The organism is uncultured Flavobacterium sp., assembly GCF_963975515.1.
Lineage (GTDB): Bacteria > Bacteroidota > Bacteroidia > Flavobacteriales > Flavobacteriaceae > Flavobacterium.
The window spans coordinates 1-115,343 of sequence record NZ_CAXBGY010000008.1 but is presented as its reverse complement, the minus strand read 5'-3'; the positions used below and the strand labels follow the sequence as shown (position 1 = coordinate 115,343).

113 protein-coding genes and 1 pseudogene (1 of these 114 running past the window's edge) are annotated in these 115,343 nt (G+C 30.4%); 47 read left to right on the top strand and 67 right to left on the bottom strand.

The features are described from left to right. Positions 1-1,269 carry the 3' portion of a methylmalonyl-CoA mutase family protein gene (locus AAC008_RS10335; RefSeq protein ID WP_339889217.1) on the top strand. 2,157 nt of this gene lie to the left of the window's left edge, so the window shows 1,269 of its 3,426 coding nt (coding positions 2,158-3,426); its start codon lies beyond the left edge, outside the window; it ends in the stop codon at positions 1,267-1,269. 122 nt (positions 1,270-1,391) lie between these two features. Here the strand turns inward: AAC008_RS10335 and AAC008_RS10330 are convergent, their stop codons facing one another. From AAC008_RS10330 to AAC008_RS10315, 4 genes are all read right to left on the bottom strand, one after another. Further along, positions 1,392-1,610, bottom strand: a complete 219-nt coding sequence (locus AAC008_RS10330; protein ID WP_339889216.1) for a hypothetical protein — start codon at positions 1,608-1,610, stop codon at positions 1,392-1,394. Positions 1,611-1,710: 100 nt separating this feature from the next. Next, positions 1,711-1,857: a hypothetical protein gene (locus AAC008_RS10325; RefSeq protein ID WP_339889215.1), complete on the bottom strand. Its 147-nt coding sequence runs from the start codon at positions 1,855-1,857 to the stop codon at positions 1,711-1,713. Between the two features lie 84 nt (positions 1,858-1,941). Beyond that, on the bottom strand, positions 1,942-2,385 hold the full coding sequence (locus AAC008_RS10320) for a hypothetical protein (RefSeq protein WP_339889214.1): 444 nt from the start codon (positions 2,383-2,385) through the stop codon (positions 1,942-1,944). Positions 2,386-2,457: 72 nt separating this feature from the next. Next, positions 2,458-3,027 (bottom strand): DUF1543 domain-containing protein, encoded by a 570-nt coding sequence (locus AAC008_RS10315; protein ID WP_339889213.1) that lies wholly within the window; start codon positions 3,025-3,027, stop codon positions 2,458-2,460. A 90-nt stretch (positions 3,028-3,117) separates the two neighbouring features. Between AAC008_RS10315 and AAC008_RS10310 the strand changes: the two genes are divergently transcribed. After that, a complete protein-coding gene (locus AAC008_RS10310) occupies positions 3,118-3,636 on the top strand; it encodes a hypothetical protein (protein ID WP_339889212.1) in 519 nt (172 codons plus the stop codon). A 69-nt stretch (positions 3,637-3,705) separates the two neighbouring features. On the opposite strand, the gene AAC008_RS10305 is transcribed toward AAC008_RS10310, so the two are convergent. Then, the gene (locus AAC008_RS10305; protein WP_339889211.1) at positions 3,706-4,659 is read right to left on the bottom strand and encodes a TerC family protein; all 954 of its coding nucleotides are present in this window, start codon (positions 4,657-4,659) and stop codon (positions 3,706-3,708) included. A gap of 175 nt (positions 4,660-4,834) precedes the next feature. On the opposite strand from AAC008_RS10305, the gene AAC008_RS10300 reads away from it, so the two are divergent. The 12 genes from AAC008_RS10300 (at position 4,835) to AAC008_RS10245 (ending at position 17,682) form a co-directional block, all read left to right on the top strand. Next, entirely contained in the window at positions 4,835-7,024 is a 2,190-nt protein-coding gene (locus tag AAC008_RS10300) for a glutamine synthetase III (RefSeq protein WP_339889210.1), read from the top strand. Between the two features lie 410 nt (positions 7,025-7,434). Continuing rightward, positions 7,435-8,514: a hypothetical protein gene (locus AAC008_RS10295; protein WP_339889209.1), complete on the top strand. Its 1,080-nt coding sequence runs from the start codon at positions 7,435-7,437 to the stop codon at positions 8,512-8,514. Positions 8,515-8,590: 76 nt separating this feature from the next. Further along, the gene (locus tag AAC008_RS10290; RefSeq protein WP_339889208.1) at positions 8,591-9,106 is read left to right on the top strand and encodes a hypothetical protein; all 516 of its coding nucleotides are present in this window, start codon (positions 8,591-8,593) and stop codon (positions 9,104-9,106) included. A gap of 1 nt (position 9,107) precedes the next feature. Next, complete coding sequence (locus AAC008_RS10285) at positions 9,108-9,845, top strand: CsgE family curli-type amyloid fiber assembly protein (protein ID WP_339889207.1); 738 nt, start codon at positions 9,108-9,110, stop codon at positions 9,843-9,845. A gap of 16 nt (positions 9,846-9,861) precedes the next feature. Next, on the top strand, positions 9,862-10,266 hold the full coding sequence (locus tag AAC008_RS10280; protein ID WP_339889206.1) for a curli production assembly/transport component CsgF: 405 nt from the start codon (positions 9,862-9,864) through the stop codon (positions 10,264-10,266). Between the two features lie 8 nt (positions 10,267-10,274). After that, positions 10,275-11,615 (top strand): CsgG/HfaB family protein, encoded by a 1,341-nt coding sequence (locus AAC008_RS10275; protein WP_339889205.1) that lies wholly within the window; start codon positions 10,275-10,277, stop codon positions 11,613-11,615. Between the two features lie 18 nt (positions 11,616-11,633). Continuing rightward, positions 11,634-13,118, top strand: a complete 1,485-nt coding sequence (locus AAC008_RS10270) for a carboxypeptidase regulatory-like domain-containing protein (RefSeq protein WP_339889204.1) — start codon at positions 11,634-11,636, stop codon at positions 13,116-13,118. Between the two features lie 59 nt (positions 13,119-13,177). After that, entirely contained in the window at positions 13,178-13,924 is a 747-nt protein-coding gene (locus tag AAC008_RS10265; protein ID WP_339889203.1) for an OmpA family protein, read from the top strand. Positions 13,925-13,931: 7 nt separating this feature from the next. After that, positions 13,932-14,798 (top strand): OmpA family protein, encoded by an 867-nt coding sequence (locus tag AAC008_RS10260; RefSeq protein ID WP_339889202.1) that lies wholly within the window; start codon positions 13,932-13,934, stop codon positions 14,796-14,798. A 64-nt stretch (positions 14,799-14,862) separates the two neighbouring features. Next, entirely contained in the window at positions 14,863-15,723 is an 861-nt protein-coding gene (locus tag AAC008_RS10255) for an OmpA family protein (protein WP_339889201.1), read from the top strand. Positions 15,724-15,752: 29 nt separating this feature from the next. Next, positions 15,753-16,202, top strand: coding sequence for a hypothetical protein (locus AAC008_RS10250; protein ID WP_339889200.1), 450 nt, complete (start codon positions 15,753-15,755; stop codon positions 16,200-16,202). A 301-nt stretch (positions 16,203-16,503) separates the two neighbouring features. Continuing rightward, positions 16,504-17,682: an AIR synthase related protein gene (locus tag AAC008_RS10245; protein WP_339889199.1), complete on the top strand. Its 1,179-nt coding sequence runs from the start codon at positions 16,504-16,506 to the stop codon at positions 17,680-17,682. A 54-nt stretch (positions 17,683-17,736) separates the two neighbouring features. On the opposite strand, the gene AAC008_RS10240 is transcribed toward AAC008_RS10245, so the two are convergent. The 38 genes and pseudogenes from AAC008_RS10240 to htpG all read right to left on the bottom strand — a co-directional run bounded on the left by AAC008_RS10240 (position 17,737) and on the right by htpG (position 55,157). Further along, the gene (locus AAC008_RS10240) at positions 17,737-18,651 is read right to left on the bottom strand and encodes a T9SS type A sorting domain-containing protein (RefSeq protein ID WP_339889198.1); all 915 of its coding nucleotides are present in this window, start codon (positions 18,649-18,651) and stop codon (positions 17,737-17,739) included. Positions 18,652-18,809: 158 nt separating this feature from the next. Further along, positions 18,810-19,544, bottom strand: a complete 735-nt coding sequence (locus AAC008_RS10235; protein WP_339889197.1) for an NAD(P)H-dependent oxidoreductase — start codon at positions 19,542-19,544, stop codon at positions 18,810-18,812. A 36-nt stretch (positions 19,545-19,580) separates the two neighbouring features. Continuing rightward, positions 19,581-21,848 (bottom strand): acyl-CoA dehydrogenase, encoded by a 2,268-nt coding sequence (locus AAC008_RS10230; protein ID WP_339889196.1) that lies wholly within the window; start codon positions 21,846-21,848, stop codon positions 19,581-19,583. Between the two features lie 689 nt (positions 21,849-22,537). Further along, entirely contained in the window at positions 22,538-23,272 is a 735-nt protein-coding gene (locus AAC008_RS10225; RefSeq protein ID WP_339889195.1) for a hypothetical protein, read from the bottom strand. A gap of 419 nt (positions 23,273-23,691) precedes the next feature. Beyond that, positions 23,692-23,943, bottom strand: a complete 252-nt coding sequence (locus AAC008_RS10220; protein ID WP_339889194.1) for a hypothetical protein — start codon at positions 23,941-23,943, stop codon at positions 23,692-23,694. 107 nt (positions 23,944-24,050) lie between these two features. After that, entirely contained in the window at positions 24,051-24,779 is a 729-nt protein-coding gene (locus AAC008_RS10215) for a hypothetical protein (RefSeq protein ID WP_339889193.1), read from the bottom strand. Positions 24,780-24,952: 173 nt separating this feature from the next. Continuing rightward, positions 24,953-25,522, bottom strand: a complete 570-nt coding sequence (locus AAC008_RS10210) for a hypothetical protein (RefSeq protein WP_339889192.1) — start codon at positions 25,520-25,522, stop codon at positions 24,953-24,955. 4 nt (positions 25,523-25,526) lie between these two features. Then, on the bottom strand, positions 25,527-26,603 hold the full coding sequence (locus AAC008_RS10205; protein WP_339889191.1) for a DUF262 domain-containing protein: 1,077 nt from the start codon (positions 26,601-26,603) through the stop codon (positions 25,527-25,529). A 394-nt stretch (positions 26,604-26,997) separates the two neighbouring features. Continuing rightward, a complete protein-coding gene (locus AAC008_RS10200; protein ID WP_339889190.1) occupies positions 26,998-27,402 on the bottom strand; it encodes a DUF1428 family protein in 405 nt (134 codons plus the stop codon). Then, positions 27,395-27,931, bottom strand: coding sequence for a GAF domain-containing protein (locus tag AAC008_RS10195; RefSeq protein WP_339889189.1), 537 nt, complete (start codon positions 27,929-27,931; stop codon positions 27,395-27,397). Before AAC008_RS10195 ends, AAC008_RS10200 begins: the two co-directional genes overlap by 8 nt. Before the next feature lie 202 nt (positions 27,932-28,133). Then, entirely contained in the window at positions 28,134-29,240 is a 1,107-nt protein-coding gene (locus AAC008_RS10190) for a two-component regulator propeller domain-containing protein (protein ID WP_339889188.1), read from the bottom strand. 131 nt (positions 29,241-29,371) lie between these two features. Beyond that, a complete protein-coding gene (gene nhaA, locus AAC008_RS10185; protein WP_339889187.1) occupies positions 29,372-30,529 on the bottom strand; it encodes a Na+/H+ antiporter NhaA in 1,158 nt (385 codons plus the stop codon). A 276-nt stretch (positions 30,530-30,805) separates the two neighbouring features. Further along, positions 30,806-31,147, bottom strand: coding sequence for a hypothetical protein (locus tag AAC008_RS10180; RefSeq protein ID WP_339889186.1), 342 nt, complete (start codon positions 31,145-31,147; stop codon positions 30,806-30,808). A gap of 155 nt (positions 31,148-31,302) precedes the next feature. Further along, positions 31,303-31,674 carry a hypothetical protein gene (locus tag AAC008_RS10175; RefSeq protein ID WP_339889185.1) on the bottom strand — a complete coding sequence of 124 codons (372 nt, stop codon included), beginning with the start codon at positions 31,672-31,674 and terminating at the stop codon, positions 31,303-31,305. 43 nt (positions 31,675-31,717) lie between these two features. Next, positions 31,718-31,921: a hypothetical protein gene (locus AAC008_RS10170; RefSeq protein WP_339889184.1), complete on the bottom strand. Its 204-nt coding sequence runs from the start codon at positions 31,919-31,921 to the stop codon at positions 31,718-31,720. Between the two features lie 22 nt (positions 31,922-31,943). Beyond that, entirely contained in the window at positions 31,944-32,453 is a 510-nt protein-coding gene (locus AAC008_RS10165; RefSeq protein WP_339889183.1) for a hypothetical protein, read from the bottom strand. Then, positions 32,450-33,370 carry a sterol desaturase family protein gene (locus AAC008_RS10160; protein ID WP_339889182.1) on the bottom strand — a complete coding sequence of 307 codons (921 nt, stop codon included), beginning with the start codon at positions 33,368-33,370 and terminating at the stop codon, positions 32,450-32,452. Before AAC008_RS10160 ends, AAC008_RS10165 begins: the two co-directional genes overlap by 4 nt. A 306-nt stretch (positions 33,371-33,676) precedes the next feature. Continuing rightward, on the bottom strand, positions 33,677-35,695 hold the full coding sequence (locus AAC008_RS10155; protein WP_339889181.1) for a tetratricopeptide repeat-containing sensor histidine kinase: 2,019 nt from the start codon (positions 35,693-35,695) through the stop codon (positions 33,677-33,679). A 408-nt stretch (positions 35,696-36,103) separates the two neighbouring features. Next, positions 36,104-36,508 (bottom strand): OsmC family protein, encoded by a 405-nt coding sequence (locus tag AAC008_RS10150; protein WP_339889180.1) that lies wholly within the window; start codon positions 36,506-36,508, stop codon positions 36,104-36,106. A 162-nt stretch (positions 36,509-36,670) separates the two neighbouring features. Beyond that, positions 36,671-37,732: a serine hydrolase domain-containing protein gene (locus tag AAC008_RS10145; RefSeq protein ID WP_339889179.1), complete on the bottom strand. Its 1,062-nt coding sequence runs from the start codon at positions 37,730-37,732 to the stop codon at positions 36,671-36,673. A 90-nt stretch (positions 37,733-37,822) separates the two neighbouring features. Next, complete coding sequence (locus tag AAC008_RS10140) at positions 37,823-38,257, bottom strand: hypothetical protein (RefSeq protein ID WP_339889178.1); 435 nt, start codon at positions 38,255-38,257, stop codon at positions 37,823-37,825. A gap of 72 nt (positions 38,258-38,329) precedes the next feature. After that, entirely contained in the window at positions 38,330-39,145 is an 816-nt protein-coding gene (locus AAC008_RS10135; RefSeq protein WP_339889177.1) for an alpha/beta hydrolase-fold protein, read from the bottom strand. A gap of 65 nt (positions 39,146-39,210) precedes the next feature. Next, positions 39,211-41,454, bottom strand: a complete 2,244-nt coding sequence (locus tag AAC008_RS10130; RefSeq protein WP_339889176.1) for an FUSC family membrane protein — start codon at positions 41,452-41,454, stop codon at positions 39,211-39,213. A gap of 7 nt (positions 41,455-41,461) precedes the next feature. Continuing rightward, positions 41,462-42,115 carry an NAD(P)H-binding protein gene (locus AAC008_RS10125; protein ID WP_339889175.1) on the bottom strand — a complete coding sequence of 218 codons (654 nt, stop codon included), beginning with the start codon at positions 42,113-42,115 and terminating at the stop codon, positions 41,462-41,464. A gap of 46 nt (positions 42,116-42,161) precedes the next feature. After that, positions 42,162-42,302, bottom strand: a complete 141-nt coding sequence (locus AAC008_RS10120) for a hypothetical protein (RefSeq protein ID WP_339889174.1) — start codon at positions 42,300-42,302, stop codon at positions 42,162-42,164. 76 nt (positions 42,303-42,378) lie between these two features. Then, positions 42,379-42,703, bottom strand: a pseudogene (locus AAC008_RS10115) (DUF2200 domain-containing protein). 44 nt (positions 42,704-42,747) lie between these two features. After that, positions 42,748-43,380 carry a hypothetical protein gene (locus AAC008_RS10110; protein ID WP_339889173.1) on the bottom strand — a complete coding sequence of 211 codons (633 nt, stop codon included), beginning with the start codon at positions 43,378-43,380 and terminating at the stop codon, positions 42,748-42,750. 34 nt (positions 43,381-43,414) lie between these two features. After that, a complete protein-coding gene (locus tag AAC008_RS10105) occupies positions 43,415-43,951 on the bottom strand; it encodes a DUF4256 domain-containing protein (RefSeq protein WP_339889172.1) in 537 nt (178 codons plus the stop codon). Between the two features lie 100 nt (positions 43,952-44,051). Then, the gene (locus tag AAC008_RS10100) at positions 44,052-45,125 is read right to left on the bottom strand and encodes a peptidylprolyl isomerase (RefSeq protein WP_339889171.1); all 1,074 of its coding nucleotides are present in this window, start codon (positions 45,123-45,125) and stop codon (positions 44,052-44,054) included. 13 nt (positions 45,126-45,138) lie between these two features. Beyond that, entirely contained in the window at positions 45,139-46,230 is a 1,092-nt protein-coding gene (locus AAC008_RS10095; protein ID WP_339889170.1) for a peptidylprolyl isomerase, read from the bottom strand. Positions 46,231-46,237: 7 nt separating this feature from the next. Next, positions 46,238-46,786, bottom strand: coding sequence for a gliding motility-associated peptidyl-prolyl isomerase GldI (gldI, locus tag AAC008_RS10090; RefSeq protein WP_339889169.1), 549 nt, complete (start codon positions 46,784-46,786; stop codon positions 46,238-46,240). 2 nt (positions 46,787-46,788) lie between these two features. Next, entirely contained in the window at positions 46,789-47,799 is a 1,011-nt protein-coding gene (locus tag AAC008_RS10085; RefSeq protein WP_339889168.1) for a bifunctional oligoribonuclease/PAP phosphatase NrnA, read from the bottom strand. A gap of 11 nt (positions 47,800-47,810) precedes the next feature. Continuing rightward, positions 47,811-48,182, bottom strand: coding sequence for a fluoride efflux transporter CrcB (crcB, locus tag AAC008_RS10080; RefSeq protein WP_339889167.1), 372 nt, complete (start codon positions 48,180-48,182; stop codon positions 47,811-47,813). Positions 48,183-48,184: 2 nt separating this feature from the next. Beyond that, positions 48,185-50,191: a choice-of-anchor L domain-containing protein gene (locus AAC008_RS10075; RefSeq protein ID WP_339889166.1), complete on the bottom strand. Its 2,007-nt coding sequence runs from the start codon at positions 50,189-50,191 to the stop codon at positions 48,185-48,187. Positions 50,192-50,207: 16 nt separating this feature from the next. After that, on the bottom strand, positions 50,208-51,056 hold the full coding sequence (locus AAC008_RS10070) for an ABC transporter permease (RefSeq protein WP_339889165.1): 849 nt from the start codon (positions 51,054-51,056) through the stop codon (positions 50,208-50,210). Positions 51,057-51,092: 36 nt separating this feature from the next. Next, entirely contained in the window at positions 51,093-51,986 is an 894-nt protein-coding gene (locus tag AAC008_RS10065) for an ATP-binding cassette domain-containing protein (RefSeq protein ID WP_339889164.1), read from the bottom strand. An 88-nt stretch (positions 51,987-52,074) separates the two neighbouring features. Continuing rightward, the gene (locus AAC008_RS10060; RefSeq protein ID WP_339889163.1) at positions 52,075-52,512 is read right to left on the bottom strand and encodes a hypothetical protein; all 438 of its coding nucleotides are present in this window, start codon (positions 52,510-52,512) and stop codon (positions 52,075-52,077) included. 755 nt (positions 52,513-53,267) lie between these two features. Next, on the bottom strand, positions 53,268-55,157 hold the full coding sequence (htpG, locus tag AAC008_RS10055) for a molecular chaperone HtpG (protein ID WP_339889162.1): 1,890 nt from the start codon (positions 55,155-55,157) through the stop codon (positions 53,268-53,270). Between the two features lie 254 nt (positions 55,158-55,411). Between htpG and AAC008_RS10050 the strand changes: the two genes are divergently transcribed. The 6 genes from AAC008_RS10050 (at position 55,412) to AAC008_RS10025 (ending at position 60,027) form a co-directional block, all read left to right on the top strand. Further along, positions 55,412-55,882, top strand: coding sequence for a hypothetical protein (locus tag AAC008_RS10050; protein ID WP_339889161.1), 471 nt, complete (start codon positions 55,412-55,414; stop codon positions 55,880-55,882). A 14-nt stretch (positions 55,883-55,896) separates the two neighbouring features. Next, the gene (locus tag AAC008_RS10045) at positions 55,897-56,589 is read left to right on the top strand and encodes an OmpA family protein (RefSeq protein ID WP_339889160.1); all 693 of its coding nucleotides are present in this window, start codon (positions 55,897-55,899) and stop codon (positions 56,587-56,589) included. A gap of 148 nt (positions 56,590-56,737) precedes the next feature. Next, positions 56,738-57,406 carry a TetR family transcriptional regulator C-terminal domain-containing protein gene (locus AAC008_RS10040; protein ID WP_339889159.1) on the top strand — a complete coding sequence of 223 codons (669 nt, stop codon included), beginning with the start codon at positions 56,738-56,740 and terminating at the stop codon, positions 57,404-57,406. A gap of 100 nt (positions 57,407-57,506) precedes the next feature. Further along, on the top strand, positions 57,507-58,814 hold the full coding sequence (locus AAC008_RS10035) for an AarF/UbiB family protein (protein WP_339889158.1): 1,308 nt from the start codon (positions 57,507-57,509) through the stop codon (positions 58,812-58,814). A 91-nt stretch (positions 58,815-58,905) separates the two neighbouring features. Beyond that, a complete protein-coding gene (locus AAC008_RS10030) occupies positions 58,906-59,844 on the top strand; it encodes an ATP-binding cassette domain-containing protein (protein ID WP_339889157.1) in 939 nt (312 codons plus the stop codon). Next, positions 59,845-60,027 carry a hypothetical protein gene (locus tag AAC008_RS10025; RefSeq protein WP_339889156.1) on the top strand — a complete coding sequence of 61 codons (183 nt, stop codon included), beginning with the start codon at positions 59,845-59,847 and terminating at the stop codon, positions 60,025-60,027. It begins immediately after the preceding gene. A gap of 149 nt (positions 60,028-60,176) precedes the next feature. Here AAC008_RS10025 and AAC008_RS10020 read toward each other — a convergent pair whose 3' ends face one another. From AAC008_RS10020 to AAC008_RS09980, 9 genes are all read right to left on the bottom strand, one after another. Continuing rightward, complete coding sequence (locus AAC008_RS10020; protein ID WP_339889155.1) at positions 60,177-60,566, bottom strand: hypothetical protein; 390 nt, start codon at positions 60,564-60,566, stop codon at positions 60,177-60,179. A gap of 16 nt (positions 60,567-60,582) precedes the next feature. Continuing rightward, on the bottom strand, positions 60,583-61,077 hold the full coding sequence (locus AAC008_RS10015) for a hypothetical protein (RefSeq protein ID WP_339889154.1): 495 nt from the start codon (positions 61,075-61,077) through the stop codon (positions 60,583-60,585). A gap of 81 nt (positions 61,078-61,158) precedes the next feature. Beyond that, complete coding sequence (gene secA, locus AAC008_RS10010; RefSeq protein ID WP_339889153.1) at positions 61,159-64,509, bottom strand: preprotein translocase subunit SecA; 3,351 nt, start codon at positions 64,507-64,509, stop codon at positions 61,159-61,161. 87 nt (positions 64,510-64,596) lie between these two features. After that, positions 64,597-64,818, bottom strand: a complete 222-nt coding sequence (locus AAC008_RS10005) for a DUF2795 domain-containing protein (RefSeq protein WP_022828503.1) — start codon at positions 64,816-64,818, stop codon at positions 64,597-64,599. Between the two features lie 201 nt (positions 64,819-65,019). Beyond that, positions 65,020-65,589, bottom strand: a complete 570-nt coding sequence (locus tag AAC008_RS10000) for a cob(I)yrinic acid a,c-diamide adenosyltransferase (RefSeq protein ID WP_339889152.1) — start codon at positions 65,587-65,589, stop codon at positions 65,020-65,022. Between the two features lie 185 nt (positions 65,590-65,774). Next, a complete protein-coding gene (locus AAC008_RS09995) occupies positions 65,775-66,632 on the bottom strand; it encodes an ATP-grasp domain-containing protein (protein WP_339889151.1) in 858 nt (285 codons plus the stop codon). Positions 66,633-66,856: 224 nt separating this feature from the next. Continuing rightward, entirely contained in the window at positions 66,857-67,546 is a 690-nt protein-coding gene (locus AAC008_RS09990; protein WP_339889150.1) for an ABC transporter ATP-binding protein, read from the bottom strand. 159 nt (positions 67,547-67,705) lie between these two features. Further along, positions 67,706-68,491 carry a class I SAM-dependent methyltransferase gene (locus AAC008_RS09985; RefSeq protein WP_339889149.1) on the bottom strand — a complete coding sequence of 262 codons (786 nt, stop codon included), beginning with the start codon at positions 68,489-68,491 and terminating at the stop codon, positions 67,706-67,708. A gap of 91 nt (positions 68,492-68,582) precedes the next feature. After that, on the bottom strand, positions 68,583-70,445 hold the full coding sequence (locus AAC008_RS09980) for an ABC-F family ATP-binding cassette domain-containing protein (protein ID WP_339889148.1): 1,863 nt from the start codon (positions 70,443-70,445) through the stop codon (positions 68,583-68,585). 94 nt (positions 70,446-70,539) lie between these two features. Between AAC008_RS09980 and AAC008_RS09975 the strand changes: the two genes are divergently transcribed. Then, positions 70,540-70,743: a hypothetical protein gene (locus tag AAC008_RS09975; protein WP_339889147.1), complete on the top strand. Its 204-nt coding sequence runs from the start codon at positions 70,540-70,542 to the stop codon at positions 70,741-70,743. Further along, the gene (locus AAC008_RS09970) at positions 70,740-71,048 is read left to right on the top strand and encodes a hypothetical protein (RefSeq protein ID WP_339889146.1); all 309 of its coding nucleotides are present in this window, start codon (positions 70,740-70,742) and stop codon (positions 71,046-71,048) included. Before AAC008_RS09975 ends, AAC008_RS09970 begins: the two co-directional genes overlap by 4 nt. Before the next feature lie 32 nt (positions 71,049-71,080). Here the strand turns inward: AAC008_RS09970 and AAC008_RS09965 are convergent, their stop codons facing one another. After that, on the bottom strand, positions 71,081-72,931 hold the full coding sequence (locus tag AAC008_RS09965) for a CocE/NonD family hydrolase (RefSeq protein WP_339889145.1): 1,851 nt from the start codon (positions 72,929-72,931) through the stop codon (positions 71,081-71,083). A gap of 124 nt (positions 72,932-73,055) precedes the next feature. Here AAC008_RS09965 and AAC008_RS09960 point away from each other — a divergent pair, with 124 nt between their 5' ends. The 13 genes from AAC008_RS09960 to AAC008_RS09900 all read left to right on the top strand — a co-directional run bounded on the left by AAC008_RS09960 (position 73,056) and on the right by AAC008_RS09900 (position 82,557). Then, a complete protein-coding gene (locus AAC008_RS09960; protein WP_339889144.1) occupies positions 73,056-74,192 on the top strand; it encodes a glycosyltransferase family 2 protein in 1,137 nt (378 codons plus the stop codon). 106 nt (positions 74,193-74,298) lie between these two features. Next, complete coding sequence (locus tag AAC008_RS09955; RefSeq protein WP_339889143.1) at positions 74,299-75,639, top strand: dihydrolipoamide acetyltransferase family protein; 1,341 nt, start codon at positions 74,299-74,301, stop codon at positions 75,637-75,639. Positions 75,640-75,744: 105 nt separating this feature from the next. Continuing rightward, a complete protein-coding gene (locus AAC008_RS09950) occupies positions 75,745-76,950 on the top strand; it encodes a hypothetical protein (protein WP_339889142.1) in 1,206 nt (401 codons plus the stop codon). Between the two features lie 88 nt (positions 76,951-77,038). After that, positions 77,039-77,461, top strand: coding sequence for a thioredoxin family protein (locus AAC008_RS09945; RefSeq protein WP_339889141.1), 423 nt, complete (start codon positions 77,039-77,041; stop codon positions 77,459-77,461). A 76-nt stretch (positions 77,462-77,537) separates the two neighbouring features. After that, positions 77,538-78,308, top strand: a complete 771-nt coding sequence (locus AAC008_RS09940; RefSeq protein ID WP_339889140.1) for a 3'-5' exonuclease — start codon at positions 77,538-77,540, stop codon at positions 78,306-78,308. 65 nt (positions 78,309-78,373) lie between these two features. After that, positions 78,374-78,985, top strand: coding sequence for a fumarylacetoacetate hydrolase family protein (locus AAC008_RS09935; protein WP_339889139.1), 612 nt, complete (start codon positions 78,374-78,376; stop codon positions 78,983-78,985). Further along, a complete protein-coding gene (locus AAC008_RS09930) occupies positions 78,985-79,332 on the top strand; it encodes an Hpt domain-containing protein (RefSeq protein ID WP_339889138.1) in 348 nt (115 codons plus the stop codon). The genes AAC008_RS09935 and AAC008_RS09930 overlap by 1 nt, the downstream gene beginning before the upstream one ends. 2 nt (positions 79,333-79,334) lie before the next feature. Then, positions 79,335-80,573, top strand: a complete 1,239-nt coding sequence (locus AAC008_RS09925) for a CinA family nicotinamide mononucleotide deamidase-related protein (RefSeq protein ID WP_339889136.1) — start codon at positions 79,335-79,337, stop codon at positions 80,571-80,573. An 85-nt stretch (positions 80,574-80,658) separates the two neighbouring features. Beyond that, positions 80,659-80,895, top strand: coding sequence for a 50S ribosomal protein L28 (gene rpmB / locus AAC008_RS09920; RefSeq protein WP_339889135.1), 237 nt, complete (start codon positions 80,659-80,661; stop codon positions 80,893-80,895). Between the two features lie 30 nt (positions 80,896-80,925). After that, positions 80,926-81,108 carry a 50S ribosomal protein L33 gene (gene rpmG / locus AAC008_RS09915; protein WP_338410612.1) on the top strand — a complete coding sequence of 61 codons (183 nt, stop codon included), beginning with the start codon at positions 80,926-80,928 and terminating at the stop codon, positions 81,106-81,108. Between the two features lie 42 nt (positions 81,109-81,150). Then, on the top strand, positions 81,151-81,303 hold the full coding sequence (locus AAC008_RS09910) for a DUF4295 domain-containing protein (protein WP_339889133.1): 153 nt from the start codon (positions 81,151-81,153) through the stop codon (positions 81,301-81,303). A gap of 89 nt (positions 81,304-81,392) precedes the next feature. Next, positions 81,393-82,373, top strand: coding sequence for a signal recognition particle-docking protein FtsY (gene ftsY / locus AAC008_RS09905; RefSeq protein ID WP_339889132.1), 981 nt, complete (start codon positions 81,393-81,395; stop codon positions 82,371-82,373). 4 nt (positions 82,374-82,377) lie between these two features. After that, on the top strand, positions 82,378-82,557 hold the full coding sequence (locus AAC008_RS09900) for a hypothetical protein (protein ID WP_339889130.1): 180 nt from the start codon (positions 82,378-82,380) through the stop codon (positions 82,555-82,557). Here the strand turns inward: AAC008_RS09900 and AAC008_RS09895 are convergent, their stop codons facing one another. Then, positions 82,558-83,613, bottom strand: coding sequence for a serine hydrolase (locus tag AAC008_RS09895; protein WP_339889128.1), 1,056 nt, complete (start codon positions 83,611-83,613; stop codon positions 82,558-82,560). It lies immediately after the preceding gene. Positions 83,614-83,714: 101 nt separating this feature from the next. Here AAC008_RS09895 and AAC008_RS09890 point away from each other — a divergent pair, with 101 nt between their 5' ends. Further along, on the top strand, positions 83,715-84,131 hold the full coding sequence (locus AAC008_RS09890) for a lipocalin family protein (protein ID WP_339889127.1): 417 nt from the start codon (positions 83,715-83,717) through the stop codon (positions 84,129-84,131). Positions 84,132-84,170: 39 nt separating this feature from the next. Further along, positions 84,171-84,467 carry a DUF721 domain-containing protein gene (locus AAC008_RS09885; RefSeq protein WP_339889125.1) on the top strand — a complete coding sequence of 99 codons (297 nt, stop codon included), beginning with the start codon at positions 84,171-84,173 and terminating at the stop codon, positions 84,465-84,467. A gap of 117 nt (positions 84,468-84,584) precedes the next feature. Here AAC008_RS09885 and AAC008_RS09880 read toward each other — a convergent pair whose 3' ends face one another. Further along, complete coding sequence (locus AAC008_RS09880) at positions 84,585-85,004, bottom strand: nucleoside-diphosphate kinase (protein ID WP_339834404.1); 420 nt, start codon at positions 85,002-85,004, stop codon at positions 84,585-84,587. Between the two features lie 341 nt (positions 85,005-85,345). On the opposite strand from AAC008_RS09880, the gene AAC008_RS09875 reads away from it, so the two are divergent. Further along, positions 85,346-85,915, top strand: a complete 570-nt coding sequence (locus AAC008_RS09875; RefSeq protein ID WP_339889123.1) for a DUF4494 domain-containing protein — start codon at positions 85,346-85,348, stop codon at positions 85,913-85,915. Positions 85,916-85,980: 65 nt separating this feature from the next. On the opposite strand, the gene bshC is transcribed toward AAC008_RS09875, so the two are convergent. Further along, the gene (gene bshC / locus AAC008_RS09870; RefSeq protein ID WP_339889121.1) at positions 85,981-87,570 is read right to left on the bottom strand and encodes a bacillithiol biosynthesis cysteine-adding enzyme BshC; all 1,590 of its coding nucleotides are present in this window, start codon (positions 87,568-87,570) and stop codon (positions 85,981-85,983) included. A gap of 452 nt (positions 87,571-88,022) precedes the next feature. Between bshC and AAC008_RS09865 the strand changes: the two genes are divergently transcribed. From AAC008_RS09865 to AAC008_RS09855, 3 genes are read left to right on the top strand one after another with little or no spacing between them, the layout of a single operon-like run. Next, entirely contained in the window at positions 88,023-89,414 is a 1,392-nt protein-coding gene (locus AAC008_RS09865) for an RtcB family protein (protein WP_339889120.1), read from the top strand. Positions 89,415-89,416: 2 nt separating this feature from the next. Next, positions 89,417-90,109: a peptide chain release factor H gene (gene prfH / locus AAC008_RS09860; RefSeq protein ID WP_339889118.1), complete on the top strand. Its 693-nt coding sequence runs from the start codon at positions 89,417-89,419 to the stop codon at positions 90,107-90,109. After that, positions 90,093-90,638 (top strand): hypothetical protein, encoded by a 546-nt coding sequence (locus tag AAC008_RS09855; protein WP_339889117.1) that lies wholly within the window; start codon positions 90,093-90,095, stop codon positions 90,636-90,638. The genes prfH and AAC008_RS09855 overlap by 17 nt, the downstream gene beginning before the upstream one ends. Before the next feature lie 12 nt (positions 90,639-90,650). On the opposite strand, the gene AAC008_RS09850 is transcribed toward AAC008_RS09855, so the two are convergent. Together AAC008_RS09850 and AAC008_RS09845 are read right to left on the bottom strand one after the other, a co-directional pair. Then, positions 90,651-94,280: a T9SS type B sorting domain-containing protein gene (locus tag AAC008_RS09850; protein ID WP_339889116.1), complete on the bottom strand. Its 3,630-nt coding sequence runs from the start codon at positions 94,278-94,280 to the stop codon at positions 90,651-90,653. A gap of 123 nt (positions 94,281-94,403) precedes the next feature. Further along, a complete protein-coding gene (locus AAC008_RS09845; protein ID WP_339889114.1) occupies positions 94,404-98,465 on the bottom strand; it encodes a T9SS type B sorting domain-containing protein in 4,062 nt (1,353 codons plus the stop codon). Positions 98,466-98,583: 118 nt separating this feature from the next. On the opposite strand from AAC008_RS09845, the gene AAC008_RS09840 reads away from it, so the two are divergent. The 5 genes from AAC008_RS09840 (at position 98,584) to AAC008_RS09820 (ending at position 106,156) form a co-directional block, all read left to right on the top strand. Next, positions 98,584-100,824, top strand: a complete 2,241-nt coding sequence (locus tag AAC008_RS09840; RefSeq protein WP_339889113.1) for a B12-binding domain-containing radical SAM protein — start codon at positions 98,584-98,586, stop codon at positions 100,822-100,824. A gap of 249 nt (positions 100,825-101,073) precedes the next feature. After that, complete coding sequence (locus AAC008_RS09835; RefSeq protein WP_339889112.1) at positions 101,074-101,559, top strand: acetyl-CoA carboxylase biotin carboxyl carrier protein subunit; 486 nt, start codon at positions 101,074-101,076, stop codon at positions 101,557-101,559. 60 nt (positions 101,560-101,619) lie between these two features. Beyond that, positions 101,620-103,059 (top strand): acetyl-CoA carboxylase biotin carboxylase subunit, encoded by a 1,440-nt coding sequence (gene accC / locus AAC008_RS09830; RefSeq protein WP_339889269.1) that lies wholly within the window; start codon positions 101,620-101,622, stop codon positions 103,057-103,059. Positions 103,060-103,150: 91 nt separating this feature from the next. After that, entirely contained in the window at positions 103,151-104,692 is a 1,542-nt protein-coding gene (locus tag AAC008_RS09825) for an acyl-CoA carboxylase subunit beta (protein WP_339889111.1), read from the top strand. A gap of 129 nt (positions 104,693-104,821) precedes the next feature. Beyond that, positions 104,822-106,156, top strand: coding sequence for a LysM peptidoglycan-binding domain-containing protein (locus AAC008_RS09820; protein WP_339889110.1), 1,335 nt, complete (start codon positions 104,822-104,824; stop codon positions 106,154-106,156). On the opposite strand, the gene AAC008_RS09815 is transcribed toward AAC008_RS09820, so the two are convergent. The 9 genes from AAC008_RS09815 to AAC008_RS09775 form a co-directional block, all read right to left on the bottom strand. Further along, positions 106,157-106,387 (bottom strand): 4a-hydroxytetrahydrobiopterin dehydratase, encoded by a 231-nt coding sequence (locus tag AAC008_RS09815; protein ID WP_339889108.1) that lies wholly within the window; start codon positions 106,385-106,387, stop codon positions 106,157-106,159. Between the two features lie 11 nt (positions 106,388-106,398). After that, positions 106,399-107,091 carry an SIMPL domain-containing protein gene (locus AAC008_RS09810; RefSeq protein ID WP_339889106.1) on the bottom strand — a complete coding sequence of 231 codons (693 nt, stop codon included), beginning with the start codon at positions 107,089-107,091 and terminating at the stop codon, positions 106,399-106,401. A gap of 60 nt (positions 107,092-107,151) precedes the next feature. Then, positions 107,152-107,628 carry a GyrI-like domain-containing protein gene (locus tag AAC008_RS09805; RefSeq protein WP_339889104.1) on the bottom strand — a complete coding sequence of 159 codons (477 nt, stop codon included), beginning with the start codon at positions 107,626-107,628 and terminating at the stop codon, positions 107,152-107,154. 79 nt (positions 107,629-107,707) lie between these two features. Further along, positions 107,708-107,944 carry a YdcH family protein gene (locus AAC008_RS09800; protein WP_339889102.1) on the bottom strand — a complete coding sequence of 79 codons (237 nt, stop codon included), beginning with the start codon at positions 107,942-107,944 and terminating at the stop codon, positions 107,708-107,710. 123 nt (positions 107,945-108,067) lie between these two features. Further along, on the bottom strand, positions 108,068-108,451 hold the full coding sequence (locus tag AAC008_RS09795) for a hypothetical protein (protein WP_339889100.1): 384 nt from the start codon (positions 108,449-108,451) through the stop codon (positions 108,068-108,070). A gap of 105 nt (positions 108,452-108,556) precedes the next feature. Beyond that, positions 108,557-109,546 (bottom strand): metal-dependent hydrolase, encoded by a 990-nt coding sequence (locus AAC008_RS09790; RefSeq protein WP_339889099.1) that lies wholly within the window; start codon positions 109,544-109,546, stop codon positions 108,557-108,559. Positions 109,547-109,589: 43 nt separating this feature from the next. Next, positions 109,590-110,903, bottom strand: a complete 1,314-nt coding sequence (rimO, locus tag AAC008_RS09785; protein WP_339889098.1) for a 30S ribosomal protein S12 methylthiotransferase RimO — start codon at positions 110,901-110,903, stop codon at positions 109,590-109,592. Positions 110,904-111,061: 158 nt separating this feature from the next. Next, positions 111,062-112,609 (bottom strand): transporter, encoded by a 1,548-nt coding sequence (locus tag AAC008_RS09780; protein ID WP_339889097.1) that lies wholly within the window; start codon positions 112,607-112,609, stop codon positions 111,062-111,064. Positions 112,610-112,642: 33 nt separating this feature from the next. Further along, positions 112,643-113,632, bottom strand: coding sequence for a hypothetical protein (locus tag AAC008_RS09775; protein WP_339889096.1), 990 nt, complete (start codon positions 113,630-113,632; stop codon positions 112,643-112,645). 110 nt (positions 113,633-113,742) lie between these two features. On the opposite strand from AAC008_RS09775, the gene proS reads away from it, so the two are divergent. Continuing rightward, entirely contained in the window at positions 113,743-115,221 is a 1,479-nt protein-coding gene (gene proS / locus AAC008_RS09770) for a proline--tRNA ligase (RefSeq protein WP_339889094.1), read from the top strand. Positions 115,222-115,343: the final 122 nt, after the last annotated feature.

Genomic DNA, 115,343 nt, shown 5'->3' with positions numbered 1-115,343 from the left:
AAAATTGCAGCAATTTATAAAGCTAAAGGAACAAAAAGGCCACAATATCAAGGAACTTTACCAGAAAGTAATAATGGTTTAGGTTTAATGCTTTTAGGTGTAACTGGTGATCAAGTTTTACCTTTAGATATATATAATGACATTAAAGTAAAGACTTTAACACAAGTTCGTGGAACGGTTCAAGCGGACATTTTAAAAGAAGATCAAGCACAAAACACTTGTATTTTCTCAACAGAATTTGCTTTACGTTTAATGGGTGACGTTCAAGAATATTTTATTACGCAAAATGTTCGTAATTTCTATTCTGTTTCAATTTCAGGATATCACATTGCTGAAGCTGGAGCGAATCCTATCACGCAATTGGCTTTCACACTTTCTAATGGTTTCACTTATGTGGAATATTATTTAAGTCGAGGAATGAACATCAATGATTTCGGACCAAACTTATCATTCTTCTTTTCAAACGGAGTTGATCCAGAATATGCTGTAATTGGTCGTGTTGCTAGAAAAATTTGGGCAAAAGCAATGAAAGCTAAATATGGTGCCAACGAAAGAGCTCAAATGTTGAAATACCACATTCAAACTTCTGGTCGTTCTTTACACGCACAAGAAATTGATTTCAATGACATTCGTACAACATTACAAGCTTTGTATGCAATTTACGATAACTGTAACTCATTACATACAAATGCTTATGATGAAGCAATTACAACACCAACAGAAGAATCAGTGCGTAGAGCAATGGCAATTCAGTTGATTATTAATAAAGAATTAGGTTTAGCGAAAAACGAAAATCCAATTCAAGGTTCATTTATTATTGAAGAATTAACCGATTTAGTGGAAGAAGCTGTTTTAACGGAATTCGACAGAATTACAGAAAGAGGTGGAGTTTTAGGTGCCATGGAAACAATGTACCAAAGAAGTAAAATCCAAGAAGAATCAATGCATTACGAAATGTTGAAACACACAGGAGAATTTCCTATTATTGGTGTGAATACATTCTTGAGTTCAAAAGGTTCTCCAACTGTAATTCCAGCTGAGGTAATTCGTGCAACAGAAGAAGAAAAACAATATCAGATAGATATGTTAAATCAATTGCATACAACTTACGAAGACAGAGTTGCTGAACAATTAGAAAAATTACAAACAGCTGCTGTTAAAAACGAAAACATGTTTGAATTATTAATGGAAGCTACAAAAGTGTGTTCATTAGGTCAAATTACAAACGGTTTGTTTGAAGTTGGTGGACAATATAGACGTAATATGTAAGCAGAGAACCACTTTTGCTTTTGCAAAAAGTGTGTGAATCGCTTATGCCGATTTTTTATCGGGATCTATTAAATAAAAAAAAGACCTTTCAGCAATGAAAGGTCTTTTTTTACTTATAGTTTCTATTTATTATTCAGAGAATAAACTCCACTGCCTAAAAGAACAATTGCCAATCCAATATAAATAAAACCTTGTTCCTTTCCAGAGTCATTTGAAGCGTCAATTTCTAATCCTAAAACTTCAATTTCTGCACTGCTATTAGAAACTTTATTGATTCCTAAATAACCCATATAAAGAGAAGCAGCTATTAATACTATTCCAATAATTTTTCCAATTTTCATAATTTCTGAGTTTTAAATTAATTATGATGTAAATGTATGGACTAACCTAGAATGATATTTTATAAAGTATTTATGATTTTTTATAGAATTTCCATCAGTATTAACTTTCCCCTTTTTCCTCATTAAACTTTCTAACAATAGCTTTCAATTTTTCAGCACGAGCTACTTTTTTAGCTTTTGCTTTGTCTTGTTCTTTGTGTAATTTATCGTTATGTTTCTTAATGTTCTTTTCTGTATTTCTTCCCATTTTTTATAAAATCTAACTTGTTAAAGGTATTTGTGCAAATTAAATAAAATTATTTAAAAGAAGGTGTTTTTCATTAAAATCAAATTAAGAAATGTTTAATATTTTATTTTTATAGGAAGCCAACGAAACAATATCTCCTACGTTTTTGTCTTTTATGTCGTTATAAATAGGTGCTTGATCTGAAATTGAAATTACATTTTTATTATTTAGTTCAAATTGCGGAATAGATATACCTATGAATATGTACAATTCATCAGTTTCAATTAACGCACCAACTTGAATAGAATTGCATTTGTTGTTCTGAATAGACAAGAGAAAATCTTTGTTTTTCTTGGCCTGAATTAGCATTTGTTCATATCGTAGTTGCATTTCTTTAGCTTCATTTTGATGCGAAAAATCTTCAGGATCAATAACGTCATCTTCATCTATATCAGATGAAACACTATACATTAAAACAGATTTTTCCAATTGACTTATTACATTTTCTTGTTCTTCAATAATTTTCTTGATAATACTTTTCTTGTTCATAATTTCATTTGTTTTATTGTAGTAAAGCTAGAAATAAACAAACTAAAAAAAGGTAACATTTATCATAGTTAATTAAATTAATTTGGGTATTTTCAAATAGCCTATATGTTTTTTGTCTTCAATTCCGTCTTCAACCTTAGTGATTTTTAATTGAAATTTTGATTTGAATTCTTCTGATAAAACATCATCTACTCTATAAATGTCATCCACATCAATTCCATACTTCTCATCAATATGAGATGCTCCCGTTCCTTTATTAATGCCACAATGTTTGAAAAAAGTTGTTTTTTTACTATTTTTAATAGCTGAAGCTTTACTTTTTGCAACTGTTAAAACTTTATAATGATATTCTTCAAATTCATTTTCTTTATAACCACCTAAATTGATAAAGAAAAGTTTTTCATTATTTTCAATTATTTCATTACTGTCAATAACTTCAATAGAAAACCCATCAATAAAAGTAATTTTTTGCCAAGCATCAATATGAATTTTACCTTTGGCTTCTGGCCAGAATTGTTTCATATTTGGAAATAATTGAGCTAATGAACTGGCTATTCCAAAAAATATATCATGTTGTTCTGTTAACCTTCCTTTTGGTGTACAGCCTAACATTATCATGTATAAATGTAAGTTTTTATTCATTCTTCAAAAGTACAATTTTTTGTTAAATAAAAAGTTTGGCACGGCAATTGAATAAGTACTAACATCGTTAATCAATTAAAAATAAATATCATGAAAAAGATTACTCTCATTTTAGCTTTTATCGGAATGATAACACTAAACAGTTGTACCGTTAATGATACACCACCACCAGCACAAGTGCAACAAATAAATAATACTTACGTAAGTGAAGTTTTTGAAGTAACTACTTCGTTTAGTTCAAATAATGATTTTAGTAGGTTGGTTACATTTAATCCACCTATATATAATTCAGACACGGTTTTAGTTTATAGATTAAGTGGGGTTTCAAATGGTACTGATTTTTGGAAATTATTACCTGAAACATTTTACTTTAATGACGGAACATTAGATTATAAATTTAATTATGATTTTACAAGATATGATGTTGAATTGTACATGGAAGGATTTGAGTTATGGAATTTGTCTAGTCAAATTTTAAATAATCAAACATTTAGACTAGTAGTTATTCCTGGTTCATTTAAAACATCAAATGAAGTTGATTATTCAGATTATAATGCTACAATTAAAATGTTAGGATATAAAGACTCAAAAATTAAAAAGTTAGATTAAAGATTAGTTTGTTAGTTTGGTTAGATTAGTTTGTTAGAAAAGAGGTTGCTGGGAAGCAGCCTCTTTTTTTTATGCTACATTTGAATCTTTCGATTTGTATAAAGAATAAGCAATTCCAGAAAATAATGAAAAAGCTATAAATCCTAAAGAAGCCCATTCTGGTAATTCAATATAATCATGAGCTAACATTTTTATTCCAACAAAAGTTAAAATAGCAATTAAACTATATTCAAGATAGCTGAATTTCTCTAACATATTTGCCAAGAAGAAATACATAGAACGTAAACCAAGAATCGCAAATATATTAGAACTAAATACTAAGAATCCATCAGATGTAATTGCTAATATTGCAGGAACACTATCCATTGCAAAAAGAACATCCATTAGTTCAATTACTATAAGAGCAACAAATAAAGGGGTTGCGAATAATATATTTCTTTTTTTAATGAAAAAATGTTCACCTTCCATATGTAGCGTAATTGGCATTACTTTTCTCAAACTTTTAAATACAAAAGATTTTTTTGGATTAAAAACTTCTTCATCTTCATTTTTAAATAACATTTTTGCTGCTGTAAAAATTAAAAAAGCACCAAAAACGTAAGTCATCCAGCTAAACTTATTGATAAGTAAGACACCAAAATAAATCATTAGTCCTCTAAAAATAATTGCCCCAAGTATTCCCCAAAATAAAACTCTATGTTGATATTTCTGTGGAATTTTAAAGGATGAAAATATAACAGCAATTACAAATATATTATCAACGCTTAAAGAAAGTTCAATTAAGTAACCTGTAATAAACTTCATGGAAGCTAAAGTAGGAGTAAGGTTTGATGGATTATCAATATATCCGTTTAAATATATCCAATATATCACACCAGAAAACAAAAATGATATAGTTACCCATATTCCTGTCCATATTCCTGCTTCTTTGGAGCTAATAATATGAGGGTTTTTGTTAAAAACACCTAAGTCTAAAGCTAAGAAAAACAATATTGCCGCAATAAAAAGAATCCAAACTACCATAAAATTAATTTTAATTGACAAATATAATTTTTTACTTTATGAAATAATAATTCAAGGAATATAATTTTTTTTAATCTTTTGCCCTAAAAAAAATAGGGGTATAAGTTGTTTTATTTCATTTTTTTATATATTTGCATTAAAATAACAGGGTACTTAATTAAATAATCAATAAATTATGTCAACAATTCGTTTTAATGCACTTGAAAAGGCAAACACAAGAACTCCAATTAATGTTGAAGAATTAGATAAAAAATCAATCATTTTTGGCAGCAATGTTTTTAATGATAAAACTATGCGTCAGTTTTTAACTTCAGAAGGGTATAAAGCTGTTAAAAGCGCAGAGCAACACGGAACAAAAATTGACAGAAAGTTAGCAGATTATATCGCATTAGGTATGAAAGAATGGGCTCTTTCAAAAGGAGTTACACATTATACTCACTGGTTTCAACCTTTAACAGGAGGAACAGCTGAAAAACATGATGCTTTTTTTGAAACATCATTTGACGGTAGCGATCCAGTTGAAAAATTTGGTGGAGACCAATTGGTACAACAAGAACCAGATGCTTCTTCTTTTCCAAATGGTGGAATTAGAAATACCTTTGAAGCAAGAGGTTATACAGCATGGGATCCAACATCACCAGCTTTTATTTTTGGAACAACTTTGTGTGTGCCAACTGTATTTGTTTCTTATACAGGTGAGGCATTAGACAACAAAGCTCCTTTATTAAGAGCGTTAAATGCAATTGATGATGCTGCCACTGATGTAGCAAAGTATTTTGATAAAAACGTTAAAAAAGTAACACCAACTTTAGGTTGGGAACAAGAATATTTCCTTGTAGATAGAGCATTGGCTAATTCTCGTCCAGATATTATGGCAACTGGTAGAACTTTATTAGGTCATACTGCAGCAAAAGGACAACAATTAGATGACCATTATTTCGGTTCAATTCCAACTCGTGTATTAAATTATATGAGAGATCTGGAAAACGAGTGTATGTTATTGGGAATTCCAGTAAAAACAAGACATAATGAAGTTGCTCCAAGTCAATTTGAATTAGCTCCAATTTTTGAAGAAACTAATTTAGCAGTAGATCATAATTCATTATTAATGGATGTAATGCAAAAAGTAGCTGAACGTCATGAATATAAAGTTTTATTTCACGAAAAACCATATAAAGGTGTTAATGGATCAGGAAAACATAACAACTGGTCGTTAGCAACTGATACTGGAATTAATTTATTAGCTCCAGGAAAAACACCAATGAGTAATCTTCAGTTTTTGACTTTCTTTATTAACACAATTAAAGCAGTTCATGATTATGAAGAATTATTAAGAGCTGCAATTGCTTCTGCTGGAAATGATCATAGATTAGGAGCTAATGAAGCGCCACCAGCAATTATTTCGGTATTTATTGGAGAGCAGTTAACTAAAGTTTTAGCTGAATTAGAAGGAGTAACTAATGGAAAACTTTCACCAGAAGAAAAAACGGATTTAAAATTAAACGTAGTTGGTAAAATTCCTGATGTATTGTTAGATAATACTGATAGAAACAGAACTTCTCCATTTGCTTTTACTGGAAATAAATTTGAATTTAGAGCGGTAGGTTCATCTGCAAATTGTGCAACTTCAATGACTACATTAAACGCAATGGTAGCAAAGCAGTTAAAAGATTTTAAAAAAGAAGTTGATGCTTTAATTAAGAAGAATGATTTAAAGAAAGACGAAGCTATATTTAATGTTTTAAGAGAATATATTAAAGGTACTAAAAAGATTCTTTTTGAAGGTGATGGTTATAGTGAAGCTTGGGAAGTTGAAGCGAAAAAAAGAGGACTAAGCAACCATAAAACAACTCCAGAAGCATTAAAGGCTAAAGTTTCTAAAAAGGCAATGGACTTGTTTAAAAGTTTAGATATTATGAATCATGTTGAGGTAGAATCTCGCTACGAAATTGAATTAGAGGAATACATAAAGAAAATTCAAATTGAAGGACGTGTTTTAGGCGACATTGCTGGAAATCATGTTGTTCCAACAGCAATTAAATACCAAAATACATTAATTGAAAATGTTAAAGGATTAAAAGAAATCTTTGGCAAAGATTTTGAGAAAATCGCAAAAGAGCAAATTACAATGATAAAAGAAATATCTCAGCATATTGAAGGCATCAATTCAAATGTTAAAGAGATGACTGAAGAGCGAAAAAAAGCAAATAACTTGACAGATATGGAAAAAATGGCTTCTGCATATTGTAATAAAGTTATACCTTATTTTGAAGTAATTAGAAAACATGCAGATAAATTAGAACTAATGGTTGATGACGAAATGTGGACTTTAACAAAATATAGAGAATTGTTATTTGCAAAATAACTTTCACTCATAATGATCCTAAAAAAGGCTTATTCAATATTCGAATAAGCCTTTTTTGCTTACATAAATTATTCAATAAGTTGATTATAATGCATAATTTTGAGAATTAAATAACTTTTTAACGATTGTTTTACTTATTTCGTCGAAAAATAAAAGATTTATTGTTTGATATATTTGGTAGTTTAAAAAAATATATTACATTTGAATCAAGAAATGAATGATATGTCTCTAACCTAATGCTATTTAATAATAGTAGAGCATGTAAAATTATACGAAAATGTATAATTATGTAATTGTGTATCCCTGCAAACACAAGATGTTTTTTAAATAATAAGAAAATAATTCTTTTAAATTTTAAAAGTTTTTTCAGCCCCAAATATTGAAATTGTAACCAATTAAATATTTATATTATGAAAAACTTAATTTTAAGTGTGGCCTTTTTAGTGGCTACGGGGACTGCATTTGCCCAAGGCAACGTAAGTAGTGTTTCTCAAGATGGTACAACCAACCAATCGAATGTGCTTCAGGTTGGAGCAACTAACAATTCAGTTGTGAATCAGTTAGGTTCAAATTCAGCGATTAGTGGAGAATCAAATGACTCAGATGTTAACCAAGACGGTGTATCTAACATGTCTGACGTTAAACAAGATGGTGATTTTAATGAAGCTGATGTTATCCAATTAGGAGATAACAATGATGCTACAATTGATCAAGGTGTAGGTTTTGCAGAAATGAATGAAGCTATTACTACACAAACAGGTGATGGTAATACTTCTATGCAAAAACAACGTTTTGATAACAATTACGCAACTACTACACAAACAGGAAATGACAATAATGCTATTCAAGATCAAAGTTCAGGACCAAATTCTTCACCCGGAAATTTAGCTTATATTGTTCAATCAGGTAGTGATAACATGGCTGACCAAGGACAAGTTGGAAGTTTAAATGATGCTAACATTTATCAAGTGGGTACAGATCATTATGCTATTCAACGTCAAACTGGAAATAATAATGATGCTAATGCTGTGCAACATGACAACGACAACTGGTCTAGTCAAATGCAGAATGGTAATGATAACTTCGCACAAGTTTGGCAAAATGATTTAGGTGTAGGAAGTTTTAATGAAGCTGATCAAACACAAATTGGTGATGACAATGACGCTATTGCAGATCAAGGTTATAATACTACTAATAGTGATGTTTGGCAAAGACAAGTTGGAGATGGTAACTATGCTTATGCAATCCAACGTGGTGATAACAACAACTCTAGACAAAGACAAATTGGTGATGGCAATAGTGCTTCACATGATCAAAATGGAGATGATAACTATGCAAGATCTCGTCAATTTGGACTTTCACACACATCTGGAATTACTCAGTTAGGAGATATGAATACTGCTAATACACTTCAAACTGGAGCTTCTCATGTAAGTGGTGTTTTACAAGTTGGAAATGGAAACAACTCAAATGTTCACCAAACTAACTAATTAAACTTTAGTATATGATGAGATAGTTCCCTTTAGATGAACTATCTCATCTATATTATTTTAAAAAAAACATATCATGAAATCAAAAATATTCATAGTATTCTTTGCAATCATTTTTACTCAAATGGGATTCTCTCAGGTAGAGGGCAATAATGATGATTTTAAGCAATACAGTTCTTCTCTTTTTGATTCTGAACAAAATTCATTATTTGTAGTTTCTAACATGACGGATAAATTAAATCCAGTCCAATTAAACCAAAATAATGTAAATATTCAACAAATAGGAGATTTTAATGTAATTAATGCAGCTGTTAACTCTGATAATTCAAAACTATTTATGTCTCAAAATGGTTTTAATAATTCGATTGATTTAATTAAAAACACAGCAGAATTATATCAAAAAATAACACAAACAGGAGATAATAATACGATTAGTGATTTAACATATTACTCAAATTATAAAGTGAATATGGAAATGAATCAAAATGGAAATAATCAAACCATACAGAATATAGGTACTAATTCATTGTCAAAAGATATGAAAATTTCTCAAACGGGAAATGGTACTTCAATAATTATAATTAATCAATAAAATGAAAAATTCTACTACGTATTCAATGCTTTTTGCTTTTTTACTTTTAGTGAATTTTACTTTTTATGCTCAAAATAAAGAAGTTGATGTAAAAGCAAAAATTGTTCTTGAAGAAGTAGAAGGAAATATTAAAATAACAGGAACTGCTGAAAATTTAACAGACATTCTACAAAGTATGACTTATAAATTATCAGTAATTAAAAAGAATTTAAAAACAGAAAATCGTTCCACAAATGCTCAAGAAGGTGTTTTTACTTTGGAAGCAAATGAAAACAAAAACCTTTCAACAACGCAAATTAATAGAAGTAGCGAAGACGAAATAATAGTTCTGTTGCTTTTTTATGATGAAAACAATCAAATTGTTAGTAAAGATAGAGTCGTAATTAGCGACGAAAAAAAAAAGGATAGAGTTATAATATTAGAAGAGGATGGTTTTGAAATGACAGGAATTGTAACTGACGATACAAAGACCAAAATTGGAAAAGACTTTTATGATAGTTTTTATTATTTATACAGAGATTACAACCTGAATGCTAAACAAATTGTCAAAATAAATGAAGAATTAAGTTTTGGAAGAAATACCAAAATAGTAATTATGATTGAAAATGACATTGTGTTTGAATTTTTAGCAAGACCAGATGAAGAATTTCTCGAAGCAATGGCAAAAACGGCATTATATGAAACCTATCAGTTTTTAAAGAAATTAGAAAACGAAAAAAAATATATTACCCAGTATTAAATAAAAGCCTATAATCATGAAGTTTTCAATCCTACTACTAGTAACGGTGCTTTTTTCATTTTCAATGAATGCGCAAGATTTGGTTTATAAACCAAAAAACCCTGCATTTGGTGGGGACACTTTTAATTATCAATGGCTGTTAAGTTCAGCCGAATCTCAAAATAAACTAAAGGACAGTGGGATAGAAACTGATAAAAAATCTGAATTAGAAAAATTTATTGATAATTTAAATTCTCAACTTTTAAATCAAGTTTCTAAATCATTATTTGCAGAACAATTTGGCAATGATGGAATCTCAGAAGGAACATATACTTTTGGAAGCTTATCTATAGATGTATATCCATCAGAAGGTGGATTAACAATAAGTATTTTAGATACTACTACTGGTGAACAAACGCAAGTAATTATCCCAAATCCGTAAATTTATTTATGAAAAAATTCTACTATTTTTTTTTCGCCATTTATTTTTTATATGGTTGTAGTGCTTATTATAATCAACCTTTAGGGATTGAAAGAGCCATTATTGGTGAAAGCACACCTGCAACATCATTATTAAAAAACTTACCTAAACCAAAAGAACCTGTTGTAATAGGAATTTATAAGTTTAGAGATCAAACCGGTCAATACAAAGCTTCAGAAGTAGGAAGTACTTTTAGTACAGCTGTAACTCAAGGAGCAACTTCCATTTTAATTAAAGCACTAGAAGATTCAAAATGGTTTATACCAATTGAACGGGAAAATATTGGTAACCTTTTACAAGAACGAAACCTTATTCGTTCTACAAGACAAGAATATTCAAAAAGCACTAATGAACCTCAATTAACACCACTATTATATGCTGGAGTATTACTTGAAGGTGGAATTGTTTCTTATGATTCAAATATTATTACTGGTGGATTTGGTGCACGTTATTTTGGTGCCGGTGGTTCTACAAAATATAGACAAGATAGAGTAACAATTTATCTTAGAATGATTTCAACTTCTAATGGAAAAATATTAAAATCAGTTTATGTCTCAAAAACACTTTTCTCACAAGCAATTGATCAAAGTTTTTTTAGATATGTAAAATTCAAAAGGCTTTTAGAAGTCGAAACTGGATATACAACAAACGAACCTGTTCAGATGGCAGTTACAGAAGCTATTGAAAAAGCTGTTGAATCTTTAGTTTTAGAAGGTATAAAAGATAAAATTTGGATAGCTGACGCACCTCAAGATGAGATTGATGAATTGATAAAAAAATATGATATAGCAGAATCTATTGCTGACTCATCTGCAATTTACAATAGAAAATTAACTAAAAGAAGATCCGATTTTGCTTTAGAATTTGCTGGTGGTGTAACAAGGATTCAAGGAGATTACCCTAATCCAGTTTTGAGACCTTTTGTTAAAGGTAGTTTAAAGTATTTTTTTAATGAAAGCATTAATTTATCCTTATCAACGAGCTGGAATAAATTTGACACTAAGAATCGAAAAAGCTATGAATATTTAACTTTTGACGCCAATACTGAAATTTTATTTTTACCAAAAGACCAACTAACACCATTTGTTTTTGGTGGAATTGGTTATGGAACAAATAAAACGAATGACTTTACACATTTTAAATTTCAATATGGACTTGGGTTAGAATATTTAGTTTCCAATAGTTTTGGATTAAGACTTTTTGGAGAACATAACCTAACTTTTAGTGATGAGGTAGATTTTTTAATTGCAGGAAAAAGAGATGATTATTATTATCGATTTGGAGCTGGATTAACTTATTATTTTAAATAGCATTTAATATAAAGAAATATGAAAAATAGTTATATAAAATTAAGCTTGTTTTTTTTACTACTCCTTTTTTCTTGTAGTGAAGAAGCTATTGATGAAATTCAGTTCGGAACCGTTTCGGGTAGAGTAGTTGAGTCAGGTACTTTTGAACCTATTCCAAATGTAAAAGTATTTTCTAGTCCTAATTCTAGTATTGTTTTTACTGATGCAAATGGTAATTTCAGCATGATTGATGTACCAATTGGAGATTATTCTTACCAAGCAAAAAAAGATGGATATATAACCAAGTTCGAAGCAGCAACAATTGCAAATGGTGCTAACACTGAACTGGTTTTTGAATTAGAATTGTCAACGAGTGAAAATCGTCCACCTGATACACCAGTCTTGGTTTTACCAGCAGATAATGCAACAAATCAAGATATTCAAGTTGATTTGAGTTGGACGGCTACTGATCCAGATGATGATACTTTGATTTTTCAAGTTATACTAAAAAATGATGCTAATACTGATGAAATAACATATCCTAATATTACAGAACCAACTTTTCAATTGACAAATTTAGTTTATGGTGTTAAATACTTTTGGCAAGTAACTGCTTCAGACGGAATTAATGCATTGGTATATAGCTCAATAAAATCATTTTCTACTACTGAATTTCCAATAACTCGTTTTTTATATGTGAAGAAAATTGGACAAAATAATGTAATCTTTACTAGTGATGATGATGGAAATGAAATTCAATTAACCGATTCAGCAACTAATAGTTGGAGACCAAGAAAAAATAACCAATCCAATAAAATAGCATTTATTCGTTCTAATGGAGCACAAAATCATATTTATATTATGAATCCTGATGGAACAAATATTTTTAAAGTCACAAATAATGTCCCTATTGCTGGTTTTAATTCAGATTATATTAACTTCTCTTGGAACGCAAATGGAAGCCAAATTATCTATCCTAATTTTGATCGTTTATATAGAATTAACAGTAGTGGAAGTGGACTTACTCAAATTTATCAAACACCAACAAGTAAATTAATTTCTGAATGTGATTGGAGTTTTGATGCAACTAAAATTGCAATAAAAACAAATAACCTTAACGGTTACACTGCAGAAATTTACATAATTAGCTCTAGTGGTGCTTTTTTAACACAAGTCATAACACCTATAGCTGGAGCTGTTGGAGGATTGAATTTTTCAGTTTCAGGACAAAAACTACTTTTCACTAGAGATGTTTCTGGTTTTGAAAATGCCAACTACAGACAACTAGACACTAGAATATTTCAACATGTTTTTTCAACAGGAACTACTTCAGAAATATTAACACAAAAACCACCAGGAACGGTTGATTTAGATGTAAGGTATTCTCCAAATGAAGCCGAAGTAATATTTGTAAACACATCTAATGACTTTTTGAGTACACGTTATATTCAAAAATATCAGATAGGAACAATTGATTCAAGAGTAACTCTTTTCTCTGGTACAACTATGCCTGATTGGGAATAAATTTTATTTAAAATGTTATACTAAAAAACAACTACTAAACGTTTTCTGTTAAATTTTTTATGCGATTATTTTTACTTCTTTTTGTAACCATTTGTTTTAGTCAAAACAAGCAAAGTTTTTATTTTGATTTCAATAAAAGTTCTTTTAATCTTTCACAAGAAGAAAATTTTAATAACTGGTTAAATGCAAACCCAACAGCAAAAGTCATTAGAGTAGAAGGGTATTGTGATTATGTTGGAAGTAATGAATACAATATACAATTAGCTAAAAAGAGAATTAATTTTATTTTGGATAAATTAAAAATTCAAAAAGTAGTTTCAAAATCAATGCTTAAACCCTTTGGCGAAGATTTTAAACAAGATTCTATTCAAGATTTAAATAGAAGAGTAGATGTTTATTATAAATTGAATGATCAAACCTTAGACGAATTCATTACCACAAACTCTTCTGGAAAAAGTATTGTTTTAAAAAACCTAAATTTCTATAATAATTCAGGTGAAGTTTTGCCCGATTCTAAACCCGTTTTAGAAGAATTATTGACAATAATGAATAAATATTCAAAACTTAAAATTGAGATTCAAGGTCATATTTGTTGTCAATCTATTTATGAAGCTGATAAAATTGAAGACATTGCAAAAGTTAGAGCATTAGCCGTTTATGTTTTTCTGATTAATAACGGAATTGAAGAAAACAGACTAAGCTATAAGAGTTTTAAAAGTCAAAAGCCTTTGTATTCCATTCCAGAGAAAAATGAAGAACAACGAATTGCCAATCGTAGAGTAGAAATCATGATATTAGAAAATTAATTTTAAAATGAAAAACCTATTACTACTACTATTTTTATTTTCTAATTTTATATCATCTGCTCAAGAACAATTTGTTGTTTATTTTGATACTGATAAGTTCGAATTGTCTAAAACAGAATATAAAAGACTTAATGATTGGATAAAATTTCACACTAACGATAAAATTATTGCCATAAACGGTTACACAGATGAAGATGGGAGCAATAGTTATAATGATACTTTAGCCCAAAAAAGAGTTAATTATATTTTTGATGTAATTAAAGAAAAAGTTCCGTTTAGAGAAGATTTTGAAAGTCGAAGTTATGGTGAAGACTTTAGCCAATCTAAGACTAAAGCAGAAAACAGAAAAGTAACGATTTATTATATTGAAGAGGAAAATTTAGCTTTTGAAAATGAAATAGTAGGTATTGAAAAACCTAAACCAGAAATTATTGATTTGGTTGATGATGTAGTTATAATTGAAGAAATTATTGCCAAGAATATTTCTTTAGAAGAAAAAATTATCAATGCTAAAATTGGTACAACTGTAAAAATTGAGAATATTAATTTCTACTTGAATGAAAAAAAGTTTATGAACGATTCATTTCCAGTTCTTAATGAATTGCTTATGGTGATGCAAAAACAGCCTAACTTGGTTATTGAAGTTCAAGGACATGTTTGTTGTAATCCTAATGTAGCCGACAAGATTTCTATTAAATTATCACACAATAGAGCTAAAGTTATTAAACAGTTTTTAGTGGATCATGGCATTCATAAAAACAGAATTAGTTATAAAGGATATGGAAGTAGTCAACCGATTTATAAGATTCCTGAAAAAACATATTTAGAAGCAATAGCTAATCGTAGAGTTGAGGTTATGATTCTCGAAAATTAATTATGGCACGTTTTTTTATGTAATAAAAATGTTGTTACTTAGTTTCTGAATTAAAATCCTTAAAATGAAGTCTTTTTTATCCATTTTTCTTTTCTTTTTTATAGCGAATACTTTTGCTCAAGAGCAGTTTGTAGTTTATTTTAATAGCGATAAATTCGAATTGACTAAATCAGAAAATAAGAAGCTAAACGAATGGATGAATCTTCATATAAAAGACAAAATTGTTGCTATAAATGGATATACCGATGAAGATGGAACCAGTGGTTACAACGATACATTATCCAAAAAAAGAGTAAATTATGTTTTTGATATTATAAAAGAAAAAGTTCCTTTTAGAGAAGATTTTGAAAGTCGAAGTTATGGAGAGAACTTTAACCAATCTAAAAACAAAGCTGAAAATAGAAAAGTAACAATTTACTACATAGAAGAAAAAGATTTAGCCAGAGAAAACGAAATTTTAGGAATCAAAGAAGAAATTGTTGTTGCCGTTGATTCTACTTCAGAAGTTATTGAAGAAACTATTTCTGATGACGCACCTTTAGAAGAACGAATTGCCAAAACGAAAGAAGGAAAAACGTTAATCTTAAAAGATATTAATTTCTATCACAATACGTTTGGAGTTATGAGCGAATCAAGACCTACTTTGTATGATTTGGTATACATTATGGGAACTAATCCTCGTTTGGTTATTCAAGTGCAAGGACATGTGTGTTGTAATACAGATGTTACTGATTCTAGATCCATAATGCTATCGAGAGAAAGAGCAAAAGCCGTAAAATTATTTTTAGTTGCTAAAGGAATACCTGCTGCGAGAGTTAGCTTTCAAGGTTTTGGAAGTTCGATGCCTTTGTACCCAATTCCGGAGCAAAATGAAGAGGAACGTATAGCAAATAGAAGAGTTGAGATTTTGATTGTGAAAAAATGATTTTAATTATGAATTATTAGTTGCGAATTATGAATTCAAAAACACTTGCCTTTATATTGTTTTTTCTGTTTTTGTTCTCTTGTGATAAAGCAGATGATTGTCCAGAAGCTTCAACTGGGCCACCTTATTTTTTTGTTGAGATTGTTGACTCAACTACAAATGAAAATGTTTTTACAAACGGAACTTACACTGAAAATCAATTGTCAGTTTCAACTGCTCCTGCTACAAATACTAATTCGTACTTTTTTATAGCTCAGGATAATGCAAATATTATTCAAATTATTCCTTCTTGGTCTGAAGGGACTTTTACAACTACTATTACATTAGATAATCAAATTTCTATTCCAATTGTTTCTGAGGTTTACAAAAGTGAAACCAGATGTACTACTAATTATTTTCTTAAAAGTGTAACTGTTCAAGGTTTTGAATATGAAGTTGAAACCGAGAATGGTTTTTATAAAATAAAGATTGATAATTAACAATTTCAATAACAATTTCAAAAATAAAAATTAATCTCAACCTTGTCAAGCTGAACTTTATTCAGCTTCTCTTTTTTTTACCACATAGATTTCATAGACTTTGTTTGTGTATTAGTCGCTTTGCTTTTCATAGTTTGCATAGATTGATTATTAATCTGCGTTCTAATTTTATTGATTTCTCCAATTTCTTAAATCTGTGTTCCGAAAATCCGAACATCTGAACATCCGAAAATCTCTTTTCATTAGATTATCCTTAATCATTTTTATATCTTTGCTGAACAACAACACAACATACAAGAATATGAGTTCTGATTCAAGTCAACGTTACAATCTTCGAGGGGTTTCTGCTGCTAAAGAAGATGTTCATAATGCTATTAAAAACATTGATAAAGGGCTTTTTCCTAAAGCTTTTTGTAAAATTATCCCTGATTATTTAACTAATGATGATGCTTATTGTATAATTATGCATGCCGATGGTGCTGGTACAAAGTCTTCGTTGGCTTATATGTATTGGAAAGAAACTGGTGATGTTTCGGTATGGAAAGGTATAGCACAGGATGCATTGATTATGAATATTGATGATTTGTTATGTGTGGGTGCAACGGATAATATTTTACTTTCTTCCACAATTGGTCGTAATAAGAATTTAATTCCTGCTGAGGTTTTGTCCGCTATTATTAATGGAACAGAAGAAATACTTGCTGAGTTAAAATCATTTGGTGTTACGATTCATTCTACGGGTGGTGAGACTGCTGATGTTGGAGATTTAGTTAGAACTATTATTGTGGATTCAACAGTTACGGCTCGAATGAAACGTGCTGATGTAATTGACAATGCTAATATAAAACCAGGAAATGTAATCGTTGGATTATCGAGTTCTGGACAAGCTACTTATGAAAAAGGTTATAATGGTGGAATGGGAAGCAATGGTTTAACTTCTGCTCGTCATGATGTGTTTCATAAGTATTTGGCTGAGAAATATCCTGAGAGTTTTGATGCTTCTGTACCTAGTGAATTGGTTTATTCTGGTCAAGTTAAATTGACGGATGAGGTTGAAGGTAGTCCTATTGACGCTGGTCAGTTGGTGCTTTCTCCTACTAGAACTTATGCTCCTATTATTAAAAAGATTTTAGACAAATATACTCCTAAAGAAATTTGTGGAATGGTTCACTGTAGTGGTGGAGCTCAAACTAAAGTGTTGCATTTTGTGAATGATGTACATGTTATTAAAGATAATTTATTTCCTGTGCCTCCTTTATTTAAATTGATACAAGAGCAATCTAAAACAGATTGGAAAGAAATGTACCAAGTGTTTAATTGTGGACACCGAATGGAACTTTATGTAGACGAATCTATCGCTAATGACATCATCGAAATCTCAAAATCATTTGGGGTTGAGGCTCAAATTGTAGGTAGAGTGGAAGAAAGTCCTACTAAGAAGTTGACTATTACTAGTGAATACGGAACATTCAAATATTAAAAACAGAAAACCAACTCAAAATAGAGTTGGTTTTTTTTTACTTATTTAGTATATTTATTCTTTTACTATTTTTCTAATTTGAGTAGCATCTTTTCCAACAACTTTCAAAATATAGATTCCGTTAGCATATTTTTCAATATCAATTTCTTGTTCATCTTCTTTAAGAAAACCTTCTAATATTAATATTCCACGTATATTATAAAGTTGATATTTTTGGTTTAAAAAATCAGATGAAACATTTATTTTAAAACTATTACTTGTTGGATTTGGATAGACTTTTAAATTATTTTCTGATAAAGCATTTGTGTTTATGGCTAAATTTACTCTAACAGGTATTGGAAATGAATTACAATCAATTGTTCCAAATTGCACGGTTATTCCTTGTTTAGTGTAACACATTAATGTAGTATTACCTTCTACACCTGTTCCGCAGGCTAAACCAATTTCTCCGACACCTTCAAGTGAGCCTCTTTGTGTGCTAAGGTTTGTTCCATTTATTTTTTTTAGTGGAGTCGAACCAAGAAAAATAGTCTCAATAGCTTGGATATTACATGTTGAAGAAGAACCCGGGAAAGGATCTCCTATTTGTGCGTTTAGTATTTGTTGATTATCAAATAGTACTGATTCACCATTTGAGTTATTTGGGTCTAAAATATAAAATTTTCCATTTGGATCTTCTCTAACATAATAATACGAAGTTAAAGTTAATTGACTAACTGGATTGCCAACAAAATCAACAGAATTATATTGATTTTTTACGTATTGTTTATAATACATATATCCATTAATTGTTTCAAATCCATCGAAATAAGTGGTTATATGATTTGTAAATCCACCAGAAAACCCATTCCAACCAGAAATATAAGTTCTCCATTCAGAAGTCATATCAAGATAATTACTGTAGTATGTTTGGGAAAAACTAAAGTATGAACTTAGTAGAAATAATAGTCCAAAAGTAATTTTTTTCATATTGATTTAGTTTGAAGTTTACTATAAATTTACATATTATCAAATATAGTCAAAAATTTATTTGGTTAATTAATATCTTACATAAGTTTAGAAGTAACCTTTTTTAAAAATTATAATGTATTGTTGATATAGAATTAAATTTTTTTTTAAGTTATTTTTTATCTGTATTCTGGATTTTCAAACTCCCAGCGTTTTCCGTTGTCCCATTCTTCTCTTGAGTTTCCGTAGTTGGGGTAGCCTCCTTGGTTTTTTAGCATGTTGGCTAGGTGTAATAGATTATACGTCATGAAGGTGGTGTTTCTGTTGGTGAAGTTGGAATCTGTTCCTAAGGGTGGACTGATTTTTTTGCCTTGCCAATCGGTGTCACCGTAACTTGGTCCTGGTCCGACTTCTCCTATCCAACCTGCATCGGCTTGGGGTGGAATGGAATAGCCTACGTGTTGCAATGCGTATAAAATTCCCATGGCGCAATGTTTTACTCCGTCTTCGTTTCCTGTTATTACGCAACCTGCTGCTTTTCCGTAGAATAGGTATTGTCCTTTTTCGTTTGTTTTTCCGCTCATTGCGTATAATCTTTCGATTAGCTTTTGGCATTCTGAAGATTTTTCTCCTAACCATATAGGTGTTCCTACTATTAGGATGTCTGCTTCGTTGACTTTTTTGAAAAGGGTTGGCCATTCGTCTTCTTTCCAGCCGTGTTCGGTCATGTCTGGGTAGATTCCTGTGGCTATGTTGTGGTCTATGAATCGGAATTCTTCTAAACTGACTTTTTCTTTTTTCATGATCTCTTTGGACACATCCATTAAGGTATCAGTGTGACTTTTGTCTGGTGATTTCTTTAGAGTACAGTTTATGTATAGTGCTTTTAATTGGCTGAAGTCTGGTTGGCTCATACTAGTTGTGTTTTAAATTAAATTATATTTTTCTGTTTATTGAAAAGCAATTGGTGCTGCTAAACAACTGTCGGGAATATTGAATGCATTTACTAAAGATACGGCATCTGGTCTTATTTCCCAACATAATTGATTGACCATTTTTCTAACGGCTTTGGTTTTTACGGCTTCCATGTAACCTTGTTCTAAATACCAGGCTTTGTTGTTTTCTATTTGGTGAAGCGCATACAATTGTGCTAATTTGGTTAAGGCTGTTTTGACTGCTTCATCTTTGACCGATTCAATTGCTTGTTGGAATTGTTCTAATGTTACTCGTTCTAAGTAAGCTTGTGCTACATCTATCATTTGATGTTGCACTACGTTGAAGGCATCATAAGGTTCCATGCCTTTGTCTATTAGTTTTTTGATTCGGTTTGCGGCTGAAGCTACAATGCTTTTTTCTCTGTATTGAAAAGCTTTTAGGTGGAATTCACTATCTAATAAATGGGTTTCGTCTGTGTTTCTGGTTGTGATTGGATTTTTTTCAGCCAATGCTGTTTTGGCATTTTCGAATACGTAATTTAAGAGACCCATGGAATTCATTTCGCCAAAAGATTTTCTGAATTCTGATAATCTGTTTTTGGCTACCAATTGCATTAGTACGGTGTTGTCTCCTTCGAAAGTGGTGTAGATTTCGCTGTCGTTCTTTAGGGCATCGATTCTGTTTTCTGATAAGTACCCTTTTCCTCCACAGGCTTCTCTGCATTCTTGTAATACTGCGGTGGTGCTCCATGTGGAATAGGCTTTCATACCTGCTGCCAAAGCTTCTATTTCTTGCATTTGTGCTTCGGTTCTTTTGGTGAAACGATTGGTTAGGTATTGCAAACCGAAGTGAATGGCATAGGTTTTGGCTAAGTGTGGTAACAATCTTCTTTGGTGTATTCTGTAATTTAGGATTGGAATCTCAGAACCACCTTCTGGACCGAACTGTCTTCTTTGGTCTGCGTACTTTATGGCTATGGTTAATCCTGATTTGGCGGCTGCTAGGGCTGAACGGGGAATTCCTATTCGGCCACCGACTAGAGTTCCTAACATGGTGAAGAATCTTCGGTTGTCGCTGGCAATGGGACTTTCGAATTGTCCTTGTTCATTTACGGATGCGAAACGGTCTAACATGTTTTCTTTTGGAATTACGACGTTATCGAAACTTAAAGTACCGTTGTCGACTCCGTTTAGGCCCATTTTGTGGCCGCAATCTCCTATGGTGACTCCATTTAAGGTGTTTCCTTTTTCGTCTCTTATGGGAACTATGAAGGCATTTACTCCGTAATCTACTTCGTCTATGATTAGTTTGGCAAATACTGTGGCCATTTGTCCGTGAACGGCTGCGTTGCCTATGTATTCTTTTTGGGCGTTTTTGTTTGGGGTTTGTATGGTAAATGTTTTGGTTTTGTGATCGTAAGTCGCGGTGGTTTCTAGTCCTTTTACGTTGGAACCGTGATTTGTTTCTGTCATGGCAAAGCAACCTGGTAGTTTTAGGGAACCAATATCTTTTAAATACTTTTCGTAATGCTTGGCTGTTCCTAAAGAATGGACGCTCATGCCCCAAAGTCCGAATTGTACTCCGAACTTTATGACTAAACTTAGGTCGTGGTAACTTAAGGTTTCCATGATGGCGAAATAGTCTTCTATGTTTTCTCCACCACCGTATTCTTTGGGATAAGCCATGTTTCCAAAATTTTCTTTGGCTAAGGTTTTACACCATTCGTAGACGGTTTCTCTATAAATGTTTACGTCTGTTGTCGTTTCATAGGCAAACTCTGGTCTTGAAAGTACTTCTTTTACTTTGTTTATGATGGGAGCTTGTGCTCCGTCTAAAAAGGTTGTTAGTTTGGTTACCTCAAAATTGGTGTTGGTTTGGCTTTTGGAGGTGAAGGTGTCTTCATTTGATTTGAAATTGCTGATGAATTCTTCTCCTAAAATTCCTAAATCGATTTCTATTTTTTTGAAAGCGGTTGCTAATGCTTTTATGTGTACGTTGTTGTGGGATAAAGCTAGTGCGATATCATATAGTGAGTGACTGTTGGGATGCTGCCTTATTATTTCTTTTAATTCTATGTACCAAGTGTGTAAAGTTTCTCTGGAAGGAGGATTGGCTACATCAATTTTGTGTAAGAGGTATTCTTGTTCTTTTTGGGAAAGCCAAGTTTGGGCTGTTATAAAAGTATGTAGGGTTTCAAATTCTTTTTGGGTTAGCAAATCATCTGACCATACTAAGTAGAATAGGGGTGTGAAGGCTATTAGTTTGTTGTTGTCTAGTATCATGTTTGTGTTTGTTTCAGTTGTTTTTTTTGTTTCAGTTGGTTTTTTTGTTGTCGGTTGTCAGTTGTGAGTTGTTGGATGTTTGTTGTCTGTAATCTGTTTTCTGTAATCTTTTTTTGTTGGTTTTCTAAATTTAAGGAATTGTTGTGGGTTCGTAAATGGTCTTTTGTTTTTTTTAACGTTGATAGTTTTATTTTTTATGTTTTTTTTTGGAACGCGGATTAAACAGATTAAACGGATTTTCGCGGATTAATTTATTTTTTACTGTTATATCGTAATTATTTTATGTCAGAGCATTATTCTTTTGTGTCAGAGCATATTTCTTTTGTGTCAAGGCATAATTCTTTTATGTCAGAGCATAATTCTTTTATGTCAAGTCATATTTCTTTTGTGTCAAGGCATAATTCTTTTGTGTCAAGGCATTATTCTTTTATGTCAGAGCATAATTCTTTTGTGTCAAGGCATAATTCTTTTGTGTCAAGGCATAATTCTTTTGTGTCAGAGCATAATTCTTTTGTGTCAAGGCATAATTCTTTTGTGTCAAGGCATAATTCTTTTATGTCAGAGCATAATTCTTTTGTGTCAAGGCATATTTCTTTTAAGTTGATGTTGATTTTTTGTAGAACTAAAAAAGACTCAATGCTTTGGCACTAAGTCTTTGTTTGTAGTAAGGTATTTTGTTTTTAGAGCGATTATAAGGCTCTAGGTTTGCTGAATTTTAAGGAGCTGACCTGTGCGTATTCTGGACTGCCTGTTCCGAATATTGATTTTACGTATTTTTTTACGTCTAAGGCTGTTTCGTAGAGATTGACTTGAGCGGTGTATAAGGTTTTGTTTCTTGCGATTCGTGAATTACTTGCTTTAGTAAAAGCTGTTGCTACTGCATTATTTTTTTTAGTAAGGTCAATGATTTGGTCTTCTAAAGTTGTGATTTTTAATTCGTTTTCGTTTGGGTTATAGGAAGCCTCTGATTTTAGAACTTCTTTTAAACCCGCTAAGTGTTGAATTAATTGATCGTAGGATTGTTGGCTTGTGGATATTGTGTTAGGTGCTTGAGCATTTGGGTCTGTTGGCGTTTGTGGTTGCGAAGCTCTTTTACCCTGAATTTTGCGGTTAAAACCTTTGGCGTCTTTGATGGTTTCTTTTGCAGCATCTGTGGTTTCTAAAGCAGAGATTAAGCGCGTGCCTAATTTTCTAAGATTGCTAAATGCCAACATGCGTTCGTTTACTTTGCCGTTGTAGGCTGTGTTTTGAATAATAAAGTCTGCTAATTTTGTGTCTCCTTCTGCTTTTAGGGCTTGAAGGTTGGCAAGCTGTAAGCTAGCTTTTGAGGGGTTGTAGTTTGTGTCATACCCAATGACGAATTCAATAAGGTCTTGAAAATTTGCAACATTTTTTGCATGCCCTACTTCGGATTTTGATGCCATAAATAATTGATTTAAAGATTAATATTAGATTAAAATTATTAAATCTTTTTTAATTATTTATGCCTTTTTATAACATTTTTACTACAAATTGTAAAATATTTTGAAGTGTCTTTATTTGTAAGGGTTTTCGAGGGTTAGCGGTTTTGGTTTGAGGGTGAAAAGTTGGGGTTTTTGTCTTTTTTTTACTGATTAGTAGGTGGTTGAGGGTTTTGATTTTGGGAAAAAGAAACGGGTTTGAGATTTTAACGTGTTTGTATATTGTTTGTTACGTGTTTTAAGCACCTAATTTAGTAAATAATTAACGATCAAGAAAGTCCAGGAGGGCTTTCGTAAGTTGGCAAGAAGCTATCAATAAATTATATACGGTGTTGGCTGTACTTTTTTTTTATTAAAAAAGCCCTTCAATTGAAGAGCTATATTTATATTTTTGAAAGTCTAATAGGTTGGTTAGATTTGTCCTTTGCCTTACTTACACCAATTTCAACATTTTTATTTTCCATAATTTCCTTCGTTTTTATTTCTAATTCTTCATTTTTCATCATTTCTCCTCTTTCTTTTTTTAAACATTCATCTTCATTTTCAATTATTTCAGTTTTGTAGCTTTCGAAAAGCTCTTTCGTGTATTTAACGGAATGAACTGAATACATTCCAGTTAATCCTATGTAAAGCAATATGGCAAAGAACAATTTAATTCGTATCCAATCCCAAGACTTTTGTCTTACGATTTAATTAATCTTAATATACTAAAATTATTTCAATAAAACAAGTTTTAAGACAATTAATTTATGTGTTTTGTTTTTCTCTTGAATAAAGTCTTTAGGAAATATATTTTGGAGTTAGTTTCAAAGTAAAAAATATAGCATATTTCATATTTTTCATCTAATGGTTCTATCACAGTGTATTTGTTTTTATCTGTTTGATCAAATTCTCCTGGAAGTAAATAAAATGTTTTGATGATAAGCTTTATAACATCTGTTGGTTCTTTTACATTGTGTATATCATTCCCAGTCGAAAGAGGTAAGTTATTAATGCTAAAATGTTTTAATGCGTGAAATAAACCACCTGTAAAAGCATATTTTCTTCTCTTGTGTCTAATTTTATCTAATTTTCTAAATAAGTCAATCCTTAAAACTTTATTAGTATCTCCTTCGTTTTCATTATCAAAAATTAAAATAAAATTTTCATTACCATAAATTCTAATAGCATCTTTTAATCTTCCACTTAAAAATCGAGTTTTATTTAATGCGTGTATTACACTTACTGCATTTCCATTACCGAAATTTTTAGGGAATATTTTTCTTGCTTGGTTAATTACAATTTCCACTACGATCAAAAAGATATTAGAACCAGCATAATAAAAATTCTTTCCATTTATTATAACTTTCCTATAATTTGTCACAGGAAATCCAACTTTTGCGTAATTTTTTTGTTCTTGCTTCATTAAATCAAGACCAATTTTTTTTACTCTTTTTTTTAAGTTATCAAATTCTGATTGGGTTAAATTCATTCGATTCGAAGTACGATTTTTTAAATTAAAGCCAACTTTTTGCGGCTTGTTTCAGTAGCTTTGATTAACCACTGACCAAAGAAAATATAAAACAAAATTACGAATTATGAAGGTTTTTCTGAAGGAAAAACCAAGCCTACACCATTTTGCTAACCGTTGCTATGTGTAGTGCTTTATGGTGCTACAGGTGTATTTATTATGAAGTTGCTTATAGTTCGTATTGAGCTTATATAATAGGTGAAGTATGAAAATGTTTTTCCTCTTTTAATAAGTAATAAATGTTGATATGGCTCAATGAATGGTCTATTATTAAGAATTGTTGCTACATATTTGTTTTTTGCAGATGAACTCTCGTGCGCTATATAATCCCTTATTATTTTCATATGATTTATTACTGTAGTATGTGTAGGGTCAGTTTTAATAATTTCAAATGGATTATCAATAAAAAAGCAATCTGAAATATTTTTAATTACCTCAAAATGATTTACAAAAGACCTGTTTTCCTTTTTTATTACTTTGTTAAGATGATTTAAATCATCGAAATTTAACCTTCTTACAGGACAATAACCAGAAGTACTATTTATACCAATTGCATAATTTTCAAAACAGTCTGATAAAAATTTTTCAAATTTTATAAAAATTTTAAAAAATGCTAACTCATATAAAGATTGGTCGATTGCAGTTGATGATGAAAATATAACATTCCATTTATTTATTTCATCTATTAATTCTTGATTATCCATTTTACTACTCTAAGTTTTCAGATAATATCTTAATTCTTACCTTTCTTTCATCTTTACTAGTTGTTCTTGTTCTGTGAAATTTATCGAAATCAACAATTTGTTGACGAACCATATCTAAATCATCAAATTCATAACTTAAAAATTCAGATTCAAATAGAGATAATTTTGAAATTAATGATTGTATATTATTATCAATTTCATTGTTGTCAAAAAGTGGATTTCTAGGTATATCATTATCAAGACTACCAAATAATTGATGATTTAAAGTTGTGAAAAGTGTCCAGAAGTAATTTTTACGATAAAATATTTTAGTATTAAATAAGTTGTTATAAAAAATTTCTTCTATGACGAAAAAAATTCTATTCAAACGATTCTCTACGTCTTCGCTTTCTACAAATTCTTTGTCAAATTTTTTATAATAAGAATCTATTTTTTGATTACTGTCAGTAATGATACCATCAATCAAATGTGCAACTAATGAATTCATAAATTCAACATCTGCCATTCTACTTAAGTCTTTGTCTTTAAATATTTTTTTGTCAATAAAAACATTTTTAAAATCTGAAGTTTTTCTTAATACAAAAACTTTGAATTCACCCCAAAATTGTGCATTTCTAAGTTCTTGTTTATTAAGTGCTACATTATTGGTGTTTAACCTTGCAAACATTTCATAAATTTTACCATCATCTTTTAATTTAATGATTTCAAAGCTTATATTGTAATTTAAAATATTTTCTTTAATATCATCTGGTAAATCTTCATAAATATAACCTCCATATTCTTTATTGTGTGATTTTTGAATTTTATACAAACCTTCTATAAATTCAATAATTGCAGTGATTCTTTGTTGACCATCAATTACCTCTCTAAGAGTTTTTCTAGAGGCAATATCTATTTGTTGTCTAATAAATATTTGAGGAATGGAATAACCCTTAATAATAGTATCTATTAAGTAAGATTTTGCATTTAAATTCCAAACCTTATTTCTTTGGTACTTTGGAGAAACTATAAGTTCTCCATTTTCCTCCCAAGAAAGTATATCATTTATTGAAAAGGATTTAGTATCTTTTATATCGTTCATTGTTTTACGTTTTTTTTTAGCATTAAATACAACCAATAAACATATATTACAAAATTATACAAAGCCACCCAAAAATGGTTAGACATCTATTATAGTGTCATGTTTATTTCTTTACCAAATATAAACAAAAACTTATACTAATGCTTAAAATCTTACAAAAGTCTTTTAAGTTCTTTTTTTGAGGGTTAAAGAGTTAATTATGAATTATGAATATGAGTTGTGAGTTGTGAGTTGTGAGTTGTGAAGGGAAAAGGGAAAAGGGAAAAGGGAAAAGGGGAAAGGGAGAAGGGAGAAGGGAGAAGGGAGAAGGGAGAAGGGAGAAGGGAGAAGGTTTTTTGGTTTTGGGTTTGTTATGGTTTTTTAATTTGTTTGTTGAAAGATTCTGTTTGATTTTCTATTTAGCTTTACTGTTGTTGGCTTCAATGAGTGGTTTGAATCCTCCGTATACCATTCTGCTGGCATCAAAGATTAGTCTTTCAGGATTCGTTATTGGGGCTACTAATTCTGTTATTCTTGGGTCGTTGGGTACTTGTTTGTTTGCTAAGTCACGTGTCTGCTTTGAAGGAAAAACAACCCAGCCAAATATAATGGCTTCGTCTTCTTTTGCCTCTAGTGTTTTAACGAACGAACGCGTGCCTTCTAATGTCATTTCATCGCCAATATACTCGAAGTAAGCAAGTGCACCGTATTCTTTCCAAATTGCTGCTATTTTTTCAGCTATACTTTTGTATTCGTTCAGCTGAATTTTTGGTACTGGAAAAATGAATCCGTCTATATAATTGGTTGTAGTTTCATTCATTTTTTGTTGATTTTGCAATGTTTTCGTGGATTTCTTTTACCAATAGTCTTGCTTGGAGTTTTAGCTCAAATTGAGAGATTATTATTCTTGAGAGTTGCCTAAGCATTGATGATTCTTGGCAATCCAAAGTTCGGGGTTCTTTGTCAATTAAACATATGGTGCCTAAATTATACCCTTCTGGAGTTCGTAATGGAGCAGCCGCATAAAATTGTAATCCCATTAGACCAGTAACTAATGGATTTGAAAGTGTGCGAGGGTCTTGACGGGCATCTTCGACAATGTAAACATCTGGCGACATGATTGCGGAACTGCACAACCCTGTACTTCTTGGGATTTCTTCTGCGTCGATTCCGTAGGAAGATTTGAACCAAATTCTATCCTTGTCAACCAGGGTTATAATTGCAATTGGTACATTAAAAATATTTGTAGCTAATGAGGTTATTTCTTCAAAATAACCATCTGGTGGAGTGTCCAGAATCTCATATTTATACAAATTCTCTAGCCTTTTGTTTTCTATTATTGGATCCATAATTAATAATAAAATTAATTTAAAAAATGGTTTTCTAAGTCTTTGCTAACTATTTATAACTTGTTTTAATCTAATTATTTAGATAGATATAGGTTTTTAAATTATTAAATCAAATATAATAAAAAAAAGCATTAATTTAATTGTAGAATTATTTAAAAAGTTTGGTTAGCTATATGTTTTGAGGTAATATGTGGTTGTTTTTTTAATTTGTCCAAGGTTCTTTTTCATTGGCATTCGTGAATTTTTGATTGTCATAAATGCTTATTCCTTGCCAAGTTCCGAACCAGAGTTGTCCTTTTTGGTCTTGAAAAATACTTTGCACTACATTGGTGGTTAATCCGTTTTCGGTGGTGAATTGGGTGAATTTTGTTCCATCATATTGATATACTCCAAAGCCTTCTGCCGAAAACCAAATGTTTCCTTTTTGGTCTTCGTAAAAATTATAGGTTTCTGTTCCTTCAATTATGCCGTCTTTGGTAAAGTTTGTGTATGTTTTTCCATCATATTTACTGACACCTCCATTGAAGGTTCCAATCCAAATGTTGCCTTTTTGGTCTTCTAAAATATCTGCGGTGGAGTTGTCGGTAAGTCCGTTTTTGTCTGTTAGGTGTGTAAATGTATTGTTGGAGTATTTGAAAATTCCGTTTCCGTCTGTTGCAAACCAGATGGTTCCGTTTTTGTCTTCTACTACTTTGAATACCAATTTATCGGACAGCATGTGTTGAGGGTTTTCTACTTTCTTATTGGGTAGTGCAAATGGGCTGAATTTTTTTCCGTCAAATTGACTAATTCCTCCCACAGCTCCGACCCAAATTATTCCTTTTTGGTCTATAGTTACTGCCCAAATGTCATCGTTTTGTAAACCGTCTTCTGTGGTGTAGGTTGTGAATTTTTTATCTTCATATTTTACTAATCCGGAAGACGTTCCAAACCAGATGGTTCCTTTCTTATCTTCAATAATTTCTCGAACAGCTACTGATTTAAGCTTTTGTTCGATGGTCATTTTTTGGAGTGTTTTGCCATCGTATCGTATGATTCCATCTCCATTGGTTCCAAACCAGTAATTGCCTTTTGTGTCTTGATACATGGTTCTAACAAACTGGCTTACCATTCCGTTTAAATTGGTGTGAATTTGTGGAAATGTAGTGTTTTGGTTAAATTGTAATGGTGGTTTAGTCACCTCTTTTTCTACACTATGATCTTTAGGTTTTTCTTTGACTTGTCCGTTGCAAGATGTTATTATAAGTGTAAGAAGGAGTACTATTAAATTTCTTGAATTGCTTATTCTTTTAACCGCTAAATTTATCATGGTATGGGTTTTTTGTAGTTTTTGGAACACAGATTTATAAAATTAGTAAAATTTTTATAATTTTTTTAGTAGCTGCAGAACTGTCTTTGAAATACGAAAACTTGATTTTTAGGTACGCTGTTTTTCTTTTGTTAAGTAGGGTCATCATTTTCTACAGATGCTTTAAGTGTGTTTTTGAGCAAGAGAAAACCTATTATTCCTGCCGCTATTGAGGCTACAATTATAGCAATTTTTGAATTATTGACTATCTCTGTATCATTAAACGCAAGAAGTGTAATAAAAATTGACATTGTAAATCCTATTCCTGCTAAAAAGCCAACACCGATTATGTTTCTCCATTTCAATTCAGTGGGCAACGTACAAAGCCTTAACTTAACCCCTAGCAAGGAGAAGAGCCATATGCCCAGAGGTTTTCCAATTACTAGTCCCACAATAATACCTAAGCTGCTTGCTTGTGCCAATCCGCTTAGCCAACTATCACTGAATGAGATGCTGGTGTTTGCCATGGCAAACAAAGGTAGCACAAGAAATGTTACAGGTTTGTTTAAGAAATTTTGAAGAATAGAAGAAGAAGATTTTTCTCCGCCTTTGCCAAAAGTAACCGCAAATGCTAGTAGTACACCTGTAATTGTAGGGTGAACACCTGACTTCAACATGAAATACCACATTGCTACACCGCCAACTAAATAGGGGATTAATTTTCGAACTTTCAGTTGGTTCAAAATGAGTAGAAAACCAAATATGCCTAGTGCTATAAATAAATTTACAAAAGATATTGAAGTTGTGTAGAAAATTGCAATTATAATTATTGCTCCAAGGTCATCCATTATTGCCAAAGCTGTCAGGAATATTTTTAACGAGGTTGGGATTCGTTTACCTATCAAAGATAAAATGCCTATTGCAAAAGCAATATCTGTTGCCATTGGAATTCCTGCACCCGTTTGAGTGTCTGTTCCAAAGTTGAGCCATAGATATAATCCTGCTGGAATTATCATTCCGCCTAATGCTCCAAAAAATGGTAACGCAACACTTTTAAGACTAGAAAGTTTACCATTGTATATTTCTCGTTCTAACTGCAAACCAATGAATAGAAAAAAAAGCGTCATTAATCCATCATTAATCCAATGGACTATGCTGTGTCCACCTATGTCAAAATTCCAGAGGTTTATATAACTTGTCTGCCAAGGTGAATTTGCAAGACTAAGTGAAAGAATCGTTATGAAAACTAAAACTAGTCCACCTGATTTTTCACTGTTAAAAAAACTGCTAAATAGTCGTTTTAAAGCCATTCTGTTTTCTGTAGATGTTTGATGCACATAGCGATTGTATGTTTTGTTGCAAGGTTATTCAACTAATTTAGTAAATAAAAACCAAATAGTAAAACCGCTAGGATTTACATAATCAGGTTTGCACTAGCAATTAATTTATAGGATGTTGTAGTTGTTTATAGGTTCTTCAAAATTCGACTTTCAGATTCTTTTTTTCTATCCATCAAAAACCCAAAAAGAAGTCCAGCAATTAAACCTATTATTGAACCAATCATTGGTCCGAATACTATTCCATTATTATAATAAGGTACTCCAAAATGAAATACCGAGAGCAGAGCCCATAGCTATTCCAACTCCAGCTCCTAAGGTTTGAAAATAGTTAGGAGGCAGGAAGCCAAAGTCTTCTTTTAATGATTTTTTTAACTTTCTGAAATTTAATTTTAACTTTTTTTGGGTTTGAATCTTCTCAAGATAGCTGTTGATAATGGCTTGAATTTTCACTTTTTCTTTGTTCGAAATATTTTTATTTTCGATTTCTTGGACTAGGTTAACAACTTGTGTTAAAGCCTTTTTGAATTTGATATCTTTTGTTTCATTATCTAATTTGTGCAAGTGCTCAATCAATTCATTTAATTTCATTTTTTTTATTTTGTTTAAGCACCCCTAGTTAAACTATGAGTTTATAATTTTACTAGATTCTAATTAAATACTCTAATCGGAAATTTTAGCTTCTTATATCAGAACATTGTATTCATTATCTGATATGTAAAGTTTGATGGTTTTGTTCTTTATTTTTATTCGAAATGCTTTTTTACGAAAGCTTCTTTTTCGTTATCGGTCATTTTATCTGCGGGTTCTACGTCTATTTTGATGTCTTTAAAATGGGCATCTTTGTTTAAGAAGTTGTGTAGTTCAACTTTTGCATTTGTGGGTCCAAAGAGTAATACGTGGTTGTATTTTAGGATTTGGTTGCTTATTTCTTTGTAATAGGCTTTCTGCATTTGTTGTCTTTTGTTGTGCATTAAGCTTTCGCTTTTGTCGCGTGCTTCTTCTTGTGTTTCGAATGTGAATTCTGAGTTAATTGAAGTATTTTGGTTAAAAGAGCTGTCGATTAGTTGGGCTGTTGCATGATCCATCCAAATGCCTAGGTTGTTTTTTGTTTCCATTTTTATGTTTTTTTTCTGTTGTTTGTTGTTTTTTGACTGTTGTCTAGTGTTCTTTTGCGTAGGTTTTTAGTAAATCATTGAGCGAATTAAGATAGTCTTGAAGTGCTTTTTGACTTACTCCTCCGTTTCCTGTAATTTGGAAGTTTCTTGGAATTTCGTCTAAGTATTTTATTAGTTCTGGGTATTCGGTTTGAATTTTAGCGGTGATTTCGGAAATTTTTTTGGTTAAACTATCTTGTTGTTTCATGTTTTAGTGGTTTAACTGTTTATTAGGTGAAGTTTTTTGATGTTTGAGCAAATGATTTGTAGAATTTATATAATTCTAATAAGTTGAAGATGTTTGTTGCTTCTGCTTTTTTTATTTTTAAATAATCTACAAAGGGTTCTTTGTTTGTTACGGAATCATTTTCATCTAAAGTTAGGTTATAATTTACAGTTGCTATGCCTTTTTGGGTAAAAAACGAAATTTGTTTGATATTAATTAATGGAGCTAAGTAAAAGTATTTAAAACTCAAGCCTTGCTTTATGGAAAACTTATGCTGTTCTGATTTTTCTATTGTTTTAATGTATTCTGCGAGTTGGTCTATGATTAATTCTTTTTGATTTTGAATTCTAGTTTGCTGGACAGCTTGTATTTCTAAATCCGTTAATTGATTGTTTAGTAGTAGTAATTCTGTTTCAGTTTGTGCGTGAGAATAGAGGAGTGGAAAGCCTATTTTAGTTTTTATGATTTCTAATTCGTTATTTTTTCTTTCTATTTGCTCTATCAGTTCTTTCATGGTCTTTTATTTGATGTTTGCTCTTTTTGTAAATAAGTAGATTTGAATTCGGCTTTTACGGCTTCTAGGTTTGATGGGCTTGTGAATAGCATTGCGTAGGCTTCTTTTAGGGATTTGCTTTTTATTACATCTGAAAGCATGTCTTTCCATTCATGGAAGTTTAATGTAATGGGATTGTATGAATTTACAGGTGTTGTAATGCCATATCGGGTTTGTTCTTCTTCTGCTTGAAAGGTTCCGAATAGTCTGTCCCAAAATATGAAAGTGGAACCAAAGTTTTTGTCGAGGTATTTTTCATTTGTGGAATGATGTACTCTGTGGTGTGAAGGTGTGACAAAAATGTATTCTATGGGTGCTGGTAATTTTCTAATGTATTCGGTATGAATCCAGAATTGATAGAGTACTTCAATTTGATGGCATATAAAAAAGAGTACGGGGTGAAAACCCATTAGTATAACTGGAATGAAAAAGATGAATTTGATGTGTTGTGTCCAGCCCAATCTAAAGGCTACTGACCAGTTGTATTTTTCGGAATTGTGATGGGTGACATGTGTTGCCCACCAAAAACGGTTGACATGGGTTAATCTGTGTGCCCAATATCTGAAAAAATCTATGGCGAGTATGCAAAGAATGAAGGACCACCATGTGCTTGGTATGCTCCAAGGTATGAGGTTGTAAAAGAAAAGCATAGTTCCAAAGATGGCTAATTTTAATAGGGCTGATATTCCAACATTTACTAGTCCTATGAATGTTGCTGAAATGGTGTCTAATTTGTTGTAGTAGTCTTTTTTTTGAACAATTGTTAGTATCCATTCTGCGATTACGAGTAAAATCATTGGAATGGCTGCGATTTGGATGATGTTTAATCCTGCAAGTTGATCTAACAGGATTTCCATAGTTAATGGATTTTCTTTCATGTAGTAGAATTATAAGAGTATTTTGTTTGGTGTAAATTTCTTCAGGTTTATTTAGTTGAAGAGTTGTGTTTGTTGCTCTAATTTTGCTGAAGATTTTAATATTTTTCAAGATAGTTTTTTAAACTTTAGTTTTGTCCCTATTTTTTCTTAATTTTTTTTTTTGGAGAATACGGATTTATAGAATTAAAGAAATTTTTATAATTTTTTAAATTGATGTAATGATTTGGAACGCAGATTTGTGCGGATTTTTTTGTTTTGTTTTTAGTGACATTAAAAAAGCCCTTATGGTTACATAGGGGCTTTTTTTTAACTTGCTTTTGGTAGGGAAATTATGAAGTGACTACCTTTTCCTACTTGACTTGTTACTGTTATGGTTCCACCGTTTTTTTGGATGAATTCTTTGCTTAGGATTAGTCCTAGTCCTGTTCCTTCTTCGTTGTTGGTTCCTTTTGTGGATATGTGTTCTTCAATTTTGAATAGTTTATCTAATGTGTCTTGTGACATTCCTACTCCTGTATCGATAATGTGTAGTTCTATTGTGTCTTCGTTTTCTATATAATCTACAATGATTTTTCCTCCTTGTGGGGTAAATTTTATAGCGTTGTTTATTATGTTTGAAATGAATACGGATGCTGTGTTTTTATCTATATAAATTGTGCTTTCTTGAGGAACTTTACAAGTTATATCTATGTTTTTTTGTACCGCAATGCTTACATAGGGTGCGCAACTAGTATCGATTAATTCTTTTAAGTTTAGGTTTTCTTTGTTGATTTCGATTTGCCCGGTTTGGGTTTGGGACCAAGTTAATAGGTTTGCTAAAAGCTCAAAAGTTGTTTTTGCGGATTTGTTTAACTGTATTATGATGTCTTTTTTCTCAGCATCGTCAAATGTATCGTAGTCTTCTACTAAAAGGTTGGTGAATCCTAATATGTTGCTAAATGGACTTCTAAGGTCGTGGGAAATAATACTAAAGAATTTGTCTTTGGTTGAGTTTATTTGTTTCAGTTCGTCGCGCTGGTTAGAAATGACTTCGTTTTTTTGAATCAATAATTTGTTTGCTTTTTTCTTTATAGCAAATCGGCTTAAAAGGATGAATCCCATTAAGAGGATCAAAATAGATACTCCAATAAACGTGTTACTTAAGCTGGTTTGTTTAGCAATTGCTAATTCTTGAATTTCGTTGTTTTTACGGAGTAATTCGTTTTCTTTTTCTTTTCTTTCGCTATCATACTTTGTTTGCATTTCTGCAATTTGTTTGGAGCTGGTTTCGTCTTGAATGCTGTCTTTTAGTAAGTTGTGCTTTTCTAAATATTGCAATGATTTATCATAACTTCCCATAGACTTGTATAGTTCGGCAAAGACTATATAAATACCTAGTTTGTCTTCTTTAGCCTTTAATTTATTAGCTAATCGAAGTGCAATGTCATAATGTAACAAGGCTTCATCGTATTTTTTTTGTTCTTTATATACTTGTCCGATACCTTTATTAGCCAATAAAACTCCTACTTGGTCGTTAATTTTTTGGCTTAGGATTAGTGATTCTTCAAAGTATTTTGAGGCACTGTTGTAGTTTTTAAGATGGTATTCTGTGTCTCCTATGTTATATAAACTTATGGCTGTTCCGTAGTTGTTTTCATTTTTCTTGAAAATACTTAAGGCTTTTTTGTATGATGTTAATGCTTTGTTATAGTCTTCTTGCAGTTTGTATATTTCTCCTAAAGTAGTGTGTTGAGAGGCTATATTAACTTTGATGTTTTCTTTTTCGGATACTTGAATTGCTTCTTGTATGTATTCTTGTGCTTTAGTGTAGTTTTTTTGTTCTAAGTAAATGGAACTGATGTTGCTTAAGGTAAGTATGTAAACATCATTAAACCCATGTTCTTGAGCTATTTTTAGTGCTTTGAAATCATATTTTAAGGCATTTTCATAATCAAAAATGTCTAAATAAGCGGTTCCTAAATTGTTGCATATGACGCTTATACCCTCTAGGTAGTTTAGTTCTTCGTATATTTTTAATGCTTTGTGGTTGTTTTCAAGTGCTTGATTAAATTCACTTTTTGCCCATTGATTTATTGCTATATTTCCTAATGCCCTACCTATGTCTTCTTTACTGTCTAATTGAGTAGCAAGTTCATAGGCTTGGTTTCCGTACTCAATGCCTTTTTCTGGAGCAACTCCCCAATAAGCATAACTTATGTCATTTAAGGTTTTAGCTTTTTCAATTTCTTTTTTATGGGGAAGTAGTGCCTCTAAACTATCTATATTAGTTTGAGAGAATAAAAAAGTTGAAAATAGAGACAGTATAAATATTAATGAATATTTCATATATACTATTAGTATTTTGAAAACGTGTTTGCTTAAATGAATATTGTTTTAGGTTTATAATTAACGCTGCTTTTTAGAGTTTTAATTATAAAAATATAAAGTATTCAAATAGGGCGGATACTATTTTATGTTCTTTCAAATATAGGATATTTATTTAGTTTTTTATAGTTTAAAGTACATATTTAATCGTTAAAGTGTTTTTTTTTTTTGAAAAGGTTAAGGGGTTTGTGTTTTGAATGCGGATGAGGAGGGTTTTTTAGGAACACAGATTTATATAATTGGATAAATTTTTATAATTTTTAATTGTTGGGAGGTTTTTTTTGGAACGCAGATGAGACGGATTTTACTGATTGTCGTGGATTTTTTTAACTAAATAGATTTGATAGACTTTGTTTGTGGTGTTTTATATTATTCTGTTATTATTTTAATTTTTCCAACGATTGTGCAAGAAGCTTGTACTGTATTAAATATGGTTCCATGTTTTTCTATATTCTTTTTTAGTAATTCAATATTTAAAGAGTTGTCTTGGCTATGGATTATTAATTCATAGTTAATTTCATCCATTCTTGGTGGTTTCTCTAGACGAGTTGCGCTTACGGTGATTTCTGCTTTTGTGTATTCGAAATTCATTAAGATGGAAAAACGCTCTACATTTTTAAGAATGCATGCCGAAAAAGAACCTAAGAATAATTCGGCTGGATTGGGTAAAGTATCTGCCGTTTCTGGTGTGATTCCAAAAGTGATTTCGGATTGCTTGATGCTTACTGTAGCTTTTTCTTTTGAAGAGGAATTTGCTTTAACGGAATAGCTCATCTTGCTTGTTGGTTTTTATGGTGTTTTTTAGGAACTCAGATTTATAAAATTAGAAAAATTTTTATAATTTTTAATAGTTGAATTGTTTATTCGTTGGAATGTTTTGTGTTTTTGAACGCGAATTACAAGGATTTTACTGATTTTTGCAGAATTTTTTGTTATTTATTTTTCTAGTAATGCTTGTTCGAAACATGAATTGATTAATTCTGCTATTAGTTTTGAGTTGCTTTGGTTTAAGAGAATAATCATTCCCCAATTGGTATTTTTATCGTAAGCTAATATTGATGAGCATGCTAATGTGTTTCCTGTTTTATAGAAGAAACTGTCTTTTCCGTTTCTTTCTATTTGTTGTCCAAAAGCCATTTCCCTATCGTCTGTTTTGTAATATGTTTGTTCGGTAATTGTTGTTGCTTTTGCAATTTCGCCTTTTTTTGATAAAAGCGCTTTTAGGAGTTTTGTCATGTCAGCTGTATTGGATTTTATTAATCCTGCTGGTGCTACAATTGGATTCCAATTTAGAAAATCTTGTTCTACACCTTCTAAATCATAACCCACAATTTTGTTTTTTATATTGTAGTCTTTTGTTAGTGTTTGATTCATTTTTAAAGGATTTAGTATTTTTTCTCTGAGGATAGTGTCATAGTTTTTGTGGTATACTTTTTCTAATATCATACCCATTATCACAAAGTTTATATTTGAATAACGATATTGTCCGTAATCTGTTAGTGTTGTGTTTTCGTTTATTAATTCGTAAACTTTTTGTAAATCAATGTCTAAAGGTTGCTTGGGATTTGCTTCCATTAGTTTTTTAAAGTCAAAATCGGGCAATCCAGATTGATGAGACGCTAAGTCCGAAATTTTAATTTTTCCTTTAATTTCTTCTGATAGTTTGTATTCTTTTGGAAGGTAATTGTCTATAAAGTCATCTGTTTTTAATTTTCCTTCGTTGGCTGCTTGGGCTATTAAATTTCCGGTTAGAAGTTTGGTAACTGAACCTATTTCATAAACTGTGTTTTCGTCTACTGCTGTTTCACTGTTGCGGCTTATTTTTCCGTAGTTGAAGAAATATTCTTTTCCGTTGTCAACGAATCCTATGCTCATTACTACATCTGGATTTATTTTGGCAATTGCTTGACAAATAGAATCTACTTTTGTAGCTCGTGATTGTGCAAATGCAAATTGAGTTGTAAGTACTAGAATTAATAAACTGTTGATTGTTTTCATGATTTGATTGATTGATTGATTTTTAATAAGACGGACAATAGAGAATAATGTTACCAAAAGTGTTTTGTATTATTCTTTTCTTGAAATTTTTTATTGTACTCTTCTCATTTGAAATTGTCCTTCAGCAAATGCTTCTAAATAATCTTCAAGATTTTTTTCTTCATAAAGTGTCATTTCCCAAGTGCCTGAAATGACTTTATAATCTTCATCGTAATAACCAAGATAGCGAATTTCAGGATGTTTGGTTTTTTTGTCTAAAACAATTTTCCCATTTTCATCTTTATAATATAGACAGGGATAGTTTATGACAAAACTCATTTTATTACGATCAATAAAGCCTTTGACAGTTGCAGGTTTATCAAAAATATTTTCAGATTCTGAATCAGTTGTTGTTCCAATAAATGAGTCTTCGTTGAAATTTAATTCCATTGTAAAAGTAACCTCAATATATTGTTCTATATCTTCAAAATCTTCTTGATAGTTGAAAAAACCTTTCCAGATTTGTTTGTTATTTACAATTTCCATTTAAAATGTTGCTAACGTTTGTTTTAGGTTAATTTTATGTAAAACAGGACGTTATGATAAGTACATTTTTTATTAGTCATTATTGTTTAAAGTCCAAATAAGTGCTTTTTCTTTTGTGGCTCTAAAAATTGTATTGTGTTGTTCTGATGGTTCGTTTGAATAGTTCCATAAGAAATTCTCTTTTTTATTTTTTAATTTCTGCTCTAATGTCTGGGTATATTTGTTAATATCTTCGGCATCTGAACCAGCAAACCAAATCTTTTTGTCTTTGTAGTTTTTGTCTTTTGTTAACTCATCGAAATTCTTCGCTAAATAATGCTCATTAAACCACAATGAAGGATCCATTGCTATATAATAATCAAACATTTGATTGTCTAAAATAAAAGTTTCCACTACAAATAAGCCTGCAAGTGATTCTCCAATAATTGCTTTTTTATTGTTGGTTCTGTATTTCTTATTTATGGTTGGCATTAATTCATTTTTGATGAAGTTTCTAAAGTTATCAGCTCCTCCTGGATTTGGGATGTATTCTAAGTCATACTCTATTTTTGAAGGGCCAGTTAGGTCTATTTTTCGATCTGTATTTTCAATACCAACTAAAATAAATGGTGGGATTTTTTTTGCAGCAATCAATTCTGCTAAAGTATTTGCAATGTGAGGGAAGTCTTCTTTAATTCCACCATCTGGCATGTATAAAACAGGTAAACTGTCGTTTGATTGCTCGTACATTGGAGGTGTCCAAACATTAATTATACGGTCTTCATTTACAAATTTTGAAGCAATTTTTAAACTGTCGTGTTTTGGAATTGGGTCGTTATAAGTAACCGCCTCTTTTTTGCAACTCAAAGTAAGTGTTGCTATCAATAGATAAAAAAATATTTTTTTCATTTTTTCTGATTTTAATTTCTTGTATCAAATATAACTAAAAACTTTTTATGTTAGCTAATTTTAATCTAAACCACTCGACTATAGTTTGCTGTAGCTTTTTTTAGATTTTCTGAAAGTGATTTTAACCAGATGAGTTGGTTGGAAATTAAATAAGCTTCTTGTAAATGGTGAAGTGTATCGGTATGCAACTCTGTATTTCCTTGTTCGATGTTTTCATCTCTATTTTTGGATAGTACTTCAAAGGTTTTTAATAGTGTTTCTTCTGCTTCTTTTATGGTATTCTCATCGTTTTGCTGTTCGGGATTTTTACCTTCTAATTGTTCTGCAGCAATTTGTAAAGTGTTGGCAATTTTTTCAATCAAAACATCAAACTCTTGTGAAGCCGGTGTAGTTTTGTGATTCATAATGAAACTACCAATAGAGGCTATGGCTGAAACCATGGTTTGGTTCAAGGTTACAAGATTGTAGATTAACTCAAATTCTTTTTGTTTCGATTTTGGGTCTTGTGTAAGCCTTTGAAAAGCAGCGTTTAAATTGCTTATGGCTAAGAAGACTTCTTTTCGGGCTATTTTATAAGCCAATAGATTTTCGTTTTTGTCGTGATACAAGTCTTTCGTAGCTAAAATGTAGTTTTTATTTTTTTTGAGCGCATTGGCAAGTACGTTTTTTAAATTGTTGACTTCCCAACTTGGCCATAGGACATAATTTGCCACAATAGAAATTGTAGCTCCTATAATAGTGTCTAATACACGATATTGGATGACCTCAAAAGCATTAGGATTTATTAAAGAATACACAAAAACTATGTTGATTGTAATAAGCGCTGCAGCTGATTTATAGTTTTGTTGGAGTAGGGCAAAGGATAGGGTTAAGGATATTATGGCTAAAACTCCGTAAACAATGACGTTTTGAGTTAGTAATACAATACCAATGGCAATAGCTGCACCGATTAATGTTCCTATAATTCGGTCTTTTGAACGCTCTTTTGTTAGTCCATAATTAGGCCTGATGATGACTATAATAGTTAAGAGAATCCAATAGGTGTTGTGAATGTCTAAAACGGTTCCTAGTACATAAGCAAACAACATGGCTACGGTGAACCGAAGTGCATGTCTGAAAAGATTGGAATTGAAACTTAAGTTTTGGATGATTACACTTAAATGATATTCTTGCAGCGTTAAAAACTGACTTGTGTCTTGGCGCTTTAAAGATACTTTTGAAGCTTCTTTTACATTGGCCATTACACGACGAATGGCTCTAATTTCCTCTAATAATAGTTCTTGATAATCGTAAAGGTTTTTTAGCACTAAAGCACCTTCTCTCGCTTTTGGAAGTTTAACATCTTCAATATAGTTTCCAATTGCTTTATTGGCATTTGATAGTGCTGTTAATAAACTTTCATTACTGGGAATTTTGTCATTTTGAATGAGTAATTCCGATAGTTTTATGAGGTGATTTCCTAAAATTTTATTCAGGTTTTTAGAAGCTTTTAGGTGATGTTTTTTATCGCTGAATAAACGATCTATTTCGTGGTAATCGAGGTGTTTTGCCTCTATAAGTTCAAATATATTTACCGATGAAATGAAAATTAATAATTCTTTTTCGTCATAATGAGAACGTCCTGAACGTTTTCTGCCAGTGAAAAGTACTTCTCTTAATGTTTCTTGTTTTTCGTTAATTTGGGTTTGCAAGATTAATACTTGTTGCATTAATGCTTCTCGTTCGCTTCTTTTGGTTAATAGTTTTGCTCTTAATTTAAGATATTGACCAATGAACCCTAATGTGTCTGAAAGAAGTTGGTTTTTGTCTTTTTGTGGAGCTAATTTTTGAAAGGTGAAGGATACCAGCAAATACCAAAGCCCACCAATTCCCATGAGGCCAATGTGTTGTAGGATGTCTAAAGTGGTTTCTTTTTGAACGGCAAATGCAATCACCATAGATAATAATCCCGAAAAGGATACTAAAGAAGCTCTAAAACCGTAAACAGATATTAGTGAAACTGTAAACGAAATTACAGCCATTGCAAGAAGTAGAAGTGTGAAGTAGGGTTTTGCAAAAAGAATGATTGCCGTAATTAGCATGGTTAAGCCAATACTTATTAAAACACCATTCACTTTTCTTTTTAAACTTCCTGGAATGTCACCTGGAGCATTTAAGAAAGCACCCACCACAATAGCAGGAGCAAACTCAGAATATCCTAAAAGTGATAGAATGGCAAAAGGGGTTACTACTGCAAAGGTTAGCCTGATTCCTCTGTAGAAGTTAGATCCTTTTAGAAATAATTCTATGTTTTTTAGTTGGTTGTTCAAGAGGTGTTTAACTGTTGGTTTTTATTAAGTCTAAAATATTTTGTCCTTCTATATTGTGTTTGCCGTTACCTAATACTTTTACTGATTTTAGCATTGCTTTTGCTAAAACTTTTGTGTCCATAGGTTTTTGTGAGCGTAATAACCCTAAACTGTTTAAAAAACCAATTACTTTAACTCCAATGACTTCCATTTTTCGATCACTGTCTTCTCTTTTCAAAATAGGTGGTCTGAAAATATTTGTTTTTTTAAAGGAAAGTGCTTTCACCGCTTCTTCTAATTGTCCTTTCATTTTTGAATAAAAGAAAAAGGAATTTGCTGAAGCATTAGAACTGGAAATTAAAACATAATTATTTACATTGTTGTCTTGAGCAATTTTAGCAAATTCATATTGATAACCGTAATCAATTTTCCATTGGGCTTCTTTGCTACCAGCAGCTTCTAATGTTGTGCCTAAACACGAAAATAATACATCTCCTGTTACTAGTGCTTTCCAATCTTCGGACTTGTCAAAATCTATTATATGAACTTTTAATTTTTCATGTTTTATGTTTACTTCTCGTCTTACAAAGATGTCAACTTGTTTGTATGTTTCATCTTTTAAAATTAATTGTAAAACTTCTTCTCCTGTTGCTCCTGTTGCTCCGATTATTAATGCTTTCATACTAAAATTTTGTTATTTAATGTCTTAATTGATCTTTTTAGAATGGTTATTCTTTTTGAAAAAATAAAAAGGTAATAATAATAAAACCAATTCCTGTTAAAGCAGGAGGCAGCATTTTAGCTGAAATTCCTATGATAATCATTGCTATTGCTATAAGAATGAGTAGTGCTAAGAGAATTTTTTTCATGTTGATTAAGTTTATTGGTTTTGTTGATACTCAAATATACCAAAAACTTACTTCGTATGGTAAGATGTAGCTCAGTTTATGATTTTCTTAATATTTTTTCCATTTTTCTTCCTTTGGCTAATTCGTCTACTAGTTTATCTAAATACCTTACTTTTTAGGTTAGTGTGTTTTCTATTTCTTCAATACGATACCCACAAATTAATCCTTTGATAAGAGGTGCGTTTGAGTTTAGGGTTGCTTTTTCAAAAAAGGCTTCAATGGTTACTTTTTCTTCAATAAGGGTTTTAATTTTTTCATCATAACCTGTCAGCCATTCTTTGACTTGGTGTAATTCTTGAAGGGTTCTGTCTTTTTTTTTCGACTTTTGTAATATAATGCGGATATATTGATTCGAAAGTCATTTTTACTATGCGTTGATTGTGGTCGTCGCTTGGTTTAAATTTTTTTATTGGTTCATTTTATGGGTTGCATTCCAAACGTAATCTTTAGAGAATTCTCCAAAATAGCTAATGTAATCGCCATTTTTTGAAATTACTACAAAACTGCTGCATGGATAATGGTATTGAAAAAATAATCTCTCAATAGTTCCACCAGGATCTTTGTGCCAATTTAATATGCCTTCATATTTACTTAGTCCTTCAGCATCTTTATAGATATAGATGGGTTTTATTTGTGCTATTTGATTTATACCATCTTCAAGCATATCATACCAAAATTTACGTGATATTACTTCGACAGAACCAGTTGAATTGCAACGGTCTTTACCAGGATAATATATTATGACAATTGGTTTTAAGGAATCTAATTTTTGTTTTGTTTGTTCTTCAAGAATTGATTGTAATAAAGGTCTGTCGCTAATACGACCTATTTTTTCTCTTAAAGTCAGTTTTTTATGATTGATAGAATCTCCAGGAATATCTAACAATAAATTTGTTGCACGTATTTGATTAAATTTTGATTTGCTTATTTCGATATTGTTTTCATCAAAATATTTTGTTCTGTTCTTGTTTCCTTTTGATGAGGAACAAGCAACTAGTAAGACTAGTAGGAATGATAGGAGTAGTTTTTTTTTAAGCATGATTATTTTGAACTGTTGAATATTTGAATTGTGATTATACTTTTAAAACCCCGCGAAAACCTCTTCCTGCATAGTACGATTGTACTCCGTTGTGATACACAAATACATGATTAAATCTAAAATCGGCAAAAAGAGCACCACCAAGTTTTCTAATTTCGTTTGGTGTTTTTAACCAAGTTGATGTTTTGGTATCGAAATGGCCTAAAGTTTGTAAATGACGGTATTGTTCTTCGGTTAATAGTTCAATGCCTATTGAGGTAGCCATTTCTATAGCGCTATTTTTGGGTTTATTTGCTTTTCGAGCTATTAACGCTTCTTTGTCATAACAAAGGCTTCTCCTTGCTTCTGGACTTTCTGGGGAACAGTCTACAAAAAGATAGTGATCTGTTTCTTTTTCATAACCTATGACATCAGGTTCTCCACCTGTTTTTTCCATTCTATCTAAGACAGCTAATTTCTTTTGATTCGTTTTTAGCTTTTCTTCAATTGTATTCCAATTCAGGTTTTTGTGACGGTTAGGATTTTTATCAAAACGGTTTTTTAGGATTTTTAGAAGGTCTTGATGTTCCATTTTTATACATTTTTGATTGTATTTCAAATATAATAATTTTTCACAACAAAAAAGCCTTTACAATTACGTAAAGGCTTTTTGACTTTTTCTTTATTTAAGATTATTGAGGAGCTACTATTTCTAGCATTTCAATTTCAAATACAAGGTTTGTTTTTGCCGGAATTGGTCCACCACCTTGTTCACCATAACCTAAATTATAAGGAATGAATACTAATAATTTATCCCCAAATTTCATTTGTTCTAATCCTTCAATAAATCCTGGAATTAAACCCGTTTTATTTCCATATTGAAAAGGAAAAGGTTGGTATCCATTACTGTCTGCTCTTCTGTGATCGAATTTTCCGTAGGCTTTTGCCACTTCTTCATAACTTGTATCAAACATGTCTCCATTTTCGAAATAACCAGCGTAGTTTACATTTACGTTAGTTCCAGCTGCAGGTTTAGCTCCTTTTCCTTTAGTAATAAATACATATTCTAATCCAGAAGTTGTTTTAGTAGCTTTTTTTCTCATTTTAGTTAAGAAAGTCATTTTATCTTTAGCTGCTTTATCAGCTATTTCTTTAGCGATTTTAGCTTCTTCTCCTATTTTACCATAGTAATCTGAAAAAACTTTTTTAGCATCAAATTTCTTTGCCTCAGTACCAATTTTAATAATGTTTAATTCCATTATTTGGTCATCTTTAGCAATAGCATTCACGACATCCATTCCTTCAAGAACTTCTCCAAAAACACTATGCTTGTTGTCTAACCAAGGTGTTGCTTTATGTGTGATGAAAAATTGAGAGCCGTTTGTTCCTGGTCCTGCATTTGCCATAGAAAGAATTCCTCCTTTTGTATGTTTTAATGAAGGATCAAATTCATCTTTAAATTTATAACCTGGTCCACCAGAACCAACTCCGTCAGGATCGCCTCCTTGTACCATAAAATCGGCTATAACTCTATGGAATTTTAGTCCGTTGTAATATAGTTTTCCTTTTAGTTTTTCTTCCACAAAAGGATTTGTTCCTTCGGCTAACGAAACAAAATTTGCAACAGTTATTGGTGTTTTTTGGTATTCTAATTTTATTAAAATATCTCCTTTGTTGGTTTTCATTTGTGCATATAATCCATCTTCTGTCTGTGCAAAAGTGAAGAATGAAGTGAATAATAATGCCAGTGCTATTAATTTTTTCATTTTATATATTTATTTATTGTTGTGGTTCTTTTTCAAGCATTTCTATTTGAAAAACTAAGTTAGATTTTGCAGGAATAGGCCCGTTGGCTTGTTCTCCATATCCTAATTGATAAGGGATGTAAATAATTGCTACATCACCAAATTTCATGTTTTCTAACCCTTCAATAAAACCAGGAATTAATCCTTGTTTTTTTCCATATTCGAAAGGGAAAGGTGCGTAACCATTCATCTCTTTTCTTCTAACATCTAATTTTCCGTATTGTTCAGCAACATCAGCGTAACTAGTATCAAACATTTGTCCGTTTTCAAAGTAACCTGCGTAATTTACAAACACTTGTGTGCCTACTTTTGGTTTTGATCCAGTTCCTTTGTTAATTATAACATATTCTAATCCAGAAGCAGTTTTTGTAGCTTCTTTTCTTTTTTCAATAAGGTAAGCTTCTTTTTCAGTACTAACTTCTTTGGCTTTATCTTCCGCAATTTTTACTGCTTTTGCTTCATCTTTATAATAGTCGTTGAAAGTTTTTACAGCATCAAATTTTTCAGCATCTGCACCGTTTCTAATTATAGTAATTTTTGTTATTGTATCATCTTGAACAATTGAATTTACGTTTTCCATTCCTTTAACTACTTCCCCAAAAACAGTATGCATGTTGTCTAAATGCGAAGTTTCTTTGTGGGTGATGAAGAATTGAGAGCCATTCGTTCCAGCTCCTGCATTTGCCATTGAAAGAATTCCTCCTTTGTTGTGTTTTAGTGTTTCATCAAATTCGTCTTTAAATTTATAACCTGGTCCACCTTCACCAGTTCCCATTGGGTCACCTCCTTGAATCATGAAATCATTAATAACTCTGTGAAATTTTAATCCATCATAGAAAGGTTTGTTTTTAAATTTTTCTTCTACAAATTGATTTTTTCCTTCAGCTAAAGTAACAAAATTAGCCACTGTAATAGGTGTTTTTTTGTATTCTAATTTTACAATAATATCACCTTTTGAAGTTTCGATATTGGCAAATAATCCGTCACCTAAATCGGCATAAGGATTGTTTTTACAAGATGTAAATAAAGCTACAAGAGCGATAAAGAATAAACTTATTTTTTTCATTTTTAAATTATTTGTTTGAAGTATCTTTTTTAATTTCATTTAAAGTTACGGTACAAAGTAGTGGTTCGTTTGTGCCAATTTTGTCATTATCTCCATGATAACCATAGCCAATATGTGAAGGGAATAAAAAGGTGATTTCTTCTCCTTTTTTCATGATTTTGATTCCATCTCGTAACCCCATTAAAACGTTTTCTTTATCTACGTAATAGGTTTGTGGTTTTAATTCTGCTTTGGTATAAATGATTTTGCCATCTAAACTTTTTAATTCATAGTCAAAATAAGCAATATCTCCTCTAATTGGCGTACTTGTTGCTTCGTCAACTTTGGTGTTATAAGAATACCAATATCCTTTTGGAGATGAGATATACTGATTTAAACTATCATTTTTAATAAATTTGTCTATTGTTGCTTCCTCTTCAGCAATAAGTACCTTATTTCTTTCAATAGATTCGTTAATAAATGAACCTGATGATTGAGAAATTGGTTTTCGAGCTTGTTGTTTCGTACAACTTACAAAGCATAAACCTGCAATTAGTAGCATTAATAATTTTCTCATTTTTATTTTTTTTCAGTTGCTAAAATAGCAATAAATTTTTTTACAGTATCTTCTAACGATAATAATGATTTTCCACCGGCAGCATTTATATGTCCACCACCACTAAAGTGATTGCGTGCAAATTCGTTTACATCAAAATCTCCTTGTGAACGGAATGATATTTTTACAATACCTTCTTCTTTGTTTTCGATAAAAATTACTGCAAACTCTATGCCTTTTATAGATAATCCATAATTAACAATACCTTCAGTATCTCCTTTTTGGTTGTTTGCACTGTCTAATTCATCTTGTGATAGAGTAATGTAAGATGTCTTGTATTCTGGTAAAACAACTAAATTATTTAATGCCATGCCAAGAATTTTAAGACGATTCATTGAAGAATTATCGAAAAGTTGGTTGTGAATTACTGAATTGTTTACTCCTTTATCAATTAAATCTGCGACAACTCTGTGTGTTGTTCCTGTTGTTTTTGGATATCTAAAACTCCCTGAGTCTGTTGTGATTCCTGTATAAATGCAAGTAGCTATTTCTTTATCAATGCTGTCTTTATAGCCTAATGCAACTATAAAATGATAAACCATTTCGCAAGTTGAACCATAAGCTACATCTGAAAAAGTAAATTTAGCATAATCGTCTGGTGCTTGATGATGATCAATCATCGCCATCGGAATATCTAATGTTTCAAGATAAGCACCCATTACATCACCCGTTCTGTGTAAAGCATTGAAATCTAAAGTAAAAATTAATTTACTGCTTTCAATTTCTTTTTTGGCTCTATCGTTTTCACGTTCAAAAACAAGAATTTTATCTGCATCTGGTAACCAAGCTAAAAAATCTGGATATTCATTTGGAGCAACAACAACAACCTGATGATCTAGTTTTTTTAAGAAATGATATAATGCTAAAGTAGAACCCATTGCATCACCATCTGGGTTTCTATGTGGAATAATGCTGATTTTTTTGGGAGCTAATAAAAGTGCTTTTAGATCTTGTAATTCTGTTTGATTAAACATTTATATTTTAATTATTTTGAAATGAATATTCCTAAACTAACAGCTAAAACTCCTAAAACTAATGATAGTGAAGTATAAATAAAGGCTAGTTGGTAATTTTGATTCTGAATCATATTTATGTTTTCTAATCCAAAAGCTGAAAAGGTGGTAAAACCTCCACAAAATCCTGTGATTAAAAGTAGTTTTAAGGTTTCATTTTGGCTACTATTCTTAGCTAAATAGCCAACAAGTATGCCAATAAGCAAACAACCAATGATATTTACGATAAAAGTTTGATAAGGAAAATTCGAAATCGATTTTTTAGAAATAATCCAATGAACCAAGTACCTCAGAACACTGCCCGAAGCTCCACCGATTGCTACTAAAAATAAATTTTTTAACATAGTTAGCGAATTAAACTAAAATGTCCTTTTACAATTCTTCCGTTTTCAAAAACTATGGTGTACCAATAATCATCTGCAAAAAGGGTTTCACCATTATATTTTCCATCCCAACCATTTTGATTGGCTTTGAAACTGTAAAGTAACTTTCCATATCTGTCAAATATAGTAATAATGGTTTTAGGTTGCAAAGCTAATAAAGGAACTTGCCAATACTCATTTAAACCATCACCATTTGGTGTAAAAAACTTTGGTGCTGCTAATATTTGAAAAGTTCCAGGTGTAATGCCACAACCTTTTGTGTCTTTTACGAAGAAAGAATAATTTCCAGTTTGAAGATTTGTAAATGTATTACTTGTTTGGTAATTTATTCCGTTTAACGAGAATTCATAATTTCCATTTCCAGTAACCTCAATTGTAGCTGTATTGTTATTGCTAAAATCGTTTACAATAACGTTTGTAATTGTTGCAGGCTCAGATAATTCAACTGTGAAAGTTTTTGTTGTCGAACAACCATCTGCATTTGTTACTGTGACAGTATAATTTCCTGATGTATTAACATTTATTTGATTAGTCGTTTGAACGGGATTTGTATTCCAACTATAAGATGTAAAACCGTTTGCTACTGATAATGTTGTTGAACTTCCATTACATAAACCAATGATTTCGTTTTGTCCTAACAAAATAGTATTTACCTTTAAGGTAATTGGAAAAGCCGAATAACAACCTTGAATATTCATTATTTTAGCGTAAATAACCTGTTGATTTACTATTGTATTTGTATAATTTGTAGGTAATAAAGTTGTACTGGTTGTTGTTTCAAAAAAACCAACTACATATGATGTTGGTAAATTTGAGAATATTTGGTTTTTAATAGTATTTAAATCAAAGCTTGAAAATCCATCTTGAGTTCCATCTGTATCACATTGAATAAACTCATCTTCTGCAACAATTAAAGCTGGAGCGTATTCAATTTCAATTTTTCCTTCAGAAATACATAAACCATTAATATTCACTTCCACTGAATAACTTCCTGCTGAAATGACAGTATAAGTTGGATTTGTTTCACTAGCAAGTAAATTTCCATCTTGAAACCATTGATAAGTATTTGTTCCAGGTTGAGTTGCATCTAAAACCAAATTTTCATTCTGGCACAATGGATTTCCAGTAGCAATTAATTGGTCATCTCCTAAATCTAAACCAAAATTAAAACTTCCACCGCCAATAAAAATTGCTGAATCATATCTATAATTTTCTTCATCAGCAATGACTAATTTTATATGGTATAAAACGTTTGGATTGATATCTGCTTTAGCTGTTAAAACTACCGTTTGTCCGTTAAAGTTAGTCGGGTGTTGTGTTCCATTAAAAGCGTCAAAATACTGTTCATTTATGGCTGGACAACCATTTCCACCAGAAATTTGTGGATGAACAGTTGTTACTAAAACAGGAGTATTTGTATTAGGAACTAAAGCTAAATTTTGATAATTATTTGTTGAACCTACTTCTTTTAGCAAAAAGGCAAAACCATCAGAATATCTACATGGAGCAGTTCCTTGATATTCTTCCGATGAAAAAATATAATCGAAACTAAATTTATTTCCAACAGAGATAAAATCAAATTCTAAAATTGTAGCATTAATAGTACCTGAAATATTAAGGGCTTGTTCTAAATCTTGATCACCATTCCATCCTATTCCGTTTCCATCATCAGACAAAGAAGTATTTGGACCTTGAGTGTTTGAAGCTTTTCCAGTGCTTAAAACAATTCCGTTTTGAAACGGAAAAGTTGAACCAGTTCCATCAAAATAGGCATAACTTTTTTCTCCAGAAGTAAAATTTCCTCCTGAGACAGAAAAATTAGACACAGTTGCACATGGACTATTAATTAAAACATCTTGAACTAATTGTTGAGCTGTATAATTTTCGTCAGTTGTAATGTATTGACTGTAATTTTTTTGACTAAAAAATACAGTTAAAATAAGCGGTATTATATATTTTATTCCTTTCATAGCGAAGGCAAAGATACTACAAATCTCTTTTCTTTACTATGTAATATGAACCAAAAATAAAAATTGCAGTCCAAATAATTACAATTAACATAGTTGAATAATGTACGCTATAATCTTTTACATTATCAATCCCTACTTGACTACCAATAGTTTTGGCAAAATTTAACCTGGTTAAAGGTTCGATTATTAAATTCGACATAGACTCTAAAGGCATAAAGTCATATACTTTGTCAATAAAAGTTTCCTCATTATTTTTGTGTCCTAGAATTCCATATTTGAGAATGGCAAACGAAATGTTTTCAAACATATACCAGAAAAATAAAAAACCTAACGCAAAAGCAGATCGTTTAATTAAAACACCTAAAAATAAACAAAAAGAGAAAAAAGCTACAAGTTTTATGAAAAAAGCTAATAAATAATCTATTTGCGAGAAAATGATTCCGAATTCAGTATAAGAAGAATACATCAAACCTAAAATTAAGGATACAAGAAAGACAAATAAAGTTGAAATAAAAGCAAATAAAATTACAGTTATGAATTTAGAAAGCACAAATTCTTTCTTACTCATTCCGTCAATTAAATTTTGTTTTAAGGTTCCATAACTGTACTCATTTGCCATCATAGATACAATTACAACCGCTAAAAATATCTTGAAATAATCAGCCACATAAGTATTAAAATGCCAAATAAAAGGAAAATTAAATACACCTTGATCAGCAACACTTATATGAATAGGACCAATGTCAAATTCAACAGCAGCTATTAATGAAATTAACGATAATAAAACAAAGTATGTTATAGTTAATACTTTGCTAGCTCTGTTTTTCCAAAGCTTTTGAAATTCTATATTGAGTAATCGTATCATTTTTATGGTTTTAGGTAATGGGAGAAATGGAATTGGTTATTTAGTTAATTGTAAGAATTGTTCTTCTAAACTATGTTTTCTCTTGATTAATTGACTTAGAATAATTTGATTTTCAAAAAGATATTTGTTTAAGTCTTCAGCTTCTAATTTACCTTTTAAGTTTACAATTACTTTTCCTTCTTCTTCAATACAATTTTTTACTGAAGGATGATTATTTAAAACTTGCATTAAAAATGAATTGTCATTGGCTTGTAATTCGAAGAAACCTTCATTGGAAGCCATTTCATCTACCAAACCTTGATAAAGCATTTTTCCATAACGAAGCACAACTACATGTGTACACACTTTTTCGACTTCATCTAATAAATGGGAAGCCAATAAAATCGTTGTTCCTTGTGAAGCAATTAAACGAATTATATCTCTAATTTGACGAATTCCTTGTGGATCAAGTCCGTTTGTAGGTTCATCTAAAATTAAAATTTCTGGATCATTTAATAGGGCAGAAGCAATAGCTAAACGTTGTTTCATTCCTAAAGAAAAAGTTTTGAATTTGGAATCTTTTCTTTCAACTAAGCCTACTAACTCTAATTTTTCGGTCACTTTTGTAAATGGAATGTCTTTTATTTTACAAACTAACTCTAAGTTTTCTTGAGCTGTCATATAAGGATAAAAGTTGGGTCTTTCAATAATTGCACCTACTTTTTTCAAGGCATCATGTGTTTCCATTGTTCCATTGAACCAAGAAAATTCTCCAGAAGTTTTGTTGACTACATTTAGAACGATTCCTAGAGTTGTTGATTTTCCTGAACCATTTGGGCCTAAAATTCCGTACACATTTCCTTTTTGTATTTCAAAAGAGACATTGTTTACGGCATGAATTTTTTTACCAAATATTTTATTAAGATTCTTTATTGAAAGTATTGTTTCCAAAGTTTTAGTTTTTAGTTGTAAGCATAAGACGTTGGAAATTGATATTTGTTACGAAAGTTAGAAATTCCAATATTTGAAACCCAAAATTCTATTTAAGTATCGTGAAAATTTCAGTTTTTTTATTGCTCTTCACTTCAATAGTGTTTCCTTCAGTCAACATAATATCAAAATCAACTTCTGTAATGTCAAAACTAAACTGTGTAATCCATTGGTTAGAAACATTAGAGAAATCGGACACAATTTCTTTCGTATCAGAATGTAAATCGTATGTTTTATTATTAGCTACAAAGTGAAAAGTAACTCCTTTGTTGGTTTTCAAATTTTTAGTTCCAACCACAGTAGTATTTAGAAAATGAAACTCAGACAACTCTTGAACTTTAATCCAAATGCCACCTGTTTTGCAATTTGCTATTTTATCACCAATTACATCAGTAATTCTTTCTTCTGTAAAAATATCTACATGATTTTTCTCTGATGTATCAACACCACCTAATTTAACGACTAATTTTTTAAAAAGAGAAAGCATATAATATTTTTTAGATTAATAGTTCAAATCTACAAAAAAAAAACCTGCAAGTTTTCACTCATAGGTTTTTCACGTTCTAAATTTATTTCAACGTTTTATTTTAACTTAAAAAGAAGATAATGTATATCCAAAGAAAAAGTATTGCTAGTATTGATAAAAATGTAATTAATGGAAAGTCATATTTTTTTGTTGAAGTAAACTCTTTTAGATATTCTTGATATTTATTTTCATTGAATAAGAATATGTAAGCTTCTATTAACGATAAGGTAGAACTTGCAATTAAAACTAAAAAAAAATATTTGGATATATTTACCCTCAATATAAAGAGTAAAGCATTAAATATGAATAAATTAACTAAAATTAAAAAAGGGATGAAAAAAATTTTTACTTTAGAGTCGTATTTGTAATAATTTAAAAAAGTGGGGAAATTTTTTTCCATATGTTCAAAAAATAATTTTGAACCCAATTTTCTTTTATTGAAGTTACTAATCCAAACAAAAGGATTTAAATACACAGCTATTAATTTTGATAAAAATCTATCTAATAGACAAAAATTATAAAAGTAGATATTTAATAATTTCTCCATTCAGCTTTTTTTAAAGTAAATATTTAGTTTCAATTTTTAAAATTATTTAAAACTCAAATATATAAAAAAACCTGCAAGTTTTCACTCACAGGTTTTGATTTTAATAGAATTCCTAGTCAAACTCGGAATAAGTGATTCACAACATTTTTTGCAAAAATGTGTTCTCTACTTACTTTATCGTTTCAAAACTACGTTTAACAAAAGCAGTTAATTCTTCTCCTTTTAATAATCCTTGAGACAATTTTGCTAAATCTAAAGCTTGTTTTACCAAGTTTGCTTTAACCGTTTCGTCTTTTGTATTTAATAATGAAGTTGCGAATTCAGAATTTGTATTTACAATCAAGTTGTACATTTCTGGGAAATTCCCCATTCCGAACATTCCTCCGCCACCACCAGATTGACTCATTTCTTTCATTCTTCTCATGAATTCAGGTTGAGTTATCATAAACGGTGCAGCATTGCTATCCATTGCTTCTAATTGAACACTATATTTTTCTTTTGGCACAACCGCTTCAATTGAAGTTTTTAGTGTTTCACTTTCGTCTTCTGACAATTTTGAAATTTGAGTTTCCTCTTTTTCAATTAATTTATCAATCGCATCACCATCAACACGTGCAAACGTTAAGTTTTCATTGTCACTTTCTAATTTCTGAATTAAATGTGAAACAATTGGACTGTCTAACAATAAAACTTGATATCCTTTGTCTTTTGCAGCAGCAATATAACTGTGTTGTGCTTCTTTGTTTGAAGCATAAAGAATAACTGTTTTTCCGTTTTTGTCAGTTTGTGTGTCTTTTACTTTTTCTTTTAATTCTTCTAAAGTAAAGTAAGTGTCGTCAACTGTAGGATATAAAGTAAAAGCTCCTGATTTTTCATAGAATTTTGGTTCAGAAAGCATTCCGTATTCCAAAACAATTTTAATATCATTCCATTTTTTCTCGAAATCTTCACGGTTTTCTGTGATTAATGATTTCAATTTATCAGCTACTTTTTTAGTGATGTAATTTGAAATTTTCTTAACATTCCCATCAGCTTGAAGATAAGAACGCGAAACATTCAAAGGAATATCTGGAGAATCAATTACACCTTTTAACATCGTTAAGAATTCAGGTACAATTCCTTCTACATTATCTGTAACGTAAACTTGGTTTTGATACAACTGAATTTTATCTTTTTGCATTTGAATATCAGCAGATAATTTTGGAAAATATAAAATTCCAGTCAAATTAAAAGGATAATCTACGTTTAAGTGAATATGAAACAATGGTTCCTCAAATTGCATTGGATACATTTCTCTGTAAAAAGATTTGTAATCTGCATCTGATAATTCAGTTGGTAATTTTGTCCAAGCTGGATTTGGATTATTGATGATATTGTCTACTTCAATTTCTTCTAGTTTAGCATCTTTTTCTGCATCTTCTGGTAAAGGAAGTTGCTCCATTTTTGTTCCAAATTTGATTGGAATAGGCATAAACTTATTATATTTTGATAACAATCCAACAATTTTACTTTCTTCTAAAAATTCTAAAGAATCTTCAGCAATGTGTAAAATAATTTCTGTTCCTCTAGTAGTTTTATCACTTGGAACTAATGTGAATTCTGGACTTCCATCACATATCCAGTGAGCAGCTGGTGTATCAGTGTGTGATTTTGTAATCAATTCCACTTTTGATGCAACCATAAAAGCAGAATAAAACCCTAATCCAAAATGACCAATTACACCAGAATCCTTTGCAGAATCTTTATATTTTTCTAGAAACTCTTCAGCTCCAGAAAACGCAATTTGGTTGATGTATTTTTCTACTTCTTCAGCAGACATACCTAAACCTTGATCAATAATATGTAATTTCTTTCCTTCTTTATCAATTTTCACTTCAATAATCGGATTTCCATATTCTGATTTTGATTCACCAATACTTGCTAAGTGTTTTAATTTTAAAGTTGCATCGGTTGCATTTGAAATAAGTTCACGCAAGAAAATTTCGTGATCACTGTATAAGAACTTTTTGATTAAGGGAAAGATGTTTTCTACCGAAACATTAATTTTTCCTGTTGTCATATGTATATTTTTTAAGTTAAACAATTTGGAATTACAATAGACAAATAGAGTACCAATTGCATTTCATCTGACAAATTGACTGATGTTGGGATTTTATAAAAATAAATAGGAATTTTATAAATATAATATTAAATTCTGACTTAAATTTGTAAAGAAATAAATTGGGTTTTATAGCGGATTTATTAAGGTTATATAGCCTTACACTCTATGTTTAACTTAATTTATATTTACAAAAAAATAAAAAAACATAAATTATGAAAAAAAGTTTACTATTATTATTGATTACAATTTCCTTGATGGGTTGTAAATCACAATCAGTTACCAACACAAATGTTGATAATAAAACCGAAAGAATAATAAAAGGAGATTGGATTGTTACAAATGTAAGTTTTCCAGGTTCTGATTATATTAAAGTAACTTCTTTTGATTTAGCTGATTCTAAATGCTTAGTTGGAAGTACATGGAAATTTGTTTCTAACAATAACAAAGGGACTATGACATTAAATGATGCAAGTTGTATTTCGTTTAGTTCACCGATTACTTGGTACATAAACCAAGAAGGTAATTTTGTAATGAAAATTATAAATGATTACAAAGCAAAAAAAGTTAACCAAGGTTATATTTTAAGAGTAGCTAATGTTACAGAAACAAGCTTTGAATTAATAGATAAAATCAACGTAGGAGGTTCAATGAAAGAAGTGACTTACCAATTTCAAAAACAATAATTAAAAATATACATATGAAAAATTCAATATTAAAAAGTTTAAGTTTTATCTTAATTGCAGGAATCGTTTTAACAGGTTGTGAAGCTGCAAAAAACACGAATAAAACTCAACGTGGTGCTGCAATTGGAGTAGCTGCTGGAGCAATTTTAGGAGCAGTTATAGGAAATAATGTAAAAGGAGGAAGTTCTGAATTAGGAGCTGTTCTTGGTGGTGTTGTTGGTGGTGTTGCTGGTGGAGTTATTGGTAACAAAATGGACAAACAAGCAAGAGAAATCAAAGAAGCTTTGCCTGGTGCAGAAGTTGAAAGAGTAGGAGAAGGAATTAAATTAGTTTTAGGAGAAAACGCAGTTCGTTTTGATACAAGTAAGTCAACATTAACAGCACAAGCTCAAGCTAATTTGGATAAATTGATTCCAGTATTTAGAAGTTATGCTGATACTGACATTACAATTTTTGGATATACAGATAGTACAGGATCAGTTGATTTCAATCAAAAATTATCAGAACAAAGAGCCGCTTCAGTTAAAAATTATTTAGCAGGAAAAGGATTGAGTGTTTCTCGTTTTAACACAAAAGGATTGGGTATTGCTGATCCAATTGCAGATAATGAAACTGTTGATGGAAGAAGTAAAAACAGACGTGTTGAATTTGCTATTACTGCAAATGATAAAATGATTCAAGATGCTGAAAAAGAAGCAGGAAATTAATTTTCAACACTATTAATATTTAATTAAAGACTACTTCGTAACGAAGTAGTCTTTTTTTTTGAAAGAACTTTAACAAAATTTTGTTTAATTTATTTATAAATAAGTTAAACGTTTTTTGTAAATTTATATCGAATTAAAAATCATAATTATGGCAGTCAAAAAAACCACAACTAAAAAGAAAAAAATAGACGACAATACGCTTGTTAGTCTATATATGGATAGTGTTTTGTCTAATAATACAGAGCCAAAAAACGTATATATATTTTGCAAAGATAACGAAATTGAAGAAACTGATTTCTATAGTTTTTACGGTTCTATTGATGCTTTAAAAGAAGATATTTGGATTAAGTTCTACGAAAATACAGCTTCTAACTTGACAAAAGATGAGAATTTTGCGTCATATTCAAATAGAAATAAGTTATTGTCTTTATATTTTACCATGTTTGAAGTACTTACATTAAACAGAAGTTATGTTTATTTTACTTTAAAGGAGAATAAAGAAGGTCTAAAAGCTTTAAAGCAATTGAAAGGATTAAGAACACATTTCAAATCATTTATTAATCAAATTATTGATGAGAATGAAGAACCTAAGAACGAACAAATTCAGAAATTGACGAAACCTTTATTTGCAGAAGGTGCTTGGATTCAGTTTTTGTTTTTACTGAAATTTTGGTTGGATGATACTTCAAAAGGATTTGAGAAAACAGATATCATGATTGAAAAATCGGTAAAAGCTGTTTTGGATGTTTTAGATACAACACCATTAGAAAGTGTGATAGATTTGGGAAAGTTCATTTGGAAAGAAAGATTTAATTAACAACGAGATTTGCGTTAAGGATAGGAATGGCATCCTTTTTTTGAAGAAAAAAGATAGAATGGATAGCCTGACCTGTAAGGGAACGCCCTAAAAATAAGATATGAAAACATTAGATAAAATTCCGACTAACAAAATTGAACGTGCTGGGCAACTTGTAAAAACAGGTTTCAAAGTGGGTGGAAATTACTTGGCTTATTATGGTGAAAAGATGGTTAATCCGTCATTAACCAAAGAAAAGTTGAATGAAAACAATGCTGAAGATATTTATGATGGTTTAAAAAACTTGAAAGGAAGTGCTTTAAAAGTTGCGCAAATGTTGAGTATGGAAAAGAACATTATGCCTCGTGCTTATGTGGAGAAGTTTTCATTAGCTCAATTTTCTGTGCCACCTTTGTCAGCTCCTTTGGTTAGAAAGACGTTTAAAAAGTATTTGAATAAGTTTCCAGAAGAGGTTTTTGATACTTTTTCTGAAAATTCTGTAAATGCTGCAAGTATTGGACAAGTGCACAAAGCGTCTAAAGATGGAAAAGAATTAGCTGTGAAAATTCAATATCCTGGTGTTGCAGATAGTATTGGCTCTGACTTGGCTATTGTGAAACCGTTTGCTATTCAAATGTTTAATTTAAAAGGTAAAGATTCTGAAAAATATTTCAAGGAAGTTGAATATAAGCTGATGGAAGAAACGGATTATAATTTGGAATTGCGTCAAGGAAATGAAATTTCTAAGGCCTGTGCACAAATTAAGAATTTACGTTTCCCTAAATATTATGAAGCACTTTCGTCTGAAAAAGTCATAACGATGGATTGGATGCATGGTGAACATTTATCGGAATTCACGGCTCACAACACAGATAGAGAATTAGGTGATAAATTGGGTCAAGCTTTATGGGATTTTTACATGTACCAAATCCATAAATTGAAACAAGTTCATGCTGATCCTCATCCAGGAAACTTTTTGGTTGATAAAGAAGGGAATTTAATTGCGATTGATTTTGGTTGCATCAAACAAGTTCCAGAAGATTTTTATGTGCCTTATTTTGAATTGGCTAAACCTGAAATCATTGATAATCCAAAACTTTTTAATGAGAAATTATTTGAATTAGAGATTCTTCGTGAAGATGATTCTCCAAAAGAAATCGAATATTTTACAGCTTTATTTCACCGTTTATTGAGTTTGTTTACAAAACCATTTCATGGTGATTCCTTTGATTTTTCAGACACTGAATTTTTTGGAGAAATTGCCGCAATGGGAGAAGATTTTTCAAAAGACACACAATTGCGAAAAATGAATGGTAACCGAGGTTCTAAGCATTTTTTATATATTAACAGAACATTTTTTGGATTGTATAATTTGCTTCATGATTTAAAAGCGAGAGTAGATACGAAACAGTACGAAAAATATAATTAGTTTTTAGTTTGTTTGGTTGAAAAGAGCATTATTTGTAATAGAGTAGTGCTCTTTTTTTATTTAATTGTAAATTTGTGTTTTAAAATTATTTATGCTTTCTATTCAAAATATTTCGTTTTCTTATTTAAAACAAAAAACCATTCCCACCTTTTCATTAGCATTAGAAAAAGGTAAAAAATTAGCTATAATTGGTGAAAGTGGTTGCGGAAAAAGTACGTTGTTAAAGCTAATTTATGGTTTACATGATTTGGATGAAGGTCAAATTTTTTGGAAAGAAGAAGAAGTTTTAGGTCCAAAATACCATTTGGTTCCTGGAATGGATTTTATGAAATATTTGGCTCAAGATTTTGATTTGATGCCTTTTATTACTGTTGCAGAAAATGTTGGAAAGTATTTGTCGAATATTGATAAAGAAAAGAAACAAAATCGAATTCTAGAATTGCTCGAAATTGTTGAAATGACAGAAGTTGCCAATGTGAAAGCCAAATTTTTAAGTGGTGGACAAATGCAAAGAGTAGCTTTGGCAAGAGTTTTAGCTTTAGAACCAGAAGTTTTATTATTGGACGAACCTTTTAGTCACATTGATAATTTTAGAAAAAATAGTTTAAGAAGAAGTCTTTTTAAATATTTAAAAGAACATAACATCACAACAATAATTGCTTCACACGATGAAAACGATTATTTGTCTTTTGTTGATGAAATTATTGTGATTAAAGATGGAAAACAAGTTGCAAATGGTTCGCCTAAAGAGTTAATCGCAAATCCACCAAGTTATTATGTTGCTTCACTTTTTGATGATGTTAATGAAATTAAAGCTAGTTATTTTGATGATAATTCTAACGAAGTATTGTTGGTTTATCCAAATCAATTGTATGTTGTTGAAAAATCAAAATTGCTTGTAACTGTTTCTCAAAATTATTTCAAAGGAAGCCATTATTTAATTGAAGCAAACTATGAAGATGGAAAATTGTTTTTTGTAAATGATGAAGAAATTGAAGTGGGCAATGTAGTATGTTTAAAGAAAAAATAAATGAAAAATAAATTACCTTATTTTGTTATAATTGCCAGCTCATTATTACTGATTTTTAATTTGTATAATTATGTTTTCAATGGTGATGATAAAGGATTCTATTTAAGAGTTATTTCTAATGTTGTATTAATTGTTGCAATGATTCTTTCAATTATGTCAAGAAATAAACAGAATAGAAATTAATTATCGATTTAATTGCCGTTGGCTTGAGCCATCGGACTATAATATTCAAACAATGATTGGCTTTAGCCAAACTTTTATATATTTTGGCTAAAGCCAATTAGAAATTATTTTTTTTATCCGATCGCAGAAGCCAACAGCAATTCAGTTTATCAATCTTTATAAATAATTTCAATATCTAATTTTCCTGTAATCTTGTTTAATGTTCCTTTGTAAGAATGATTTTTTGCATCATATGATTTAATGTATAATTCATCGGCATCAGATTGTACTAATTTATTTTGCTGAATATAATCTTCAATATCAACTTTTTCTAAGTCAATGATGAATGTCGCTTTTTTAGTTTTAGTGCTTTCATCATAAGTACAATCAACGCTTTTTATTTTTGGAATATTAATTCCTGTTCGTAATTCGATGTTATCTATGTTGAATTGCTCACAACTACAACTGTTGTAAATCATTTTACTAAATCCGTAAAATCCAAAACCAACTAGTAAAAAAAATAAAGCTATTGCAGAAACGATGATTAATACTTTTTTCATAATTGAAAAATTAATATTAGTTTAAATTGTTTGCTTTTTTGAATTTATCAGCCTCATATAAAGTATATAAGTTATAGGATAAACCGCCAATAATTAAAATTTTAAACATTATCCCTTTTAATAAAGTATCAGGTTCAACTAGAAAATTAATTAAGTAGATAAACAAAATCATTCCTAATGGAATAATAGTAAGCAATTTTGGGTTTTTTTCTAAAAAAATAGCACATAATAAAATAACAGCAGTTGAAACAATAGTGATTAATAACCCTAAAGTATCAAAGTTATTTAAAAATAATCCTAATACATTAAAAGCAGTAATTATGTAAAGTAATTTTTTACTTTTTGAAATTTCTTCTGCAGATTTATCTAAAAGTCTTCTTTGAGAAATAAAAATACCAATGTGTTTTGATTTTTCGTCTTCTGTTCCACTAAAAGGAAATTTACAATAAGAGCAAGAATCATAACTTGAAGGTGACTCTTTTTTACAACTTGGACAAGATTTATTTTCCATATAAAATAATTATTAAAATCAAATATATAAAAAATCCCCAATTTTTCAATTGAGGATTTCTAAATTCTATCTTATAAGTTTTTAAACCAAAACCCATTCACCAGAAGTAAGCATACTTTCGGCTTTTTTGAATTTCATAGTTTCCGTTTTTCCACTCATTACATGTTTTATAGTAACAGTGTCATTACGGTTGATTTTTGGTGTGTCTCTAACTATAGTTTCAGTAACTTGTCTTTGTTGACTTGCATTTTGTCCAGCTTGTCTATTGGCATCAGCTGAATCATTAATTTCAGTAGACTCTTTACTTTCTGTATAGTTTTCTTTTTGACGTTCTTGTTTTGCTTCTTGAATCTCGTTTGGATTTTGAGAAGGTAAATCACCTTTAAATAAGAATGAAATTACTTCTTTATTCACATCATCAATCATTTTTTTGAATAATTTGAAAGCTTCAAATTTATAGATTAACAATGGATCTTTTTGCTCATGAACCGCTAACTGAACAGAAGTTTTCATTTCGTCCATTTTACGTAAGTGTTTTTTCCAAGCTTCATCAACAATAGCTAATGTAATGTTCTTTTCAAAATCACCAACTAAAGATTTTCCTTGAGTTGCATATGCTTTTTCAAGATTTGTAACTACGTTTAAAGATTTAATTCCATCTGTAAAAGGAACTACAATTCTTTCGTATTTTCCGTTATTGTTTTCGTACACATTTTTAATTACTGGAAAAGCTTCTTCTGCATTGCGAATTACTTTTTCTTCATAATGTGCTAAAACTGCTTTGTATGTTTTCCCTGTAACTTCCATTTCTGAAAGCTTGTTGAATTCACTTTCTGTAATTGGAGCAGTTACTGAAAAATAACGAATCAATTCAAATTCATAGTTTTTAAAGTCACCAGCACCTTTATTTTCTTGAACGATAAGTTCGCAAGTGTCATACATCATATTAGCAATATCCACTTTCAAACGTTCTCCATGTAAGGCATGACGTCTTCTTTTGTACACTACTTCTCTTTGAGCATTCATTACGTCATCATATTCTAATAAACGTTTACGAACTCCAAAAGCGTTTTCTTCAACTTTTTTCTGTGCTCTTTCAATAGATTTAGTCATCATCGAATGCTGAATAACTTCACCTTCTTGTAATCCCATTCTATCCATTACTTTGGCAACTTTTTCAGAACCAAATAAACGCATTAAGTTATCTTCCAAAGAAACATAGAATTGTGAACTACCAACATCTCCTTGACGACCAGCACGACCACGTAACTGACGGTCAACACGACGAGAATCATGACGTTCTGTACCAACAATTGCTAATCCACCTGCTTTTTTTACTTCAGCAGATAATTTAATATCCGTTCCACGACCAGCCATATTTGTTGCAATTGTAACAACTCCAGGATTTCCTGCTTCGGCAACAATTTCAGCTTCATTTTTGTGCATTTTTGCATTCAATACATTGTGTTGAATACCACGCATTTTTAACATTCGACTCAATAATTCTGAAATCTCAACAGAGGTTGTTCCAATCAATACTGGACGACCAGAATTTGATAGTTTTACAACATCTTCAATTACAGCGTTAAATTTTTCACGAACTGTTCTGTAAATCAAATCTTCTTTATCGTTACGAGCAATTGGTTTATTTGTCGGAATTTCAACAACATCTAATTTGTATATTTCCCATAATTCACCTGCTTCAGTTACAGCAGTTCCAGTCATACCAGCTAATTTGCTGTACATTCTGAAATAATTTTGTAGTGTAACCGTTGCAAATGTTTGTGTTGCAGCTTCAATTTTTACGTTTTCTTTGGCTTCAATCGCTTGGTGTAATCCGTCAGAATAACGACGACCATCCATAATACGACCTGTTTGCTCATCCACAATCATTACTTTGTTGTCCATTACAACATATTCAGTATCCTTTTCAAATAAAGAGTATGCTTTAAGCAATTGTGTTAATGTATGAATACGTTCAGATTTAATTGAAAAATCTTTGAATAATTCGTCTTTTCTTTCAGCTTCTTCTTCTTTTTCAAGATTTGCTTTTTCGATTTTATGTATTTCAGTTCCAATATCTGGTAATACGAAGAAACTTGAATCTGTATCTTGTGATAAAAATTGAACTCCATTATCGGTTAATTCAACTTGATTGTTTTTTTCTTCAATTACAAAATATAATGCTTCATCAACTTTTGGCATCTCACGATTGTTATCTGCCATGTATTGATTTTCTGTTTTTTGAAGCAATTGTTTAATTCCTTCTTCCGACAAAAATTTAATTAATGCTTTACTTTTTGGTAAGGCTCTATAAGATCTCAAAAGTTGAAAACCACCATCTTTAGTGTTTCCTTCTTTGATTAATTTTTTAGCCTCTGTTAAAAATCCTGTTGCTAATTGTTTTTGTAAACTAACTAGATTTTCAACTTTTGGTTTTAATTCACTAAATTCTTGTCTATCACCTTGTGGAACTGGACCAGATATGATTAATGGTGTACGAGCATCATCCACTAAAACCGAGTCAACTTCATCGACAATTGCATAATTGTGTTTGCGTTGTACTAAATCTTCTGGAGCGTGAGCCATATTATCACGTAAATAATCGAAACCAAATTCATTATTTGTTCCGTATGTGATGTCTGCGTTGTATGCTTTTCTTCTTGCTGGTGAGTTTGGTTGATGATTATCAATACAATCAACAGTCATTCCGTGGAACTCGAATAAAGGAGCTTTCCAAGTACTATCTCTTCGTGCTAAATAATCATTTACGGTTACTAAGTGAACACCATTTCCAGTTAATGCATTTAAATATAGTGGAAGAGTTGCTACTAATGTTTTACCTTCACCTGTTTGCATTTCGGCAATTTTACCTTGATGTAAAACTACACCACCAATAAGCTGCACATCATAGTGAATCATATCCCAAGTGATGGCTTTTCCAGCAGCATCCCAAGAGTTTGACCATATTGTATTTTCTCCTTCAATATTTATGTAAGCTTTTGTAGCAGATAATTCAATGTCTTTTGAAGAAGCTTTAACGGTTAAAGTTGAATTATCTTTAAAACGTTTAGCTGTTTCTTTTATTACTGCAAAGGCTTCAGGAAGTATTTCGTTTAATACTTTTTCTGTAATTTCATAAGCTTCTGCTTCTAAAACATCAATTGCTGCATAAATATCTTCTCTTGCATCAATGTCAGCTGTGTTATCAGCATCTGTTTTAAGAGATTCAATTTTAGCATCTTTTTCTGCTCTAGCTATTTTTATTTTCTCTTTGAATTCAGCTGTTTTAGCTCTTAATTCATCGTGAGATAAGGCAGCTAATGCTTTTTCAAAAGTGTGAACTTTTGCTACAAGTGGTTGAATGGCTTTAACGTCTTTTTCGGATTTATCACCCACAAAAGCCTTCAATATTGAATTTAAAAAACTCATAATAGTTTGTTTTATCTAATTGTTTGTAAATATAACCAAAAAAAAAGCCTCAAGTAGAGACTTTTTTGTTGTGATTATTTATTATTTTTAATACTCATCCTCGTTCCAAAGATAATCTTCGTCTGTTGGATAGTCTGGCCAAATTTCTTCCATTGATTCGTAGATCTCTCCTTCATCTTCAATAGACTGTAGATTTTCAACTACTTCTAAAGGAGCTCCAGCTCTAATAGCGTAATCAATAAGCTCATCTTTGGTTGCTGGCCAAGGTGCATCACTTAAATATGACGCTAATTCTAATGTCCAATACATCTTTTATCGATTTAAATTTGTGCAAAAATAAATTTTTAACTTAAAAAGTCAAGTTTTTTTTGATTTATTTTATAATTATTTTTAAGAACGTCTTTTTTTTAGTGTTCAGTGTTCAGTTTTTAGTGTTCAGTAATTAGTATTAAACTACATACTTAATTGCATTAAACAGTAACTGATTACTGCTAACTGAATACTGTAAACTTACTTCCTTGGAATCCATTTTACTTCTTCAGCGTTTAAGTCTAAAGACAACTTTCGTGCCAACACAAAAAGATAGTCAGAAAGTCGGTTTAAATATGTCAAAACAAGTTCGTTTGTCGGTTCTAAGTCATTTAAATGAACAGCCAATCGTTCTGCTCTTCGACAAACGCAACGTGCAATATGACAATATGACACAGTTGTATGTCCACCTGGAAGTACAAAATGAGTCATTTGAGGTAATGCTTCTTCCATTGTATCGATTTCTTTTTCTAAGAATTCTATATCAGAAACTACTAAACCTAAATTTTGAAGTCTTGGTTGACCGTTTTTAAGAGTTTCTTTTTCAGGAGGAGTTGCTAAAATGGCTCCAACTGTGAATAATCTATCCTGAATTTCAGCTAAGACGGTTTTATAATGTACATCAATTTCTTGATCACGAATTAATCCTATATGTGAATTTAACTCGTCTACTGTTCCGTAGCTTTCGATTCTTATGTTGTGTTTTGAAACTCTTGTGCCTCCAAATAGGGCAGTTGTTCCTTTGTCTCCTGTTTTTGTGTAGACTTTCATTTTATGAGTAATTAGTGACTAGTAACTAGTCATTAAAGGTGTTTTTTGATTTTTTACTTTTTAACTGAAATGATTTTCTGTGGTTCATATTATTTGGATTTCTTTTATGCAAAATCTTTAAGATGATGTATAAAACTATAATAATTGAAAGGAGAATTATCATGACTTTTTTTTGAAATTCAAATTTAAGCAATTAATTGCAATAATGATGTAACAAATTGTACTTGTGAATTTTGAGCTAAATTGAAATATAAATCGGGTTCTATACATTCAACCTCCATTAAATGGATTTCATTTTCTATAACAATTCCATCAACACGTGCGTATAATAAATTGCCTTGAAAAGTATCAATTATTTTTTGTGCTTGTTGAATTAAATCTTCTGATGGATGAACTAATGTGTATTTTCCACCAAACTGAACTTGTATTCTAAATTCATTTTCAATAGGTTTTTTATTGACACAATGAGAGAATTTTTTATTTAAAAAAATAAATGAAGTTTCTCCTAATGTCTGAATTTGTGGCATAAATTCCTGAATTAACATGTCTTTTTGAGAAGCTATTGTTTTGTACTTTAACTCTATAGCCTCAAGATTGTCGTTATTGAAAACTTCGGTTAAATAAGAACCTGCCGAAAATGCTGGTTTTATTACAGATTTTTTCCAATGTTTTGGGAGAATTTCTTTTAAATTTTGATGATTTGTTTTTGAAATAAATTGGGTTGGGATTATCTTTATTCCCTTTTGTTCTAAATCTTTTAAATAAAATTTATGTTTGTTTTGCTCAATTATTTCAATTGAATTAAGTGTTTTTATACCTAACTTTTTTAGGGAATTTAACCAAGAATTAAATTCTTCTTCTTTTTCAAAATAATCCCATGTGTTTCTAAAAACTAAATAATCAAAGTCGGTCCAAATTATGGTTTTATCATCCCAAATAACAGGATAAGCCTCTATATTATGCTTTGCTAATGCTGGAATTAATAATTGATCTGAATCAGTTAAATTTGGTAAAGCTTGACAGGTTAATAGTGCTATTTTCATTTTTAGTTTTATTGTTTTTCAAAGATAGCCTAAAGTTTATAAAAGTAAAAACGATTTATTTGATAGCCCTGATGGTAATGGTGTCTCCCGATTCATCGTGAATAGAATGGACAGCAGGAATAAGGTTGGTAAATAAAGACCAAGCGATTTGCTTTTTCAAAAATCAATTGTAATTTCAAAAGATTCTGAATCAAGTTCAGAATGACAAAGGATAACTTTAAAATCTATCTATTCTTCTTATCACTTTCAATAACTCCGTCTCTTAAACGAATGATTCTGTGTGCGTAAGCTGCAATATCTTCTTCGTGAGTTACTAGAATTACTGTGTTTCCGTTAGCGTGAATATCATTGAAAAGACCCATTATTTCTAAGGAAGTTTTACTGTCAAGATTTCCAGTTGGTTCATCGGCAAGAATAATAGAGGGTTTATTGACCAAAGCACGACCAACAGCTACACGTTGACGTTGTCCACCAGATAGTTGGTTGGGTTTATGATCCATTCTGTCTGCTAATCCAACTTGTGTTAAGACTTCGGTTGCACGTTCGTTTCTTTCTGATTTTGAATGACCAGCATAAACCATTGGTAAAGCAACATTATCCAAAGCAGTTGTTCTTGGCATTAAGTTAAAGGTTTGAAAAACGAATCCGATTTCAGTGTTTCTGATTCCGGCTAATTCGTCATCGTGCATTTCGCTGACTAATTTTCCGTTTAGCAAATAAGAACCTGCAGTTGGGGTGTCTAAGCAACCTAAAATATTCATCAAAGTTGATTTTCCTGAACCTGATGGTCCCATTAAAGCAACGTATTCTCCTTTTTGAATGGTTAAATCGATTCCTTTAAGTACATAAACAATTTCGTTTCCTAATGGAAAATCTCTTGTAATTCCTTTGATTTCTATTATTGGTTGTGACATTTTTTTAGTTTAAAGGTTTATGAGTTTAAAAGTTTAAAAGGTTTTGTGCTCATATAATTAATAAGACTTCGTTTTTGTCATTATGTTACATTTATTAATGAGTTTTTTCTAAACGAAATGCCTTTTAACCTCATAACCATATAAACTATTAACCTTTTTCTAAACTCTAACTACAAAATGTTCTTTCTCTTGTTCTTCACGAAAGAAAACAAATCCCCATTGAAAAGTATCTATAGTGACTTTTACTTTTGGATGATTTTTTATGATTTCCCAAGCTTCTTCCATGCCTTTTGACCAATGAATGTCATCGAAAATCCAAACGGTTTCGTTTGTAATTGTTGGAATTAATAGCTCGAAATACTCTAATGTGGCTTTTTTAGAGTGATTACCGTCGAAGTAGATTAGGTTGTAGGTTGTAGGTTTTAGGTTGTAGGTTGAAAGGTAATCTTCGAATTTGGTTGTTATGAATTCAACGTTTTCTGTATTGAAATTTGATTTTTGAAATTGCAATTTACATTGATTTGTTGTTTTTGGGCAGCCTTCTAATGAAATTATTTTAGCAGTTTTGTTTCCTAAAGATAAGGCAGAAGTGGCTAGTCCTAATGAAGTTCCTATTTCTAAAATAGTTGTGGGTTGAAAATAATTTACAACTTTAAAAAGTAATTTTGCTCTTTTAGATGAAATTCCAGCAGTTTTTGCAATTTGGGATATTTGTCTTTTATTGGATTTAAAAACTCTTGAACCTGCTCCAAAATCGGTGACTTCAATGAAGTTTTTATTTGCTAATAAGGTATTTCTGTATTGCTTTAAGATTGAATATTCTGCATATTTTTTCTTATCGTAAAAACATTTTGTAATTAAACTATACACAAATGGTGAATGTACTCCATGTTGATTGCTGGAGTTTTTAAGAAATTTTAGATATGATTTAATTAGTTGTAGCACAAAGTTTCTCAAAGTTAGTCACAAAGTTTCACAAAGAAATATACAAATACTTAGTGTGCCTTTGTGTATTCCTTTGTGTAACTCTGTGTAATTAGTTTTCCATTTTTGCAGAAAGTTCAAACCAACGTTCTTCTTTTGCTTCCATTTTATTGATGATATTTTGTAACTCGTTTGCCTTTTTTTCAATGGCATCATCTGCTACTTTTCCATCTGTAAATAATTGTTCTATTTTACCTTTTTCGAATTCTAAATCTTTGATTTCTCTTTCGATTTTTTGATATTCTTTTTGCTCGTTGAACGTTAAACTAGATGTATTATTTTGTTGTTTCCAGTCTTTTTTATCAGCTTTGTTGTCTTCTTTTTGTTGTACATCTGCTGAATCTTCATAAGCTCTAAAGTCAGAATAATTTCCTGGGAAATCTTCTACTTCACCTTCACCGCGGAAAACAAACAAGTGATCTACAATTTTATCCATGAAATATCTATCGTGAGAAACAACTAATAAATTTCCTGGGAAATCTAATAAGAAACTTTCTAATACGTTTAGCGTTACGATATCTAAATCATTTGTAGGCTCATCCAGAATTAAGAAATTTGGATTCTGAATTAAAACGGTACATAAATACAAACGTTTTAATTCTCCACCACTTAATTTTTCAACAAAGTCATATTGTTTTTTGGCATCAAATAAGAAACGTTCAAGTAACTGTGAAGCCGAAATGATTTTTCCTTTCGTTAAAGGAATATATTCACCATATTCTTTAATAATGTCAATTACTTTTTGACCTGGTTTTGGATTGATTCCACTTTGCGTGTAATATCCAATTTTTATAGTTTCTCCAACAATAACCTTTCCAGAATCTGGTGGCATTGTTTGAGTCATTATGTTTAAGAAAGTCGATTTCCCTGTTCCGTTTTTTCCGATAATTCCGATACGTTCTCCTCTTTGAAAAGCATAGGTAAAATCATCTAAAATGACTCTGTCTTTGAAACTTTTGTTCAGCTTAACCAATTCAATGATTTTACTTCCCATTCGTTCCATGTTGATTTCAAGCTCAACTACATTTTCTTTTCTACGACTTTCCGCTTTTTCTTTAATTACATAAAAATCATCTTGACGCGATTTTGATTTTGTAGTTCTAGCTTTTGGTTGTCTTCGCATCCAAGCTAATTCTTTTACAAATAAGTTTTGCGCTTTGTCAACACTTGCGTTTTCTGAAGCAATTCGTTCTTCTTTTTTTTCTAAATAATACGAATAGTTTCCTTTGTATTGGTATAATTTTCCGTTATCTAATTCGATGATTTCATTACAAACACGTTCTAAAAAGAAACGGTCGTGAGTAACCATAAATAAGGTGATGTTTTCTTTTGCAAAATAACTTTCTAACCATTCAATCATTTCTAAATCCAAGTGATTGGTTGGCTCATCTAAAATTAATAAATCAGGACGACTAATTAAGATAATAGCTAAAGCTAAACGTTTCTTTTGTCCTCCAGAAAGGCCTTTTACCTTTACTTTTAAATCGTCTAATTTTAGTTTAGAAAGAATTTGTTTGTATTGTGTTTCAAAATCCCAAGCATCAAATCGATCCATGTCGTCAAAAGCAAGTTGATATACTTCTTCATCTTCTGGGTTTTCTAATGCTTTTTCATAGCGTTGAATTGCTTTTAAAACTTCATTATCTGAAGCAAAAATACTTTCTTCAACTGTTAATTCGTCTTGTAAATTATTAGTTTGCGATAAAAAAGCCATTTTAATTTCCTTTCGAATAATAACCTGACCAGTATCTGGTTCGTCAAAACCATTCAACATGTTCATTATGGTTGTTTTTCCAGAACCATTTTTGGCAATAAAAGCTATTTTTTGGTCTTTGTTGATTCCAAACGAAATGTTTTCAAACAAAACACGTTCGCCATAAGCTTTTGATATATTTTCTACTGATAAGTAATTCACTGCAATTTATTTTTTGCAAAAGTAGGGTTTTGTTTTAGGTTTAAATAATTGGAAGTGAAGATTTTTTGTATATTTGATTATTAATTTAGTTCTAATGAGCAAAAAGGAAAATAAAAAAGTAGAAGAGCCTATTGAAATTTATGAAGTATCTCATAAAAGTGAGTCTGCTTTAGAAGATTTGAATCCAGTTTTAGTTCAGTTGATTGAAAAATCAATTAAAGATATCGAAAAGGGACATGGTATTTCTCATGAAGAAATGAAAAGTAAAATAAAAATAAAATATCCTTTTTTGAAGTGATTTACAGTTTAATTTGGGCACCAAGTTCTGATGTTTCTTATTTTGAAGAAATTGATTTTATTTTTAGAAAGTGGAATAATAATGAAGTTCAGAAATTCCAAGATTTAGTGTTTGAAAACTTAGAGCGATTATCATTAAATCCAAATATTGGAACTTATCATGAATTATTAAAATCTTATTCTTTTGTGATTTCTAAGCAAACAACTTTATATTACATTGTTGATTCTGAAAATTATATAATTTATTTAGTTCTGTTTTGGAATAATTCAAAAAACCCAAACGATTTATTAAAATTACTTAAATAAAAAAAGCTGCCTTTTCAGACAGCTTTCAAATTTTATTTTAAAACTTCAACTTCTATATAACTATCGTTAAAAATTTTGATAAATGATTTCGTGTAATCTTCTTTTTTAGCTAAATATTGATTTTCTAAAAATTTCTGTGGATTTACAGCAATCATAGGGTACCAAGTACTTTGAACTTGAATCTGGATTTTGTGCCCTTTTTTAAACGTATGTAAAACATCTTGTAATCTAAAATTTATTTCAGTAGTTTGGTTTGGAGTTAATGCTTCTGGCTTTTCAAAACTAGTTCTGAAACGTGCTGGCATAACTTCACTACGAACCATTTGATGATAATTAGCATAAAGAACTTCTGGTTTATCTGCATTTTGAGGTTCATCAGCAGGATAAATATCAATTAATTTCACAATAAAATCAGCATCAGACGAAGAAGAAGCAATTTTTAATTTTGCCATAATTTCTCCAGCCAATGTAATGTCTTCCGTTAAATATTCCGTTGTGAATGTAACAACATCTGGTCTGTTTAAAGCAAAACGTTGGTCTTCACTCATGTAATTTCTAGGTGTAAACCCGTTATATTCTCCATAATTAATACTACTTGGAACAGGATTGTTTGGATCACTATAATATTCTGAAAAAGAATTATTCTGTGATTTCTCTTTTTCTAATTTTCCATCTGAATTTAAATAGAAATTCAATTTAGTACTTTCTTTTGGAGGCCAATTGGTAAATTCATTCCATACTTTTTTTCCTGTATCAAACATATAAGCTTCAGGAAGTGCAACTGCATTTTTTGAATTACTCTTTAAATAATGAGTGAAGAACTTAAACTCAATATTTTTTTGATAAAAAGTGGCAATACTATCACCAAAATAGATATCATTATGAAAATGCTTACCCGTTTCTCTTCCCCAAGCACCATGAGAAAAAGGTCCCATTACAATTGTGTTTTTTGCTTTTGGACTTGTTTTTTCTATCGTTTTATAAATATTTAATGGTCCGGCTAAATCTTCAGCATCAAACCAACCTCCTACAGTCATTACAGCATGATTTATATTTTTTAAATGAGGTAATAAATTTCTAGACTGCCAAAATGCATCATAACTTGGATGTTCTATAATTTCTTGCATGAAAAAATTATCTTTATAATATTTGTCTGTTGCTTCTTTTACAGTTCCAAGTTCATTAAAAAATATAGAACCGTCTTTTGATGTAGGTCTAATAAATTGATCCATATACCAGCCATCTTTCTCTGCTTTAGTTTTTTGAACGCCAAAAACAGGAAAAGTTCTAAAATATCCCATTACAAAAGCACCATTATGATGAAAATCATCAAAAAAGAAATCAGAAATTGGAGCTTGTGGTGATGAAGCAACTATTGCAGGATGATTTGCAATTGTTCCAACAGCTGTATAAAATCCAGGGTAAGATGTTCCGTATTGCCCAACTTTTCCATTATTGTTTTTGATGTTTTTTACTAACCAATCAACAGTATCATAAGTATCTGTACTTTCATCAACATCTTTCTTGGTTTTGTGCTCTACTTGAGGAGTCATATTGGTAAAAAGACCTTCACTCATATATCTTCCACGAACATCTTGATAGATAAAAATGTATTTATCATCTTCTAAAAACGAACTAGGGCCAAGTGATCTCTTAAAGTTTTCTTCTCCATAAGGAGCAATACTATAACAAGTTCTTTGCATTAGCATTGGATATTTTTTATCCTTAGAAATATCTTTTGGAGTATAAATAGCGGTGAATAATTTTACACCATCACGCATCGTTATATATACTTCTTTTTTGTCATAATTTGATTTAATATCTTCTTGCGAAAACATTTGAAATGACAATAAAATCATTAATAATTTGATTAGGTTTTTCATTTTAAAAAGTTATTGGTTTAATTATAAGTTATATAGAATATAATAAAACTCGAAGATATTAAGATTTTCTCAATTAAATAAATTGTTTCTATAAATAGTTTTAAAGTTTAATTATATTCGCACTATGCAATTATCGGTAATTATTCTTAATTATAACGTTCGCTTTTTTTTAGAGCAATGTGTTTTTAGTGTTCAAAAAGCATTAGAAAGAATTGATGGAGAAATTATTGTCATAGATAATAATTCTTCGGATGACAGTTGTGCAATGATGAAAGAAAAATTTCCAAATATTAAACTAATAGAAAACAATGAGAATTCTGGTTTTCCCAAAGGAAATAATATTGGAGTTGCAGAAGCAAAAGGTGACTATTTATGTATATTAAATCCTGATACTGTTGTTGCAGAAGATACGTTTATTAAAATTCTGAATTCTGAATTCTGTAATCTGAATTTTGGAATAATAGGATGTAAGTTAATTGACGGAACAGGAAATTTTCTTCCAGAAGCAAAAAGAGGTGTTCCAACTCCTTGGGTTGCTTTTACTAAAATTTTTGGATTGTATAAAATCTTTCCAAAGTCAACTTTTTTTAATAAATATTACGCCCAACACATAACTGAAAATCAATCAGGAAAAGTCGATATTTTGGTTGGAGCATTTATGATGATGAAACGTGATTTATATACTAAAATTGGTGGTTTTGATGAAAACTGTTTCATGTATTCAGATGATATTGATTTGAGTTATATGGTTTTGAAATCCGGAAAAGAAAACTATTATTTCAATGAAACTTCCGTGATACATTATAAAGGAGAAAGTACGGTTCGAGATGGTTTATACATGAAACGCTTTCGAGATGCAATGCAATTTTTCTATAAAAAGCATTTTAAGAAATCGGTAATTTTTGATTTAATGATGCAATTTGGTGCTTTTGCATTTAGTGTGATTAAGAAAAATCAACAAAAAAACGAAAAGGTTGAAATTGATGAATACATAGTTTTTTCAAAAAATAATTTGTCCTTAAATTTGAATAAAAAAACCACTTATTTGACTGACTTTAATGAATTTAAAAATGATTTAACTAAGAATTTTGAATTAATTTTTGATGCGAATTCGTTTAGTTTTAAAGAAATTATAGCTTTTATGGAAATGAGTAAGTTCAATAATATTACATATAAAAACTATATCAAATCATCTAATTATTGTATTGGAAGTAATAATTCAAATGATAGAGGTGAAGTTATGCAAGAAATAATAAATTAGTGAATCAATAAAAAAGAGTAATATATTTTTTGAATTCGAGTTAAATAGTCAAAACTTTTATTAATTTTGCAATCGAATCAAAAGAATCAAACGATATAGTAACAATATGGCAAAATTTGAATTAAAACTTCCTAAAATGGGAGAAAGTGTTGCAGAAGCTACCATTACAAATTGGTTAAAAAATGTTGGCGAATCTATTGAAGTGGATGAAGCTGTACTTGAAATCGCTACCGATAAAGTAGATAGTGAAGTGCCAAGTGAGGTTTCTGGTGTTTTGGTAGAAATCCTTTTCAATGTTGATGATGTAGTTCAAGTTGGACAAACTATTGCTATCATTGAAACTGAAGGAGGAAGTGTTGCTGAACCAATTTTAGCACCAATTCAATCAAACGAACCAGTTGCTGCACAACAAATAGAAGAACAAATTTCGACTGTTAAAACAGATTTAAATTTTGTACCAGATTTTTCTGAATCAGATAAATTCTTTTCACCATTAGTAAAAAATATAGCTGCAGCAGAAGGAATTTCAGTCGCAGAATTAAATAATATTAACGGAACAGGTAAAGAAGGGCGAATCACTAAAAATGATATTCTTGACTTTGTTGCAAATAGAGGAAAAGTTCAACCAACAGCAAGCGTTCAACAACCTGTAGTTGCTAATGTTCAACCTGTTTCACAAGCTCAACAACCTGTTGCAAAAGTTGAAACAACTAAAAATGCTCCAACTTCAGTTAATGCAGGAGATGAGATCATTGAAATGGACAGAATGCGTAAGTTAATTTCTGGTTATATGGTAGCATCAGTGCAAACTTCTGCTCACGTACAATCCTTTATTGAAGTTGATGTTACGAATTTAGTTAAATGGAGAGATAAAATAAAAGGTGCTTTTGAAAAAAGAGAAGGTGAAAAACTAACTTTTACACCTATTATGATGGAAGCTGTTGCTAAAGCAATTAAAGATTTTCCAGGAATGAATATTTCAGTTGAAGGAGATTACATTATCAAACGTAAAAATATAAACCTTGGAATGGCTGCTGCTTTACCAAACGGAAATTTAATTGTTCCAGTAATTAAAAACGCTGATCAATTAAACTTAGTTGGAATGGCAAAAGCGGTTAACGATTTAGGTGGTCGTGCAAAAGCAGGAAAATTAAAACCAGACGATACTCAAGGAGGAACATATACTGTAACAAACGTTGGAACATTTGGTTCAGTGTTTGGAACTCCAATTATTAATCAACCACAAGTTGGAATCTTAGCTTTAGGTGCAATTAGAAAAGTACCTGCAGTTATTGAAACTCCAGAGGGTGATTTTATTGGAATTCGTCAAAAAATGTTTTTATCACACAGTTATGACCATAGAGTAGTAGATGGAGCATTAGGTGGAAGTTTTGTAAAACGAGTAGCCGAATATCTTGAAGCTTGGGATATTAATAGAGAAATATAATTCAAATCAAAAACTAATAAGAAACCTGAAATATTTTTTCAGGTTTTTTTATGAAATAAATATTTATATTTGGCAAAATTTTATCTTAACACTAATATTATTATAATGAAAAATATAAAAAAACTTTTAATTTTATTTTCAATAATTGTTTTACAATCTTGTAGTAGTAATGATGATCCAACTCCAGATACACCGGTTGATCCTTTTGTAAATTTAGTAATTACCACAAAAACAGCAACTTTTAATTCAACCAACAATGTTTTATTAACTGGTGGAACTTTGTCTGCAACTTTAGTTAATAGTAATTCTAACTATAATGTAGGTGTTTGTTATAGTGAAAATCCTAACCCTACAATAAACGGAAATTCATATACTGTAAATAGTAGTGGTTTAAATGGAAATACATTTGAAAGTACAATTTATGGTATTACTATAGGTCAAACATACTATTTGAAAGCTTTTGTACAAAATTTTTCAACTGGTGAGGTAAAATATGGTAATGAAATTACATACACTCAAAACTTGGATTTAACTACTTCAATTGTTAAAAATATTTCTGTCACCGGATTTAGTGTTGATGTTTTAGTAGGTAATAGTATAGCAACTAATTCCGAAAGAGGAGTTTGCTATAGTACTAGTCAGAATCCAACTGTTACAAACCAAAAATATGAAGATGCAACAAGTGGTTCAGGCAGTTTTACACTTAACATAGATGGCGGTACATTATCTCCTTTTTACTATGTTAGCCCAAACACTACCTACTATTTAAGAAGTTATGTGCAATATAATGGACAATACTACTACGGAAATCAAGTATCATTCAAAACTTGTGGATATATTGGAGGTTCTGGTGGATATGTTTTTTATGATAAAGGAGAGATTACAAATGGTTGGAGGTATTTAGAAGCCGCTCCTTCAAAATTAACAACTACTTCTTTTAATATATTTAGATGGGTAAGTACAAGCTGTACTGCAAATACTTTTTTGAACGGAATTCAAAATACAATTGGAACTGGACTAGAAAATTCAACAATAATAAAAAACTTTTGTAATTATAATAGTGTCGGAGCAACAATGTGTATAAATACTAGTTTAAATGGTCAAACTAACTGGTTTCTGCCCTCTATTGATGAGCTTAAAGAATTATATAAATTAAAATTTCCGAACTTAGTAACTTTTAATAATGATGACTTATTAAGTTCATCTCAATCTTCAAACTCATTATGTTTTGTTTTAAATAGAAATACCGGAGTTCAATATACTGCCGATAAAACAGTTTCTTATCAAACTTGGCAAGTAAGAAGATTCTAACATTTTAATTGCTTTAAAAAATGAAACCGTTTTGACGAAAATCTTAACGGTTTTTTTTTGTAAATTACGTTCTCAAAAAAAATATAGCATGAAGAAAATCTTAATTCTATTCATAACGTTACTTTTTTTTTCATTTACTTCAACAGAAACAAGACCTTATAAAAAAGGAATTGATTTTTTTAAAGGAAACTATATGGAAGCATTGGATAAAGCAAGAAAAGAAAACAAACCTGTTTTTTTAGATGTGTATGCCAGTTGGTGTGGTCCTTGTAAGAAATTGAAAAAAACCACTTTTAAAGATGAAGCAGTTGGAGAATATTTCAATAAAAACTTCATTTGTATTGCTATTGATGGTGATACCGAAGAAGGTGTAGCAATTATAAATAAATATAATGTGAGAAGTTATCCAACTTTAATAATCGCTGATTATGAAGGGAATATGCGAACCAAAACTACTGGTTTTGTAAAGCCACATATTCTAATAAATTTCGGAAAAAGAATTGTTCCTTGATATTAACCTAAAATTATCATTTAAATTTTAGTGAAACCGTTTTCAAAAAATTATATTTGTCCTATAAAATTATATAATGGAATTAAAATTAACAAGACCAATTTGCTTTTTCGACCTTGAAACAACAGGGATCGACGTTGCAAAAGACAGAATTGTAGAAATATCAGTATTTAAAGTTTTTCCTAACGGAAATAAAGAAAGTAAAACGTGGTTGGTAAATCCAACTATTCCAATTCCAGCTCAAACAACAGCTGTGCATGGAATTACAGATGAGAAAGTAGCCAATGAGCCACCTTTTTCTGAATTAGCTGCTCAAGTTTATAATATGATTAAAGATTCAGATTTAGCTGGGTTTAACTCAGATAGATTTGATATTCCGTTGTTAGCTGAAGAAATGCTTCGTGCTGGAGTTGATTTTGATATGAAAAATAGAGTTTCGGTTGATATTCAGACCATTTTCCATAAAAAAGAAGAAAGAACATTAAGTGCTGGTTATAAGTTTTACTGTGGTGAAAGTTTAGAAAATGCCCATTCTGCGGAAGCTGATACTATGGCAACTTATGAAATTCTTAAAGCACAATTAGACAGATATCCAGATTTAGAAAACGATATGAAGACTTTGTCTGAGTTTACGACAAGAAAACGTTCAGTAGACTTTGCTGGATTCATCGCTTTAAATAAAGATGATCAAGAAGTTTTCTCTTTCGGAAAGCATAAAGGAGTTTTAGTTGATGATGTTTTAGAAAAAGAACCAGGTTATTTCAGTTGGTTGCAAAACGCAGATTTTCCTCTGTATACCAAAAAAGTACTGACAGCCATTAAACTAAGAAAGTTAAATACTAAATAGTGGTAATGGGTAAAAGGTAATTGGTAATAGCCTATAACCCATAACCCATAACCTATTACCTAAAAATGAAAATAATCTGTATTGGTCGAAATTACGCTGACCATATTTCTGAACTCAATAACGAAAAGCCAACTGAACCTGTTATCTTTTTGAAACCCGACACAGCTCCAATTCTTAAAAAATTTCCATTTGTGATTCCTGCTTTTAGTAAAGATGTGCATCATGAAGTAGAAATTTTAGTTAAGATTTGTAAGGTTGGAAAATATATTAGTCCAAAATTTGCACATACTTATTATGAAGAAATTGGATTAGGAATCGATTTTACAGCAAGAGATGTTCAGGCTGAGTTAAAAGCTAAAGGATTACCTTGGGAAAAAGCAAAAGCATTTGATGGCTCAGCTATGATTGGAGAATTTTTACCTAAAGAAGAGTTTAAATCATTAGAAAATATTAACTTTGAACTACATTCAAACGGAAATGTTGTGCAGCAAGGAAATACAAGCTTAATGCTTTGGAAAATTGATGAATTAATTTCTTATGTTTCGCAATATTTTACCTTAAAAAAAGGTGATATTATTTTCACTGGAACACCAAAAGGAGTAGCTCAAGTAAAAAACGGAGATGAACTAATAGGTTTTATCGAAGGAAAACAACTATTTAAAATTCAAGTTAAATAATGGCAATACATTACAATTTAGCTAAGGTATATGATATATCTTCAAATGATGTTGAATTTGTTCATCAAATACTAACTCTTTTTTTGGAAGAAGTACCATTTGAATTAAAGCAAATGAAGGAAGGTATTAAAGCAAAAGATTTTCAAAAAACCTACGCTGCAGCTCATAAAATAAAACCTACACTTGATTTGTTAGGAGTAGATTTAGCTTACGAAGAAGTCAATCAAATAATGGCTTGGACTAAAAAAGAAGGTAAGAAAAAAGAAGTAAAAGAAGTTTTTAAATTACTTAAAGAGCAAGTTGACTTAGCTTCAAAAGAAATTAGAAAAAATCATAATATAAAATAGGTATGCAAGCAACAATTGTTACTATTGGTGATGAAATCCTAATAGGTCAAATTGTAGATTCTAATTCGTCATATATAGCAAAAGCTTTAGATAAAATCGGAATTGCAACACATGAAATGCTTTCAATATCAGATGATAAAGCACATATAATTTCAACATTTCAAAAACTTCAAAATAATGTAAATGTTGTAATTATCACAGGTGGATTAGGTCCAACAAAAGATGACATTACCAAAAAAACTTTTTGTGATTACTTTAATGACGAACTTGTTGAAGATGCTAATGTTTTAAAACACGTAACTGACATTATTGAAGGTTTTTATAAAAGACCAATTACACAATTAAATAAAGATCAAGCACTTGTTCCTTCAAAAGCTAAGATTTTATTCAATAAGATGGGAACTGCTCCAGGAATGTGGATGGAATATGAAAACACCATTTTTGTTTCTTTACCGGGAGTTCCTTATGAAATGAAATACTTGATTGATAATGAAGTAATTCCAAATTTGATGCAAAAGTTTGAAAGACCTTTTATTGTACATCAAACCATTATGACATACGGAAGAGGTGAGAGTATGGTGGCTGAACAAATTGAAGGTTGGGAAAATAACTTACCTCCATATGTTAAATTAGCTTATTTGCCTAGTCCAGGAAGAGTTCGTTTGCGATTAACAGCTCGAGGAAAAGATGAATTAATTCTAAAAGAAGCTATCAAAAATCAAGTTGAAACTTTAATTCCTTTAATTGGTGATATAATTGTAGGTTTTGAAGAAGATGATTCAATAGAAGTCGTTTTAGGAAGAAAATTAAAAGAAAAAGGACTTACAATTGCAACGGCCGAAAGTTGTACAGGTGGAAAAATAGGCCAAATGTTGGCTAAGATTGGTGGTGCTTCTGCTTATTACAAAGGTAGTTTAGTAACATATGCAACACAATCAAAAATAGATGTTCTAAGAGTTTCAAAAGATACTATTGAAAAGCACTCGGTTGTAAGTGAAGAAGTTGCATTAGAAATGGTGAAAAATGTGAAGCAAATTATGCAATCCGATTATGCAATTGCTACTACAGGAAATGCTGGACCATCTAAAGGAGATTCTGATGCTGACTTAGGAGTTGTGTTTATAGCAATTGCTACACCTAATAGTGTTTTTGTGGAACGATATGAGTTTGGACAACCAAGAGAAAAAGTAATCGATAGGGCTGTAAATAAAGCCTTTGAAATGGTATATAAAGAAATTTAAAAAAAAGAATAAACTTTGCTTGTATATTAATATAAATTTTGTTTCTTTGCACCCTTATTTAGAATAACGATAAAAGATTTCAATAATGTCAAGAGTTTGTGAACTTACAGGAAAAAGAGCGATGACCGGAAACAATGTTTCTCACGCTATGAATAAGACAAAGAGAAAATTCTCTGTGAACTTATTTAAAAAACGTTTTTATGTTGCAGAAGAAGATAAGTGGGTTACTTTAAAAGTATCTGCTGCTGCTTTAAAAACAATAAATAAAATTGGTATTTCAGCTGCTATGAAAAAAGCAAAAGCTAACGGACTGAAATTTTAATCCGAAAACCTCTAAAAAAAATATAAAAAGATGGCAAAGAAAGGTAATAGAATACAAGTTATTTTAGAGTGTACGGAACATAAAGCTTCAGGTGTAGCTGGGACTTCTCGTTATATCACTACTAAAAACAAGAAAAACACTCCAGACAGATTGGAAATTAAAAAATTCAACGCTGTTTTAAAAAGAGTAACAGTTCACAAAGAAATTAAATAATAAGAAATTTTACTTTTGTAAAAATTCATAAAATATTCAATTATGGCAAAGAAAACCGTAGCAACATTACAAACAGCTTCAAAAAGATTAACCAAAGCAATTAAAATGGTTAAGTCTCCAAAGTCAGGTGCTTATACTTTTGTTGAGTCAGTTATGACTCCAGAACTTGTTGATGAGTTCTTAAAAAAGAAATAAGTCAATAAAATTATATATAGAAAAGCTGCTTTCGTTTGAAAGTAGCTTTTTTATTTTTACATTTGTTTGAAATTTAATAATCTTACCAAATGAGTTTTTTTAAAAAGATATTCTCTTCAGATAAAAAAGACCAAAACTTAAGTGAAGAGGCAAAACAAACTTTAGATAAAGGTTTAGAGAAATCTAAAACTACATTTTTTTCAAAATTATCAAAAGCTGTTGCCGGAAAATCTAAAGTTGATGATGAGGTTTTAGATAATTTAGAAGAAATCTTAGTTTCTTCTGATGTTGGTGTAAATACAACATTGAAAATTATTCAACGTATTGAAAAACGTGTTGCTAATGATAAATATTTAGGAACAGATGAATTAAACCAAATTCTTCGAGAAGAAATAGCTGGTTTATTATCAGAATCAAATCAAGAAAATACTTCTAATTTTGAAATTTCAGCAACTAGCAAACCTTATGTAATTATGGTTGTTGGAGTAAATGGTGTTGGAAAAACAACAACTATTGGAAAATTAGCTTCTCAATATAAAAAAGCAGGTTATACTGTTGTTCTTGGAGCAGCAGATACTTTTAGAGCAGCAGCTATAGATCAATTGCAAATTTGGGCTGATAGAGTTGGAGTTCCAATTGTAAAACAACAAATGGGAAGTGATCCTGCTTCTGTAGCATTTGATACTTTAGAATCTGCAGTAAAACAAAATGCTGATATCGTAATTATTGATACAGCTGGTCGTTTGCACAATAAAGTTAATTTAATGAATGAATTAACCAAAGTAAAACGAGTAATGCAAAAAGTGGTTGCAGATGCACCACACGACGTAATGTTAGTTTTAGATGGTTCAACAGGTCAAAACGCTTTTGAGCAAGCCAAACAATTCACAGCAGCTACAGAAGTAACAAGTTTAGCCGTTACTAAATTAGATGGAACAGCAAAAGGTGGAGTTGTAATTGGAATTTCTGACCAATTTAAAATTCCAGTAAGATATATTGGTGTAGGTGAAGGTATAGATGACCTTCAAGTATTTAATAAAATAGAATTTGTAGACTCTTTTTTCAAATAAAATTATGGATAAATCACTTTTAAAAAATCCGTTGGCATTATTAGTTATTGCAATTGTATTGGCTTTAATTCCTTTATTATTCGATAATGATAATATATTAGTTATGCTTCGCTTATTATCGTTTGGAATCATTTTTTATGCTTTTCATTTATTTTTTAAACAAAAAACAGTTTCTAAAAAATAATTAATTTATCAATAGATTAATTTTTTCCCATAAAATATTATCAAAATCAGAAAGAGCAAAATTTGTTCCATCTGCTGAATTTCCCATTCTAATAATGACTAATTTTTTACTTGGAACAACATATATTTTTTGATCGTCTTTTCCTAAAGCTGCATACATATCATTCGGTGCATTTGGTATAAGTGAGCCATTAAATTGAATTTGACTTTGTGGTAAATGAAAACTCGATTTTCCATTCAGCCACCATAAATAACCATAAGCTTGATTGATATTTTGAGAAGTAGTTGTAGCTGAGTTCAAATAATTTTCATTAACTATTTGAGTTGAATTCCATTTTCCTTTGGCATAAATCATTAACCCAAATCTTGCCATACTTCTTGTTGTACTACCATAGACACTTAAATCACTAATTTGTGTCCAAGTACCAGTCATTCCAATTGGGTTTTTTAATTTTGTATTGAAATAATTATCCCAAGTTTGTCCACTTGCTTGTGCAACAACATCTTGCATTTTTACATATACATTATGATAAGCCCAACGTGAACCTGCATCAGCAGCATATTGAAGATTTGCTGGAGAAACATCATCACCCAAAGTATCATCTAATCCTGAATTCATTGATAATAAATTTTTACAAGTAATTAAATTCTCTTTTGCCAAAGTAGCACTTGTCCAACCAGTTCCTAAATAATCGGAAACTTTATTATTAATATTTAGTAAACCTTCTTGTTCTGCAATTCCAGAAACAGCAGTTGTTAAAGTTTTACCAGCACTTGCCCAATACCATGGAGAAGTTGCCGTGTGAGTTCCAAAATAGTGTTCCACAACAATTTTTCCATCATAAAGTATAATGAAACTTTTTGTGTTTTTTAATTCAAGGTAATCTAATAAAGGTTGTAATTTATCTTGGTTCCAACCTAAATCATCAATCGATTTTGTTTCCCAAACATTAGAACCGTTTGGAGGAAAATAAATACTTTCTTCGCTTGGAGAATCATCTTTAGAACAAGAAATGAATACAATAAATAGAAAACTAAAAAGAAGTATTTTTTTCATAATGAATTAATTAGAGAAGAACCATATTAAATTAGACAATAAATGTATAAAATAGTTTAATCCAAAATGAATTATTTGTAATTTAGTGCAATATTTACAATATGAAAATAAAGTTATTAATTGCAATCGCATTCACTTTTTTGGTTTCTTGCAAGCAAGCTGTAAATGAAACTGATATTCAAAACCTTAATGGTTATTGGGAAATAGAAAAAGTAGTTCTTCCTGATGGTGAAGACAAAGATTATAAAGCAAGTGAAACCTTTGACTTTTTTGAAGTTAAAGACAAAGCTGGTACTAGAAAAAAAGGAATGCAACAATTTGATGGAACATTTTTAACAAATGATGTTTCTGAATCATTTACTATTGAATTCTATGATGGAAAATGTTTTATAAATTATAAAACTGATTTTGCTAAATGGAAAGAAGAAATTCTTTTATTAAATAAAGAAAAACTAGTAGTTAAAAATAAAAACGATTTAGAATATCATTATAAAAGACCCGTTTTGTTCGAAAAATAATAATTTCAAAAGATAAACTTAAAACCTATAACTCAAAAAATGGCCAAACGTTTTAATGAAGAAAGTTCAATGGAGGACATTTTAAAAAAATTCATCCAAGTCAATAAATTAGACTCTGGAATGGATAAAATAGATGTGGAACAAGCTTGGAAAAATTTAATGGGAAACGGTGTAAACAATTATACTGAAGAGGTTCTTTTGAAAAGAGAAACACTATATGTAAAATTATCCTCTGCCGTTTTACGAAACGAATTAAGTTACGGAAAAGATAAAATCATTAAAATGATAAATGAAGAATTAGGGAAAGAAGTGGTAAAATCACTTGTGTTAAGATAGTAAAGTAGACTTTAGATTTTTAGATATCGGATTTTCAGACATAAAAAAAACTCTCGTTTCAATTAAGAAACGAGAGTTTTATATTATATTTCTATCTGAAAATCTAATATCCGAAATCTAGAACATTTCTCTTCCAGAAAAATGAAAAGCACCTTCAATAGCAGCATTTTCATCAGAATCTGAACCATGAACTGCATTTTCACCCATTGAAGTAGCGTATTTATTACGAATAGTTCCTTCAGCAGCATCAGCAGGATTTGTAGCACCAATTAAAGTTCTAAAATCTGCAACAGCATTTTCTTTTTCTAAGATAGCAGCCACAATTGGACCTCTTGTCATAAACTCAACTAATTCACCATAAAATGGTCTTTCAGCGTGAACAGCATAAAATTCTTTAGCGTCAGCTATAGTTAATTGTGTTAATTTCATTGCTACAATTCTGAAACCACCTTCAGTAATCATATTTAAAATTCCACCGATGTGTCCGTTTTCAACACCATCTGGCTTAATCATTGTAAATGTTCTATTAGTTGCCATAGCTTTTTTATTTTTTTTTTAATTCGAGTGCAAAAGTAAGCATTTAATCTGAATTCACTTCAGATTCTTTTCAACTTTACTAAAAACTTACTTTAAAAATAATTTGAAGCGAATGGCTTGGGCTTTTTTAGCAATGTATTTCCTGTTATCCATTCCAATCTCTTCGAGGATTTCCATTACTATCAGGGCTAGAAGAGAAATTTTTGTTATTTACTTAGTTAGTTGCCCATTTTTCTATTAAAATTGAGTAGTAACAAAATTGTGAATATCTATTTGTTAAAAAATAGTAGTTCTTTTTTCTTTAAAATTATCTTTGACATTCTTAAAAAAAAAATAAAGATATGAGTGCAACTTGGTATGAGTGTAAAGTAAAGTACAGAAAAATTGATGAGAATGGCGTACAAAAAATCGCAACCGAACCTTATTTAGTTGATGCTATGTCATATACAGAAGCAGAAAGAAGAATTAATGAAGAAATGTCGGCTTATGTAAGTGAAGAATTTAAGATTACAAATATTAAAGTTGCTAATTATGCTGAAATTCACCCTTTTGAAAAAGCGGATAGATGGTTTAGGTCTAAAGTTTCATTAATAGCTTATGACGAAGAAAGCGGAAAAGAACGTAAATCAAATATGTATTTGCTAATACAAGCAAATGATGTTAAAGAAGCGTATGATAATACCATTAATGCGATGAAAAATACGATGGGTGATTACACTGTTCCGGCTATTTCAGAATCAGCAATAATGGATGTATTTCCCTATTTTAGTGGAGAAGAAGGAGATTTAGAAAAGCTAGAAAAATTCAATTTAGTGAAAGATTCTAAAATTGAAGTTGATATAATGGAAGACCCTTTGGATATTGAAGAAGTTGATTCAGAAGTTATCTTAGAAGAAATAACTGAAGAATAAAAAATATAAAAAACCTCATTTAACTTAAATAAATGAGGTTTTTTTTTATTAAATAGGTCTTGCAATTATAATACTACAATTGTAAACTCTTTTTCTAAAGGCTTCAATTCTAAAAACAACTTATCAATTAAAGTTGGTCCAAATTCTAAATAATATTCTGAGAAATTGGCTTTTCGTTCTTGTAAACTTTGTTTAGGAAATAATTCGTTTTGTAAAGAAGTTATGCGTTCTAACTTTTCAGATAAAACTCTTTTTTCAGCTTTTAGCAAACGTTTTTCTAAGTTTTCTAATCCTTTTATTTGTTTTACTTCTTGTGCTTTTACAGCTCCAATAAATGATTTATCTGTTTTAGCAGCAATTTCGTATAAATCTACAAATTGCTTTTTTAAATGTTCTTTTTGCGTTGTGAAATCAATATCAAAATTAGATAAAGCTTTTGTTTTATGACTAATCAAATCTTCTTGTTTACTAAATAAATCTGCCCAAGTTAAATCTAACTTATATGCTTTTTCAACTTGTTTGTTTGTCGCAATTAAAACTGAATTACGTAATAAAAGCATTGGAAAAGTCACGTTATTAACTTCAAAATTTGATTTCAATTCTAACCAATATGCCAATTCTCCACCACCACCAATATAACATAAATTAGGTAAAATGACTTCTTGATATAAAGGACGTAAAATTACATTTGGACTAAATTTTTCAGGATGATTTTCTAATTCAGCCAAAATTTCACTTTCCGAAAAAGTATAATTTGTATTTAAAACTTTATAAATATTGTCTTCAAAAACGATACGCTCACGTAAATTATCTTCAATATAAAATAAGTTAATTTCACGTGGATTTACTTGAATTTTGTATTCTGATAAAAGTTCGTTAGTTTTCAAAACCTCTTCACTAGAAGTTTGATTTACCAATTCTTCTTTCGCAAAAGGGACAAACAATTGTTTTAGATTTTTATCATCACCATCTAAAATTACCAAACCTTTTTCTTTAAAAATTTCATTAGCAATATAACGCGTTGCATCTGCTAAATTGATGTGTTCTAAATATCCTTTTCTAAATAAATCTTTTAAATAATCTGCATTTTCTCCAAGACCTAAATCTTGTGAAAATTGTTCAAAAACTTCTGCTAAACCTTCAGTTGAAAGTCTTCCAACAGGACCAAAACTTTCTTTTTGCCAAGAAACTTTATTTTCTTTAAACCAAAAATGATTAATTTCTTCAAAATCATGATCTTCCGTTGCCATCCAATAAATGGGTACGAAATTTTGATTTGGATATTCTTTTTTTAACTGTTCACAAAGGTTGATAGTAGAAATAATTTTATACAAAAAATACAACGGTCCAGTAAATAAATTCAATTGGTGACCTGTCGTTATTGTGAATGTGTTTTCTTCGTTTAAGAGTTTTATATTGTTTAAAGTTGTTTCAGAAGTCTCAAAGTTTTGGTATTGATTGTTTAAGGAATCAACTAGAGTTTTTCTGTTTTCAATGGAAAAGTTGTTTTGCTTTTCTTGAATTTGTTCAGAAAAATTTTCCAATTTTGGAAACCTATTGTACAATGCTTTTAAATTGGTTTTTTCGTCTAAATAATCGTTCATTAATTTAGAGAAATATCCTGATTCTTGATAGCTTATACAGTCAGATGGCATAGTTTTATTTTTTTGTAAAAATACAGAAATTATGTCACAATAAATAGGCTTTAACATTCACTTAATATTTAGCTTAAAATCAAACTTTTATTTTTTTTTGAAAATAAATTTGGAAATGTAAAATAAATAGCTATAAATTTGCATCATCAAAAAATAACCATTTAAAAACGAAGAAAATGACATTATTTCAATTTTATCCTAAAAGCATTTCATCAGTAGATTCTGGTGCAGCTTTTCTTCGTGGCTTATTTCATTCTTAGATAAATTCAATTAGATATATGAAAAAGCCCGAAGCAATTTAGATTCGGGCTTTTTTTTTATTCTAGACTCTACAAAACTATCCCGTTTAACTGAACTTTTACTTCATCCAAATTTGGAATGAAGCTGATTTACCTAATTCATTGTGATCTTTCACTTTGGAACAGGAACTTTTATAAATAAATTAAAATTTCATGGGAAATAAATTATCTGGGAAAGACCTAATTAAGTTAGGCTTCCCAAAAAACAATTCAATAAATATTGCTTTAGGGCAAATTAACAGATACAGAAAAAAAGAAAAAAAAGAATACATTTTAAATGAAGCTAAAGAAGTTTTGTTGCATCCAGAAAAATTTAAAATGCACGGAACTTGGGGTAAAGTAGCAGAAGGATTAGTAAATCCGGTTGAAGTTAAATTACAACAATTAAAAACTACAAGAGTACCATTTTCCATATTTGGAGAAAACGAAATAGACGAACAAGCTAAGTTTCAATTATATGATTCTTTAAAATTACCAATCGCAGTAAAAGGAGCTTTAATGCCTGATGCACATTCAGGTTACGGATTGCCAATTGGAGGAGTTTTAGCAACAGAAAACGCCGTTATTCCTTATGGTGTTGGTGTAGATATAGGTTGTAGAATGAGTTTATCAATTTTTGATTTACCTGCTTCTTTTTTAAAAGGAAAAGACCATCAACTTCAAGCTATATTGAAAGACAATACTAAGTTTGGAATGAAAGAAACACATCAAAACAAAGTAGATCATGAAGTGTTTTATCGTTCAGAATTTGATGATATTCCGTTATTGAAGCAATTAAAAGATAAGGCATACAAACAATTAGGTTCATCTGGTGGAGGAAACCATTTTGTTGAATTTGGAATCGTAAAATTAGAAAACCCTTTGCCAGAATGGAAGTTAGAACCTAAAGAATATTTAGCTGTTTTATCGCATAGTGGTTCAAGAGGTTTGGGAGCAAATATTGCAAAACATTACACGTATTTGGCCACAAAACAATGTCCATTACCAAAAAATGTACAACATTTGGCTTGGCTCGATTTGAATACGCATGACGGACAAGAATATTGGTTGTCTATGAATTTAGCTGGTGATTATGCGAAAGCTTGTCACGACGATATTCACAGAAGAATTGCTAAAGCGTTAGGAAAAAGAGTTGTTGTTACCATCGAAAATCATCATAATTTTGCTTGGAAAGAACAAGTTGATGGTAAAGAATGTATTGTTCACAGAAAAGGTGCAACTCCAGCTCAAAAAGGAGTTTTGGGAATTATTCCAGGTTCCATGACAGCTCCAGGTTTTATAGTGATGGGAAAAGGAAATGAAGAAAGTATCAATTCAGCCTCACACGGTGCTGGTCGATTATTTTCGAGAGCTAAATGCAAATCTTCATTTACGCAAAGTCAAATTAAAAAAGCTTTGGTTGATCATGATGTAACGTTAATTGGTGGTGGAATTGATGAAGCTCCAATGGCTTACAAAAATATCAATACGGTAATGGCTTTACAAACCGAATTGGTTGATGTTTTAGGAACTTTTACACCAAAAATAGTAAGAATGGATCGTTAGTTATGGAAAAAATTATACAAATAACCTCAGGAAGAGGGCCAGCAGAATGTTCTTGGGTTGTAGCTCAAGTGCTAAAAAAAGTGTTGCAAGAAGCAAGCGAAAATAATCTAATCGCAACAGTTTTGCAACACCAAGCTGGTCAGGAAAATGGAACTGTAGAAACTGTTCTATTAAAAGTCGAAGGCAAAATGGTAAATGAGTTTTTGACTTCATGGATTGGAACTATTCAATGGGTTGGAAAAAGTGCTTTTAGAAAATTTAACCAACGTAAAAATTGGTTTATCGGAGTTTTTGAAGTCGAACAATCTTCTGAAATTCAATTTCATGAAAAAGATATTCAATACCAAGCCATGCGAAGTTCTGGTGCTGGTGGGCAACATGTTAACAAAGTGAGTTCGGCAATTAGAGCCACACACATTCCCACAGGAATTGCAGTTGTTTCTATGGATTCACGTTCGCAACATCAAAATAAAAAATTGGCAACTGAACGATTGATGCAAAAATTAGCTCAAAATAATATTGAGCAATTAAAAAGTAAGTTTAAAAATACATGGATGAATCATACGCAAGTTGAAAGAGGAAACCCTATTAGAACCTTTGAAGGAACAGATTTTAAGAAAGAAAAAAAAGTAAACAAAAACAAGGTTGACAGAGGTCAATCGAAAAGAAAATTAAAAAATGAAGACTATAGATAAATATCTTTTTCAGGCTATGGACAATTACCCATATTCCTTAGAAGAAACAGTAGAATCCTTAGATTATGCTTTGTCTTATGACGATAAAAATACAATGGCCTTGTGTTTGTACGCAAGAATGCAAGCCGAACAGTTATTGAATTATGAAGAAGCTAAGAATTATTATCAACAAGCATTAGGTGTTAATATCCATGCTATTGAGATTTATCCTTATTATATTCAGACTTTATTATTAAATGAAGATTTTGAAGAGGCAGAAAAATTAATTGAATTTGCTTTAACCATAAAAGGAATAAACAAAGCTGGAATTTTAACTCAAAAAATACAATTGTTAGAATTAAAAAATGAATTAAAATTAGTAAAGAAACTTTTAAAGGAAGTTCGATTATTAGTCACTAATTCAGATTTTAATTACTTCTTAGATGAAACTAAAACTCGTGTAGATTTGAAATTAAAAATTTTGAAACCTAAAAGTGATAACTCAAAAAACAAAAAGAAAAAATCTAAGAAAAAGAAGAGCAACAATTAAGTTGCTCTTTTTTTATCGTTTCATTGTAAAATGCCCTCTAAATTCTTTTCCGTTTTGTCTAGTTACTAAAAACCAATAATCGGTTGAAGGTAAATCTTTTCCATTTAATTTTCCGTCCCAACTTTCAAAACTATTCATTGTTTTTAGAAGTTTTCCGTATCTATCAAAAATAGCTATTTTAAAATTAGGCTCTTTTTGTGAAAGCCTCACTTTCCAAAAATCATTAAAACCATCACCATTTGGAGTAAAAAATTTAGGATACATCAACAAGTAGAAATCATCATTAATAATTCCACAACCATTGACATCTTTAATAAACACTTCATATTCGCCACTTTCTAAACCTAAAAAAATGTTACTCGTTTGATAATTTATACCATCAAGCGAATAAACATAATTTCCAACACTTGAATTTGTTAATAAAACGGTCATTGTATTATTGTTGTCAGTCCAATCTTCTGTATTTATAGTTAAAATTTTTGCAGGATTTGAAAGAACAACACTAATGTTTTTTGTGGTTGAACATATAATTGATCCATGATTTTCTGTCACGGTTAAAGAATAATTTCCAGTTTGATTAACCACTATTGCTTGTGTTGTTGCACCAGTCGACCATAAGTAGCTATCAAAACTCTGACTTTCACTTAACAATACTGAATAATTCTCACATAAATAGAATTTTTCTGCTATTGTTGGAATTGGAGTAGGAATTAAAGTTAAGTCTAATTCACTAATATTTACGCATCCATTAATGTCTTTAACTGTGACATAAATAATTTTATTAATAGTATTTAAATTATAATTCGAAGGGGATTGAATTTTATCGCTATTAAGTTGATTTAGTGCTCCATTATATGTGTTATAATAATTAAAAGTGTGATTTACACTATTTGCCACAAAATATGAATTATAAAGAGTTAGGTTAACTGATTCATTGCCGTTATTTTGATTGTCACAAATTAATGTAGCATAATTAAATACGGATGGTAAGGGAAGAAAGTTTGAATATACCGTTGCAAATGAAGTTAAACTATAGCAGTTAGTACCTTTTTTCACTTTTAATTGATAAGTGATTCCTCCACCGATTAAATTGCTTAGAATGTTAGAGGTTGACCAGGTTAATCCGTTATCAAAACTATATTCGTCTCCAATTGTATTTATTACTATTGAAGCATATGTATTACAACCTGCATTATTAATAGTGAAATTTGGATTTGTGTTTTCTAAACTTGTTAAATATACATAGGTAGTTGGTGAAGTACATCCAAGAGAATTTTTGATTTTTAATAAATAACTACCTGAAGTTAAATTATCAAAAGTAGCTGAAGTTTGCCAAGTTGTTCCTCCATCAATACTATAAAAATCAGATTGAGATGTAAAAATTATACTTCCTAAGTTACTGCAATAAGGTGGACTAAACTGATATGTTGGATTACTTAAAAACTCCGCTTGAAAGACAACACTATTAAAGTTTGAAATGCATCCATTTGCATCTTTTGTTCTAATTTGATAGGTTCCAATAGGAAGATTTGTTGCAGTATTGTTTGTTGACCATGTTAAGCCATTATCAAAACTATATTCAGAAGCAGCAGTTGTAATAGTAATTGAGCCTAAACTATTGCAATTTGTAGGTTGTGTACTAGAATAAAATGGGTAATCACTTAAAAAAGGTAAAATATTTACAGTTGTGTTGTAAGAATAACAATTATTTATTGTTCTAATTTGAACTTGATAAGTTCCTGTGTTTAAATTTGAACTACTATTATTAGTAGACCAAGTAACACCTCCATCAAAACTATATTCTGCTGCTGGACTTGTAATTTCAATTGTACCTGTTCCAACAAAACAAGTTGGTTGGGTAATTTGTAATGTGGGTGAAACGGCAACTTGACTTGGTATAATTGTTACAGTACCAGTTGCAGCACATCCGTCCGTATCTATTACAGTAACACTATAGGTTCCAGTTGCTGATACTGAAATTGTTTGTGTAGTTTCTCCTGTTGACCAAATATAAGAAACCCCTGAATTTGCAGTCAAATTAGTACTTCCACTACAAACATTTAAAATGCCGGATATTGAAGCATTTGGATTTTTAACAACAACTTGAAAAGCTATAATTTTATAACAATTTGCGTCTTTTGTAATTCGAACATAGAAAGTTGATGTATAACTTTCAAAACTTGTAGATGTTGTAATTGGGTTTGTATTATTTGTAGCATCAGCTAATGTTGAAAAATAAGATAACGTTAAACCAGTTTGTGTTCCTATTATTTGATTTTTAACCAATGTTAAATTAAAAATTTCTTTTCCGTCAGAATTTGCGTCGCACATTTTTAAAGTACCAGTTTGTATTGGAAAATTGCAATCGGTTGTACAATTTAAAAATGATATATCCCAACCAATGTTTGCATCAGGATCCGTTGCAGAATTAAATGATGTACCAGAACAATTTGTTTGATTGATGTTGTAATTTATGGTAGCACTTACATTATAGTTTCCAGTTGTAATGTTTGGTAGATTTGCTGCCGTTAATTCAAAACAAAAAGTATTGTTTGTTAAGTTTAAATTGGTTGGAGTAGAACTTGTGTATACTACAGTATTGTTATTATTATATACGTTTAAAGTTATTCCATTAACATTAGCTGCAACACCACCAGAATTTGGAACTGTAAATGTTCCACAAACATTAATAGGTAACGTAGGGCAAATTTGAAACAATGGATTTAATTCAATACTTCCTTGCAAATTTTCATCAGAATGTGTTAAACACATGTCATCAACATAAGCATATCCAAAATGTCCTCCTAAGCCACAACGTGCAGCAGTCATTTCGATTGTAAATTCTTCATTATTTGGAATAGAAGATATATTTAAAGTTCCTGTTTGCCAATTGGGAGTAAACAAAACTATACTTCCTGCTTCAAAATTTGGAGCCTGAGTAAAAATACAGTTTGTAGGATCTCCAATCAAACAAAATTCATCTGCAATTGTTCCATTCGAACGGATAATTCTAACTTTAAAAAAAGGTTGTTCATTTTGATGGTCAGGACCTTCAATAGTTTGCAATACAACCTTGTAGTTTAATATAATTTGATTTTCATTATTTGTTTTAAATCTTTTAGCTTGTACAACCCCTGATGTGCTATAAGAATCCTTGAAATTTATTTTTAATGCGTATTGATCAAAAGCATTAATATTACCTATAAATTGGTCTATAAAATTTGAAGGTACAGTAGTTGACATCAAAGAAGTCTGAGACGGATTGTACTGTGAAATAGTATTGTTTGCAGTAACAATTGGTGTACTACATTGTGTTGGATTTAAAGGATTTTCTGTAGTGTAACTGAAATTTTTTAAGTAATTAGAACCAGATATAACTTCAAATTCTTCAAAATTGCTATTACTACATAAATGTACTGCATTAGCAAGTCTAAATTTTAATTTTGGAGCATTAATTTTTGCTTCTAATTCTTTTTTATCAAGAAAATTTTTACGCTGAATAGAATCTGTTAATATTTTTCCTGAATGATCTTCTAAAATTCTTTCATTTTGTGATGTTGCTTTTCCAGTTGTGTTTTTATTTGTTTGACTAAATGATAAACTAACAAATAAAAATGAAAAAATTAAGAAAATTCTACACATAGGTTTTTTTTTACAAAAATATAAAATTTAACTAAAAAATAACTATGGATGGAATGATTTTTACAAAAATTAGCAACACTATTTTTCATTAGAATTTAAGTATTTATTTTACGCCGAATTATTTTATCGCTTCATGGCAAAATGGCCTCTAAATTCTTTGCCATTTTGTCGAGTAACTACGAACCAATAATCATCTGAAGGTAAGTCTTTTCCGTTTAATTTTCCATCCCAGCTTTCAGAATTACTCATTGTTTTTAACAGTTTTCCATACCTGTCAAATATTGCAATTTTTAGATTTCTTTCTTTTTGAGAAAATTTAATTTTCCAAGTATCATTATATGAATCTCCGTTTGGAGTAAAGAATTTTGGATACATTAATAAATAAACTTCCTCAGAACTAATTCCACAACCATTAGTATCTTTTACAAAAACAGTATATTCACCACTGTCTAATCCAGAAAAAACATTACTTGTTTGATAATTAATTCCGTCAAGTGAATAGACATAATTTCCAACACTTGAATTAGTTAAAAAAACAGTAATCGTATTGTTATTGTCAGACCAATCAGCTGTAATAATTTGAGAAAGTGTAGCAGTATTAGAATTTACAACCGTAAAGTTTTTGGTTGTAGAGCATGTTATAGCATTGTGGTTCTCTGTTACAGTAACTGAATAATTTCCAGCTTGAGAAACTATAATTGATTGAGTTGTTGCTCCAGTTGACCAAGTATAACTATCAAAACCATTTCCTGCATTTATAGTTATTGAAGTTCCTTCGCAAATAGGCATAATATCGTCAATTGTGATTCTTGGTTTGATTACTAGAGTCAGTTTTAATTCAACTACTTGATGACAACCATTTTGTGAATCAATTCGAACGAAAATAGTAGTTGTTCCAACAGTCAAATTGTAGTTTGAAACATTATTTATTTGTTCCGAACTGATTTGATTTTCTGCACCGTTTAAAGAAGTGTAATAACTAAAATTATTTCCTGTAACAGTTATAAAATTGCTATTGTAATTGGTTAGATTTAAAGTTTCAAAACCATTATCTAAATCATCACAAAGTGTTTCTTGATAATCTACAGCGTTTAAAGTGTTGATTAAATCAATAAGAACTTCAAATCTCGTTGGACTTTCGCAACCGTTAATAGTTTGAGTAGCGAAATATGATGTATTGTCTAAAAGTACAGTTGAATTTGGTAAATTTGTTGTAGAACTATTATTTGCATACCAAATAATATTTGTTCCATTAATTGAAATATTATTCAAAGTTGCATTTTGAGTACTGCAAAAAGTTTGAGCTGCAGTTCCTGTTGGAGCAGAAGTATTTTGAATATTTACTGTTACAGAAACTCTTTCACTTTCACAATTATTTATTGTTTGAGTAGCATAATAAGTAACTCCATTTTGTAAAGCTGTATTTATTGGTAAAATATTCCCACTAGTTGCAGCATCGTACCAAGTTATGTTTTGACCATTGATTGTGATATCAGCTATGCTGGGATTTTGACCAGGACAATAATAGAAATTTTGATTAACAATAGGAATATCAGTTTGTGTTATTATTACATTTTGTGTTTGGCTGCTAATATTTCCGTTTCCATCATCATAATTCCAAGTAATAGAATAATTCCCAGGAATTGCATAAGTGAGCGGGTCTGTTGTAGTAGCGGTAATTGTTCCAGCGCAATTGTCTAAAGCAGTTGGAATTGAAGTGATTATTGTATTACAATCTCCATTTATAGTAGGTAGATTTATTAAATTTGGAATTGGAGCTTCACTGTCACCAACACTTACATTAAAAGAATAGTTTTTAATGCATGCACAATCATTACTTAGTATCAAACTATAAGTTCCAGCATTTATAATAGAAGAATTGTTAATGACTGTGTTTTGTAAATTACTTGAAAATCCATTAGGTCCAGTCCAAACATAATTATAACCAGAAGGAGCCGAGAAATATATATTTTCACCGATACAAATAGAAGAACTAACATTTGGGTTTGCTGTAATATTACAGTCATTTAAATCCTCAAAGGTCATTAAATAATAAGTAGTTGAACTGGAAAATGTTTGTTGATATGAATTTGAATCAGTAATTGAAAAACTATTGCTATTCGCTGTAGATCCAGCTACAGAAATTTTAGAACCATTTAAACAAATCTTAGTTTCTGAACTTTGGTCAAACCCACCAACAAATGAACCCCAAATAAAATTTCCAGAAGTTGAAAACTTACCGATGTAACCCTCAGCAAACCCTGAAGAACGATACGAACAATTATTTGTTAATGAAACATTTGATGAAAATCCATTGCTACCATTTGCTCCTAGGTATATTTCATTTTGACTTTGCTTTAATGAAAATAATTTTACACCAGAACCTAGGTAAGTTGCCCATAGTCGTTGTCCAAAACTATTAAATTTTACTAAAAAACCAGTTTCTTGATTTTGATTAATATCGTCAAAACTGCCTGTACTTGCAATATTAGATGAACTATTAGTATCTCCACCAAAATATATATTTCCATTTATATCAGTATCTATAGCTCTAATTTTATCGACTCCTGGTCCACCATAATATGAACTCCAATCTCTGTCTCCATTAAGTGTAAATTTATAGATAATTCCATCAATAAATGAGCCTATAGATGTTTGATGTGCTCCATTAGTAGCTATATTAGTGCTGTTTATCGTATAGCCTGCCGTGACCAAAAAATTATTATTTACTTTTATTGATTTAAGTTCGTCACTAGAATCTCCTCCACAATATGTGCTCCATATAATTTGTCCGTTTGAAGAAAATTTTGCAATTAATCCATCAAATGAAGCATTAGAAATTGTTCCAACTATGTTTAATAATGTTTGAAAATTGTTGTTATGAGAAATATTACCATAGCTCCTTGTCGTACCTACTATATAGACGTTATTCGAATTGTCAATGTCGATATCATAAGAATAATCATCAGCCTCTCCACCAAAATATGAACCCCAAATTAAAATTCCATTTGTATTAAATTTTGAAACAAACGCATCTTTAAAACCTGATAAATTTTGTTTAAAAGTACCTTGTGTACTTATGTTGGTTGAGCTATTAGTTTCACCAGTAACAAAAATGTTATTTTGAGAATCTGTTTTGACACCATGAATGATATCTATTTCGTTTCCACCATAAAATGTTCCCCAAACTCTATTTCCATTACTATTAAACTTAGCAATGTAACCATCTAATGAACCAGGATTTGTAGTCCCTTGATGAGTGCCAGATGAAGCAAAAGTGGTCGAATTACTGCTAGTTGCACCAACCAAAATTAAATTTCCATTATTGTCTGATTCTAAATCCCCTTTAAATGAATTGTAACTAGAATCTAAACCTCCATAAAATGTACCCCAAAGCCTAACCGGCACAGGATCAATAACTATAGTTTTATCAGATTTATTAAATTCACCCTCAAAACCATAAACACCTTTCTTTATTTTTTTAAAATTGATATTTATTTCCTGTTTTTCATTATTGTTTTCAACCCAACTCAAAGGCAAAGTTTCTTCCATTTTTCCAAAACGAAGATTCATTTGAATTTTATTGTCAGTTAAATCTGTTTTAGCGCCATTAAATTTTAATTGAATATCCGAAACCTTTCCACCTGGTTTTACAATAAAATTATACTCTACAACTTTAGTTGAATCTTTAGGAATGAAAAAAACTACATCAATATTGTCATAAATGTTTTTATAAGTAACTTTTTGATATTTGTGAACATTAGTTATTCCATTTGGTACATGAATGACATTATAATAATTATCGTAATCTGTAGATTTTTCTTCAGCAAATAATTTTGAATTTTTATTTGAATTTAGAAAGTCAATATCAATTCTATGAAAATTTATTTTTGTCGAAAAATCGGGTCTATTATCTTTTTCTTTAGAATCTAAATTATAAACTTTTTTGTCATTTTTAGGTAAAGGAACTTTTTCTACTTCATAAACATCATACGAAAAGCCATTATTTCTTAACTGAACATTTAATCCATTAGTGTTTAAAAGGTATTTTACATCTTTATTTTCTTTTCCTTTTTGGTCTATTATTTGTCCTTTGTTTTCAATAAAACCTATAGAGCTAGTTTGTTTTTGTCCAAAACTTAAAAAAGAAAAACTTAATAATAAAGTTAAGTAAAATGCCTTCATAAAAAAAGTAATAGAATTCATATAAATATTGAACCAAATATAAACTTTTTATCAATATAAAAAATATAGCTTTCATTAATTCCTATAAAATAATTCTACCTTTGCAAAAACATTTCCATTGCAAAACATACTCTTAATCACACCACCTTTTACCCAACTGAATACACCGTATCCAGCAACGGCTTATATAAAAGGTTTTTTAAATACCAAAAACATTGAAGCCTTTCAAATGGATTTAGGTATTGAAGTGATTTTAAAAATGTTTTCAAAAGAAGGCTTAGAAAATTTGTTTCAGGTTTCTGGTGAAAGAGTTTCAGAAAATTACCAACGAATTTACGCGCTTCAAAATAATTACATAAGTACAATTGATAATGTAATTCCATTTCTACAAGGAAAAAACCCAACTTTAGCTCGACAAATTTGTGGTGGTAATTTTTTGCCAGAAGCTTCTCGTTTTGATCAAATAGATGATTTGGAATATGCTTTTGGTTCCATGGGAATGCAAGATAAAGCCAAACATTTAGCGACTTTATATTTAGAAGATTTATCCGATTTTATAGTAGAATGTGTGGATGAAAATTTCGGTTTCAGCCGTTACGCTGAACGTTTAGGAAGAAGTGCCAATTCGTTCGATGAATTATACAATGAATTACAAAACGAAACAACGTTTATAGATAATATTACACTAAAAATCTTAAAAGAAAGAGTAGCAATTGTTCAACCCAAATTAATATGTTTTTCAGTTCCATTTCCAGGAAATTTATACTCAGCCTTTAGATGTGCTCAATTTTTAAAAGCCAATTATCCAGAAATTAAAATCGCTATGGGTGGCGGTTTTCCAAATACGGAATTAAGATCTTTAAAAGACAAACGTGTTTTTGAGTTTTTCGATTTTATTACTCTAGATGATGGAGAACTTCCTATCGAATTGTTATATAATCATAGTTTAAATTCCCCTCCTCTGGAGGGGTGTCCGAAGGACGGGGTGGTTAATGAATCTCAATTCAAACGTACATTTCTCCTAGAAAACAACCAAGTAGTTTACAAAAACAACTCCACAAAACCCGATTACAAACAAAGCGAAGTCGGAACTCCAGATTATTCAAATTTACTTTTAGATAAATATATTTCTGTAATCGAAATTGCCAATCCAATGCACAGCCTTTGGTCAGATGGTCGTTGGAACAAACTAACGATGGCTCACGGATGTTATTGGGGAAAATGTACTTTTTGCGATATTTCACTAGATTACATAAAACTATATGAACCCATTGCAGCCAAAACTTTGGTCGATAGAATGGAAGAACTTATAATTCAAACTGGAGAAAACGGTTTTCATTTCGTAGATGAAGCTGCACCACCAGCTTTAATGAGAGAAGTTGCATTAGAAATCCTAAAAAGAAATCTAAAAGTAACTTGGTGGACAAACATTCGTTTTGAAAAGAGCTTCACACAAGATTTATGTATTTTGTTAGCGGCTTCTGGTTGTATTGCAATTTCAGGTGGTTTAGAAGTGGCTTCGGATAGACTTTTAGAGTTAATTAAAAAAGGAGTTACAGTTGAACAAGTAGCTCATGTGACACGAAATTTTACGGAAAGTGGAATCATGGTTCACGCGTATTTAATGTACGGTTATCCAACGCAAACGATTCAAGAAACGGTTGATAGTTTGGAAATGGTTCGGCAATTATTTGAAATTGGAGTTTTACAATCGGGTTTTTGGCATCAGTTTGCCATGACTGCTCATTCTCCAGTTGGAATGTTTCCTGAAGAATTTGGAGTAATTCCACAACAAAATGGCACGAGCTTTAGCGAACTGGCGAAGCAAATCACTTTTGCTAATAATGACGTTGCTTTCAAAGATAAAACCGGAATCAATCACGAGAAATTCAGTTTTGGTTTAAAGAAATCATTATTCAATTATATGCACGGAATTTGTTTCGATTATCCTTTACAAGATTGGTTCGATTTCAAAATTCCAAACACTAAAATAAAAGCCGATTTTATTTATAACGCTCTTCAAAACGAGTCAGACTTTAACACAAAACCTTCAGCGAAAATTGTTTGGATAGGAGGAAAGCCAACTTTTGAATCCTTTACGAAATCCAAAAAAGGGAACAGTTGGGAAATGATGCAACTGATTTTTCACGATAAAAAACACGCAACTGAAATCACTGTCGAAAAAGAACAAGGAGAATGGTTAGTCCAAACTTTAGAAAAGATTTCAATCACTACAAATAACAAAATGACTTTTTCGCAATTAAAAGCTGATTATGAAACTAATTTAGAGGATTTTGAGCTGTTTTGGTATTCAAAATCATTAAATGCTTTGAGAGAAATCGGCTTGTTAGTATTATAAATTTTTTTTTTGAAATTGCTATTGCTATTGAATTTTGAATTTGATTAGGGCGTTCCCTTTCAGGTCGTGCTGTCCACTATATCTTTTTGTCTCGTTTTGAGAACGAGACAAAAAGGATGCCGTTCCCATCACTAACGCAATCGTTTAAATAGAAAAATTTACTTTTTCATCAACTATATCATTTTACCAATTTTTCATTCACGAAAACGTTTTCTTTTTTGTAATTTTACATTATCTAAAAATTACAATATGAGTACAAATTATAAACTTTCTGTAAATCAAGAAAATTCTTTTGATTTCAACGAAAGCGATTTACTACAATTAGATGAAATTCAATTGTCTAATCAAAAATTTCACGTATTAAACGATAATAAACCTTACTTAGTTGAAGTTGTTTCAACAGATTTGTCTTCCAAAAAATATACTGTAAAAGTAAATAATTCGGTTTATGAAGTGGCAATAGCCAACGAATTAGACCAACTAATCACAGCAATGGGAATTGAAAAAGGAAAGACTAAAGTCGTAAATGCTATCAAAGCTCCAATGCCAGGTTTAATCCTAGAAATCAACGTTTCTATTGGGCAAGAAGTGAAAGAAAATGATCCTTTACTAATTTTAGAAGCCATGAAAATGGAAAACAGTTTCCTTTCGCCAAGAGATGGAATCATAAAATCTATTGCAGTAGAAAAAGGAAATGCAGTAGAAAAAGGACAATTATTAATTGAATTTGAATAATTTGAATAGCTTCCAGCTTCAGCTGGATGAATGAAAAATTAAAAATATATGATAAAAAAAATAACAAAAATATTAGTTGCCAATCGTGGTGAAATTGCCATAAGAGTAATGAAAACCGCTCAAAAAATGGGCATCAAAACGGTTGCTGTTTATTCTACAGTTGATAGAAATGCTTTGCACGTCAAATTTGCTGATGAAGCAGTTTGCATTGGAGAAGCTCCTTCAAGTCAATCGTATTTAAGAGGTGATAAAATTTTAGAAGTAGCTAAAGAATTAGGAGTTGACGCCATTCATCCAGGTTACGGATTTTTGAGTGAAAATTCACAATTTGCTGAATTATGCGAAAAAAACAACATCATTTTCATTGGACCAAAATCCAAGGCTATTGAAATGATGGGTAATAAGTTAGCAGCTAAAGAAGCTGTGAAAGATTACGATATTCCAATGGTTCCAGGAACTGAAGACGCTATTACAGATATTGAAGAAGCAAAGAAAATAGCAACATCAATCGGATTTCCAATTTTAATTAAAGCGGCCGCTGGTGGTGGTGGAAAAGGAATGCGAATTGTTGAAAAAGAAGCTGATTTTACTTCACAAATGGATAGAGCTATTTCAGAAGCTGTAAATGCTTTTGGTGATGGTTCAGTTTTTATTGAAAAATATGTAACCAAACCAAGACATATCGAAATTCAAATAATGGCTGATAGTCACGGAAATATTGTTTACATTTTTGAACGTGAATGTAGTATTCAAAGGAGACATCAAAAAGTTGTGGAAGAAGCTCCTTCTGCTGTTTTGACTCCAGAATTACGTAAAAAAATGGGTGAAGCTGCTGTAAAAGTGGCAAAAGCTTGTGATTATCTTGGAGCAGGAACAGTTGAGTTTTTACTAGATGACAAACACAATTTCTATTTCCTAGAAATGAATACGCGTTTGCAAGTAGAACATCCAGTTTCTGAAATTATAGCAGGATTGGATTTAGTCGAATTGCAAATAAAAGTCGCACAAGGTGAAGCTTTACCGATGAAACAAGAAGATTTAAAAATCAAAGGTCATGCTATGGAACTTCGTGTTTATGCAGAAGATCCTTTGAATGACTTCTTACCAAATGTTGGATTTTTAAGCACTTATATTTTACCAGAAGGTGAAGGAATTCGTGTAGATAACGGAATTGAACAAGGTACAGATGTACCAATTTATTATGACCCAATGCTTTCTAAATTAATTACTTATGGCGAAAATCGTGAAGAAGCAATTGCTTTGATGATTAAAGCCATCGATAATTATCATGTGGAAGGAGTGGCTACAACTCTAGGATTCGGAAAATTCGTAATGCAACATGAAGCCTTTCGTTCAGGAGAATTTGACACCGGTTTTGTAAAGAACTATTACGATGCTGAAAAACTAAAAGCACAACATAAAATTGAAGCTGAAATTGCAGCTAAAATCGCTTTGAAACAGTATTTGAATGATTTGAAATTGGTGAAATTGCCTAATTAAAAAGAAGACAGTTAGATAAAAGACGGATAGATAAAAGACTTTATAAATATCTATCATCTATTTGTCTATTATCTATTATCTCAATATATATATGAAAAATAAAATAAAAATATTAAACGATAAAATAGCTTTAGCCAAACAAGGTGGTGGTGAAGCGCGAATTGCAAAACATCACGAAAAAAAGAAACTAACCGCTAGAGAACGTGTAAATTATCTTATGGATGAAGGTTCTTTTGAAGAAATTGGAATGTTGGTTACACATCGTACAACTGATTTCGGAATGGAAAAAGAAATTTATTTTGGAGATGGAGTAGTTACAGGTTACGGAACAATCAATGGAAGATTAGTCTATATTTTTGCACAAGATTTTACGGTTTTCGGAGGCTCATTATCTGAAACTCATGCTGAAAAAATCTGCAAAGTAATGGATATGGCACTTAAAAATGGTGCTCCAATGATTGGACTAAATGATTCTGGTGGTGCACGTATTCAAGAAGGTGTACGCTCTTTAGGTGGTTATGCTGACATTTTTTATAAAAATGTACAATCTAGCGGTGTAATTCCTCAAATTTCTGCTATTATGGGCCCTTGTGCAGGTGGAGCAGTATATTCTCCAGCAATGACCGATTTCACGATGATGGTTGAAGGAACTAGTTATATGTTTGTGACTGGACCAAGTGTTGTGAAAACTGTAACAAATGAAACAGTAACTTCAGAAGAATTAGGTGGTGCAAGTACGCATTCTACAAAATCGGGTGTGGCTCACATAACTTCTCCAAACGGAGTTGAATGTTTAGAAGACATAAAGACTTTACTAAGTTATTTGCCTCAAAACAATAGAGAAACTACTCCAAAACTGGATTATGTTTTAAATGATGAAATTAGAGAAAAACTAGATTCGATTATTCCAGATAACGCCAATAAACCTTATGATATGCATGAAGTTATTGGAAATATTATTGACGAAGATAGTTTCTATGAAATTCACAAAGATTTTGCAGAAAACATTATTGTTGGTTTCGCTCGTTTAGCTGGAAGAAGTATAGGAATTGTAGCTAATCAACCCATGGTTTTAGCAGGTTGTTTAGATGTAAATAGTTCTACAAAAGCGGCTCGTTTTGTTCGTTTTTGTGATGCATTTAATATTCCATTATTAGTTTTAGAAGATGTTCCAGGATTTTTACCAGGAACTGATCAAGAATGGAACGGAATTATCGTTCATGGTGCGAAATTATTATATGCTTTTAGTGAAGCAACTGTACCAAGAATTACAGTTATTACTCGTAAAGCTTATGGTGGTGCTTATGATGTTATGAACTCAAAACACATTGGTGCTGATTTAAATTTTGCTTGGCCAAGTGCAGAAATTGCAGTTATGGGAGCAAAAGGGGCTTCTGAAATTATCTTTAAAAATGAAATTGCAGCCGCTTCAAATCCAGAAGAAAAACTGAAAGAAAAAGAAGCTGAATATGCTGAGTTATTTGCAAATCCTTATACAGCCGCTCAAAGAGGTTTTGTTGATGAAGTTATTGAACCAAAATTTACTAGAAGAAAATTAATAAAGGCTTTTAGTATGTTAGAAAACAAAGTGGTTGATACTCCTAAACGAAAACATGGAAATATTCCTTTATAAAATTTAAACCATCTGAAAAGATGGTTTTTTTATACCAATTAAAATAAAGTTAAAATTAAATTTGTAAGCATAGTTTTTTTATCTTGTCAAACTTTTAAAACACACTTTAAGTCTTGTAATTGTTTGATAATGAATCGTTTTTTATTAATATTTTTATTTTTTGCTCTGTCTACTTTCAATTCGTTTGCACAAAAAACAACGAAGCATAAAGTAGTTAGTGGCGATTCGTTTTATTCTATAGCCAAAAAATATGGTGTAACTGAATCTGATATTTATGAATTAAATCCGAAAGCAAAGGGACAAACATTACAATTAAATGCTGTTTTGGTTATTCCAACAGGAAAGATAACAAAGAAAGTTACTAAAGATTTTCATGAAGTTGGTTCTGGTGAATCTTTTTACACCATCGCTAGAAAATATGATTTAACTGTTGAGGAATTAAAAGATTTTAATCCAAGTATTTCTCCAAATAAATTACAAGTTGGAGCTAAATTGGCCTTAATTAAGAATAAAAATTCTAAGGATCCTAAAGCCAATAAAAAAGAAGAAGCATCAACTTCAAATGATTTAGTGCATTCAGTAAAAAAAGGAGAAACGATTAGTCATATTACTGAAAAGTATGACGTGAGTTTTAAAGAATTAAAAAAACTAAATCCAGGTTTAGATGTCAAGCTTCAAATTGACGAAAAAATTATCGTTAGAAAAGGAAAAGAAAAAGCTAAAAAAGAAATAATTCAACCTAAAGTTGAATCAATTAAAATTATTAGTCCAAGTTCAGTTCAAATTGAGACAATGGCAGCTGCTGATGATGATATTGAAGAACCAGACGATTCAGGTGAAGTAACTCACGTAGTGGTTAGTGGCGAAACATTAATGAGCATTGCTCGTACTAATAAAATTACTTTAGGAAAATTACAAGAATTAAATCCAAAAATTGGTGATAAAATATTTCCTGGAAGAAAATTAATTATTAAAAAAGGAGTAAGTTCAAATACAAAAAACACAACGGTTGTATATGCAGAATTAGAAGAATTTGTTGAAGACGCTCAACCAATGTCTGTTGAGAACATAGAAAGTGCCGATCAATTAATTGCAATTGCATCAGAACATTTAGGTACAAGATACAGAAGTGGTGGAACAAAAAGTGGTGGATTTGACTGTTCTGGATTAATGTGTTATACCTTTTCTCAAATGGACTTTAAATTACCTAGAACTTCAAACGAACAATCGAGAACTGGAAAGAAAGTTAAGAAAACACAAGCTCAAAAAGGAGATTTAATTTTCTTTTCTACCAATGGTCGTGGAAGTGTAAATCATGTGGGAATGATTACTGAGGTTGTTGATGATGAAATCTTTTTCATTCACTCTTCTGTGAGTCGCGGAGTAATTGTTTCTTCCGTTAAAGAAGCTTATTATGCCAAACGTTTTATTAGAATTAACAGGGTTTTAGATATAGTTAATTAATCAAAATAGTTCATCAATTGCTTGGGCTAATTTTCTATCTTTTTCAGTAATTGTATTTTCTTTATCGTGAGTGGTTAATGTAATCTCTACTTTGTTATATACATTTTTCCATTCAGGATGATGGTTCATTTTTTCTGCAATCAAAGCTACTTTTGACATAAATCCAAAAGCTTCGACAAAATTTTTAAATTCAAAAGTTTGTGTCAATTTATTGTTTTCTTCTTTCCACATAATTTTTAGTTTTAAATAATCTGAAATCTAACTTTAAATTCATATCGAATAATTATTTTTTTTGAATTAGAAATTTCAGATGAATTTACGATCGAAATTGAATTAGAATTACTATTAGCTGAATAACGCGACGATTGATTGTCAATTTCTTCAATCATCAAGGGTTCACCTATTTTTTTATCTATACTATTTAATAAATAAGTAGCTTTGATTTTAGCTTGATTTAATGCTTCAATTTTAACTTGTTTTCTATATTCTGTTATTTTAGAATGTGAATAATCTGAAATAGAAATATTTTCTAATCCTTTAAAATCTAATCCATTTATTACATTCTCTACTTCATTAATGTCAGAAAATTTTATTTTGAAAGTTTTGTTTAATATGATGTCTTTTTTTAATGTTTTGTTATAAGAATTAATACTTTCAATTGTAATTTTAGATTTATCAATATCAAGAAGAAGTATCTGACGATAAAATTCTTCTTCAATTTTATCTAAATCAATTTTAGTTTTAAAATTTTTAACTTTTGCATTATTATCATATTCTTCAAGCCAATATTCTTTTATTCTAATTGTCAAATATATTTCATCTGGAATTATTGATAGACTATGAGAGCCAATTACTTCAATATATTTATTATTCTCAATTTGAGAATAGGTAGTGTTTACTATAAAAAGTATTAGTAAAATAATATTTTTTTTCATTAGTTGAGTATTTTATTGTTATTGCTTTTTAGTAGTTATATAATCCAAATATCTAATAATTTACTTTATCGGAATCCAAACTTCTTCTTCATTTTCAGGGTTTTCATGTCCTTTGTAATTATCGCCTAAAACCTCAAAATGAGGTCGATCATCTAATTTATAATGACTTTTTGGCAACCATTCAGCATAAATATATTGAGCTGTTTTTGGAAATTCAGCACTAGTTCCTTTATGTAAAAATACAGCATAATTTCCAGCTGGAAGATCAAATTTTTCAAAATTAGCAGGAATTAAATCATAATTTTTCACTTCAATTAGAGCGTATTTTGTAAAAACTGTAGTAGGTAAAAAGTTGTCAAAATAGTCGTAATCATAAACCTGAAGGGAAATCAAGTCGCTAGAAATTAGATTTTTAACTTCTTTTAGTCTTGGCATTAATTGTCTCCAAACGTTTGCTGTTTGATCATTTGCCAGAGAAGTTTTTGTTGAAAAGCCAATAAATTTCTTTTGTTCTAGTAGTTCTGTTCTTAAAAACATAAAATTTAATTTTATCAAATATAGAAAAATCCCCAAAAATTACTAAATTCATGGGGATTAAATTACTAATTAAAAGCGATTAATTTTCTTTTAAATAATTATATATTTCATCTTTTAACCTTACTCTTTCTACTCTTAATTCATTTAAAGTATCGTCTGAAGCAGGTTCAGTATCTGTTTCAATTCTATATATTTCGTGGTCTAATTCATCATATTTATCAAATAAAATTTTAAAATGATTGTCTTCAACTTTTAAAGTGTGAATCTTTTGCTCAAACTCTGGAAATGCTTCTGCTAAATTGTGTTTTTTAATCATATCAATTGGTTTTAATTATACGTTTAAAGTTAGCTTTTAAATACCTAAAAAAATATGATAAATATCAGTTATAAAAAAAGCCCCATTAAAAAATGAGGCTCTTATAGTAATTTTTATGTAGACTTAGTCTAAAACTTTTTGATCTGAATTTGTTCTATTGGTAACAGTTGTTTGAATTAAATCATAACTGCCGTTTGTTGCTTTTAATAAATAAACAGCTCTTACTCCGTTTGTGTATGACATTTTGTTAGCATTTGAAATCATTCGAACAGCTTTCTTTTCTAAAGTTGTTTCGTTTTCGGCAAATACTATTTTGAAATCTATGTTTTCCGTTTTTGTAGATGTAAATTTTACATTTGATAATGGACTTTGATTCATCTTAACGCCATCAATATAAACTGTGAATAATTTTGAATCATCTGTATAAACTTCCACTTCATTAGACTGTGCTTGAATTACATATGCAAACAGCATAAATACCAATGAAAATATCGTCTTTTTTTTCATAATTTAATTTTTAGAAAATTGTCTTTAATAAGTAAAGATATAAAAAAATATAATTACTTGTTTTTTTTAAGATAAATATCTCTCAATAAGCTAATTATAACAGGGTTAATTCCCTTTTAATCGTATAAATAAACGGCTTAAAATTTTTGTAAAATCATCAGGTCTTTTTTGACTTAACTCATAAGTTCCATCTTCATTAAATACTAATGGAAAAAAGAATTTAGCTTTGCCATCTTCTATATTCATAGGTCCAAACTTAGTTCCATAAATATGCATTTTACCATTTTCTAACTTAGCTAATTCATACCCTTCAGTAAAGTTGAAAAAAGGGGCTAATTCCTTGATTTTTTTCTTACTATTAATAAAAGCAACATCATTTTTTTCATAATGAAATTCAATTGTAGATTTAGAATCTAATAAGCTATAATCAGCATAATACAAACCCTCTTTTGTTTTTATTATCGATTGCCAAAGTATTGTATTAAAAGGTGTTGGAACAACTTTTATCTTTTCAAAAGTAATGTTTTGTCTTTTTAATTCTGTTTTAAAATGTTGTGTAACATAAAAATTAGCACATAATCCAAAAAACAAATAGCCAGTTGAAAGTACTAATGAACAAACAATAATAGATTGTCTTTTTAAATTGTCTTTCTTCATAAAAAGTAAAGCAATACAAGCAATTAACAACCAAATCGTATACAAAGGATCAATGACAAAAACATTATCAAAACTATAAAATGATTTGCTTAATGGGTAGAATATTCGTGTTCCATAAGTTGTACATAAATCTAATAAAGGATGTGTAAATAAAGCCAGAAAACTAGCTAAAAACCAAGATTTATAAGAAGTTTTATACTTATACGAAAACCATTTTGCAGTCAATAAACTCAATAAAAACGCGAAAAATATTGAATGCGAAAATCCTCTATGAATAGCTAATTGTTCAATGGCATTAAAATACGGATTTATCAAAATATCTAAATCTGGAATTGTTCCTAAAATGGCACCATATAACAATGCTTTCTTGCCAATTTCTTTGTCTTTAATTAAAGCAAAAGTAGCAGCACCAAGAACAATTTGTGATAATGAATCCATTTATAAACTTTTTAACTGAACACTAAAAACTGAATACTGATCACTAGCTAATTGGTTCAGCATACAAATCAAATTCAGTAGCATCAGTAACTTTTAGCATTACAAAATCTCCTGTTTTTAAATAGAATTTTGAAGCATCAATTAAAACTTCATTATCAACATCTGGACTATCAAATTCCGTTCTTCCAATAAAATGTTGCCCTTCTTTTCTATCAATCACACATTTAAAAGTCTGACCAATTTTCTCTTGATTTAAATCCCAAGAAATTTGTGCTTGAATATCCATAATTTCAAGAGAACGCGCTTGTTTTACATCTTCAGGAACATCATCAACTAAATTATAAGCATGTGTATTTTCTTCATGGGAGTAAGTAAAACATCCTAATCTTTCAAAACGCATTTCTTCAACCCATTTTTTCAAAATCTGAAAATCTTCTTCAGTTTCACCAGGATAACCAACAATTAAAGTCGTACGAATAGCCATTTCTGGAACCGCTTTTCTAAAGTCTTTTAATAAGTTAGTCGTTTTTTCATAAGTCGTTCCTCTACGCATAGATTTTAGAACACTGTCAGAAATATGTTGTAACGGAATATCAATATAATTACAGATTTTTGGTTCGCGTTTCATCAATTCCAAAACTTCCATTGGAAATCCAGTTGGAAAAGCATAATGCAAACGAATCCATTCAATTCCTTCTACTTTTACTAAATTTTCTAATAATTCAGCTAAGTTTCTTTTTTTATAAATATCTAAACCGTAATAAGTTAAATCTTGAGCGATTAAAATCAACTCTTTAACACCATTTTTGGCAAGTTTTGTCGCTTCAATAACCAAATGTTCAATTGGAGTAGAGACATGTTTTCCACGCATTAACGGAATGGCACAAAAACTACAAGGTCTATCACAACCTTCGGCAATTTTTAAATAAGCGTAATTTTTTGGAGTTGTTGTTAAACGTTCTCCTATCAATTCGTGTTTGTAATCTGCACCTAATGCTTTTAATAATAAAGGCAATTCAGTTGTTCCAAAAAACTGATCCACATTCGGAATTTCTTTTTCCAAATCTGGTCTATATCTTTCAGACAAACATCCAGTAACAAAAACTTTGTCTACTAAACCTTTTTCTTTTTTATCAGCATATTCTAAAATCATATTTACTGATTCTTCCTTTGCATTGTCGATAAAACCACAAGTGTTAATTACGATGATATTTCCTTCATCTTCTTTAGCTTCGTGAGTCACTTCTTTGCCATTAGCTTTTAATTGACCCATTAAAACTTCACTATCATAGACGTTTTTTGAACATCCTAGTGTAATAACATTGATTTTATTTTTCTTTAACGATTTGGTTCTCATAGAATTGAAAGTTTATTTCTGAGTTTTGGAGTGCAATATTACGCTTTTTAAATTTAATTGTTTTGTTTTGAGTAATTTACTTTGCTTTATGATTGTTTTAGATAAAAAAAAACTACCTCATTGTGAAGTAGTTTGGTTTAATTGTAAATGGAATAATATTAGAAAGTTACAGTATAACTTAAACTTACGTTATCATTTTTATTATTGATTCTAGCTTGGTCATACATGCCAGATGAAATAAAACTTTGACTGTAGTTTCTATGGGTGTTTGCATATGATAAATCTATTCGAGCGTTATTAAAACTATATCCTAAACCACCGGAATAACCTATTAAGTCACCAAAAGTTTCGTCTACTTTTAAAGGACTTTCTTCAAATCTATAACCAGCTCTTAAACTAATTTGTTTAATTTTATATTCACCACCAATGTTATATGAAATGGTGTTTTTTAAATTTGTGCTCATAGCATCGTTTAAAGAAGCATATAAAGCATCACTTTTCGGTTTGAAGGTTGTTGTGCTGTAATCTTTAGAAGAAACATCTACGTTAATAAAACCACTACTTCCAAAAATATAAGCAGCACTTCCTGTCCATTTACTTGGAGTTTTTACGTTGTAACTTGGGTATATATTTATAACATTTGGATCAACTACATCTGTATAAGTTCCATTTGCATCAGAATTTACTACTACAAGACGTTGCGATAACTCATCATTTAAGGAATACCAAGTTGGTGATTCATAAGCAAGTCCTAGTCTAAATTCTTCAGTAACCTTTGCTATTGCCCCTAAGTTAAGAGAGAAACCTCTTCCATAAGTATATAAATCATTGTCAAATTGAAAACTTTTAACTGTTGAGCCAGTAGTGTATTCTGGATTGTTATTGCTTTCATAAACCGAAGAAGACTTTGTGTAGTCTGTAAAATGAATGTTTAAATTCATACCTAAAGATAAAATGTCGGCGTAGTTTGCAGCAAAATTTCCAGTTAATTTTCCGTTGTATCCTTTTGACTTAATATAGTTTTCTTGATAGTAATTTCCACCAACAGGAATGTTTGTAAAATAATCAACATTATTTGTATCCGTCTCGTCAAAGGCACTTACAATATAACCTTGATACCCTAACATTGCTTGTTGAGCACCAAAACCTAAACCTCCAGTTTGACCAAGGTAATTATACAAACTACTTACTGATTCTCCTGATTGTGTCTGCAAATAATCTAACTCATAACCTTGTGCAGCATCAACAAAATAATTCCCTATTGAATTGTTGGGGTTTGTTCCTTTTGAAAATAGTTGATTGTTAAAGTTGTTTGTGTTCTCGTAATTAACACCAATACTCATTTTTTTCCAATCACTGTTATTATCTGTGTTTTCAAAAACAAAAACAGCTCCTATTTGATTAATATCTAATTTAAAATTATTTTCACTAGATTTTGTTCCAAAATAGGATGAATTATTTTTTTGATTAAAACCTGATAAAGTAGCGCTAAATGTATTGTATTTAAAAACAACAGAACCAGCAGGATTAATATTGATGGCAGACAAATCTCCTCCAATAGCACCCATTGAACCACTCATTGCTCTAAACCTAGCAGTTCCATTTAAATCTTCAATAGCATATCTAATAGCATCACCTGGAGTTGTTTCTTGCGAAAGTCCAATAAAAGACGTTCCTAATAATAAGGATAAGAATATTTTTTTCATAGTATTTTTTTCTTTTTTCTTAATCAATTAATTTTAACCGCGTCCTCCACGACCTCCGCCACCTGATGAACGACCACCACCTGAACTTCCTCCGGTAGAACCACCTGAAGATCTACTACCACCAAAGCTTCCGCTCGAACCACTACTTCTAGGAGTAGAACTACTACGTGGAGTAGTTGTTGTTGTTCTTGGTGTTGTAGTTGTTCTTGGTGTATTTATACTTCTTGGAGAAGTTGTGCTTCTCGGAGTAGAGTAAGTTCTCGGATTTGTAGTTGTATTTCTAGGAGAATTGTTAGAATTATTTGTGTTTATTGAAGAAGATCTTGTTCGAGGACTTCTTACAGTAGAATTTCCAATTTGATTATTTCTTCCAGTAACTGTAGCAGTTCTTCCAGAACTTCGACCTGAATTAGCAGTGTTATTTCTAATCATTCCTCTAGTGCCTACATTGTAAGATACATTTCCACCATAGAAATTATTGTAACCATAATATGGATTATAGCCAAAATTGTTAAATCCGTAACCATATCCATAATAAGGATTATACCAATTATTCCACCCATAGTTAAAACCAAATCCCCAAGTATTACCAAAATAGAAACCATTATTCCATCCAGGTCCATACCAAGAATTATAACCATAACCCCAATTATTCCAGCCATTGTTATAATAGTTTACATTAACTTCATCAGAATTATTTCCCCAACCTGCATAGCTTCTTTCGATAACATAAACAGTATCAGTTTCATTGGATGAATAAGAATCTACATCAGTAAAATACTCCGTTTCTTCAAACTCATCTTGCATATCCTTAAATTTGTCAACATAAACACTATTTTGTTTTACCTGAGTATATGTTTGGCTTTCATCTAATGTAGTCTCTCTTTTTGAAGAACTGTAAATTCCATCATTGTCTTCATAAGATGAATTCTTAAAAGAACTACATGAAGTTATTCCAATTGACACTATACTTAATAGCAACAATTGGTAGTTTTTAATTGAAGTTTGGTAAATAGTTTTCATAATAGCAAGTTTTTATTGTTGGACATCACAAAAATAGTTAGTTTTGTCGAATATTTTAGTTAAAATTTATATAAGAAAATAGTAACAATTTTTATGCCAATTCACTAGTAATGAGTAAAAACTTAACAAAAAGAGCAGAAGATTATTCTAAATGGTACAACGAATTAGTTGTAAAAGCCGATTTAGCAGAGAATTCAGGAGTAAGGGGATGTATGGTAATTAAGCCATATGGTTATGCAATTTGGGAAAAAATGCAAGCCGAATTAGATAGAATGTTTAAAGAAACAGGTCATCAAAATGCATATTTTCCTCTTTTTGTTCCCAAAAGTATGTTTGAAGCTGAAGAGAAAAATGCTGAAGGATTTGCAAAAGAATGTGCAATTGTAACTCATTATCGTCTAAAAAATGATGAAGATAATCCAGGGAAATTAAAAGTAGACGAAAATGCAAAACTAGAAGAAGAATTAATAGTTCGCCCTACAAGTGAGGCAATTATTTGGTCTACTTATAAAGGTTGGGTGCAATCTTATAGAGATTTACCTCTACTAATTAATCAATGGGCAAATGTTGTTCGATGGGAAATGCGAACACGTTTATTCCTAAGGACTGCCGAATTTTTATGGCAAGAAGGACATACAGCTCATGCAACTAGGCAAGAAGCTATTGAAGAATCAGAGAAAATGATGAATGTTTATGCTGATTTTGCAGAAAGATTCATGGCAATTCCTGTTATAAAAGGTTTGAAAACAGAAACAGAACGTTTTGCTGGAGCTGAAGAAACTTATTGTATTGAAGCATTAATGCAAGATGGAAAAGCATTACAAGCTGGAACCTCTCACTTTTTAGGTCAAAATTTTGCTAAAGCTTTTGATGTAAAGTTTGCTAATGCTGAAGGAAAACAAGAATATGTTTGGGGAACTTCTTGGGGTGTTTCAACACGTTTAATGGGTGCGCTAGTTATGACGCATTCTGATGATTTAGGTTTAGTTTTACCTCCAAATTTAGCTCCAATTCAAGTTGTAATTGTGCCTATTTTTAAAACGGATGAAGAATTCGAAAGAATCTCAGCTGTTGTGAGTGATCTAGTAGTTCAATTTAAAAAACTGAACATATCAGTTAAGTTTGATAATAGAACTACACACAAGCCAGGGTTTAAGTTCGCAGAATGGGAATTAAAAGGTGTTCCAGTACGAATTGCAGTTGGACCAAAAGATTTAGAAAATAAAACTTTCGAAATTGCTAGAAGAGATACTTTAACGAAAGAAATTGTCGCTCAAGATGGAGTTGTAAGCTATATTTCTGATTTATTAGAAACAATTCAAGCCGATTTATTTAATAAAGCTTTAAATTTTAGAGATACTCATATTACTGAAGTACAGAATTTTGAAGAATTTAAAGATGTTTTAGATAATAAAACTGGATTTGTGTCGGCACATTGGGACGGAACTGCAGAAACTGAAGAGAAAATTAAGGAATTAACTAAGGCAACAATTAGATGCATCCCTTTAGACGGAACTGATGAGGAAGGAAAGTGTATTTTAACTGGCTCAAAATCAACACGTAAAGTTTTATTTGCAAAAGCCTATTAAAAAAAGTAAAATTTCTGTTGTGAAAATAAAAAATATTTGTATTTTTGCATCCGCATTACAGAAATGATGGCCCGTTCGTCTATCGGTTAGGACGCATGGTTTTCATCCATGTAAGAGGGGTT

What these genes read in the sequence shown, in the direction of transcription:
- AAC008_RS10330 (WP_339889216.1), bottom strand. Translation starts at nt 1,610, where the DNA reads ATGAAAATTGGAAAAATTATTGGAATAGTATTAATAGCTGCTTCTCTT.
- AAC008_RS10325 (WP_339889215.1), bottom strand. Translation starts at nt 1,857, where the DNA reads ATGGGAAGAAATACAGAAAAGAACATTAAGAAACATAACGATAAATTA.
- AAC008_RS10320 (WP_339889214.1), bottom strand. Translation starts at nt 2,385, where the DNA reads ATGAACAAGAAAAGTATTATCAAGAAAATTATTGAAGAACAAGAAAAT.
- AAC008_RS10315 (WP_339889213.1), bottom strand. Translation starts at nt 3,027, where the DNA reads ATGAATAAAAACTTACATTTATACATGATAATGTTAGGCTGTACACCA.
- AAC008_RS10310 (WP_339889212.1), top strand. Translation starts at nt 3,118, where the DNA reads ATGAAAAAGATTACTCTCATTTTAGCTTTTATCGGAATGATAACACTA.
- AAC008_RS10305 (WP_339889211.1), bottom strand. Translation starts at nt 4,659, where the DNA reads ATGGTAGTTTGGATTCTTTTTATTGCGGCAATATTGTTTTTCTTAGCT.
- AAC008_RS10300 (WP_339889210.1), top strand. Translation starts at nt 4,835, where the DNA reads ATGTCAACAATTCGTTTTAATGCACTTGAAAAGGCAAACACAAGAACT.
- AAC008_RS10295 (WP_339889209.1), top strand. Translation starts at nt 7,435, where the DNA reads ATGAAAAACTTAATTTTAAGTGTGGCCTTTTTAGTGGCTACGGGGACT.
- AAC008_RS10290 (WP_339889208.1), top strand. Translation starts at nt 8,591, where the DNA reads ATGAAATCAAAAATATTCATAGTATTCTTTGCAATCATTTTTACTCAA.
- AAC008_RS10285 (WP_339889207.1), top strand. Translation starts at nt 9,108, where the DNA reads ATGAAAAATTCTACTACGTATTCAATGCTTTTTGCTTTTTTACTTTTA.
- AAC008_RS10280 (WP_339889206.1), top strand. Translation starts at nt 9,862, where the DNA reads ATGAAGTTTTCAATCCTACTACTAGTAACGGTGCTTTTTTCATTTTCA.
- AAC008_RS10275 (WP_339889205.1), top strand. Translation starts at nt 10,275, where the DNA reads ATGAAAAAATTCTACTATTTTTTTTTCGCCATTTATTTTTTATATGGT.
- AAC008_RS10270 (WP_339889204.1), top strand. Translation starts at nt 11,634, where the DNA reads ATGAAAAATAGTTATATAAAATTAAGCTTGTTTTTTTTACTACTCCTT.
- AAC008_RS10265 (WP_339889203.1), top strand. Translation starts at nt 13,178, where the DNA reads ATGCGATTATTTTTACTTCTTTTTGTAACCATTTGTTTTAGTCAAAAC.
- AAC008_RS10260 (WP_339889202.1), top strand. Translation starts at nt 13,932, where the DNA reads ATGAAAAACCTATTACTACTACTATTTTTATTTTCTAATTTTATATCA.
- AAC008_RS10255 (WP_339889201.1), top strand. Translation starts at nt 14,863, where the DNA reads ATGAAGTCTTTTTTATCCATTTTTCTTTTCTTTTTTATAGCGAATACT.
- AAC008_RS10250 (WP_339889200.1), top strand. Translation starts at nt 15,753, where the DNA reads ATGAATTCAAAAACACTTGCCTTTATATTGTTTTTTCTGTTTTTGTTC.
- AAC008_RS10245 (WP_339889199.1), top strand. Translation starts at nt 16,504, where the DNA reads ATGAGTTCTGATTCAAGTCAACGTTACAATCTTCGAGGGGTTTCTGCT.
- AAC008_RS10240 (WP_339889198.1), bottom strand. Translation starts at nt 18,651, where the DNA reads ATGAAAAAAATTACTTTTGGACTATTATTTCTACTAAGTTCATACTTT.
- AAC008_RS10235 (WP_339889197.1), bottom strand. Translation starts at nt 19,544, where the DNA reads ATGAGCCAACCAGACTTCAGCCAATTAAAAGCACTATACATAAACTGT.
- AAC008_RS10230 (WP_339889196.1), bottom strand. Translation starts at nt 21,848, where the DNA reads ATGATACTAGACAACAACAAACTAATAGCCTTCACACCCCTATTCTAC.
- AAC008_RS10225 (WP_339889195.1), bottom strand. Translation starts at nt 23,272, where the DNA reads ATGGCATCAAAATCCGAAGTAGGGCATGCAAAAAATGTTGCAAATTTT.
- AAC008_RS10215 (WP_339889193.1), bottom strand. Translation starts at nt 24,779, where the DNA reads ATGAATTTAACCCAATCAGAATTTGATAACTTAAAAAAAAGAGTAAAA.
- AAC008_RS10210 (WP_339889192.1), bottom strand. Translation starts at nt 25,522, where the DNA reads ATGGATAATCAAGAATTAATAGATGAAATAAATAAATGGAATGTTATA.
- AAC008_RS10205 (WP_339889191.1), bottom strand. Translation starts at nt 26,603, where the DNA reads ATGAACGATATAAAAGATACTAAATCCTTTTCAATAAATGATATACTT.
- AAC008_RS10200 (WP_339889190.1), bottom strand. Translation starts at nt 27,402, where the DNA reads ATGAATGAAACTACAACCAATTATATAGACGGATTCATTTTTCCAGTA.
- AAC008_RS10195 (WP_339889189.1), bottom strand. Translation starts at nt 27,931, where the DNA reads ATGGATCCAATAATAGAAAACAAAAGGCTAGAGAATTTGTATAAATAT.
- AAC008_RS10190 (WP_339889188.1), bottom strand. Translation starts at nt 29,240, where the DNA reads ATGATAAATTTAGCGGTTAAAAGAATAAGCAATTCAAGAAATTTAATA.
- nhaA (WP_339889187.1), bottom strand. Translation starts at nt 30,529, where the DNA reads ATGGCTTTAAAACGACTATTTAGCAGTTTTTTTAACAGTGAAAAATCA.
- AAC008_RS10180 (WP_339889186.1), bottom strand. Translation starts at nt 31,147, where the DNA reads ATGAAATTAAATGAATTGATTGAGCACTTGCACAAATTAGATAATGAA.
- AAC008_RS10175 (WP_339889185.1), bottom strand. Translation starts at nt 31,674, where the DNA reads ATGGAAACAAAAAACAACCTAGGCATTTGGATGGATCATGCAACAGCC.
- AAC008_RS10170 (WP_339889184.1), bottom strand. Translation starts at nt 31,921, where the DNA reads ATGAAACAACAAGATAGTTTAACCAAAAAAATTTCCGAAATCACCGCT.
- AAC008_RS10165 (WP_339889183.1), bottom strand. Translation starts at nt 32,453, where the DNA reads ATGAAAGAACTGATAGAGCAAATAGAAAGAAAAAATAACGAATTAGAA.
- AAC008_RS10160 (WP_339889182.1), bottom strand. Translation starts at nt 33,370, where the DNA reads ATGAAAGAAAATCCATTAACTATGGAAATCCTGTTAGATCAACTTGCA.
- AAC008_RS10155 (WP_339889181.1), bottom strand. Translation starts at nt 35,695, where the DNA reads ATGAAATATTCATTAATATTTATACTGTCTCTATTTTCAACTTTTTTA.
- AAC008_RS10150 (WP_339889180.1), bottom strand. Translation starts at nt 36,508, where the DNA reads ATGAGCTATTCCGTTAAAGCAAATTCCTCTTCAAAAGAAAAAGCTACA.
- AAC008_RS10145 (WP_339889179.1), bottom strand. Translation starts at nt 37,732, where the DNA reads ATGAAAACAATCAACAGTTTATTAATTCTAGTACTTACAACTCAATTT.
- AAC008_RS10140 (WP_339889178.1), bottom strand. Translation starts at nt 38,257, where the DNA reads ATGGAAATTGTAAATAACAAACAAATCTGGAAAGGTTTTTTCAACTAT.
- AAC008_RS10135 (WP_339889177.1), bottom strand. Translation starts at nt 39,145, where the DNA reads ATGAAAAAAATATTTTTTTATCTATTGATAGCAACACTTACTTTGAGT.
- AAC008_RS10125 (WP_339889175.1), bottom strand. Translation starts at nt 42,115, where the DNA reads ATGAAAGCATTAATAATCGGAGCAACAGGAGCAACAGGAGAAGAAGTT.
- AAC008_RS10120 (WP_339889174.1), bottom strand. Translation starts at nt 42,302, where the DNA reads ATGAAAAAAATTCTCTTAGCACTACTCATTCTTATAGCAATAGCAATG.
- AAC008_RS10110 (WP_339889173.1), bottom strand. Translation starts at nt 43,380, where the DNA reads ATGCTTAAAAAAAAACTACTCCTATCATTCCTACTAGTCTTACTAGTT.
- AAC008_RS10105 (WP_339889172.1), bottom strand. Translation starts at nt 43,951, where the DNA reads ATGGAACATCAAGACCTTCTAAAAATCCTAAAAAACCGTTTTGATAAA.
- AAC008_RS10100 (WP_339889171.1), bottom strand. Translation starts at nt 45,125, where the DNA reads ATGAAAAAATTAATAGCACTGGCATTATTATTCACTTCATTCTTCACT.
- AAC008_RS10095 (WP_339889170.1), bottom strand. Translation starts at nt 46,230, where the DNA reads ATGAAAAAAATAAGTTTATTCTTTATCGCTCTTGTAGCTTTATTTACA.
- gldI (WP_339889169.1), bottom strand. Translation starts at nt 46,786, where the DNA reads ATGAGAAAATTATTAATGCTACTAATTGCAGGTTTATGCTTTGTAAGT.
- AAC008_RS10085 (WP_339889168.1), bottom strand. Translation starts at nt 47,799, where the DNA reads ATGTTTAATCAAACAGAATTACAAGATCTAAAAGCACTTTTATTAGCT.
- crcB (WP_339889167.1), bottom strand. Translation starts at nt 48,182, where the DNA reads ATGTTAAAAAATTTATTTTTAGTAGCAATCGGTGGAGCTTCGGGCAGT.
- AAC008_RS10075 (WP_339889166.1), bottom strand. Translation starts at nt 50,191, where the DNA reads ATGAAAGGAATAAAATATATAATACCGCTTATTTTAACTGTATTTTTT.
- AAC008_RS10070 (WP_339889165.1), bottom strand. Translation starts at nt 51,056, where the DNA reads ATGATACGATTACTCAATATAGAATTTCAAAAGCTTTGGAAAAACAGA.
- AAC008_RS10060 (WP_339889163.1), bottom strand. Translation starts at nt 52,512, where the DNA reads ATGCTTTCTCTTTTTAAAAAATTAGTCGTTAAATTAGGTGGTGTTGAT.
- htpG (WP_339889162.1), bottom strand. Translation starts at nt 55,157, where the DNA reads ATGACAACAGGAAAAATTAATGTTTCGGTAGAAAACATCTTTCCCTTA.
- AAC008_RS10050 (WP_339889161.1), top strand. Translation starts at nt 55,412, where the DNA reads ATGAAAAAAAGTTTACTATTATTATTGATTACAATTTCCTTGATGGGT.
- AAC008_RS10045 (WP_339889160.1), top strand. Translation starts at nt 55,897, where the DNA reads ATGAAAAATTCAATATTAAAAAGTTTAAGTTTTATCTTAATTGCAGGA.
- AAC008_RS10040 (WP_339889159.1), top strand. Translation starts at nt 56,738, where the DNA reads ATGGCAGTCAAAAAAACCACAACTAAAAAGAAAAAAATAGACGACAAT.
- AAC008_RS10035 (WP_339889158.1), top strand. Translation starts at nt 57,507, where the DNA reads ATGAAAACATTAGATAAAATTCCGACTAACAAAATTGAACGTGCTGGG.
- AAC008_RS10030 (WP_339889157.1), top strand. Translation starts at nt 58,906, where the DNA reads ATGCTTTCTATTCAAAATATTTCGTTTTCTTATTTAAAACAAAAAACC.
- AAC008_RS10025 (WP_339889156.1), top strand. Translation starts at nt 59,845, where the DNA reads ATGAAAAATAAATTACCTTATTTTGTTATAATTGCCAGCTCATTATTA.
- AAC008_RS10020 (WP_339889155.1), bottom strand. Translation starts at nt 60,566, where the DNA reads ATGAAAAAAGTATTAATCATCGTTTCTGCAATAGCTTTATTTTTTTTA.
- AAC008_RS10015 (WP_339889154.1), bottom strand. Translation starts at nt 61,077, where the DNA reads ATGGAAAATAAATCTTGTCCAAGTTGTAAAAAAGAGTCACCTTCAAGT.
- secA (WP_339889153.1), bottom strand. Translation starts at nt 64,509, where the DNA reads ATGAGTTTTTTAAATTCAATATTGAAGGCTTTTGTGGGTGATAAATCC.
- AAC008_RS10005 (WP_022828503.1), bottom strand. Translation starts at nt 64,818, where the DNA reads ATGTATTGGACATTAGAATTAGCGTCATATTTAAGTGATGCACCTTGG.
- AAC008_RS10000 (WP_339889152.1), bottom strand. Translation starts at nt 65,589, where the DNA reads ATGAAAGTCTACACAAAAACAGGAGACAAAGGAACAACTGCCCTATTT.
- AAC008_RS09995 (WP_339889151.1), bottom strand. Translation starts at nt 66,632, where the DNA reads ATGAAAATAGCACTATTAACCTGTCAAGCTTTACCAAATTTAACTGAT.
- AAC008_RS09990 (WP_339889150.1), bottom strand. Translation starts at nt 67,546, where the DNA reads ATGTCACAACCAATAATAGAAATCAAAGGAATTACAAGAGATTTTCCA.
- AAC008_RS09975 (WP_339889147.1), top strand. Translation starts at nt 70,540, where the DNA reads ATGAGCAAAAAGGAAAATAAAAAAGTAGAAGAGCCTATTGAAATTTAT.
- AAC008_RS09965 (WP_339889145.1), bottom strand. Translation starts at nt 72,931, where the DNA reads ATGAAAAACCTAATCAAATTATTAATGATTTTATTGTCATTTCAAATG.
- AAC008_RS09960 (WP_339889144.1), top strand. Translation starts at nt 73,056, where the DNA reads ATGCAATTATCGGTAATTATTCTTAATTATAACGTTCGCTTTTTTTTA.
- AAC008_RS09955 (WP_339889143.1), top strand. Translation starts at nt 74,299, where the DNA reads ATGGCAAAATTTGAATTAAAACTTCCTAAAATGGGAGAAAGTGTTGCA.
- AAC008_RS09950 (WP_339889142.1), top strand. Translation starts at nt 75,745, where the DNA reads ATGAAAAATATAAAAAAACTTTTAATTTTATTTTCAATAATTGTTTTA.
- AAC008_RS09945 (WP_339889141.1), top strand. Translation starts at nt 77,039, where the DNA reads ATGAAGAAAATCTTAATTCTATTCATAACGTTACTTTTTTTTTCATTT.
- AAC008_RS09940 (WP_339889140.1), top strand. Translation starts at nt 77,538, where the DNA reads ATGGAATTAAAATTAACAAGACCAATTTGCTTTTTCGACCTTGAAACA.
- AAC008_RS09935 (WP_339889139.1), top strand. Translation starts at nt 78,374, where the DNA reads ATGAAAATAATCTGTATTGGTCGAAATTACGCTGACCATATTTCTGAA.
- AAC008_RS09930 (WP_339889138.1), top strand. Translation starts at nt 78,985, where the DNA reads ATGGCAATACATTACAATTTAGCTAAGGTATATGATATATCTTCAAAT.
- AAC008_RS09925 (WP_339889136.1), top strand. Translation starts at nt 79,335, where the DNA reads ATGCAAGCAACAATTGTTACTATTGGTGATGAAATCCTAATAGGTCAA.
- rpmB (WP_339889135.1), top strand. Translation starts at nt 80,659, where the DNA reads ATGTCAAGAGTTTGTGAACTTACAGGAAAAAGAGCGATGACCGGAAAC.
- rpmG (WP_338410612.1), top strand. Translation starts at nt 80,926, where the DNA reads ATGGCAAAGAAAGGTAATAGAATACAAGTTATTTTAGAGTGTACGGAA.
- AAC008_RS09910 (WP_339889133.1), top strand. Translation starts at nt 81,151, where the DNA reads ATGGCAAAGAAAACCGTAGCAACATTACAAACAGCTTCAAAAAGATTA.
- ftsY (WP_339889132.1), top strand. Translation starts at nt 81,393, where the DNA reads ATGAGTTTTTTTAAAAAGATATTCTCTTCAGATAAAAAAGACCAAAAC.
- AAC008_RS09900 (WP_339889130.1), top strand. Translation starts at nt 82,378, where the DNA reads ATGGATAAATCACTTTTAAAAAATCCGTTGGCATTATTAGTTATTGCA.
- AAC008_RS09895 (WP_339889128.1), bottom strand. Translation starts at nt 83,613, where the DNA reads ATGAAAAAAATACTTCTTTTTAGTTTTCTATTTATTGTATTCATTTCT.
- AAC008_RS09890 (WP_339889127.1), top strand. Translation starts at nt 83,715, where the DNA reads ATGAAAATAAAGTTATTAATTGCAATCGCATTCACTTTTTTGGTTTCT.
- AAC008_RS09885 (WP_339889125.1), top strand. Translation starts at nt 84,171, where the DNA reads ATGGCCAAACGTTTTAATGAAGAAAGTTCAATGGAGGACATTTTAAAA.
- AAC008_RS09880 (WP_339834404.1), bottom strand. Translation starts at nt 85,004, where the DNA reads ATGGCAACTAATAGAACATTTACAATGATTAAGCCAGATGGTGTTGAA.
- AAC008_RS09875 (WP_339889123.1), top strand. Translation starts at nt 85,346, where the DNA reads ATGAGTGCAACTTGGTATGAGTGTAAAGTAAAGTACAGAAAAATTGAT.
- bshC (WP_339889121.1), bottom strand. Translation starts at nt 87,570, where the DNA reads ATGCCATCTGACTGTATAAGCTATCAAGAATCAGGATATTTCTCTAAA.
- AAC008_RS09865 (WP_339889120.1), top strand. Translation starts at nt 88,023, where the DNA reads ATGGGAAATAAATTATCTGGGAAAGACCTAATTAAGTTAGGCTTCCCA.
- prfH (WP_339889118.1), top strand. Translation starts at nt 89,417, where the DNA reads ATGGAAAAAATTATACAAATAACCTCAGGAAGAGGGCCAGCAGAATGT.
- AAC008_RS09855 (WP_339889117.1), top strand. Translation starts at nt 90,093, where the DNA reads ATGAAGACTATAGATAAATATCTTTTTCAGGCTATGGACAATTACCCA.
- AAC008_RS09850 (WP_339889116.1), bottom strand. Translation starts at nt 94,280, where the DNA reads ATGTGTAGAATTTTCTTAATTTTTTCATTTTTATTTGTTAGTTTATCA.
- AAC008_RS09845 (WP_339889114.1), bottom strand. Translation starts at nt 98,465, where the DNA reads ATGAAGGCATTTTACTTAACTTTATTATTAAGTTTTTCTTTTTTAAGT.
- AAC008_RS09835 (WP_339889112.1), top strand. Translation starts at nt 101,074, where the DNA reads ATGAGTACAAATTATAAACTTTCTGTAAATCAAGAAAATTCTTTTGAT.
- AAC008_RS09825 (WP_339889111.1), top strand. Translation starts at nt 103,151, where the DNA reads ATGAAAAATAAAATAAAAATATTAAACGATAAAATAGCTTTAGCCAAA.
- AAC008_RS09820 (WP_339889110.1), top strand. Translation starts at nt 104,822, where the DNA reads ATGAATCGTTTTTTATTAATATTTTTATTTTTTGCTCTGTCTACTTTC.
- AAC008_RS09815 (WP_339889108.1), bottom strand. Translation starts at nt 106,387, where the DNA reads ATGTGGAAAGAAGAAAACAATAAATTGACACAAACTTTTGAATTTAAA.
- AAC008_RS09810 (WP_339889106.1), bottom strand. Translation starts at nt 107,091, where the DNA reads ATGAAAAAAAATATTATTTTACTAATACTTTTTATAGTAAACACTACC.
- AAC008_RS09805 (WP_339889104.1), bottom strand. Translation starts at nt 107,628, where the DNA reads ATGTTTTTAAGAACAGAACTACTAGAACAAAAGAAATTTATTGGCTTT.
- AAC008_RS09800 (WP_339889102.1), bottom strand. Translation starts at nt 107,944, where the DNA reads ATGATTAAAAAACACAATTTAGCAGAAGCATTTCCAGAGTTTGAGCAA.
- AAC008_RS09795 (WP_339889100.1), bottom strand. Translation starts at nt 108,451, where the DNA reads ATGAAAAAAAAGACGATATTTTCATTGGTATTTATGCTGTTTGCATAT.
- AAC008_RS09790 (WP_339889099.1), bottom strand. Translation starts at nt 109,546, where the DNA reads ATGGATTCATTATCACAAATTGTTCTTGGTGCTGCTACTTTTGCTTTA.
- rimO (WP_339889098.1), bottom strand. Translation starts at nt 110,903, where the DNA reads ATGAGAACCAAATCGTTAAAGAAAAATAAAATCAATGTTATTACACTA.
- AAC008_RS09780 (WP_339889097.1), bottom strand. Translation starts at nt 112,609, where the DNA reads ATGAAAAAAATATTCTTATCCTTATTATTAGGAACGTCTTTTATTGGA.
- AAC008_RS09775 (WP_339889096.1), bottom strand. Translation starts at nt 113,632, where the DNA reads ATGAAAACTATTTACCAAACTTCAATTAAAAACTACCAATTGTTGCTA.
- proS (WP_339889094.1), top strand. Translation starts at nt 113,743, where the DNA reads ATGAGTAAAAACTTAACAAAAAGAGCAGAAGATTATTCTAAATGGTAC.